Below are 115,343 nucleotides of genomic sequence, written 5' to 3' on the forward strand. Positions count from 1 at the left end.
GTGCGCGGGGGCGCGCCCTCACGGCACGCTCCACGGCGAGTCGACCGAGCGGTCGAATCGGCTACTCGTCGTCCTGCGGGAGGACGACGCACTTCCCCGACCCGAGTTGGAAGCGCTCGATTCGCCCCTGCGTCTCCATCCGACACAGCGTTCGGCTGATCGTGGAGTCGGACCACCGCGTCCGCTCGACCAACTGCGACTGCGGCAGTCGGCCGCCCTCGACGATGAGCAGTTGAAGGATTCGGCGCTCGGAGTTGAGCAGTTCGGGGTCGACGCCGAGAAGCCCGTGATTCGCGTCGGGGGCGGACGACACGTATCTCTCTGAATACGGGGACGCGTCCACCGAATCAGTGGTCGGTTGCCCACCGTTTCTGCGGCCGGAGCGGTTCGAGAGGGACACAACGAGGCGGATGAACGCGTGCCAGTAGGCCGCGAAACGCGAGGCGATGGCTCGTCGATACCCGAGCGCACCACCTCCCGCTCCGGTGGTGCCCGCCGCGGTCCCGGCCAAGTGGGTGTCGTCGTTACTGCGGTCCGCCATAGCTCACTATCTGTTCCTCATCTTTTTGTACGTGTTACCAACGTGGTTAGGGATGCGTTCTGTGTCATAGATTGCGGTAACGGTACTCGGCTGGTTCGGTCGCCGGATAGCCGGCGGCTCGTCGATGTCGATGTCGATATCGAGGGCGGGAACGAGTGCACGTCGCGCCGAGCGTTCGACGGCGGTGGAAGCGCCGGGACGTGGGACGCAACCGATGGGACGCGCAGGTCCCGGAGCCGACAGAACAGAGCGCGCAGTCGGTCGTGGGACCGACTGCTCGGCGAGGGGTCACAGCGTACGACTCTGTCGTTCACACCGAGTACTCATTCCAACAGTTGTTACCTCGACTAGACCCCTCGTCTTATCGGTTGCAAGTGCAAGCAACTAATAGGGGAGACTCGGAGGTGGCCGCTCGACGAGCGCCCTCCGAATCAGCCGCTCGTGACCGCGTCGGAGTCGCTGCGAGGTCGCCTGGTGGGTGACACCGAACGCGTTCGAGAGCTCCCTGATACCCGAATCGCGGGGAACGCTGTAGTACCCCTGTCGGAACGCGGTGACGAGGGTGCGGTACTGCCGGTCGGTCAGCCCGAACCGCGTCGGGTCCTCGAGGTTCTCGGGCGACCGAAGCCGTTCGACGTCGAACTCCGTTCCGGTGCGTCGCCATCCGTCGCCGAGCGACCCGATCGAGTCGCGGTCGTGGGCGAAGACGCGGACCACCCACTCACCGTCTCGGCCGTGGGCGTCGAGAACGCTGAGGCCGCCGTCGACGAACAGTTGCATGAACTCGTCGGCGAGCGGTCTGAGGCTCAGGCGGTAGACGCCGCCGTGGGACGACGGGGCGAACGGTGCGACCGACCCGACGCTCGGGTCGTCACGAAGCGACGACGCAATCTGCGCTGGGTCGTCACTCCGGACCCACAGCAGCGGCGAGAGCGTGGGCCCATCGAGTTGCACGGAGCGAACCAGACGCGCCTCGGTGATGGAACTGCGTGAGAGGACATCATCGAGAACGAACGCGGACGCCGGGATTCGAAGTGTAATGATGGCGCTCACGACCGACCACAGGAACCGCCCGGACCTTATTATCCGGGCGGTAAGGGTTACGCGTCGGCGGACCGGCGGCCGACGAGCCAATCGCCGAACGCGACGCTGCCGACTCCGAGGACGACGCCGGCGACGACGTCGGTCCCCCAGTGAATCCCGAGGTACATCGTCGAGAAGGCGACCGCGGCGGCGAGCACCGACGCGACGACGGCCCACGCGGGGTACGTCTCCCGCGTCCGAATCGCAATCGCCGCCGCCGAGACCGAAAGCGACGTGTGAAGCGACGGGAACACGTTCGTGTTCACGTTCACCTCGCCGGTGAGTATCTGCGTCTGCGGGTAGGTGCTGTACAGAAGCGACTCGACCTGTCCCGGCAGGAGGTTACGGGGACCGTAGGAGATAAACAGGACGTAGCAGGTCAGGCCGATGGCGTAGTTCGCCGCGTACGTGACCGCGGTGAGTTTCAGCGGTCGCTCGTCGGCCGCCGCGAAGTACGCGACGAACGGGAACGTGAGCAGGAAGACGTACCCCGAGAGGTACACGGTCGAGAGGACGGCGGTGAGCGCCGGCGTCGCGAGCGACTGAACGTGCTGGACGAAGTTCCCCTCGATAGCGTAGATGACGCCGGTGGCGTTCCAGCCCAGCGCCCACGACACTTCCGGGCCGACGCCGCGGGCGACCTTGTTCACGAGGAGAACGACCGCCAGCAGACCGAGGTACGGCGCGGCCTCGCGCAAGCGGTCGCTCCCCGACCCGCACGCCGCCGCGAGACGCGACGGGCCGACGATAGCGAGCGTTGCGAGCGCCAACGCGACAGCCGCGCCGCCGAGCACGCGGGCGAGAACCGCGACGAGCGGTGAGAAGCCTATCGAGGACTGAGCGGAAATCATTCTTGAATGAGGAGGTCGCCGTCGCCCGAGTAGGCGTATCCCGCGTCTTCGAACACCGACCGCGCTCGCTCCGCGTCGAGCGTGCCGGTCCCCGAGTCGCCGACGAACTCGAGTTCGGACACGGCCTCGTCCCACGCATCACCCGCTGGGACGTACGTCGTCGCGACCAGCGGTGACGACGCCGGTTCGGTCTCGCCGTCGAACACCGAATCCACGAGGAACTCGCGGTCGACGAGCCGGGCGACCGCCCGTCGGAACCGGGGGTTCATGAACGGCGGCCGTCGGTGGTTGTAGCCGACGTGATAGCACCACTCGGGCCGGCTGGTGCGAACGGAGATTCCGGGTTCGTCCGCCGCGGCCGCCCTCGAATCGGCCGACAGCGAGTTCGCCGTCGCGTCGACGGCGTCGGTCGCGAGCAGTTCGACGGCGGCGCCGTCGGAGGGAACGACGTCGAACCGCAGCGAGTCGAACGAGAAGCCGCCGTCGAACCGGGACAGTCGGCCGTCGAGCGCGTCGTCGGCGAGGAAGTGGTCCTCGAACGGTTCCATCGAAACCGACTCTCTGGCCGTCGTTCCCGTCACGCGGAGCGGTCCGCTTCCGACCGGGTCGAGGTTGTTCCGGACGAGCGCCTCGGTGACGTGGCCGCCGTCGAGCCACGAGGCGCTCGTCGGGCGGGCGAACGGCTCCCAGACGTGTTCGGGGAGCACCGGAATCGTCAGCGCGCGCGCCGCGACCGGTTCGCTCACGTCGCCGAACCGAATCGTCACCTCGCGGTCGGACGCGGCGTCGACCGACTCGACGAGCGAGGCGCGGCCGCGGTATCGCGGCGACGGGACCGGCTGGTCGAGCGAGCCGAGCGCCGTGTCGGAGATGAACCGGAAGGTGAACGCCACGTCCGCCGCCGTTATCGGCTCGCCGTCGTGCCACGCGAGGTCGTCGCGGAGCCGGACCGAAAGCGTCGTCTCGTCCCCGTCGGCCCACTCCCACGACGTGGCCATCCACGGCCGCATCCGGTCGTAGACCGGACGACCCAACGAGTCGTAGACGAGGTCGAGGAGCGTCCCGTCCGACCGGAACGGCGTCGAAAGCGGGTTGAGATTCTCCGTCGGACGCGAGTCGCCTATCGTCATTCGGAGTTCGTTTTCGGGGGTCGGTTCGTCGGTCGTCGTCGCAGGCGTCGAGGTCGGGGCGGGCGTCGACTGCTCGGTCGGGGCGGGCGTCGCCGACGGCGTGACCGTCGACTCGGTCCGCGAGGCGGTCGCCGTGGTGGTGACAGCCCTCGCACCGAGGTATCCCGTGAGGCTGTGGATTCCAACGCCGTCGGGCCAGTCGACCCGCACCGGCCGCGTCGCCTGAGCCGGGGCGGGGGCCGCGACGGGCGTGAACGGTTGGGCCTCCACGACGCGCCGTTGAATCTCCGCGAGCGTCGCGGCGCGGACGGAACCGGTCTCAGTCCGCTGTCGCTCCAGAAGCGAGTCCAACGACAGGTCGCCGTATCCGAACGGGTTTTGCCAGCCGCGGCCCGGACCGTAGCGAGAGTGGAGCAGGGGACGGAGGAAGTCCGGGTCGCGCCGGAGCAGCAGCCGGGAGACGTAGATATCGAAGTCGTGGTTCGAGAGCACGTCGCGGAGGAGTTCCTCCCGGCTCATCGGGACCACGGTCGCCGCGACGCCGACCGTCTGGAGGCGGGTGGCGAGGTAGCGGGCGAGCCTCGTCGCCGTCGCGTCGGTGTCCGCGGGAACGGTCTTGATAGAGAGCGAAAGCGGCGTCCGCTCGTCGCGCGAGACCGTCGATTCGAGCTGCCGGACGCACCCGCTGGTCAGGCCCGCGCCTGCGAGCGCCAAAACCGACCGTCTAGAGAGCCGTGTTGATGACATGTACGGGAGGGCAGGTAACTGTCTTCGAGCGCGGTGTCGTTATTATCCGGGGGCTAAGAGCGCCTAGATACCCAAGAAAAGCGGCCACGCGAACAGGAGCAGCCACAGGCAGACGGCCGCCGAAAGCGCCGCTCGGCGGGGTTCCGACGACTCGAAGTGACGGCGGCCGGCGACGGCGAGACAGCCGAGCGCGACAAGCACGGCGAACCGGTGGAGGACGACTTCGACCGGGACGACGGCGACTCCTATCATCGCGAAGTCGGCGACGAGACCCGTCCCGTAGCCGACGAACGCGGTGCCGAACCACAGTTCCGACGAGTACCCCCGCGGCAGGCGAGCGGCGAGGACGGCCGGCGCGAGCGCGAACACCGGAAAGAGCAGTCCGGCGACGACCTTCGGGTGGTTCGGAACGACGCGTTCGAGTCCGAGTGCGGCCGAGCGGACCAAAACCGGGAGCGCGACGAGTGCGACCGCGAGCGCGACGACGCGCTGGAGTCGGTCGTCGGCGAGCCGCGACCAGCGGAGGCGCTCGACGAGCGCGCCGAGTTCGTCTCGGCGAGTGGCGAGCGCGGCGAGTCCACCGACGGCGACGAAGCCGACGGCGAGCATGGACAGGACGGTTCCGACGCCCGTCGGCCCCGTCTGCGGCGTATCGAGTACCGAGGGGGTGTCGTCGCCTTCGGAGCCGGCGCGCTCTGCGGCCTCGTCTCTGCCTGTCGCCGACCCGACGCTCGCGGGGCGACGCGCGTCGTCTCTCGGGAGCGTCGAGAGTTGCGGCGGCCCGAGTTCGACGACCGACACCCAGCCGTCGGCGTCGATGATGCCGCCGTTGGCGAACCGCTCGCGACGAACGTCGACGACGGTCGGGCGGCGCATCAGGTCGCGTTCGACGGCGTGTTGCGGGCCGGCGAGGCTCGTCACCGTGTGGCGAAGCCGGAACCAGTCCCAGTAGTCTCGGTGGGCCTGAATCGCCGTCCACGAGTCGTCCGGCGTCCCGCCGCCGTACAGTCGGAGGTGAGTTCGGCTCCCGAAGTACGTCCCGTCGTGGAGCTGCATCGACTCCGCAATCCACAGCCCGCCCGAGTCCGCGGTGTCGACGAAGGTAAACCGGTCCGCGCCCGTGGCCGACCCCCACGGGGAGGCCGGCTCGTCGGTGGGGGCCTGTTCGGTGGACGCCTGTTGCCACGACTCGTTCGTCTCGTCCCACGTCGCGTCGCGCGAGTACAGGAGCAGCGAGCGGACCCGCGCGGGGTTCCCCTCGACGACGACGTTCACCGGGAGCGTCAGCGCGTCAAACGACCGGTCTCGGCTGGTGAACGGCCAGAGCCGGTCCCCCCGGTCGCCGACCGGGACCAGCCGAACGTCGTCGGCAGATTTCGGACCGTTCGGTGCCGACTCGGCCGTCGCGGCCGTCGAAGCGCCCCCGTTCGCGCCGAAATCGACGACGCTCGCGGTCGGCACCGCTGTCGTCGCCAACAGGAGGACGACACCGAGGACGACGAGGCTCTCGGCCGCCCCGAGACGAGACGCCATTGTGTCGTCTACCCGCCCTCGGGACCCTAATTATTCCGTGCGTAAGGTCCGAGTGGACGGATTCCGCGTCGGTGGCCACGAGCCCACCCGCGGTTTAGCACCCGGATAGTAAGACCGTCAACCCACGGACGACTACGCAATGGTCGAGCGGACGCATCTGCGAGTCGCCGCGGCAGTCGCCCTCCTCGTCTGCGCGGGTATCGTCGGGGCCGCGTACCTGAGCCGACCGACCTCGGCGGTGACGGACGCGACCGGCGAGAGCGCACGGGTCGCGCCCGCGAACGGGACGACGGTCATCGCGACCGACTCGAACACGTGGCTCGGACGAGAGAGCGACGGCCCGCGAGCGAACGCCGAACTCGTCGCGTTCGGTGCCGACGGAGAGCGGCAATACTACGACGATACCCACACCCGCTACTGGGACGTCGACCCCGTCGAGGGGACGAACGCGACGGTCGAGTACCTCTACGCGGACCACCTGACACCCGAAGAGTGCGGCGGCGAGAGCGCGTGCACGCGAAACGGCATCGAGCGCGTGAACCTCACCACCGGGAGCGTCGAGGGGATTTACAGTCGCGTGACCGCCGGGAAGCACTCGACGCGGTGGCACGACGGCGACAGACTGAGCGATTCGACGTACGTCGTCGCCGACATCGCCGCTGACCGCGTGTTCGTCGTGAACACGACGACGGACATCGTCGAGTGGTCGTGGGACGCGCAGGCGGCGTTCGACCCCGCGACGACCGGCGGGCCGTACCCGTCCGATTGGACCCACCTCAACGACGTCGAGGTGCTCGAAAGCGGGCTCATTCAGGTCAGCCTCCGCAACCACGACAGAGTGGTGTACCTCGACCGCGAGACCGGCCTCGTCGAGAACCGGACGCTCGGAAACGGGTCTCACGGCGTCCTCTACGAGCAACACAACCCCGATTACATCGAGAACCCGGACGGCGACGACGCCGTCCTCGTCGCCGATTCGGAGAACAACCGCCTCGTCGAATACCGCGACACCGGTGGCGAGTGGGTTCGCTCGTGGGTCTGGCAGGACAAGCGACTCCAGTGGGCGCGAGACGCCGACAGACTCCCGAACGGGCACACGCTCGTGACTGACTCGAACGGCAACCGCGTGTTCGAACTGGACGAGACCGGCGAGGTCGTTTGGAGCGTCCCCGTCGCGTTCCCCTACGAGGCCGAGCGCCTCGGGACCGGCGACGAGAGCGCTGGCGGTCCGCCGGCACACGAACTCGGCCTCCGGAATCGGACGGCCGGCGGCTCGACGGTCGGAGACGGCGGCCCGTCTCAGTCGTCGGTACTCCCCGGACCGGTCGTGAACGCCGTCTACTACGTCCTCCCGCGGTGGATGGGCGTCACAGAGCTGCTGGTGTCCTGTCTCGGGCTCGCCGTCGGAGCCCTGTGGGCCATCGCCGAACTGCGGTGGCTCCCGTACCGCGTCTCGCTCACGAACCCCGTCTCGCTTCGAAAGCGGAGGTGAGAGCTACTCCATGAACTCAACGACCGACGACACGGCGAACGGCCTCGACCCCGCGGCACCGGGCCGCGCGAACGCGTTCACCGACGGCGTTCCCGGCCTCGGCCGCGAGAGCCACGCGTGGTTCGCCCTCGCCCTCGTCGCCGGACTCGTCGTCTCGGTGACGTACGTGGCGACCCACGACTACCCGGCCTACGGGTCCGGGCTGTACCTCGAAATCGCCGAGCAGATTCGGACCGGCGGCTACGCGCTCCCGACTTCGATTCCGTACTACGACGGCGGGATTCCGTTCGCGTACCCGCCCCTTCAGTTCTACGCGGTCGCGCTCCTGACCGACCTCGGCGTCTCGGGAACGACGCTCAGCCTCGTCCTCCCGGCCGTGGTGACGGTACTCTACCTCGTTCCGTACTACGGAATCGCGCTCGAACTCCTCCCCACGCGGCGGCAGGCGGGGGTCGCGACGGCGATTCTCGCGGTCGCTCCACCGGTCCTGCAGTGGCACCTCTCGGCCGGCGGCATCGTCCGCGCGTCCGCGTTCTTCCTGTCCCTCTGCGGGGTTTACGTCGGGGCGAGGCTGTTCCGCCGCGGCACCCGGCGGCCGCTGTGGGTCGGCTCCGGCGTCATCTGCTTCGGACTGACCGTCCTCTCGCACCCGACGTACACCGTGTTTTTCGGGGTCAGTTGGCTCGTCCTCTACGCGATGCTCGACCGAACGCTGCCCGGGCTCCTCAGCGGCGCCGCGGTGGCTCTCGGGGGACTCGTCCTCGCCGCGCCGTGGTGGGCCAACGTCGTCACCACTCACGGCGTCGGGGCCTTCGTGGGTGCGGCGGGCAGTCACAGCGGTATCGCCGGCGGCGTCGGTCGGCTCCTCGACCAGTTCGTCTACCCGCTGGACCCGACCGTCGTCACGGTGTTCTTCCTCGCGAGCTTCGCCGCCGCGGGCGTGCTCGTCTCTCGGAGGACGTTCACGCTGCCGCTTTGGCTCTTCGTCTGCGCGTACGTCATCGGGAAGGAGCGCTTCCAGTTCGTCGCCGGCGCGATGATGATTTCGACGGTGCTTTTCGGCGTCGTCGTGCCGCGGCTGACCGACGGCGTTCGCGGGTCGCTCGACAACCGGCAGTTGATGGCCTCGTCGCTGGTCGTGGTCCTCGTCGTCGGGACGAGCCTCGGCGGGTTCTACGCCGCGAGCGGCCTCGGCGCGGCACACCACGGCAGTCCGAGTCTCCCCTCGTTCATGGACGACGACGACCGAGAGGCCATGGAGTGGGCGAGAAACGACACCGACGCGAACGCGTCGTTCGTCGTGCTCTCGGACGCGGCCGAGTGGTTCCCGCACCACGCGAAGCGGACGATGCTCGTGGGCCCGTGGGGGGTCGAATGGAAGAGCCCCGACAGGTACTACGACCAGATTTCGGCGTTCAAAACGGCGAGCACCTGCGAGAACGCGACCTGCGTGACCGCGTCGATGGAGTCCGTCGACGCCTCGCCCGACTACCTGTACGTCCCCCGCGGGACGTACACCGTCCGGGGGCTCGAAGAAGACGGGACCGAGCGGCTTCGCGCCTCGCTCGCGGACAGTTCCCGGTATCGACGAGTCTACGGAAACGACGGGGTCGTGGTGTACGAGGTCGTGTCGGGTGATACCGACGCCTCGACGACCGAACCCGCCGTTTTGTCGGACGCTAAGCGACGCCGACCGGGATTATCCGGCCGATAGTAAACACCCCTCGGGCGGACAGTGGGGTATGTTCGCACCATCACGAATCCGCGGTTCGTACGGGACGCAGGTGACCGCGAAACTCGCCCTCAAAGCCGGTCGCGCCCTCGCCGGAACGGGCGACGAAATCGTCGTGGGCCACGACCCGAGCGACAGCGCTCGCCTCCTCGCTGACGCGGTCGCGACCGGGGTCTGCGAGTGCGGCGGCACCGTCCACCGACTCGGGCCGGTGGCGAGCCCGACCGTCTCTCACGGCGTGCGGCGACTCGGCGGCGACGCCGGCGTGGCGGTGACGACCGTCAGCGACCCCGCCGAGGACACCGGGCTGAAACTGTTCGACGACGACGGCTCGCGCCTCTCGTGGGAGCGACAGAGCAGGGTCGTCCGTCGGGTCAACGGCTCGTCGGCCGAGGTCGCCCCGTGGGACGAAATCGGCGAGGAACGTCGCTGGGACGACGCCGCGGCACATCACCTCGACCACCTCTGCGAGGGGCGAACTTCGGTTTCCGACACGCGCGTCGTGGTCGACGTCGGCGAGCGGGACGACGACATCATGGCCGACGCGCTCGACCGACTCGGCTGTGACGTCGAGCGCCTCGACGGAACCGCGGACGACTCGTTTCCGCGCCGTCGGGTCGCCGCGGGCGACGACGCGTGCGGGACGCTCCGCCGAGCGGTCGCGGCCTCGGACGCCGATATCGGTCTGGCTCACGACGCCGACGCGGACCGTCTCGTGGCCGTCGACGAGACCGGCGAGGTCGTCGGCGGAGACGCGCTCCTCGCGCTGTTCGCGCGAGAGACGGTCCGCGATGCGGACGGGGACGCCCGCGTCGCCGTGCCGCTGGAGGCGAGCCGTCGCATCGGAGAGGTCGTCTCCGACGCGGGAGGAAGCATCGTCCGGGTCGAGATGGACGGGATTCCGGGGTCCGGACCGGCGGCGGACGCGGACGTCGTCTTCGGCGGCGAGCCGACCGGCGTCTACCAGTGGCCGGCCGAGTCGCCCTGCCCGGACGCGACGCTCTCGGCGATTCGCCTCGCGCGGCTCGTCGACGAGGGGGCGGCGCTCTCCGAACAGGCGGGCGACGTGGCGGCGTACCCGCTGTTTTTCGACTCGTTCGCGGTCGACAACTGCGCCCGCGAGATGACGCGGCTCGCGACGGAGTGTCAGGCGCGCTTCGACGACGTTCGGACCGACGACGGCATCTTCGTCGACCGCGGCGACGCGTGGTTCGTCGTCAGGGCGAGCCGAACCGAGCGCGTCCTTCGCGTGACCGTCGAAGGGACGTCCCGGAACAGCGCGAAGCGGCTGTTCGACGCGGTTCGGGAGCTCGTGTCCGACGAGAAAGCGACGCTCACAGCCTGACCGAACCCGCACCCATACCCGTACCCCACCTGCACCCACACCCGTACCCCACCCGCACCCGAACCAACACCGCTCGTCGGCGACCGCGCGGGTGGGCACAACACACATATCGGCTCGCTCCGAACCACGGCCCGAAACCGTGGGACACGAAGACGGGAGCCTCGGCGGGTACGACGCTATCGAGACCGGCGACGAGCTGGTGAGCTGGTCGCGGACGTACTGCCGCCGCGCGGCGAGCCACTACGACTTCACCGTGGACTTACACCGCGTCCGATGGAAAGTGTCTACCCGCGCGAAGCGGCGGGCGGCGGCCGTGAAGACACCGAGCGTCGACGACGCGAGGGTCGGGGAGCCGAGGCGGTGGACCGGCACGTCGTCGCAATCGGCCGAACTCGACGCCGCGCCCACGTGTACCATGTCGCTGTCGTGGCGGGCGTTCGAGTCGTTCGACCGCGAGGAATGGACGGCGACGCTCCGGCACGAACTCGTCCACGTCGAGCAGTTTCAGGCGTTCGGCGCGACCGACCACGGCCCGGCGTTCAAGCGCCGCGCCGAGGCGGTCGACGCGCCGGTCCGCGTCCGCCGGTTCGCGGAGCCGAAGTACACCCTCACCTGCGAGGCCTGCGGCGCGGACGTCGCCTACCGCTACCGCGAGTGCAAACTGGTCCGCGAGTCGGCCGCCTATCGCTCCGCCTGCTGCGAAGCGCCGCTCGACTGCAGAGAGCGCGAAGAGTAGCGGGCGAAAACCACGTTCCGAGCGGCGAACGACTACCGACTCGGCGGGTGCGCCCGGGCCTCCCGAATCGCCACGAACGCGACGACGAGGACGAACACGAGCGCCAAGAAGAACTCGACGCCGGGGACGGTTCCGGCGACGGCCCAGACGTACACGTCCTCCGCACCGAGGATGACGAACAGTCCGAGGAGAATCACCACGCCGGTTCGACCGATGCCGAGTCTCATACGTTCGTCTTGCCACCGCGACAACATAAGCCTTGGATTCGACTGCCGGCCCGCGAGACGGTCGGTATTGCCCACCAATACAAATACTGCACCGCAGCAGAGCGTCTCCCGAATTAGCTTTTCCGCTCAATCAGAAGCTGGGGTGACAATGCAATCATTCACGACCGATTCAAAAACATCCGAATAGGAAAGTCCGATAAATAAGAAATAGCGTTCAGCAATAATTTATATTGTTTGCAATACTATCTCGGCAGTTGCGAACGGGAAGAGCGCCGAATCCGGTGCGAGACTCGACAGAGTCCTAACTGTTACGCCGCACTCGGACACCACCCGCGTCTCCGTTCCGCCCCGCGAGAGGGAGAGTATTTACCGCGCGAGCGTGACCGAAACGCAGTACCGAACCATGCGACACGTCCCAGGAACCTTCTCGATAGCGGCGCGCGACCCGGACGCGAACGTCTTCGGCGCGGCGGTGACGACCGGCACGGTCGCCGTCGGCGCGACCTGTCCCTACGTGAGCGCCGGCGGCGCGGCCGTCACGCAGTCGTACACGAAGACCGAACACGGCCGCGACGCGGTCGCCCGCGCGGAAGCCGGCGAGCGCATCGACGACGCCTTCGAATCCCTCCTCGACGCCGACGACCACGCCGCCTACCGGCAGGTCCACGGCGTCGGCGCGGCCGGCGAGTTCGCCTTCACCGGCGGCGAGTGCGTCTCGTGGGCCGGCCACCGCGTCGGCGACGACTACACCGTCGCGGGCAACATGCTCGCCGGCGAGGCGGTCGTCGAGGCGACCGCCGAAGCGTACGAGTCCGCCGACGGCGACATGGCCGACCGACTCGTCTCGGCGCTCGAAGCCGGCGAGGCGGCCGGCGGCGACGACCGCGGCGAGATGAGCGCCGCGGTGCTCGTCCACGCGCCGACGCCGGAGTTCTACCACAACCTCCGGGTCGACCTCTCCGACGAACCGGTGTCCGACCTCCGCGACCTGCTCGCGGAGGCGCGGCGCGCGAAAGACCAGATTCGCCGCGAGACGGACGCGCAGTTCGGCGACTACCCCGACGAGATTCTCGACTTCGGCGTCAAGTACTGAACCGGCTTCGGCGCTAAATACTGAGAAGAGACCGCGCGGGCGGATTCAGTCCGAGTCGGCCGGACTGGTCTCCGCGCGCTTCGACGGCGTGATGAACGAGTCACGCTGGCTCATCTCCTCCTCCGAGAGGTGACAGGAGATGTAGTGGTCCGCGCCCCCGACCGATTCGAGCTCCGGGAGCTCCTGCTCGCAGACGTCGCCGATTTTCTTCGGACAGCGCGTCTGGAACGGACAGCCCGACGGCGGGTTGATCGGGCTCGGGACGCTCCCCTCCAAGAGGATGCGGTCCGTCTCGCGGTCCGGGTTCGCGTGGGGGACCGCCGACAGGAGGCTCTCCGTGTAGGGGTGGAACGGCGGCGAGAACACCTGCTCGATGCTCCCGAACTCCGCTATCTTCCCGAGGTACATCACGGCCACGCGGTCGCAGATGTGCCGGATGACGCCGATGTTGTGCGAGATGAACAGGAACGAGATGTTCTCGTCTTCCTGAATCTCGTTCAGGAGGTTGAGAATCTGCGCCTGCACGCTCACGTCGAGCGCCGAGACGGGCTCGTCGCAGACGATGAGCTTCGGTTCGACGGCGAGCGCGTGCGCGATGGCGACGCGCTGTTGTTGTCCCCCGGAGAACTCGTGGGGGTACTTGCTCGCGGCGGCCCGCGACAGGCCGACGCGTTCGAGCAGGTCGCCAACTCGTTCGCGCTTTTCCTCGCCGGTGGCGATGCCGTGTTTCTCCATCGCGCGCCCGACGATTTGGCCCACGGTCTTCCGCGGGTTGAGCGAACTCTGAGGGTCCTGGAATATCATCTGCATCTCGCGGCGCAGACTCCGAATCTCCGAGGAGCCGAGCTCGTGGAGCGGCTGTCCCTCGAAGTACACCTCGCCGTCGGTCGGTTCGAGGAGCCGGAGCGCGGTGCGAGCGACCGTGGACTTCCCGCAGCCGGACTCGCCGACGAGCCCGACGGTCTCGCCGGGATAGACGTCGAAGCTCACGTCGTCGACGGCCTTGACGTGCCGCCGTTCGACGGTCGGCAGGCCGCCGCCCTCCCACGAGAGGTGGACGTTGCCGAAGACGCCCTCGCCGGCGTTGAAGTACTTCTTCAGGTTCCGCACCTCGAACAGCGGCTCGCCGCTGCGGTCGATGTCGCGGCGGCCGGCCCCGGATTCGGGGACCGTGCTCTCCGAGAGGTCGAGGTCGGCGGCGTGGAGACACGCCGCGCGCGAGGAGTCGTCGCCGACGGAGTCGAGCGACGGGTCGCCGCCGGTCCGGCACGCCTCGGTGGCGTGGGGACACCGCGGCGCGAAGTTACACCCGCTCGGGAGGTTCCCGAGGTCGGGCATCGCGCCGTCGAGCGTCGGCAGTTCGTCGTAGTCGGTGTCGACCTCCGGGATGGAGTCGATGAGCGCGCGGGTGTAGGGGTGTCGCGGGCGGTCGAACAGGTCGCCGAGTTCGGCCGTCTCCACGAGGTTCCCGGCGTACATCACGCCGACGTGGTCGCACGTCTGGGCGACGACGCCGAGGTTGTGGGTGATCATCAGCACGGCCGTCCCCTCGCGCTCCTGCATCTCGTTGAGCAGGTCGAGAATCTTCGCCTGCGTCGTCACGTCGAGCGCGGTGGTCGGCTCGTCGGCGATGATGAGGTCCGGCTCGCAGGAGAAGCCGATGGCGACGAGGACGCGCTGGCGCATCCCCCCGGAGAACTCGTGGGGGTAGTCGTCGATGCGTTCTTCCGCGTCGGGGATGCCGACGTCGTCCATCGATTCGATGGCGAGCTGGCGTGCCTCTGACTTGGAGACGTCCTGATGGCGGCGAATCGTCTCCGTGATTTGCTCGCCGACGGTCATCACCGGGTTGAGCGACGACATCGGGTCCTGCGGAATCATCGCGATGCGGTTGCCGCGGATGTCGCGCATCTCGGCTTCCGTCTTCTGCAGGAGGTCTTCCCCGTTGAAGACGACCTGCCCGCCGGTGATTTCGCCGGGCGAGTCGATGAGGCGCATGAGCGACCGCGCCGTCACGGACTTGCCCGCGCCCGACTCGCCGACGAGACCCATGGTCTCGCCGCGGTCGAGCGAGAACGACACCTCGTTGGAGGCGACGATGGGGCCGGCGTCGGTGCGGAACTCGGTTCTGAGTCCGCGCACGTCGAGCAGCGGGCCGTCGTCGGCCTCGCGGTCGGTCGCGGTGGTTGGTGCGCTCATTCTATCGCCTCCACTTTGGGGTCGAGCACGTCACGCAGTCCGTCGCCGAGCATGTTGAACCCGACGACGGCGATGCCGATAGCCAACGCGGGGAACAGCAACATCCACGGCGCGGTCTCCATGAAGCCGCGACCGGTGTTAATCATCAGCCCCCACGACGGCCGCGGCGGCTGCGCGCCGAGGCCGAGGAACGACAGGCTCGCCTCCGCGAGGATGGCGAACGAGACGTTCAGCGACCCCTGAACCAGCATGGGAGCCATGCAGTTCGGGAACACCTCGCTGAAGACGATGCGCGAGTCGCTCTCGCCGCGGGCGACGGCGGCCTCGACGTACGCCTCGTTGCGCTCGGCTAACGCCGCGCTCCGCGAGACGCGGGCGATGTACGGCGTGTAGACGAACGCCAAGGCGATGACGACGTTACTCAACTCCGGGCCGAGGACGACGAGCAGGGTGAGCGCGAGCAACACCGGTGGGAACGCCATCGCGGCGTCCATGACGCGCATCAGTATCTCGTCGGTCAGGCCGCCGGCGTAACCGGCGACGACGCCGACGACCGCTCCGACCGCGAGCGCGCCGGAGATGGCTCCGAAGCCGACGTACAGCGAGATTCGGCTCCCCATGACGACGCGGCTGAAGATGTCGCGGCCGAGGTCGTCGGTGCCGAACGGGTGTTCGACCGACGGGGCCTGCGAGCGGTCTTCGATGTTCGTCGCGTCGATGGGGTACGGCGCGATAATCGGCGCGAAGATGGCGACGAGCACGAGCAGCACCACGATGGAGAAGCCGAGCATCGCCTTCGTGTTGCTGCGGAACTTCCGGACGAACCGGGCGATGCGGTCGCGCTGTGACTGCGTGATGGTGAAGCGACCGCGGTCGGTCTCCTGTTCGGTCGCCATCAGTCGTCACCTCCGTAGCGGATGCGCGGGTCGAAGTACGCGTACAGCAGGTCTGCGGCGAAGTTCGAGAACATGTAGATGAGTGCGACCACGAGGATGCACCCCTGAATCAGGGGGATATCGCGGCTCTGAATCGCGGTCAGCGTCAGCCGACCGATGCCGGGCCAGAAGAACACCTCTTCGAGCACGACGACCCCGCCGAACGCGTAGCTGAACTGGAACGCGATGACCGTGATGACGGGGATGATTGCGTTCTTGAGCGCGTGTCTGAGGACGATGACCCGTTGGCTCATCCCCTTCGCACGCGCGAGATTGATGTACTCCTCGCTGAGAACCTCCAGCATCGACGACCGGGTCATCCGCATGATGTACGCGGTGAGCGCGAAGCCCATCGCCCCCGCGGGGAGGACGAGTCGCGTGAGCGACCCGACGAGGTCCTCGCTCGGGGAGACGTACCCCCCGGTCGGAAAGAGGTTCAGCCAGACGGCGAACACCAGGATGAACACCAGTCCCCACAGGAATATCGGCATCGAGATGCCGACGAAGGCGAACATCGAGGCGCTCACGTCGGGCGCTTCGTTCTGGTTGACGGCGGCGTAGACGCCGAGCGGGACCGACAGCACGACGGCGACGAGCGTCGCGGCGACGGCGAGCATCATCGACCGGGGCAGGCGCTCGGCGATGAGTTGCGCCACGGGCTCGCCGAATCGGAGCGATTCGCCCATGTTCCCCTGGAGGAGCCCGACGACCCAGTCGATGTACTGCACGTACAGCGGGCGGTTGAGTCCCAGTTGGGTTTGGAGCGCTTCGAGCGATTGTTCGGTCGCGTTGGGGCCCAAGATGAGCAGGGCCACGTCACCGGGCAGGATGTTGGTGACGGCGAAGGCGATGAGCGTGACGAAGAACAGCGTCACCGCCATGAACCCGACGCGCCGAAAGACGTAGTTGTACATCGACATTGTGTGGAATCTCTGTTAGCGGTCGAGCCAGTTGTCGCCGAACTGCAGCGTCGACCCGTCGGGCGCGCCGATGTCGCCTTTGTACTGCGAGGCGGCTCCGTAGAGGCTCGGCTGCCACCACAGGAAGAGGTGGCCGGCGCGGTCCTCGTGGAGAATCTCCGTCGCCTGGTGGTAGAGCTCGGCGCGCTCCTGTTCGTCGTAGATGGTGCGCGCCTCCTCGACGAGCGCGTTGTAGTCCTCGTTCACCCAGTTGGTGAAGAAGAACGCCCCGTTGGGGTGTAGGAACTTGTAGAACGACACGTCGGGGTACCAGAGCGCGAGGTAGGAGCTCGTCGTCGCCTGGAAGTCGCGGTTGGAGTAGACGTCCGAGAGCCACGTGCTCCACGTGATCTGCTGGATTTCGAGGTTGATGCCGACCTCGGCGGCGTCGGCTGCGATGACCTCCGCGGCCTGCACCTGCGTCGGGTAGGACTGCGGAATCTTGAACGTCGCCGTGAAGCCGTCGGACATGCCGGCGGCGTCGAGGTGCTCCTGTGCCTTGTCGAGGTCACGCGGGCGCGGTTCGATGTCCGGGTTGACCCACGGGCTGCCGGGCGTCGCCGGGGACGCCGTGGTCTGACCGGTGCCGTAGAGGGCCGCCTCGGCGACCTTCTCCTTGTCGATGGTGTAGTCGAGTGCGAGGCGGGCGTCCTTGTTGTCGAACGGAGCCACGTCGCAGTTCAGGCCGAGGTAGACGAGCGATTTCGGGAACTGCTTTTCGAACCGAACGTCGGGGGCCTGCTCGACGCGGGAGACGTCCTTCGGCGCGATGCCGTTGATGAAGTCGTACTCGCCGGCGAGGAACGACTGGAGGCGGACGCTCGGGTCCGGCACCTCGCTCTTGACGATGGTGTCGATGAACGGGCCGTCCTCGTCGGACGCGCCCCAGTAGTCCTCGTTGCGCGACATCGTGAACGAGGTCTCGATTTCGCGGCTCTCGAACACGTACGGGCCGGTCCCGATGGGTTCTTCGACCATGTCCTTCTCGGCGTTCTCGGCGGGCATGACCGACAGTTCCGCCGTCGCCATCTTCGCGAGGAACGGCGCGAAGGGTTCGGTGAGTTGGACTTCGAAGGTGTAGTCGTCGGGGGCGCGAAGCTCCTCGACGTAGTCGAAGAAGCCGGTGGCGAGGTAGTCGCCGTTCTGGACGCGCTCGTAGCTCGCCAGCACGTCCTCGGAGGTCATCTCCTTGCCGTTGTGGAAGGTGACGCCCTCCCGGAGGTTGAACGTCAGGACCGTGTTGTCGTCGGACTGCTCCATCGACTCCGCGAGGTGCGGCTGGATGGAGTAGTCGTCCTGCAGCGCGACGACTTCCTCGTAGATGTTCTCCAGAACGCGCTTGGAGGCCGCCGAGGTGTCGATGTGCGGGTCGAGCCCCTGCACCGGCACCGCGCCGCCCCACTGGAGCGTGCCGCCCTGCTTCCCGCCGCTCGCGGCGGTCGTGTCGGTGCTCTCCGTGTCGTCGCTTCCGCCCGAGGAACCCGAATCTTCGGTCGTGCTGTCGTCCGAACCGCCGCCCGTACACCCGGCGAGCGCCACCGCGCCGGTCGTCGCCGCCGCCCCGAGGAAGGTACGGCGGTCGAAACGACTGCGACGCGTGCCGTCGCCGGTGCTGTCGGAGGAGTCGCTCCCCTTGCCATTCTCTTGCATACAGTCGCTCAAATCCGTTACTGTGTGATAAAAATTGTGGTTATGTGAGTACAATCCCCATATCGAGACGGAGAAGATGTAATATCAGAGACTGTTCCGAGCGCCGAGCGCGATGGAACTGTAGAATGACCAATTCTATCCCGTCTCTATGCGGGATTACTCCACGTATGTCAACCCCCTCGTCGCAAACGACGGCCCGCATCGGCGTCCCGCAGGTCGCGACGACCGAACCGTCGCCGACGCGCGTCCTCGAACGTCGCCGATGTGCGCCCTCGAACGACACGGGCGGTGGGCAGAGCCCCAGAACCCACATCCAGCGCGCCGTGCCTGCTGATTTCGGGGAGTTCGCGGCCGCTCGGTACTGTCACGCATGTGACCGAATTCCAAACAGTAAAATAGGGTTAGTCACGAATCCGGGAACCATGCGAGTCAATCAGCAGCGACTCCGCAGCGACATCGAGTCGAACGCGGAGTTCGGGGCCGTCCCGACGGACGAGGGTCGGGGGCGGACGGTCCTGAGCGGCAGCGAGGCGGACCGGCGGGCGAGAGAGTTCTTCTGCGAGCGCCTCCGGGACGCCGGTCTCTCCATCACCATCGACGAGGTCGGCAACATCGTCGGTCGGTGGGTTCCCGAGAGCGCGGACCCCGACGCGGCCCCCGTCGCCACGGGAAGTCACCTCGATTCGGTCCCCGAAGGCGGCATCTTCGACGGTCCGCTCGGCGTCTACGCGGGGCTGGAGAGCGTCCGCGCGATGCAGGACGCCGGAATCGAACCCGTCCGACCCGTCGAGGTCGTCAACTTCACCGAGGAGGAGGGCCAGCGGTTCGGCGGCGGCCTCATCGGGTCGGCGGTCGCCGTCGGCGAGTTGAGCGTCGAGGAGGCCCTCGACATCGAGGACGCCGACGGGATTCCGCTCGGCGACGCCCTCGCTGACATCGGCTACCGAGGCGAAGGACGCGTCGACGCCGCCGACTGGGACGCGTGGATAGAACTTCACATCGAGCAGTCCGAGCGCCTCGAAGACGCGAACGTCCCCGCCGGCGTCGTCACGAGCATCGTCGGTCTCTCCCGGTGTGCCGTCGAAATCACGGGCGAGGCCGACCACGCCGGGTCGACGCTCATGGACGACCGGTCGGACGCGCTCGCCGCCGCCAGCGAGTTCGTCCTCGACGTGGAGCGCGCGACGACCGAGCGCAACGAGGTCTCGGAGACCGCGGTCGGGACCGTCGGCAAACTGGAGGTCTCGCCGAACGCGCCCAACGTCATCGCCGGGAAAGTCGCCCTGACCGTCGACATCCGCGACGTGGCGTACGACTCCATCGAGTACGTCATCGACGAGGCGGAGGCGAGCCTCGACCGCATCGAGGCCGAGCGCCCGGTCGAGGCCGCGCTCTCGCACCCGTGGGACCGCAAGCCCGTCGAGATGAGCGAGCGCTGCCGCGCCGCGCTCCACGACGCCGGGACCGACGCCGACCTCGAAACCCTCGACCTCCACTCCGGGGCCGGCCACGACACCATGCACGTCGCGGCCGTCACGGACGCCGCGCTGCTCTTTGCCCCCTCCCGCGACGGCATCTCGCACAACCCCCGCGAGTGGACCGACTGGGAGGACTGCGCCGACGCGACTCGCGTGCTCGCCGGCGCGCTCGCCGACCTCGCGACCGAGTGACGGAACCGCCCGACTGACGACTGCTGTTCTCGGTTCCGCGCTCCGCGGACCCGCCCTATCGATGCGTTCGAATCGGCCGCCACCCGCCGCGCCGCGACGACCGCATCGTCGAAACGTCAGCCACCACGATGCGCTATTCTCCGCCCAGTGTCCCTGAAACCCGTGTTCTCTCGCTGTACGATGAGTCTGGAATCGGTCAGAGCATCGCGGTGTTTGTACAATGAGAACACGGTGTCTAAGTGGTCGAATTCACTCGTTTCGGCCACGTTACAGACGATATTCGAAATAAGAATCGCGCCAATTACGCTACTTTGCGGCAATCGGTGCGATTTGCCGGCGATTTCAGAAGTGACCGTTCGTCAAATACAAACACATATGACTTCGCGGCTTCGAACTTGACTATGGCAGACGAACACACGACCGGTTCGCCGCGGACCCTGAAGACGGTGTCTCGTGCGTTCGATGTCGTTCGGGCGCTCGAGGAGCTGGACGGCGCGCGGGTGACGGAGTTGGCAAACCATCTGGACCTCTCGAAGAGCGTCGTCTACAACTACCTGAGCACGCTTCGAGCCGAGAAGTTCGTCGTGAAGGAAGAAGACACCTACCGGCTGTCGCTGCAGTTCCTCCTCGTGGGCGAGTACGTCCGGTACCAGAACATCCTCTACCGCATCGGCAAGCCCGAAATCGAGGAACTCGCGGAGAAGACCGGCGAGTACGCGCACCTGGCGACCGAACAGCACGGGCTGGGCATCAACCTCTACAAGGTGAGCGGCGAGAAGGCCGTCGGGAGCGACTACCAGGTGAACAAGCTCCAGCGCGCCGACTACCTCCACTTCTCGGCGACGGGGAAAGCGATTCTCGCGCACCTCCCGAAAGAGCGCGTCGAGTGGATTATCGACCAGTACGGCCTGCCGGGCAAGACCGAGGCGACCATCACGACCCGCGAGGAGCTCTTCGAGGAGTTGGAGACGATTCGCGACCGGGGCTACTCGCTCAACGACGAGGAGGAAATCAAGGGCCTGCAGGCCATCGGGGCGCCGGTGACGAACCGTCACGGACGCGTCCTCGGCTCCATCAGCGTCTCCGGTCCGGTCCGCCGGATGAAACAGCCCGACTACCACGAGCAACTCATCGAGAGCGTCGTCAACACCGCCAACGTCATCGAAGTCAACGTCAACATGGAGGAGTCCGACGACGATTTCCCGACGTTCAGTTAGCGGTCCGCGTCGTCCTCAACGCTTCTGCGGCGGTATCGCCTTCGCGCCGACCGCGCGTCGATACGGTTCACAAACGGAGAACCGACGGTCTCGGCCGAGTCGCGGGCGAGTCGGAGACCGCTTCGGTACGATCGACGGGCCGAACGAGTCGCCAGTCCCCGAATCTCGGCGTATGCTGTCGAAGCCGCGCTCGGCCCCTCGATACGGCTTGCCGGACGAGATTGACGTTTTCGAACGTCGGACGGTCAACGCGCCCCGAAAAGTTTCGAGAACGGAACATCTGAGAGACGACACACGACAACGAGTATCGCGGTGTATTGACCATATATGAACACAGTCAGGACATCCGTTAGAGAAGATACAACGATACACCATATTACAGCTAGTTCCCCGTAGTTCTCGTCACTAGCGATACGCCTCACCGGAGGAACTGGCGGTGACTAACGCCACGCAAACGACCCACACTACATTACATAATTACTGGTGTAATGGAAGTGCGAACGTCCACAGCAGTCGGATGTCGTTCGCGGACGACCGAGTCGGCCGAGCGAGTCGCCGATGGGGAGACGCTCCGCGCCGACCGAGTGAGTCGAGGCGGGCGAGACCCGTCGGAGACGGTCGTCTGCCCGAGATAGTAATTCAGTTATTTTGCAATAATAATCGATTCCGAATCGACTGTCGATTGTACTCTGGATTCGCGGGAGAATCACGTTCGACAGGCCCGGACACTGATATCAAAGTATCATCGCCCCACACCTACAAACAATTTGAAATTTGTAAAATTTGTAGAAATTTTTATTCTACCTGTATTTTGTGCAGCTCTCAGAACAGTCGGTCCGTGTCGTGACAATTGGAACAATAGTACAATAGTGTCCCGTGTCGGGCCGGAGACGTTCGAGGGCGAACCGCCCTCACTCCGAGTCGTCGGTACCGCCGGCGTCGTCAGGTTCGGGGTCGAGCGGTCGCCGGACCACGAGCACCGGGGCGACGGTCTGCTCGGCGACCCGGTCGGAGGTCTCGCCGAACAGTCGGCCGCGGAGCGTTGGCTTCTCCTCGCCCATCACGACCACGTCGTGGTCGTCCGCGCCCTCGATGAGCGCCTGGAGCGGGTTCTGTGCGACGACGACGACGCGCGAGACGTGCTCGCGGTTGACGCCGAGGACCGCCAGGTCGTTCGCGACCTCGTCGAGGAGGGCTTCGCCGTCCGGGACCGCGCCGTCGTCTTCGACCGCGTGGAACAGCGTGAGTTCGACGTCTCCGTGCTTTCCGACCGCCGCGGCGACCTTGGTAATCGTCTCGAGGTTGATGGCCTCCTTTATCGGAACGATGACGCGGTCGATGGTCGGTGCGGGGTTCGAGAGTAGTACCGCGTCGCACTCCGCCTCCGTGGCGATGCGCTCCGTCGTCTGGTCCATATCGTGAGTGAACACGAGTCGCGTCTCGACGGTCGCACCGGCGGATTCGAACACCGAGACGAGTTCGTCGAGTTCCTCGCGGGCCTTCGGTTCGAACTGCTCTCTGGCCTGTTCGGGGGCCGTCTGCTCGGGTATCTCGTGGTACGCGAGCAGGACGACCGTCGTCTCCGAGAGGAGGTGAATCAGTTGGTCGGGAATCACTTGCCCCTCCAGTACCGCGACGGGGACGAGCACGCGAACGTCGGGAGCGTCACGCATCGGCGCTCACCCCCTTCAGGCGCACGTCTCGGGCGTAGACGAAGTACCACACCAGCGCGGCGAGCGCGACGACGACGCCCACCGCCTGCGAGAGCGGTTGCATGAACGCGACGAGGCTGAAACTCGCGAGCGCCCCGAGGACCGGGACGACGGGGTAGCCGGGGACGCGGAACGACGGGTCGTACCACGCGGGGTTCGAGCGACGGAGCCCGATGAGCGCCACGCAGATGAGCCCGTAGGTGACGAGGTGCAGGAACGACGCGACCTCGGCGAGTACCTCCGTCCGACCGACGGCGACGAGGACGACCGTCGGTCCGCCGACCAGCGCGAGCGCGACGTGGGGCGTCCCGTACCGGAGGTTGATTCGCGCGAGTTGCGGCGGGACCAGCGCGTCGCGGCTGAGCGCGTAGAGGGCGCGCGACGAACTGAGAATCGAGGCGTTCGCGCTCGACACCGTCGCCAAGAGCCCGGCGATGAGGATGGCGACCGCACCGGGGAAGCCGAGGTACGAGCGCGCGACCTCGACGATGGCCGTCTCCCCGAACGTGGCGAGTCGACCGCTCCCGAACGCGCCGGTCGAGACGAGGATGGTCACGACGTACAGCACCCCGACGACGACCACGGACCCGACCATCGCCAGCGGGAGGTTCCGCCCGGGTTTCGTTATCTCGCCGGCGACCGTCGCCACCTGTGCGAACCCGAGGTACGAGGTGAACACGAGCGCCGCCGTGGTGAAGATGCTGAGCGTCCCGTAGGGCATGAACTCCTCGGGGACGGTCTGACGGCCGAACAGCCCGAGCGTGTCGAGCGAGCCGTAGACGAGGAACACGAGGAGGATGCCGAGGAGCAGACTCACGATGCTGTTCTGGAGCTTCGTCGCGTTCTCGGTCCCGAACATGCTGAGAGCCGTCAAGACGACCCCGAAGCCGACTCCGAGGACCGCCACGAGCGGCAGGTCCGAGACCATCGACGCCGCACCCAACTCCGTCAGCACGGCGATGGCGTACTGCGCGAAGCCGACGAGGTAGAACGCCGAGGCGAAGACGAGCCCCAACCAGAGCCCGATGCCGACGACCGCGCCGAACGCCGAACCCATGCCGCGGGAGATGAAGTAGTACGCGCCGCCGCTTTTCGGCATCGCCGTGGCCAACTCGGAGGTCGGGAGCGCGACCAACAGCGCGATGACCGCCCCGAGCGCGAACGAGAGCGCGGCCGCGGGACCCGCCTGCCCGGCGGCGAGGCCGGGAAAGACGAAGATACCCGCGCCGACCATCGTCCCGATACCAATCGCCAACCCGCCGCGAAGGCCGATCGTCCGCTCCAACTCGGTCCCGCTTTCGAGGACCGTCACCTCGTCGGCCGCGGCACCGACGTCGACCGCCGGGTCCGCGTCGCCGACCCGTCCCCCCTCGCCGGGCGGGTCCGCCTCGAGCACCGAACCGCCGTCGTTTCCATCGGACATTGTGGTTTCCTGTTATCGCGTCTCCCCAATATATCTACTACCCGTCATATTGAGGGTCGACGGGTCGGTCGGCGGGCACAACTCACCGACGCGCCGTCGGTCCCAGCGAGAGAAAGTGTTAATCCGTCCGCGGCACGCCCTGCATGCAGAACGATGGCGCACGGAACGCGACGCGGCGGCCGGTTCGCGCGGGGTGAGCCGCGGTGAACTGGTCGCGGAAGTCGCTCGACGAACTCGAAGCGTTCTACTGGGAGACGATGGCACCCGCGATGGACCGCGACGGGATGGACCCGACGCGGGACGTGCCGACCTACTCGTGGTTGACCGAACACGGCTGGTCGGGCATCGCCTACGCGCTCCGCGAGAAACACGACCTCACGCCGCGGGAGTTCTTCGTCGGCGTCGTCGGCCTCGGCGACGAGGCGACCGACGAAGGCTACGACTGGGGTATCGACGACGACCGCACCGTCGAGGCGTTCGAGACGTACCTCGACATGCTCGAATCGCGGCGCGGCCTCGCGGACTCGACGCTACCGACCCGCCGGACTCACCTCGCGCGGTTCGCCCGGGTCTACCGCGACCGACACGGTTCGGCCGACCTGCTCTCACGACTGGACGACCGCGACGCCGAGCCCGACGAGATAGACCGCTGTCTCGCGGTCCTCGACGAGTTCGACGCCGAACTCGCCACCGACGGGACGAAGCTCAAGTACCTCCAGACGGTCCGGTCGTTCTACGAGTACCTCGTCGACTTCCGGCGCGCGCGGTACAACCCCGTCGGGAACGCCGCCAAACAGTTCCGCTGGGAACAGGGCCAGCCCGACAACCGCACGATGACCGCGGACCAAGTGAGCGACGTGTACGCCGTCGCCGACGACCTCGAAGACCGCCTGCTCGTCCTCGGACTCGCCGGCTGGGGGCTCCGCCCGAACGAGCTCGCGTCGCTCCGCGCGTCGCAACTCGTCCTCTCCGGCGACGACCCCCACATCGCGTTCGAAGCGCGGAAGAACGGGCCGGGAACCGTCGCGCTCCTCTACGGCGTCGACGCCGTCGCCGCCCGCATCGACGCGCTCGCCGAGGACGACGACTGGAACGGCGCTCTGTTTCCCTCCTCGCGGGCCGCCTCGGGCCACATCGCCCGCGAGACGGTCAACCGCCGGTTCAAGCGCCTCGCCGACGAGGCCGGCGTGACCGTCGACGGCGAGGTCCCGACGGCGAAGCTCTGTCGGCGCTTCTGGTACACGGCCTATCAGGCGGCGGTCGACGAGATGCTCGCGCAGCTGGAGGGCGTCGCCGCCGACCAGGGGTCGAAGAGCGCCGACGTCGTCATGTCGAACTACCTCTCCGAGGAGCGCCGGCGGTCGTTCCGCCGGCAGGCGATGCGCGAGACGCTGGCCGGGGTGTTCGAATCGACGGACGAGTCCGTGTCCGTCGAAGAGCAGATAGCGCAGTAGCTGTCGGTTGCGCCGCGGCGCGTGCTCTGCGAGCCGGCGACGATTCGGAGTGAACACCCGTATAAACTGCATGTCGCGATACACAACAATCGTGCGATGAGCCGAAGAGAGGAGTGACGTATTTCTGTACAAGAACGGCCCGGTGAGGGTCCAGAACGGCCAAACTGTTCAGCGGCGGACACCCGTTCTAGACGACAACGACCCTTCGCGGCCGGGAGAAGCCGACAGGTGACGCGATTATCGGAGGCCCGCGTTCCCCATACTGACGACCATCTAACGTTTTTGTTACACAGCTACCTTTGTAAAGTATAGTGAATCTCGTTCCGGGGACCAAGATACTGAAGAGCACCGGAACGTCCGCTTGAGTCGGGGACGCGGACGCCTCTCGCGCGTCTCCGAGAAAACCCCGAGCGAAATCGGGCGATTACGAGAGAATCGAGCCAACGGGCGGTTGCGGGGCGACCGCCGCCTGCTTCGACAGTCATGGGCGAAGCGCTCCGCTCCGCGCAGGCGCTCGCCACCCGTCGCACGTCGCGCCGTCAATCGAACACGGCGAGGCCACTATCGCGCCCGGTCAGACGGGGACGGGTTACCATCTATCCCGAAATTTCCTCGGCGGCGAACGCCTCACGGAGCCGGTCTTCGTCCTCGGGCGAGAGGTTCGTCTCGATGATCTCGAACTTGTCGTCGGACAGTTCCGCTCTGATTCGCTCCATCTGTGCGCCGCGGGACAGGAGGAACAGCGCGGAGTCGCCGGGTTCGACCGTGTTGGCGACCTCTTTGATGAACGCGTCGTCGATACCGATATCGGTGAACTTGCCGCTGAGCGCGCCCGTCACCGCCCCGACCGCCATCCCGAGCCAGGGCATCCAGAAGATGACGCCGATGAGGAGGCCCCAAAACGACCCGCCGAGCGCGCCCACGCCGACGAGGCTCTGGGCCTGTTTGACTTTCACCTGACCGTTCTCTTTTCGAACCGCGATAGCGGCGTCTTCTATCGTAATCAGTTCGCGCCGCTGGAGTTGGTACAGCTTCTCCCGCATGTTCTCCGCCCCGTCCATCGTATCGAACGCGAGTACTACTAGTGAACTCATCTATTCAACCCGGCTACACGTAAGCAGGAAAGCATAATAAACTGCATTTATCGGGTCGCTGAGAGTCTCACGGGCAGGAATTTGCTGGGAATCGTGAGAACGAAACGGAGTAGAAACCCCCGTGCAGAGAGGGATAGGCCCGCGCCAGCCGCCGTGGACACCAACCCCGTCAACTAGCCGCTCCCCAGTTCTCATTCGTCCACAGTCGGTCCGTCGCTCTCGACGGGGGCCGAAAGCGACTGGGTGCCTTCAGCCATCGAAATATCGGCGTCCCGAATTTTCGAGGGCGGCTTCGACGGTGTCTGCGCGCCCTCGGCTTGTCCGAGGCTGTCGGCGTCCACTCCCGACGGGTCGAGGAGCCAGGGGAAGAGTATCCGACCGAACTCGAACACCGCGACGAACAGGAGCGGTGCCAAGAAGATGCCGTACCAACCGAAGAGAAGCGGTCCGATGGTGTACGCGAGCATCACTGCGCCGACGTGGAGCGTCCGGCCGCTGACGTACGGACGGAGGAGTTGGTCGGGGACGTAGTCCACGATGACGAAGGAGACGGCGAAGAACGCGATGGGAAACCAGACGACGTCCGGGTCGAGCCAGAGTGCCCGTCCGAGGAGGTACGCGCCGACCGGCCACGTGACGAGCTTGATTCCGATGACCGGAATAAGGCTCGCCGCGCCCACGAGGAGGCCGAGGAACGCCGCCTCCGGGATTCGAGTGGCCGCGGGCGCGAAGACGTTGAGCAGGGAGTACGTCGTCGAGGCGAGCACTCCCGTAAGAAGCGCGTTCAGGATGTTTCCGAAGTAGACGTTGTGAAGGTCCCTGTCGACCCGAACGAAGTAGGCGTCCAGGTGGCCGTCCTCCTCAACGAACGTGTTTCGAGCCCACCGAGCGACGCGGTAGTCGTCCCTGAGCAGGTAGAAGACGATGATGAGGACGACGAACGCGTGGATACCCACGTTGACGGCGACACCGACCCAGCCAAGTATCGACCCGACGACGTCCCCGGCGAAGCTTCCGAGGTCGACGTCGGCGAGCCGACTCGGGTCTCTGATGACCGCCTCGGTGAACGCCCCCAGTTGGCTCAGCAGGGACGTGAGGTCGAGGTACGGCTGGACGAACGCCTCGACGTTCCCGAAGACGTCCGATTCGAGCAGGTCGTTCACCGACGTGACGAGGATGGTGAACGTCCAGCCGACAACGAACAGGAGCGGCAGCGCGACCGCGGTGAGCGTGAGAGCGACCGACACTGTGCGCGACTCGAACCGACCGTCGATGCGGCGTAGCACCGGGCGCGTCACGTAGTAGACAAACAGCCCCAAGACCACGCTGCCCACGTACCGCCACGCCACGTAAAGGAGACCGGTCACGGCGACGACGGTGATGAACCAGAGCGCCGCACGCTCGCGGTCGACCGCGGGCCACTCGACAGTCACGCTATCGATGGTCACGTTGATTCGCCCGAGTCGATTCGTATCGGGGGTATCGGACGCCGGTGAACTGGGACTGGATTCTTCGGCCATGGGACAGGTGTGAGACGGCGGTAACGGACGGTGTCGAGGACGCTGCGCGTGTCTCGCCTACGCGTGGGAGGATGCGAGGAGGTCAAATAGCTCTTTCTCGCGCCGTCTCTCGGCGACCTCCACGTCACCGGCGGCTGGCTGCCGCGGTTGAAGCGCCCGAATAGTCGGTCGGGGGCGACCCACGTCGCTATACTCGCCGCCCGCCAATCGTCAGAGCGCGGGCGACTGCGGCGGAGCGAAACGAGTACGGACAGTTCGTCAGATGGTGCGCCGAACGAGTCGCCGACGCCGGTGTCGAAGGCGGGCTACTCCGACTGGGCGGCCGGCGAGTCAGTCCCGCCGAACGGGCGTTCATCGACGCCATCGGAGAGTCGCTCTCCGTCGACGACGCGTCGAGCGAGACAATCGAGTAAGCTATCCTATCAAAGCACTCATATTTTTTGTCCCCTCGTGACGTTGTAGCCCGTATGCGACTCGTTCAGGTGCTGATACCACGGGGGAGACGAGAGAGCGTCCTTGAGTCGCTCGACGAGCAAGGCATCGACTACGCCGTCTTCGAAGAGGTCGGACGGGGCGACTTCGAGGCGATGGTGCAGTTTCCGGTCCCGCCCAGCGGCGTCGAGACGGTGATGGAGGAGTTGACGAACGCGGGTGTCCGAGACGACACCTACACCATCGTACTCCCCACCGAGACGGTCGTTTCGCAGCGCATCTCGGCCCTGAAAGAGCGCTTTCCCGGTCTCAGAATCTCCCGCGAGGAGCTTCACGCCCGAGCGGAGGACCTCGCGCCGGCGAACTCGACGTTTTTCAGCTTCTTGATACTCAGCACGATCATCGCCGCGACGGGCCTGCTGCTCGATTCCGCGGCGACGATTATCGGGGCCATGGTCGTCGCGCCGCTCATGGGACCGGCGGTCTCCGCGTCCGTCGGGGCGGTGCTGGCCGACCGACAGATGGCGTCTCGCGGCGTCGTCCTGCAGGTGTTGGGCCTCTTGGCGGCCATCGCGACGGCCGCGGTGTTCGGAGTAGTGCTCCAGGAGACGATACTCATCCCGCCGGGAATCGACATTCAAGCGATTCCACAGGTCGCAGAGCGGACCAGCCCGAACGTCCTGTCGCTCTTTCTGGCGTTGGGGTCGGGAATCGCGGGGGCGATAAGCATCATGCGTGGGTCCGGTTCGACCCTCGTCGGGGTCGCCATCGCCGTCGCGCTCGTCCCGCCGGCGGCGACGTCCGGCTTGGGGCTGGCGTTCGGTCTCCCGGGAGTCGCCGTCGCGGGCGCGGTGCTCGTCGTCATCAACCTCCTCGCAATCAACCTCTCGGCGCTGATTCTGTTCTACCTGTCGGGGTTCAAGCCGTTCGACACCGACCAACGGGAGCGGGTCAAGGCGTCTATCGCCTCCCGAATCGCCGTCATCGGGGTGGCTATCGCAGTCCTCTCGCTCGTCCTCGCCGGCGTGACGTACGCGTCGTTCCAGACCGCCTCGTTCGAGCAACAGACGCAGGTCGAACTCCAGCGACAGTTCGACGAGGCGGACATCGAGGGCGTCGAACTCGTCAGCGTCACGGTGGAGTACGAGCCCGCCGACCTGATTCTCGGGAACCAGCCGCGAGTCGACGTGCTGGTCGGGATTCCGCGCGACTTGCAAGCGCCGCCCGACCTCGCACAGCGGTTCGACGACCGACTGACCGAACAGTTCGACCGGGACGTGGTCGTCAGAGTCGGCTTCGTCGAGGCGCAGGTCTCCGACGACACGGCGACGAGAGCCTCGGTGAGTGGCTCCGCGTTCGACCGTACCGCGCGGTTCGACCGCACCACGCGGGGCCGCCATGCGTGAGCGAGGCGAACCGCGCGGCGTGAGCCGCCGCGGAAGGGTCTCGGCCCGAAACGGTCCGGAGGGCCGACCGTGACCGACTCGTACTACCTCATCAGCGACCTCCACATCGGCGGCGACGAGCAGCTGGGGCGCGTCGATTTCCTCGACGAACTGCTGTCGTTCCTCCGGACGCTCGAAGCGAGCGACGAGGACGCCGAGCTAATCATCAACGGCGACGCGTTCGGGCTGTGGGAGTTCACCGACGTCGACGGGCTCGACAAGTTCGACGCGCTCGTCGACCGCTACCCGGAGCTGTTCGAGCAGTTCGAAGCGACCGGCGACCGAATCCCCATCACGCTCATTCCCGGCAACCACGACTACGAACTCGCCGCCTACCCCGAGTACGTCGACCGACTGGCCGAGTTCAACGTCACGCTCCGACAGGAGGTCTCGCTCACCCGAAACGTCGGCGACCACGTCCTCTACGTCGAACACGGGATGCAACGGGACCCGAACAACCGGATTCCCGACTTCGGAAACCCCTACGCGAACCCGCCGGGGTACTTCGTCAACAGACAGCTCACGAGTCGCGCCGGCAGGCTCTCCGAGCGCGGGAAGTTCAACTGGCTCAAGGACATTCAGGCGGTGACGCCGATGACGCAGATTCCGGCGTGGATGCTGTCCAACTATTTCTATCGGGAGATGAGCCCGTGGCTCAGGTACGTCTCGGCCCCGTTTCTCCTCCTGTTCAACGTCGGGTTCCTCTACGTGCTCGCGTTCGCGCTCGACGCGACGGGGCTCTGGTCGCTTCCGATGGACCTCATCGAGCGGTTCCTCGGGCTGTTCGGCCCGGTTGGGCTGCTGGTCGACGTACTGCTGACCGCGAACCTCGCCGTCACGTTACTGCTGATACTCGTCGCGATACCGCTTTTCGTCTTCGCCAGAGACGTCCGAAAGACGCTCAGACGGTTCGGCATCGACCAGCCGGACGAACGGGACTCGGCGGACACCTATCTGGAGGGCGCGAGGGCGCTGTTCGCGTCGGACCCGGCAGTCGCCGTGTTCGTCTACGGGCACACACACCGACCCGCGGTCACCGAAATCGACGGCAGGGTCGTCGTCAACACGGGGACGTGGTTGAAGCGACTGCGACGCGTCGAGTCCGCGTTCGGCGTCCTCCCCCCGGTCTTCTACTCGTGGTACCAACTCAACTACGTGCGCGTGTCCGCGACGGAAGACGGCGGTGTCGCCGTCGACTACGAACTCGTCGCGAAGCAAGCGCCGGACGAGGAGACGTGGTTCCAGCGACTCGTCACGCCCGCACCGAAGCGGGACGACGCGATTCCGCCGCGGACCGTCGTCCGACCGACGGGAGAGCCGAGCGAAGCGGACGCCGAGTCCGACCCGAGCGGACGCTGACGGCTCGACTCGACCCGTCGGGTGAGAGGTAACGACATATTGCTCGGCGAACATAACTGTGGCATGGCACAGATGTCCAGAGACCAAGTGTGGACGGTGGTCGACCCGGAATCGGAAAACCGGTGGGGCGAGCGGTTCAGCCGACTCGTGTTCCTCTTGGCTTCGGCGAACGTCGTCGCCGTCGTTCTGTCGACCGTCGAGTCGCTTTCGGTACGGTTCGGCGTCTACTTCGACGGCCTGCTCGTCGTCTCCATCGCCCTGTTCACGGTCTTGTACGTCGTTCGACTCTGGGCCGCCGGCTCCGACGCCCCCGAGTCTGGTCGGCACAGTCGGGTCGCGTTCGTCCGCGACCCCATCGCGGTCGTCGACTGCTTCGTCATCGTAACGTTCTGGGTCGGACTCCTCTTCGAGATACGGCTGTTCGAGTCGGGACTGTTCCGCGTCTTCTGGCTGGCTCGCGTCCTCAATCTCTCGTGGTTCAGGCGCTCGCGGGGGCGGTTCAAGCGGGTCATCGACGCACAGCGCTCCGACCTCGGCGTCGCGTTCAGCGGGGCCGGAATGCTGGTCCTCGTCTCGTCGACGCTCATGTACTTCGTCGAGGGGAACGTCCAACCGGAGGCGTTCTCGTCGATTCCGGAGACGCTCTGGTGGGGCATCGTGACGCTCACCACGGTCGGGTACGGTGACGTGGTTCCCGTGACGCCGCTGGGCCGTCTGCTCGGGGCGGTGACCATGCTGGGCGGCGTCGCCTTCTTCGCGCTCCCGTCGAGCATCTTGGCCGCGGGATTTTTCGCAGAGCGAACGGGAGAGCGGATGCAACCGGGCGAACGGACACGACCGGGAGAGGGGCCGAGGTTCGAGTGGTGTCCGTACTGTGGCGAGTCGCTCGACGCGGAATCGTCTCACGGCTGAACCGAGCCGGCCGGGAGACCAGCGCCGCTCCGGTCTGTCAGAGAGATTTATTGAGTGAGGCGTGCTATCGAAGGGCAATGGACGCAGACGCGAACGCTCACGTTCTCGAAGGAGGAGGAGCGGCGGCGACCGGTTCGGCGGGAGGGTTGGCGTACTGGGGCCCCGCGGTGGCGGTGAGTCTCGCGATGTTCATCGGCGTCATCGATTCGACGCTCATGAACGTCGCGATTCCGTCCATCGTCGCCGACCTCGACACGACCGTCACGGTCGTACAGGGCGCGATTTCGTTCTACGCGATGGTCATGGCGGCGCTGATTCTTCCCGGCGGCAAGCTGTCGTCGATGTACGGGATTCGCCGACTGATGACCGCGACCCTACTCGTGTACGGCGTCGGGACGACGCTGGCGGCGCTGAGTTGGAACGTGGTCGTCCTGTACGTCGGCTGGTCGGTCATCGAGGGGGCCGCCGCGGCCGTGTTGCTCCCGCTGACGTTCACCGTCCTCCTCGTCAGCTACGAGGGCGCGGACCGGGCGAAAGCCCCCGGCATCCTCGCCGGGGTGAACGCGGCCGGGGCCGCGTTCGGGCCGCTTTTGGGCGGCGCGGTCACGACGTTCGCCAGCTGGCGATGGGGGTTCGGCGTCGAGGTACTGATCGTCCTCGTCGCGCTCGCGTTCGTCCGGTATCTCCCCGAGGAGTCCCTGAGCGAGACGCGGACGAAACTGGACGTCGGCGGGACGCTCCTCTCGGTAGTGGGGACGACCGCTCTCGTCGCCGGCGTGCTGCTGGCCGGGCGGTACGGCTGGATATCGGCCCGCCGGCCGTTCGCCGTCGGCGACGTTCGACTGGACCTGTTCGGCGCGTCGCCGACCGTCTGGCTCGTCGGCTTCGGAATCGTCGTGTTCGCGGCCTTCGTCCAGTACGAACGCCGCGTCGAGCGCGAGGGCGGGTCGCCCCTCGTCCCGGTCCGCCTCCTGTCGAACGGCCCGTTCACGGCCGGCATCGCCACGAACGCCGCGCGGTCGCTGGTCCTCGCGGGATTCATCTTCGTCGTTCCGGTCTTCCTCCAGTCCGGGGCCGGCTACACCGCGTTCGAGACCGGGGTGGCGATGCTTCCGTTCTCCGTCGCGACGTTCGTCGCGTCCATCTTCACGACCGACTGGCGGCGGTTCGTCGCACCGAAACTGCTGATTCAGGGCGGCGTCGTCCTCATGGGACTCGGCGTGCTCGCGCTCGTGTCGCAGACGGCGCTGGACGCGACGGTCGCCCAACTGGCGGTGCCGATGGCGCTCGTCGGACTCGGCCTCGGGTTCGTCATGGCACAGCTCATCGACATGACGCTCTCGTCGGTCGACCAGCGGGACTCGGCGGCGGCGTCCGGCCTCCTGAACGCGACGATGATGCTCGGCTACTCGTTCGGGACCGCTATCGTCGGCACGTACCTGCTCAGGGGGTTTTACGGCGGCGCCGTCGACGGGGTGTTGACCGCCGCGGGCGCGGGCGTGTCGGCGAGCGACCGAGGGGCGCTCGTCATCGCGCTCGAAGACGCCGCGGAGACGGCGACCAAAGAGACCCAGCGGGCGGTCCTCGACGGTCTCGCTCCGGCACAGCGGGAACTGCTGGCCGACGTGTTCGACGCCGCGATAGTGCAGGCACAGCGGGAGACGCTGCTGCTCCTCGCGCTGTTCGTGTTACTCGTGCTCCTCGTTTCGACGCTCCTCCCGGGCGGTGAGACCGACAGCGGACCGTGAGCGCAGCGGCACCGTTCTCCCGAGGAACTGAACGGAATAGACGTCCGCACGGCCCGACTTCAGACGGGGAGCCATCGATGGGACATCCGGCTAGCTAAAATCTTCAATTTGATAATTTTAATTTCATCAGTAGTGCGTGTTTTCCAAATTACCATCCACTATACAATAGTTTGTATTTCTGGAATGCAAGATAGAAACACTGTATTGAAGTAGCAGAGAAAAATCTATTTTCGTCACAGATAGTAGTGTCTACTACAGACATTAGTCATAATTTCTCTTGCTCGTCTGCTGTAAGATTTACACCGTATATTCCGTTTTTATACGAAATTATTATATCTTCATCCAGACAGTCTGAATCGCCTAATTATCGGTGGTGAAACCGAATTCGGCAGGGAAATGACATCGAAGGGAACCACAGGGAAGGTTGCGGCGGACAGGGAGGCGAACAGCAGGTGACGCAGAGACCACGGATAACGCGACAGCAGGCCAACACGCTCCTTCTGACGCTCGTGACGGTGATTTCGCTCGTCGCGTGGGTTCCGGTCGGCGCATCGGCGGTCGCGAACGGCGCGGATATCTCGTATACGAACCTCTCGGTGACGCCGACGACGCTCTACGAGGGAAGCGCCGTCACCGTGAACGTCACCGTCGAGAACACCGGCGGGACACAACAGTCGTACAACGCGACGCTCACCGTCGACGGCGACGTCGTGGCGTACCAAACCGGGACGCTCAACGCGGGCGCGACCGAACAGGTCACGTTCACGAAGACGCTCTGGGGGGCGGGCACGTACGACGTCGCCGCCGGGGGACTCGCCGCACAGACCGTGACCGTCGAGGAGGCCAACGCGAAATTCCACGGCGGACCGGGGAACCACGGCTACTACCCGAATCAAGAGGGGCCGCTCACGGAACCAGTCGAAGTGTGGAACATCTCGGACGGAGCCCCGCAGGTGATGCAACCGACCATCGTGGGCGACACGCTCTACACCGCCTTCCACAACGGCGGCAGTCTGTACGCGTTAGACCCCGAGACGGGCGAAGAGAAGTGGAACGCGACGCCCGGCGGCCTTGACGGGTCGACGTGGACCACGCCCGCCTACGCCAACGGCGTCCTCTACATCGGAAGCAACAACCACAAGCTACACGCGATAAACGCGACCGACGGCACCGAAATCTGGAGCTACGGGACGCAGACGAACGTCCGGTCGGCCCCCGCGGTCGTCGACGGCGTCGTCTACTTCGGAAGCAACGACGGGAACCTGACCGCGGTGGACGCCGACACCGGCGAAGAACTCTGGTACTACACGATGTACCAGCCGGTGCTGGTGGAGTCGAACCCCGCGGTCGTCGGCGGCGTCGTCTACGTGTCGGGCGACGACGACAACCTGACCGCGCTGAACGCCACCACCGGGGCGCGACTCTGGAACTACACGCTCATCGACGAAAGCCAGTCGGGTCCGACCGTCGCGAACGACACGGTGTTCGTCGGGAGCGATAGCACGGCGGGCGAAACCGGCGGAACCGGGAGAGTGTACGCGATAAACGCGACCGACGGCACCGAGCGCTGGAACTACTCGATGCCGGGGGACGTGGATTCGAGTCAGGTGTACGCCGACGGCGTCGTCTACGCCGGGAGCCGCGGCGGCGAGCTCGTCGCGCTGGACGCCGACGACGGCAGCAGACTCTGGAACGCGACGGGGAGCAGTTTCCGCGGCGCGCCGGTCGTCGCGGGCGACGTGCTCTACATCTCGGATTTCGGTAACGACACCGTCCACGCGTTCAACGCGACCGACGGCACCGAGCGCTGGTGGTACGACTCGCCGGTGAACACCCTCTACCCGACGCCGCTCGCGTGGAACGGCTACCTCTACTACGGCAGCGGCAGCCAGTTCCACGCGCTCGCGGAACCGGCACCGGCCGTCTCGGCGGTCAACGCGACGAACCCCTCGGGACAGAACCTCTCGGTGTCGTTCGACTCGTCGCAGGAGCTGGTGAACATCTCGGTCTCTGTGTCGGGACCGGGTTCGACGACGTTCACCGAGGGCGACTTCGCGGAGTCGGGAACCGGCCCGTACACGTACGCGCTCGCGTCGCCGTACGAGACCGGAACCGACGGCACGTACACCGTCACGGTCCGGACCGCCGAGAACGCCGACGGGAAAGACGGGGCCGGAAACGAGTCCGACAGCGTCACAATCGATACGGCCGCACCCGCCGTCGATGCGGGCGAGGACGCGACCGTCGACGAGGACGTCGCGCTCGACTTCAACGCGACGGCGACCGACGCCGTCGGCGTCACGAGCACGTCGTGGGACTTCGGCGACGGCTCCGCGAACGAGACGGGCGAGAACGCGACCCACACCTTCGCCGACCCCGGGACGTACACGGCGACGTTCACCGCCGCCGACGCCGCGGGGAACGAGGAGACCGACTCGCGGGTCGTCACCGTCAACGACACGACCGCACCCGCCGCCGACGCCGGGGTGAATCGGACGGTCGACGAGGACACCGCCGTCAGTTTCGACGGCTCGGCCTCCACCGACAACGGAGCAATCGCCGCCTACGAGTGGGACTTCGGCGACGGCTCCGCGAACGTCACGGGCGAGGACGTGACCCACGCGTTCGCCGACCCCGGAACGTACACCGTCAGCCTGACCGTGACCGACGGCGGCGACAACGCCGATTCCGACTCGCTCGTCGTGACGGTCAACGACACGACCGCACCCGCCGCCGACGCCGGGGTGAACCAAACGGTCGACGAGGACACCGCCGTCGAGTTCAACGCGAGCGGGTCGGTCGACGCTTCGGCAATCGACTCGTACGAGTGGGAGTTCGGCGACGGCTCCGCGAACGCCACGGGCGAGAACGCGACCCACGCCTTCGCCGACCCCGGGACCTACACCGTCGTCCTGAACGTGACCGACACCGTCGGGAACACCGCGTTCGACACGCTCACCGTGACGGTCGACGACACGACCTCGCCGACGGCCTCCGTCGGAACGAACCAGACGGTCAACGAGGATACCGCCGTCAGTTTCGACGGCTCGGTCTCCACGGATAACGGGGCAATCGCCGCCTACGAGTGGGACTTCGGCGACGGCTCCGCGAACGCGACGGGGGCGACTCCGAACCACACGTTCGCCGACCCCGGAACGTACGACGTGGTGCTGACTGTGACCGACGGCGGCGACAACGCCGATTCCGATTCGCTGGTCGTCACCGTCAACGACACGACCGCACCCGCCGCCGACGCCGGCGATAACAGGTCGGTCACGCGGGGCGACGCGGTCGAGTTCGACGCCAGCGGCTCCGCCGACAACGGAGCAATCGACGCCTACGAGTGGGACTTCGGCGACGGGTCGAACTCGACGAACGCCTCCGAGACGCACAGCTACGACTCGACCGGGACCTACACCGTCACGCTGACCGTGACCGACGCCGCCGGCAACGTCGGGTCGGACACGGCGACCGTGACCGTGGCCGAATCGTCGTCCTCGTCCTCGTCCTCGTCATCGTCGTCGTCTTCGTCCTCGTCATCGTCGTCGACATCGGAGTCCTCCGAGGCGACCGGCGGTGACTCAGAGGTCGTCGTCGACACGAAGGGCGAAGGCACGAGTAAGCGGTCGAACGTGTCGGTCAGAAACGTCGACACGAGCCGCGCCGTCGTCATCGCGCTGGAACCGGTCGCGAACGACACCGAGACCGGGGCGGTCGAGAACGGAACGACCGGGACCGACGCGACCAACGACTCCGCCGAAGCGGCGGACGGGTCGGCCTCGCCCGCCCCGGAGAACATCTCGGTCGCACAGCTCTCGATGAACGTGAACAGCGGCGAGGACTTCACGCTGAACGTCACGACGTACGAGGCGGCCGACGACGAGGCCACGGGCGAGCGCTTCCAGCGCGAGACGGGCGCGACGTCGGCGGGCTACGTCGTGGTCAACCACTCGATACACGACGACGACATCGAGGACGTGACGTTCACCTTCAGCGTGCGAAAGCGCTACTTCGAGACGACGGGCATCAGCCCGGAGTCGGTCGCGCTCTACCGCGACGAGCACACGCAGTGGCGCAAGCTCGACGCAAGCCTCGTCGAGGAGTCCGAGACGCACTACGTCTTCGAGGCGACCTCGCCGGGCCTGTCGCTGTTTACCATCGGCTCGACCGTCCCCGTCTTCGAGACGACCGCCGCCGAAGTCACCGAGACGAGCGTGTCGGTCGGTCAAGCGGTCGAAATCGCGGTCGACGTGTCGAACCTCGGCGGCGCGGGCGGAGTCCACGCGCTCGACTTACTGGCCGACGGCGAGCGCGTCGCCGGCGAGACCGTCGAACTCGGCGCGTTCCAGAACGGGACGGCCACGCTCAGCTACGCCTTCGACGAGCCCGGGACGTACGAACTCGCGGTCGGCGAACAGGTCGTCGGCACCATCACCGTCGAAGCGCCGCAAGCGGCTCAGACGGCGGCGTCGGTCGACGGGGCGGACCCCGACGCTGACGACAGTTCCGGAGACGGCGACAGCGCCGGGTGGACGATTACCGTCGTCGTCGCCGTCCTGTTGGCCGCCGGACTGGGCGTCGCCTACCGGCGGCGGGAGCGCGACGAGTAGCCGCGGAGCGGTCCACTCTTTTCGGCGGGTCGTGTACAGAACAGTTAGACAATTGGTACTATTGGACGTATAGAAAACCACAGCCGTCCCGGTCGAGTCCGTCGTCAGCGCTGCTCGCGGACGGCTTCGACCGAGGCGAAAAAGCCGAAGTACGCGACGACGCCGGCACCCAGACAGAGGTAGAAGGCCCACTGCGGTCCGTCGAGCACGTCGAACAGGACCGAGACGACCGTCACCCACGCCAGGGCGAACAGCAGGTCGGTCAGCATCCCCGAGCGGTGTTCGCGCACGTGGGTTCGAATCGTCTCCGCGAGGCTCATCGGCGGGTCACCCCGTCCGGAGCCGCGGGTGGCGTGGTCGTCCTCGCGTGGGTCGTGTTGTACATGGCTTACGCTTCCGCTTCTGTTTCCGCTTCCTTTTCGTGGACGTCGACGACGAGCACCGGAAGTCGGGTCCGCCGCAGGACGCGTTCGGTCACGCTCCCGAGGACGACACGGGAGAGACCGGAGCGGCCGTGAGAGCCCATCACGACGAGGTCGATGTCGTTGTCCTCGACGAACTTCCTGATGGCTCGCGCCGGTTCGCCCGCAACGACGTGTTCGCGGACGGCCAGACCGTGCTCGGTTGCGGCGTCGGCGACGTACCCCGTCGCCTTGTCGGCCGCCTCCTTCACTTCGGGCATGTCGTCGAGGCGGCCCTGTCGGATGCGGTCGACCTGTTCCGTCCCCAGCGAGTAGCTGGTGGCGTCCACGTCGACGACGTACAGCGCGTGAACCGTCGCCCCGTACTTCGACGCGATGTCGACTGCCTGTTCGACGGCGTACTCCGCCGCGTCGCTTCCGTCAGTCGGAATGAGGATGTGTTCGTACATTGGTTAGTCGTCCGCGGGGGACTGCCCTCCGTCTGCGCTCATGACCACGTCTTCTGCGGACTGTTGCTGACCCATCGGTTCGGGGCTGTGACACTGCCGAACCATCTTCTTGATTCGCTCCGGCGGTTCGTCCGTCGCCATCGAGACGGCGATGGTGATGACGAACACCAGCGGCGTGCCGACGAGCGCCGCGCCGATGGCCGGCACGAACTCGGCGAAGGCGTCGCTGAAGTGGAAGATGAGGTCGTTGACCACCGCGGCGACCCAGAGCGCGAGGCCGACGCTCATACCGGCGAGCGCGCCCTGACGGTTGGTGTTCTCCCACCAGAGGCCGAGGAAGAACATCGGGAACAGCACGATGGCCGCGAGCGAGAACGCGAGCGCGACCAGTTCGCCGACGAGCGCGGGCGGGTCGAACGCGGTTATCGTCACGATGATACCGAGCGCGACGATGGTCGCGCGACCGACGAACACCTGCTGGCGCTGGGTCGCGTCGGGGTTGATGATGTTCGTGTAGATGTCGTGGGAGACGGCGGACGAGGCGGTGATGAACAGCCCCGCCGTCGTCGCGATGGCGGCGGCGATGCCGCCGGCCGCCACGAGGCCGACGAACCACGTCGGCAGGTTCGAAAGCTGCGCCGCGAGCACCACGATGAGGTCGCCCTCACCGCCGCTCATGCCGCCGTTGGCCGCGAACGTCGGGCCGTACTGGGAGGCGTCGTAGAGGTCGACGCCGAACGTCGCCAGCGCCGGGGCGCTCCAGTACAAAAGCAGGATGAAAAACAGCCCCCAGACGGTCGACTGACGCGCCGTCTTTTCGTTTTCGACGGTGTAGAACCGAACCAGCACGTGCGGGAGCCCGCAGGTCCCGAAGATGAGCGAGAACGCCGTGGCGATCCAGAGGTAGAACCCCGCGTTGGCGAACGGTTCGGAGAACTCGGCCGATAGCTCGCCGATGAGTCGGCCGTATTCGATTTGCGGGAGGACGGTCGAGTAGCCGCCGGTGAACCCGACGACGTAGACGGCCGTCAGGAACGCCACGATGAGGATGACGTACTGGACGGCCATGTTCTTGGTCGCGCCCATCATGCCGGAGATGGTCAGGTAGCCGACCGTAATCGCCATCATGATGATGACCATCGTGACGTAGTCGGTCCCGAAGACGTACAGTCCGACGAGGCCCATCCCGCGGGCCTGTCCGACCGAGTAGACGAACCCGATGAGAATGGTCGTTAGCGCGCCGATCGCCCGCGCCGTATCGGAGTTGAATCGGTCGCCGACGAAGTCGGGCGCCGTGTACTTCCCGAACCGACGCATCTGCGCGGCCAGGAAGATGAGGAGGACGAAGTACCCGGCCGTCCAGCCGATGATGAACGCGAGCCCGTAGAAGCCCGCGAGGGCGACCAGTCCCGCTAACCCGAGGTACGACGCCGCCGACATCCAGTTCGCGCCGATTGCCATGCCGTTTTCGACGTTTCCAATCGACCGACCGGCGACCCACATCCCTTCCGTGTCGGCGACCTTGAACACGTAGCCGATGGCAAGAAAGAGGGCCAACATCCCGACGACCATGATGGCCGGCACGAGTTTGAACGAGATGTTGAGCGCCTCGGGGAGCAGGTCGCCCGACTGGAGGAACACGCTCGCAGTCATTCGACGCTCCCCCCGTCGGTGACGGCGGCCTCGCCCTCACTCTTCGAGCGCGACTTCGAAGCCGCGTGGTCGATGCCGTACCGCCTGTCGAGTTGGTCGCGCTTGCGGGAGTATACGAACGCGAGGACGAGCGAACTGGTCGGCGACAACACGGCGACGAGGAAGTAGTGCGCCGGGAAGCCGATGACCGGGAGCTGTGCGGTCATCGTCGCCGGTGCGAAGTAGGTGAGAACCGGCGGTCCGAACGTGAGAAGCGCCCACGCGATGAACCCGGCCCAGATTATTTTCAGGTGGTCTCGCATGAACGGGGTGCTCGGTTTCAGCAGATTCACCTCCCTCGACAGGTAGTCTACCTCGTCGTGGTCGGGAGCTGTGCTCCGGTCGGTGTTCGCGGCGTGTGAGTCAATTTCTGACTCGGTTGATTCGCGTGACATAGATTGTTGGTCGTCTCGTAGTTACACTCGATACGGGCGGCCGAAGGCGGCCGCTCAGTCGCTCTGCGCGCGGACCTTCGCTTCTATCTCCCCGACGATTTCGGGGTTCCGGAGCGTCGAGGTGTTACCCAGTTCCGCGCCGTTCGCCACGTCTTCGAGCAGGCGACGCATGATTTTGCCCGAGCGCGTCTTCGGCAGTTCCGGCGTGAACACGACCTGTTCGGGTCTGGCGATGGGCCCGATGGCGTCCTCGACGCCCTCGATGATGCGCGCGCGGAGGTCGTCTCCCTCCTCGTACCCGTCTTCGGTGATGACGTAGGCGTAGACCGCCTCGCCTTTCACCTCGTGGTTGCCGCCGACGACCGCCGCCTCGGCGACGCCCTCGACGCCGACGATGGCCGACTCGATTTCCATCGTCCCGAGGCGGTGCCCCGAGACGTTGATAACGTCGTCCACGCGGCCAAGTACGGTGATATAGTCGTCTTCGTCCACTTTCGCGCCGTCCTCCGGGAAGTAGACCCAGTCGTCGGGGTCGTCGCTGTCGGTGTCGGAGTACTCCTCCCAGTATTCGGAGATGTAGCGCTCGTCGTTGTTGTAGAGCGTCCGAAGCATCCCCGGCCACGGCTTGTTCACCGTGAGATAGCCCGCTCGGCCGGGTTTCACTTCGTCGCCGTTGGTGTCGACGATTTGGGCGTCGATGCCCGGCAGCGGCGGCCCGGCCGACCCGGGTTTCATGTTCTTGACGCCCGGGAGAGTCGTTATCATCATGCCGCCGGTCTCGGTCTGCCACCACGTGTCCACGACCGGGCAGTTTTCGTTGCCGATGTGCTCGTAGTACCACTTCCACGCCCGCGGGTTGATAGGTTCGCCGACCGTGCCGAGCAAGCGGAGACTCGACAGGTCCCGCGATGCCGGGTACTTGCTGCCCCACTTCATGAACGCGCGAATCGCCGTCGGCGCGGTGTAGAAGATGTCGACGGCGTACTTCTCGACGATGTCCCACATCCGGTCGCGGTTGGGGAAATCGGGCGTCCCCTCGTACATCACCGTCGTCGAACCGAGCGCGAGCGGCCCGTAGACGATGTAGGAGTGACCCGTAATCCAGCCGATGTCCGCCGAACACCAGTACGTGTCCTCCTGCTCGATGTCGAGGACGGCGTGGGAGGTCCACGTCGCGTAGGAGAGATACCCGCCGGTGGTGTGTTTGACACCCTTCGGCTGGCCGGTGGTCCCCGAGGTGTACATCAGGAACAGCATGTCCTCGGCGTCGCGTTCGACGGGCTCGACGCGCTCGCCGCCCTGTTCGTCGAGGAGGTCGTCCCAGTCGTGCTGGTTGCCCTTCAGGTCGTGGCCGAAGCCGTCGTCGCCGAGGCGGTCGACGACGACCGTGGCGTCCACACCGTGGTCGACACTGTCGAGTCCCTCGTTGGTTTTGTCGAGGTGGTCGAGCGGGTCGCCGCGGCGGTAGTAGCCGTCGCAAGTGACGAGGAACCGGGAGTCAGCGGCGTTCATCCGCGTCGCCAGCGCCTCGGCGGAGAAACCGGCGAAGACGACGTTGTGGGGCGCGCCGATGCGGGCGCAGGCCAGCATGGCGATGGGCAGTTCGGGAACCATCGGCATGTAGAGCGTGACCACGTCGTCTTCCTCGACGCCGAGGTCGCGCAGCGCCGCCGCGAACTCGTTCACCTCGCGGTAGAGGTCCTGATACGTGTACGTTCGCGTCTCGCCGTGTTCGCCCTCCCACTTGATGGCGACCCGGTTCTTGTCCCCGTTTTCGACGTGCCGGTCGACGCAGTTGTAACAGGCGTTCAGTTCGCCGCCGGTGAACCACTCGTAGAACGGCGGGTTCGAGTCGTCCAGCACCTCGTCGTACTCTTCGTCCCAATCGAGCAAGTCGGCGGCCCGCTCCCAGCACTCGGGCCAGTTCTCCTCGAACTCGTCGTAGATGTCGGAGTCCGAGACGTTCGCTTGCGCGACGAACTCCTCGGAGGGTTCGAACTCGTCTTGTTCTTCCAGCCGTGCCTCCAGTTCGGTGTCACCCTGTGCCATATGTCGTGTTAACGAGCCACCACAAGGGGCATAAGTAGGGTAACTAATTATCGAAAATTAACATCACTATTATGAATAGCAGTCTAAACTCGGTTCGATAGGCTCCAGGGAGGGATACAGAAGATATAAACAACTATCGAGATGTATTGATAAAATTTCAGTCAATAATGAACGTTCGTGTGCTAACCGGTCGCACGCCTAAGGGTTTAGGGTCGAAGCGTGTTCGTCGCTGTCATCGTCGAAGAACGCGGTCATGAGTTTCTGCTGTGCGGTTCGGAGGTGCTGGTGGAGCGTCGGCGACGAGATGTCTATCGAATCGGCGAGGTCTTCGGCGGTACTACCGCGGGGCCACTCGAAGTACCCGGCGAGATAGGCCGCTCGCAGGACGGACTGTTGCTTGTCAGTGAGTCGCGCCACGAGCGACTCCCGAAAGTCGGCGGTGTTTCGCGTGGGCCGTTCGACCTCCTGTTTCGCGACGAGTTCGGTGGCGGGATACGCGTCGGTCAGGTCGGACATCACGTCTCGGAGCGGCGCTTCGTTCGAAAATTCGCCGACGAAACGGGCCACGCCGTCCTCCGCGACGAACCGCGAGACGGTTCCGTCGTAGGACGTGAGCGTCGTAATCGTCGACCCCGCGGAGAGCGCGACTTCGAGGAGCGACTCCGTTCCCCGGTCGCGGATCAGGCGGATGTGTTCGACGGCGTCCGTGGCTTGCAACTCGTCGAACACCGCGTCCGTCGTCGCCCCCCGAACGGTGAGAAAGCACAGCAGCGACCGCTCCTCGATAGGAACGACGCCGCGGAGTCGAACCGAACAACCGAGGTCCGCGGAGAGTCCGACGAGCACGTCCTGTTCGTCCGATGATTCGAACTCCAGTTGAACGACCGTGTCGGCGAGGAGTAGCTTCCGACGCTCCGCGGCGGCGATAGCCTGTCCGACGTGGCGGCCCAGCGTCACCAGTACGTCCGTCTCGGCGTCGGAGGCCGCTTCCTCAGCTAGCGCGACGTAGAGCGCGCCGTAGGCGGTTTCGCCGTGTACCAGCGGAACGACAGCGAGGTGGCCGCTCTCGGAGTTCGGCGGCAGGTCGATACGCACGGTCTGCACGGCACCGGTATCGCACGCGCGTCGAGCGAAGTCCGCGTCTCGACCGCCGAGCGAGCGACGAACCGCTTCGAGCGATTCCTCGTCGAGTCCGGCGACGGTGAGTTCCGCTCGCGCATCGGTTTCGTCCGACGCTATCCAAGCGAAACGGTAGTGGCTCGAATCGGCGAGTCCGTCACAGACGGCCTGTTCGACCTCGCCTCGCGTGTTCACCCCCGAGAGTGCCGACCCGACGCTTCGGGCGGTCTCGACGACCTGACGCACTCGGTCGGCATCGCCGCCCGCGGGACGCCCGCCGCTGTCGACGGCGTCCGGCGAGAGCGCATCGAGCACCTCGTCTTCGCTCGGTTCGTCGAGGAGCGGCGCGAGACTCTCGATGCGGTCCCAGCCGCCGATTCGCATGACGACGCTCGGCGGGACGCCGTCACCGAGCATCGTTCGGGCGAAGTGCCGACGCAGGTCGCGGGTCGAAACGTCCGCCAACCCCTCGCGGCCGGTTCGTTCGGCGGCCCGCGTTCCGACCGACGCCACGAGCATCTGCAGACGCCGCGGCGTGACCGGAAGTACCCGTTCAGTCTCGTCGATGTCCGTCGTCGTGACGTACTTGCGAACGTCGTGTTCGACCTCGTTCGGTAGGTACGCCTCCCGGCCGTCGGTCGGAACGGCGAGGAAGTGGAGCTCCGTTCCCCGGTGTCGCCGCTGGGTCACGTGTGCGGGTTCGAACTGACTCATCTCGGCCGGCGTGAGCCCGACTTCCGCGCCGAGTCGAAGCACGAGGTCCTCGCGGTACGTCTCGGTCGACCGTCGCAGTTGCTCGTACCCACCCGCGGACAACGGCGTCGGCTCGGAGTCTCCGCCCGGCATTCGTTTCGGAATAATATCGAAGAGCGAACTAAATCTTCCGGTAAAAGGAGAACGGAGACACAGAGAAGCCAGCGAGCGGGGAAGAACACCGCTCATCAGGGTAGAAACAAGATTTCGTAGAGAGAGTATTATCCGAAACGTCGTCAGCTGTCTCGGACGATGGATTCGAGTTCGCCGACGATTTCCGGGTTCTGAAGCGCGGACGTGTCGCCGAACTCCTCGCCGTTGGTGATATTCTCGAGAAACCGACGCATGATCTTCCCGGACCGCGTCTTCGGGAGGTCGGGCGTGAAGACGACGGCGTCCGGAGTGGCAATCGGACCGATGCGCTCGCGGACGTGCGAGCCGATTCGCTCGCGGAGGTCGTCGCTCCCGGAGACGCCCGTCTCCAGCGTGACGTACGCGTGGATACCGCCCGTGTCGGCGTCGTCGACGCTGACGACCGCGGCCTCGACGACGCCCTCGACGTCGACGATGGCCGACTCGATTTCCATCGTCCCGAGGCGGTGCCCCGAGACGTTGATGACGTCGTCCACGCGCCCGAGCACGGTGACGTAGCCGTCTTCGTCCACTTTCGCGCCGTCGCCGGTGAAGTAGTGCCAGCCGCCCACGTCGAGCTTCGCCGCCTCCTCGCCCCACCGCTGGCCGTGTCGCAGCGCGAGCGGCATGCCGGGCCACGGGCGAGTGAGAACGAGATACCCCGCCTCGTTCGCAGGGACTTCCTCGCCGCGGCCGTCGACGACCCGAGCGCCGACGCCCGGCAGCGGCGGCCCGGCGGTGCCGGGCTTCATGTTCTTGACGCCCGGGAGGGTCGTTATCATCATGCCGCCGGTCTCGGTCTGCCACCACGTATCGACGATGGGGCAGTTCTCGTTGCCGATGTGCTCGTAGTACCACTTCCACGCCCGCGGGTTGATTGGCTCGCCGACTGTGCCGAGCAGGCGTAAACTCGACAGGTCCCGCGACGCCGGGAGCGACGTGTCCCACTTCATGAACGACCGAATCGCCGTCGGGGCCGTGTAGAACACGTCGACGGCGTTCTCCTCGATGAGGTCCCAGATGCGGTCCTTCTCCGGGTAGTTCGGCGTTCCCTCGTACATGACCGTCGTCGTTCCGAGCGCCAGCGGGCCGTAGACGACGTACGAGTGGCCGCTAATCCAGCCGATGTTCGCCGTACAGAGATAGGTGTCCTCCGGCTTGAGGTCCAACACCGCCTGCGACGTCCACGCGACGTGGGCGAGGTAGCCGCCGGTGACGTGTTCGACTCGTTTCGGTTCGCCCGTGGTCCCCGACGTGTGGATGAGAAACAGCACGTCGTCGGCCGTCCGCTCGACCGGGTCGACCTCCGCGCCGGCGTGGGCGTCGACCAGTTCGTCGTAGGTGTGCTGTCCCGCTCCGAGGTGTGCGGTCTCGCCGAGGTGCTCGACGACGACCATCTCTTCGAGGTCGTGGGCGGCCTTGAGACGGGCGTCGTCGGCCTTGCTCTTCAGGAAGATGGCGCTCCCTCTCCGGTAGTAGCCGTCGCAGGTGACGAGGAACGCCGAGTCCGCGCTCTCCAGTCGCGTCGCCAACGCGTCCGCCGACAGTCCCGCGAAGACGACGTTGTGGGGCGCGCCGATACGGGCGCACGCGAGCATGGCGATGGGCAGTTCGGGAATCATCGGCATGTAGAGCGTGACCACGTCGTCCTCCTCGACGCCTTGCGCGCGGAGCGCCGCCGCGAACTCGTTGACCTCGCGGTAGAGGTCCTGATACGTGTACGTTCGCGTCTCGCCGAGGTGGCTCTCCCACTTGATGGCGACGCGGTTCTTGGCCCCGGCTTCGACGTGCCGGTCGAGGCAGTTGTAGCAGGCGTTCAACGTCCCCCCGGCGAACCACTCGAACGGGGGTTCGTCGGCCGGAAGGACCGACTCGTAGGGGTCGAACCAGTCGAGCGTCGCCGCCGCTCTCCCCCAGCAGTCGGGCCAGTTCTCCTCGAACTCGCCGTAGACGGAGTCGTCGGTAACGGTGGCCTGTTCGACGAACGACGCCGGAGGCGGTATCTCCTCGTCTTCGGCCATCCTCGTTTCGAAGTCCGGCCCACGACGGTTCGACATACAGGAGGTACGTCGGCCTCATCGCATTAAAACGTTCGTCGGGGTGTGCGACTCGGGCTCCCGATGGCGTCCGCCAAGCTTCTTGTGTCAGCCAGTCCCAGCCCACGTATGCCACATCCGACCGCGTTCTCCCGACCCATCGGGAGCGAGCGCGTCGCGGGAACCCGCGAGTCCGTCATCCGGGAGATGACCCGCGAGGCGCACGAGCACGACGCCATCAACCTCTCGCAGGGCATTCCCGACGAGGACGAGACGCCGGCGAGCGTGAAGGAGGCCGCCAAGGAGGCAATCGACACGTCGAGCCAGTACACCATCACGTGGGGGCTCCCGGAACTCCGCGAGGCGGTCTCGGAGCGCTACGCCGAGTGGAAGGGCGTCCGCTACGACCCCGAAACAGAGGTCACCGTCACCACCGGGACGAGCGAGGCGGTGGTCTCGACGCTCCTCGCGCTCTGCGACCCCGGCGACGGCGTCATCTACTTCGAGCCGACCTACGAGAGCTACATCCCGGCCGTCCAGTTCGCCGGGGGAGAGCCGATGCCGCTCGACATCACCGACGGCCTCGAACTCGACGCCGACGCGCTGTGGGACGCCGCCGAGGACGCGTCCATGCTGATTCTCAACCACCCCCACAACCCGACGGGGAACGTCTTTTCGCCCGCCGAACTCGAACTCGTCGCGGAGGTCGCCGAGGCGGAGGACCTCGTCGTCGTCACCGACGAGATATACGAGCACATCGTCTACGCCGACGACTACGTCAGTCCGGTCGAAATCGACGGACTCGCGGGCCGGACCGTCGTCTGCACGGGGCTGTCGAAGACGTACTCCGTGACGGGCTGGCGCGTCGGGTTCGCGCTCGCGCCCGAGGCGCTGTCGGCCGAACTCCGGAAGGTCCACGACTACACGAGCATCTGCGCGCCGACGCCGTTCCAGCGGGCGGGGGTGGAGGCGCTGTCGCTCCCGGCGGACTACTACGACGACCTCTCGGACTCGTACGAACGCCGCGGCGAACTGCTGTACGACGGGCTCCGGGATGTGGGCCTCGACCCCGTGAAACCGGACGGCGCGTACTACATGCTGACGCGCTATCCGGGCGACGCCGACGACGCCGAGTTCGCGCACCGACTCGTCCGCGAGGCCGGCGTCGCGGTCGTCCCCGGGAGCAGTTTCTACACCGAGGGGTCCGCGGACTGGGTCCGGTTTACCTTCTCCCGCAACGAGGCGACCATCGAGGAGGCGCTGCGACGGCTCGACGAGAACCGCTTCTGGTAGGTCCGGTCGTCCCGGCTCGGCGGTCCGCAGGCGGCGGTTAGGCGTCGTCGGACGACGCCGAGCTCGACGCCTGAACCGGGTCCTCGGCGCGTTCGACGCCCCGAATCACGAACCGAGCGCCGGCGTCCGCGGCGTCCTCGTAGCCGACCGACCAGTCGTGGGCGTCGGCGATGGTGCGGACGATCGCGAGGCCGAAGCCGGTGCCGTCGGCCGCGGTCGTGAAGCCGGATTCAAAGAGCTTCGGGCGGTCTTCCGACGGGACACCGGGCCCGTCGTCTTCGACGTAGAAGCCGTCCCGAGTCGCGCCGACGGTGACGGTCACGCCGTCGCCGGCGTGCTCGACGGAGTTCCGAAACAGGTTCTCGAACAGTTGGAGGAGCCGAGTCCGGTCCGCCATGAACGACGCGCTTTCGGCCACCTCGAGCGCGGCCGATTTGGTGTCGACGTTCGCCCACGCCTCGGTCGCCACGGCGTCGAGCGAGACCGTCTCGCGCTCGTCGACCGTGCCGCCGCGGGCGAGCGCGAGCACGTCGGTGATAATCTCGCCCATGCGGTCGTGGGCCGCCTCGATTCGCTCGACGTGGTCCGGGTCGGGGCGCTCCGCCCCCTTCACCAGTTCGAGGTAGCCCTCCGCCACGTTCAGCGGGTTGCGCAGGTCGTGCGAGACGACGTTCGCGAACGTTTCGAGCTGCTGTTCGTGCTTGCGCCGGTCGGACACGTCGTGGGCGTTGACGACGACGCCGCCGACGACGGGGTCGTCCAGAAGGTTCCGACACCGGACGCTGAAGACGCGCCACCCGCGGGTCGAACTACGGAACCGGAGTTCGGCGGTGGCGTCCTCGTCGGGGCGCGCCAGCGCCTCCCGGAACGTCTCGACGGCGGCGTCCTCGTCGTCGGGGTGGAGGAACCGCGCCAGCGACCGAACCTCGCTCGGGTCCGCGTCGGCGCCGAGCGTCTGCGCGGCCGAGTCGCTCAGGTAGCTGACCGAGCCGTCGGCGTCGAGGACGAAGATGAGGTCGGAGGCGTTCTCCGTGAGCGCGCGGAACCACCGCTCGCGGACGCGGCGCTCGGTGATGTCGTGGAGGATGTGCAGGTGGCCGCGAACCGCGTCACGGCCGTCGGTCACGGCCGACCTGTCGACCTCGAAGTAGCGCGCCTCGCCGTTGTCGTCGACGACCCGGAGCTCCCCGTCGGTTTCGAGGGCCTCGGCGACCTCCGCGTCGAACACGTCGGCGACGGGCGTCCCCAGCGACGAGGGCTCCACGTCGAAAAGCGCCCTCGCCGACGGGTTGGTGTCGGCCAGCCGGTCCTTTCGGTCGACGACGATGACGGGGTCTGCCATCCGCTCGATGACGAGGTCCCGCGCGATGGGGCTGATGTCGAGGATTCGGTACCGCGAGAGCCCGATGGCGAGCAGCGACGACGTGGCGGCGAACGAGATGGCGATGGGGTTCGCGGGCGAAAACGGCGTCCAGAGATACACCGCGCCGACGATGGGGGGAACGAGAACCGCGACGAACAGAAGGAGCGCTTGCTTTCGGTATATCTGTCGGCTCCGCAGGCAGTGGATGCCGAGGACGACGAGCGCGGCCCCGACCGCGACGTAGCTGTAGACAATATCCACCCAGAACAACGGTCCGTAGACGACATCGGCCGTCGTGATTCCACCGGTGGTCGAAAACGACAGCGACTCCCACAGCAGCGTGTGGAGTCCGAGCGCGTTCGTTACCGCCCCCACGACGGTCAACGTGGGCCACACGGCGAACAGCGCGGCGGTGCGGCGAGAGACCAACCGCTCGTAGCCCGCGATTTCGAGGGCGAAAAGCAGGGTGAAAAAGACCGCCGCCTCCGCGGGTATCAAGATGAGAACGTACCACAGGAGGCGGGCGGACGCCGAGTCGGCGAGGAGGTAAAACGCCTCGACCAGCGCCCAGCCGCTGGCGCTCAAAGCGAGGGCGATGAACCACCGTCCGGTCGGTTCGTCGCGGTACTGCCAGCCGTAGCTCGCGACCCCGGCGGAAATCGCGGTCGCGAGGAGAAGCGCACCCACGTACGGTGACAGCGAGAGAGGCACTACACTCGGGTACCCGGCTCGGCCACTTAGAAACTCTGGCAGACGGCCGGCCGTGAGTCGCCCTGACGAAGGGGTTCGCGGTCCAAAGTCTCTTAACTGACCGGTCAGTAAGCCGGGACAGAAGATGGACGCAGAGACCAGGGCCGAGATACTCGGGGCGACCAACCGGGCGCTCTGCGAACACGGGTACGCCGGCCTCACGGTACAGCGAATCGCGGACGAGTCGTCGGTGACGAGCGCCGCGATTCACTACCACTTCGACACGAAAGAGGAGCTCCTCAACGCCTTCCTCGACGACCGAATCGAGCGATTCGAGTCGAAGTTGTCGTGCGGCGCGTCCGACCCCGGAAAGCGGCTCGACGCGGTTCTCGACGCGGTGTTCAACCCCGAGGACCCCGACGTCGACGGCTTCCCCGTGGCGCTCATGGAACTGAAGGCGCAAGCGCCCTACCACGAACTGTTCCGCGAGCGCTTCCTCGACCTCGACGACGTGATGCGCGGAACCGTCGCCGACATCGTCCGCGACGGCGTCGAAACGGGGGTGTTCGATGAGACCGATCCGGCGGAAATCGCGCGGCTCGTAACGACCATGAGCAACGGCGCGCACGCCCGCGCCGTCGCGCTCGGCGAACACCCCGCTGAGACCCGGCGGGTCGTCGAAGACGCCCTCGAACTCCACCTCGGCTGGACGCCGGGGTCGGAGGTGGACGAATGAGCCTGTTCAAGGGACAAGAGGAACTCAACCTCACCGAGGGCGGCATCGTCAAGCCGCTTCTCTACCTGTCGCTCCCCATCGTCGTCACGAACCTGCTCCAGACGGCGTACAACCTCGCGGACACGTTCTGGCTCGGCCAGTACTCGACAGAGGCGCTCGCGGCCATCTCGTTCGCCTTCCCGATGGTGTTTCTCCTCATCTCGCTCGGGATGGGGCTGTCCGTCGCCGGGAGCGTCCTCGTCGCCCAGCACACCGGGGCCGAGGAGACGGACAAAGCCGAGTACGCGGCCTCCCAGACCGTCACGTTCGCGTTCCTCGGGTCCGCGATGCTCGGCGCGCTCGGCTACCCGCTCGTCCGCCCGTTCCTCGATTTCCTCGGGGCCTCGCCGGACGTGCTGCCGGGCGCGACGGCCTACATGCAGGTCATCGCGCTCGGTCTGCCGTTCATGTTCGGCTTCTTCGTGTTCATCTCGCTGATGCGCGGAGCGGGCGACACCATCACGCCGATGCTCGTGATGTTCGGGACCGTCGTCCTCAACGTCGTCCTCGACCCGTTTTTCATCAACGGGTGGGCGCTGGGCCCGATTCAGTTCCCCGAACTCGGGATTCAGGGCGCGGCCATCGCCACCGTCATCTCGCGGGTCCTCGCGATGGTCGTCGGCATCGCCATCATGGTATCGGGCACCAGAGGCATCCAGATTCACCTCACGGACATGCGACCGGACTTCCGGTACCTGCGGAAGATTCTCCGCATCGGCATCCCCGCCAGCATCGAGGGGACGGGCCGCGCGCTCTCCATCAACGCGCTTCTCATCGTCGTCGGCCTGTTTTCGACCTCCGTCGTCGCGGCGTTCGGCATCGGGACCCGCGTGTTCTCGGTCATCTTCCTCCCGGCTATCGCCGTCGCCCGCGGCGTCGAGACGATGTCCGGCCAGAACATCGGCGCGGGGAAGTACGACCGCGCGGAGCAGGCGAACTACGTCGCGGCCAAGGGCCTGTTCTTCGTCCTCGGCCTGCTCGGACTCGCCATCTTCCTCGTTCCTGAGCCCATCGTCTCGGTGTTCACCACCGACGCGGCGGTCCTCGACGTGGGGGCGCAGTTCCTGCGGTACGTCTCGCTGTCGTTCGGCTTCATCGGCATCATGCGGGCCTTCACCGGCGGCTTCCGTGGCGCGGGCAAGACGCTCATCGCCGCGGTGATATCGGTCGTCACGCTCGCCGGTATCCGGCTTCCGGTCGCCTTCGTCGCGTCGCAGGGGCTCCTGCCGACTGACTTCTGGTTCCTCGGGAGCATCGACGTGCGAGGAATCTGGATCGCGTTCTTCGTCTCGAACGTCGCGGGCGCGTTCATCGCGTGGCTCTGGTTCCGCCGGGGGACGTGGCGCGAGGGCGACGTGCGCGGGACGCCGGCCGGCGGCGAGTTGGAGAACGACGACGTGGAACTATCGAGCGGGATGGACTGATTCGGAAAAAGGAGGCGGTCCGAACCCGCTACTCCGCCGAGATGCTGAACCCGGAAAGCGAGTCCTTCGCGTCTTTGACGAACGTGTGTTTTCCCGTGATGCGGGCCGAACCGGTGATGAGCGGCGTCGTCAGCGTCACGCCGTCCCGCTCTTCGGCCGCGACGAGTCTGCCTTCGAAGCGCGTGCCGACGATGCTCTCGTGGAGGTACGACTCGCCGATGTCGAGCGCGCCGGCGTCGTGGAGGAGCGCCATCTTCGCGCACGTTCCGGTCCCACAGGGCGAGCGGTCGACCTGTCCCTCGCCGAAGACGACGATGCTCCGGTCCACCTCGTCAGGCGTGCCGTATATCTCGGTAATCGAGACCGAGCCCGCCTCGCCGGTGAGCGGGTGGACGATATCGAGGTGCTCGTTGACGGCGTCGCGGATTTCGAGGCCCCAATCGACGAAGGTCGATGCGTATCGCGGTTCGACGGGCAGGTCGAGCTGGTCGCTGTCGACCAGCGCGAAGAAGTTGCCCGCGTAGACGACGTCGACGCGGAGCGGCGAGTCGAGAAACGAGACCGGGACGGTCGCCTCGTCGTAGACGAACGACCGGACGTTCTCTATCGTGACGCGCTCGACGCCGCCGTCAGGCGCGTATTCGGGCGTCGCCTCGACGAGTCCGGCCGGCGTCTCGACGCGGACGGTCTCGCGTCGGTCGAGTCGCCCCAGTTCGAGGAGCGCGGAGACGACGCCGATGGTCCCGTGGCCGCACATGTCGAGATAGCCCCGACTGTCCATGAAGAAGACGCCCAGGTCCGCGTCGGGACGGGTGGAGGCGACGACGACCGCTCCGAACATGTCGTCGTGGCCGCGGGGCTCCCGCATCAGCAGGTCGCGTACCCAGTCGTGGGTCTCGGCGAACGAGTCGCGGCGCTCCCGAACCGAGTCGCCCGCGAGCGCGGCGCGGTCGATGCCGTCGACGACGATGCGGGTCGGTTCGCCCTCGGTGTGCGTGTCGATGGTCGTGAACGACGCGTCCGTGGTGAGGTCGTCGAACTCGAACTCACTCTCGTTCGCGAGTTCGTCGGCGTCGTTTCCGTTCATTCGTCCACCAGTTCGAGCCGGGCGATTTGCTCGTCTGACCAGTCGTAATGCGGCTCGTCAATCGCTCGGAGCGACCGCACGCACTCGTTGTAGCGGCGGCGGGCAATCGGCGCGTAGGGGTCGTCGGGGTTCGCGCGAATCCACTCGCGGAGGTCGGATAGCGCCCGCGGCGAGTAGCTATCGACGTCGTCCTGTTCCCGTAAGAGCGCGAGTTTGCGCTCCTCGGTTCGGAGCGACCTGACGAGGACCGCGGCCGCGACGCCGGGCAACAGGAGGAGCGAGACGAGCATCGAGACCCACGTGAGCGTCGAGAGGGCCATCTCAGTCGTCACCCCCCGGGACGGCCGCGGAACCGGACGGCGGCTCGTCGCCGACGACGCTCATCACGACCGTGCTCACGACGACGAGCGCGGCCATGAACGCGACGCCGAGCAGCATCAGCCGCTGGTTCGACGTACCGATGCTGGAGTAGACGCCGTAGCCGAGGATGAACACCATCACGACGGGGATGACGTACTTCACGACCGGATTCCACCACGGGCCGACGTAGATGCCGGCGTTACGGTTGAGGTCGAGAACGCGGGCGCGCTCGGGACCGAACTTCCACGCGACGAGCGCGATGATGGAAAGCGTCGCGAGCGGGAGGCCGAAGCTCCCGAACATGAAGTCCATCCGCCCGAGGAACGCCGACGAGTAGGCGCTCGGGAGGCCGAACAGCCAGATAGCGCCGCAGGACGCGAGCACGGCACCCGTCCGAGAGAGCCGCGTCTCCTCCGAGACGGTGGTGACGGCGACCTCGGTGATGCCGAGGCCGGAGGTGAACGTCGCGAAGAAGAAGGAGACGAAGAACACGATGGCCCACAGACTCCCGCCGGGGAGTTCGGGGAACACCTGCGCCATCGAGATGAAAAGCAGGTTCGACCCGGCGCTCGGTTCGAGTCCGAACGCGAAGACGACGGGGAACGTGGCGAACACCGCGAGCAGGCCGATGCTCGTGTTCCCGATGGCGGTGAACAGGCCGCCGCCGAGCGGCACGTCGTCGTACCGGCTGAGGTAGCTCCCGTAGGTCAGCGCGATACCCCACCCGAGACCCGTCGAGAACAGCGCCTGACTGAGCGCCGCGACCCACGTACTGCCGCGGGTGAGGTAGCCCCAATCTGGCGTGAAGACGAACGCGACGCCTTCCATGCCGCCGGGGAGCGTGATGCCGCGAATCGAGACCGCCACGAGCGCGACGACGAGCAGCGGAATCATCCACTTCACGACGCGCTCGATGCCGCGGCGGATACCGAACACGAGGACGCCGGCCAAACCGGCCATCGTCACCGTGTGCATCCCGACGACGAGCGCCGGGTTGTTGATGAAGCCATCCCAGAACGCCTGCGGCTGGAACCCCGGCTGGGTGAACGTCATGAGCACCGAGTGGCCGGCGTAGTAGAGCGCCCAGCCGATGATGGGCGCGTAGTACGACATCAGCGCCACGTTGACGATGAGGACCACGAGGCCGAGACCCTGCGCCCGCTTGCTCCCGAGGACCTGCTTGAACGCCCCGATGACCCCGTTGTTCGTGTAGCGGCCGATCATCGTCTCGGCCATCAGTCCGGGAACCGCGATGAGGTACAACAGGAGGATATAGGCCACGAGGAAGGCGCCGCCGCCGTTTTCGCCCGTCGTGAACGGCATGCGCCAGATGTTGCCCGCGCCCACCATCGCGCCGAGCATCGCCATGAGGAAGCCGAACCGGCTTCCCCACTCCTCTCTCGCCGTTCTCGCCTCTGAGTCTGACATGATAATCCTACCCAGAGCCTTGAACAGGAGGTAGTTATACGGATGTGCTACTATGGTCGGGGTCGTCAATGGAAAATATATATGAACGCTGTTGTAATGGGTTTGATAGTCCCACGATATTCCGAAATTAATCCTCATCAGGAGGTCTCTAAGGGTTTTGAGGATTAGGCACCAAACATCAACAGCTGGGAAGTTTCGACCCGAATCGTCGGCCGGACCGTATCATAGTCGGGGATGGGTATATAACCGCGAAGCGAACACCACCGGTATGGTCACGACCAGCGACGAGCGAGTCGAAGACGACCGGACGCCGAGAGACGAACGCCGGACGAAACGCGACTCGGAAGCGCGTCGGTGTGCGTGAGAGAGCGGGCGGACGAGGTCGAGCGGGCGGTGCTCGCGCTTCTCGACCGCCGCGGACCGACGCCGATAGACGAGATACTCGCCGGAGTGGACGGACATCCGATCGAGATAGAACACGCCTGTAGCCGACTCCAGCGGGCGGGCGAACTCCGAAGCCGGAGTTGCGGCGTGTACGCTCGCCCGACCGCTCACCAGGGCCACCCTCCCATGGACAGACACTAGTATAACTCGCCCTCCGCCGAGGACTCAGCCATGACGAACTCAGTCACGGGGCGACTGTCGGCCCAACGATGCCCGGAGTGCGGTTCGGAGACGCAGACGCGACACGGAATCGAACGCTGTACGGACTGTACGTGGCGCGCGCCACAGGGGGCCGACTGAACGGAAAGACGCTGTCGGTACCGCGGGCGCGACCCGTCGAGCCGACACCACCGTGTCCGGAGTAAACCGGGGAGAAAGTTATCGAATCGAATAACGAGCGGGGTCGACGGCGTTACGGAGTTGACTCCGCGTACTGGTTGAGGAGTTTCGCCTCGGCCTTCCGGAGATGTTCGAGCAGCGTGGTCTTCGAGATGTCGAGTTCGTCGGCCAGTTCCCGCGTCGTCGTCGCCCGCGGCCACGTGTAGTAGTCGCGCCGGCAGGCGAGTTCGAACACCTCGCGCTGGCGGTTCGAGAGCTTGTCCAGTTGGTGCGAGACGTGGTTCTTCGCGCCGGCGACGGAGGTGACCTTGGTGACGATGATTTCGGCCTGATTCGCCGCCTCCAGCGAGTCGAGGCGCTCGCGGAGGTCGGCCCGGTCGTCGGTGTCGATGACCGGCCAGTACTCCCATCCGTCGTCGACGCGGACGGGCGCGTCGTGGACGAAGCCGTGCGACAGAAGCGAGTCGGTCATGCTGTTTTCGGGGTCGTACTCGACCATCATCTCCCGCGTCGTGTTACCGACGTTCGACGCGCCGTTGTCGAACTCGTGGCGGGGGCTCAACTCGGAGACGGAGTCGGTCAACCGCGACCGCTCGGTCGCGCGGACGAAATCGTCGATGTCCTCGACCCGGTCGGCGTAGACCGTGAAGTGTCCCTTGACCGTGTCTTCGGGCGTGTTGTACACGGTGTGAGCGGTGACCCCGGCGTCGACGTTCTCCGTCACTTCCAGCGTCCAGCAGTCCGGGTGCCAGACCTTGAGCGTGAGTCTGGTCGGGCCCGTGAGTTCGGAATTCGGTGCGCTAGCGTTCGACATACGACGACGGTTTCGTCCCCGCGGCGTATATATTCAACCGACCATGGGAGGGCGGTATAGCCAACGCTCCCACCCGCGTTCGCCGACGGCTCCGAACCGAAGCCACGCATCAAACCCGAGAACAGACCGCTCGAATAGGGGCGAGTGAATTGCCGCAGACTCCCTAGAGACGGTACTGGACAACCCGGCGATGCGGGAGGCGCTCTCGGTCGTCGTGGAACGGTCGAAGGACACGACATCGACCCTTCGGGGTGGTCGGTCGTCTCGGACTCGACCGCCGCAAAGGAAGCCGAGTAGCCCCCGAGTCGACGGCGTTGGCGGCGTCGACGGTCGCGTTCGGTACCCGCGGCCCTCACTCCAGCGTGAGCGAGAAGCCCCACGTCGCCTCCCGTCTGTCGTCGTCAGCGGACCCCGAGAGCCCGCCAGTGGCGAAGTCAGCCTCGAAGCGGAACTCGCCGACCGGGAGACAGCTCGCTTCCTCGTCCTCGGACTGGGCGACGCCGTAGAGGTTCAGCAGCTCCGACCGCGACTCGCCGGGTTCGAGCGAGAGAATCCGGTACTCCTCGGTCACGGCGATATGGTCTTCGAGCCGCCAACAGCCCGCCTCGGCGGGATACTCGCCGTCCGCGGGGAGGAAGATGAGGTCGTTCGTCGTGTCCGAGACGTACTGGAAGAAGACCGTTCTCCCCTCGCCGACCTCGACGACCTCGTCGCCGGTGTTCGTCAGCGTGATGCGGACCTGCGGCGGGTGGTCCTCGGTCGCGAGGTCCTCCGTTATCTCGATTTCGTGTTCGACGGGCACGTCGGGGTCGTCGTCGACGCCGACGAGCGAGATGCCGGGACCGCCGGACGGGCGGGTGCCGCCGGTGCCGTCGTCGGTGCCGTTTCCGTCCGGGAGGTCGTCCGTCGTGTCCGTCGGCTCGTCGGTCGTCTCGTCGTCAGTCGTCGCGCCGTCGTCCGACCCGCCGTCGCCGACGCAGCCGGCGAGGAGACCGAACGAGAGGAGGGCGGTCGAACCGAGGAAGGTGCGTCGTGTCAGGGACATACCCGTTAATCGTCGCGGACGGGAATAACCCTACGCGAGAGTCAAATCGCGATTTGAGTCACGGGGCGGCGTCGCGGTGGCTGCGGTAGTGCTCCCACTCCGCGTCGGTGCCGTAGTGGACGAGCAAGTCGGTCGCGGTCTGCTCTGCGACCCCCGACGCGCGCCTGAGCGCGGCGGTGTTCCGTTCGAGCACCGCGGCCGCGACGGCGTCCGCGCTCCCGAAGTGCTCGAAGAGCGCCCGCGAGACGCGGTCGCCGGCGTTGGGAACCGGCGCGCAGGCCGCCCGGATGCGCGCCCGTTCGGCCCGGTCGTCCACGCGGTCGACCCACGTCCGAACCCACGCGGCGACCGCCTCGCGGTCCTCGTCCGACGCCGGCGGCTCGAACTCGCGGACCGAGTCGTCGACGACGCCGCCGAACCGCGCCGAGACGGAGAGGCCGCCCGGATGCGGGAGGACGTGGACGCCCAGCGAGTCGCCGGGGTCGATACCGACGAGCACCGCGGGGACGGCCTTCTCGAAGCGGAGCGCGAAGTTCGCCGGCCGCGGCTCGCCGGGGGGATAGATGACCCACTCGTCGCTCGGCAGTTCGACGCGCTCCGGAAGCCAGCCGAGCTCGTCGCTCTCGGCGGGGGCGGCGTCCTCGGTCGCCGGGTCTGTGTCGCGTGTCACGTCGGTCCCTCGCTCGGGGGCGTCGGAAATCGACGCCGTTCGTCGCGTGGACGGACTGACCGGGCGCTGATAAGACACGCGGTTACGACTGCCGGGCGACGCGGACTGTCACGCGGAGCGACCGATTACCACGCTCGGCACGAACTACTCACACCCGGCCGCTCAAGTACATCGAGCACGAACGCGTCTCTATGCCCGTCGTAGAAGTCAATCTCCCGGACGAACTGCTCGTCGAGTTCGAACAGCTCGTCGACGAAGAGTTCATCAGCGAAGAACAGGCCGTCGAGGAGCTCCTCTCGATGGGAATGGACGCCTACGGTGCCCCCGTCGACGACGAGGACGGCGTCCAGTCCGACTTCGTCCAGAGCGCCCAGAACAACCTCTTCGACACCGCCGGCGACCCCGGCGGACTCGACGACGACGTGCTCTGAGGCGGCGACGCTCCGCCTGAACCGTCGGCACCGCGGCACCGCGCCGAACCGAACCGTTCTCGGACGAGAGCGTCTGCCTCACCGACTCGGCAGGTCCGCTGACCGTGGAGACCATCTCTCTCCCCCCGGTATGCTGTGGATAACCGAGCCGAAACCGTCGGTTTTCTCGACTCTCACGAATCGAATCCGGTCGGGCGCGTTCGAATCCACAGTTCGGTCGCCGCCGCGACGAACCCCCGACGGCGCAGTCTGACCCCGTCGCGGACGGCCGCCCACGCTCTGACCCCCGAGTCGAGCGGTCAGAACCGACTCCCGGCACCGACCCCGAACCCGTTAGCGGACCCATACTAATTCCGTCACCGCGCGACGGTTCAGGCATGTCCAAACGCGCGCACGCCCGGAACTCGGTGCTCGTTCCATCGGGCAACTACACTTGCATCCGGTCGCTCGGCGAGCGGGGAATCCACACGGTGATGGCCTCCGAACACGACGACACGCCGGCGGCCTCGTCCCGATTCTGCGACGAACTCGTCCGCATTCCCGCCCCGAAAGACGACCTCGTTGCCTACAAGGACGCCCTCGTCGGCATCGCCGCCCGACCGGACGTGAAGACCATCATCCCGACGCGGCCGGAAGACGGCTACATCTTCTCGAAGTACCTCGAAGAGTTCGAGCAGTACGTCGACCTCGTCGTCCCCGACTTCGAGACGCTCCGCCGGGTCCACGACCGAAAACTCCTCTACGAGGCCGCCGTCGAGGCCGGCGTCCCCATGCCGCGGACCCGCCTGTTCAGCGAGGTCGAGGCGTTCGACGAGCCCTCGATTATCAAGCCGCGGTACAACGTCGTCGCCGGCGAGTACGTCGACAGCTACGACCCCCACGAGTACGACATCGTCAAGAGCGTCCGCCACGTCCGCCCCGGCGACCGCCCGGACCCCGACGAGATATACGCCGAGATGAAACACGACCCCATCGTGCAGGACTACGTCCCGACCGAGGACAAGTACATGTTCGCGGCGCTGTACGACCACGGCGAGCCCCTCGCGACGTTCCAGCACCTCCAGATTCGCGGGAACTCCTACACCGGCGGCGGCGGCGTCTACCGGACTTCGGTGTACGACCCCGAACTCGAATCCGTCGCGCGGAAGCTCCTCGGCCACATCAACTGGCACGGCCTCGCGTGCATCGAGTACCTCAAGGACGCCGAGACGGGCGAGTTCAAACTCATCGAAATCAACCCCCGGATGTGGCAGTCGCTCCCCTCGACCGTTCGCGCGGGCGCCGACTTCCCGTACTACTACTGGCTGCAGGCGACCGGGCAGAAACACCGCATCGAACCGGGGTACGAACTCGGCGTCGGCACCCACTACCTCTGGGGCGAACTCGGCTACGTGATGAGCGTCCGCCGCGACGACTCGCCGCTCGTCGAGCGCCCGTCGCTCGCCAAGACCGTCTGGGAGGTCGCCGCCTCCATCTACCACGAGCCGAGATTCGACCTCGCGCGACTCGACGACCCGGTTCCCTTCGCCCGCTACGTGCACCACGCGCTGTTCAACCGGGGCGGCGACGAGACCGAAGAGGAACCGACCGCCGACCGCGACGGAGACGGAGATGAGTCGGACGAACCGAGGACCGGCATCACGCTGACGCCGGGGCTCAACTTCAGGGGTCGCTGAGCAGACTGGGTGTCGCCGCGTCACCACTCGCCGCGAGGCTGTTTGAATTCCGAGCGCGTGCCGAAGTGGCGTGCTGGGCGGAGAGGATGTCGTCAGACAGTAGTGATTTTATTCCGCGTAGAATTTTATGGAAATCCAGTTGATAGGTATGTCAAAGAGTAGGTGAGCCGCCAACGACTCGGCTCGAACAGGTCGGAGAAGACACCCCTAGTATCTCGGTTCGATGCGGTCGACGAGTCCATCGAAATCCGTGTCGAAACTCAACACGGCGTCGATGCCACGCGACTCGCACAGCGAGACGATGGTCGCATCGGTGAAGCTGAGGTCGTGGTCCTCGTATCGACGGAGCGTCTCCAGCGACGCCCGGACGTCGTCCGGTTCGACGTGAATCAGCTCGAACACGTTCGGAAACGGTTCCTCGCCGAGAATGCGACTGGCGACGGTATCCGCAGCCTCGAACGAACCCGTTCGAGCGCGCGTGAGCGTTACCGTCTCGTCGAGGACGTAGTCGTTCGTGTACGGCTGTCCGAACTCCCCGTCGAACAGTTCGTCGAACGCGCTGACGGCTTGGTCGTGCCGGTCGGCATCCGTATCGTGGTGCGCGAAGAACACGCCGGTATCGACGAGGACGCTCATCCGTACAGCACGTCGTCGATGTCGTCTTCCGTCGTCGTGACGCCGGACGAGACCATCCCGTCGTGGAACTGCTCGCGCTCGGACTCCGAAAGCGGGACACGCTTCTCGCGGAACGAGTCGATGAGGTCCGCCTTGGACTCGACGGCGTTCTCGACGAGCCGCGCCAAGACTTCCTGCTGCGTCACTCGCGTCCCGGTCTGCAGCCGAATCTCGGCCTGTAACCGTTCGAGACGAGATTTCGTGTCGTCGTCCATCTTCACCGACGTGGCCATGTTCGCTGGTAGAACATGCTACTGGGTAAGGTTTGCTACCAGTCTGACTGGAGAAATACGGACCGGCGTCGGCTCACTCGTCGCGGAACGCGCAGGTCGCGGTGTAGGACACGTTATCGAGCAGGAGTTCGACGCCGCGGGTCCGGGTCGGCGGGCCGCTGACGTTGATGCTGGATGACTCGACGGCGCAGTTCGACGCGCGGTTGACGAGCACGCCACCGACCCGGCCGTTCGGCAGGTGGATACAGCTATCGACGATGCGGGAGCCGTTTCGGTTCTCGTCGACGACGACCGCCGAGCCGTAGGGTTGGCTCTCGCACGCCCCCGAGATGGTGACGTTGTCGAGGACCATCCCCCACGGCTCCCGCGCGATGTCGGTGTCGACCGGTCCCGCGTAGATGGTCTGGACGCCGGTGTCGTTGACGATGCGGCAGTTACGCAGGGTGAAGCCGCCGTGGCTCCCGTACGTCGGGGCGGTGATGATGCCCGGAGAGGAGGGACTCGACCGGAAGATGAAGTCGCAGTCCTCGATGAGAACCCCCGTGTAGCCGTGGCCCGTCGAGTCGATGCGGAGGCCCTCGGGACTGTCGAGTCTGTCGCCCTCCCGCGCGTGTTCGTTGAGGTTGTCGGCGTCGACGATGACCGTCGCGCCCTTGATCCACGAGGTCTTCGTGGGGTGGTCGCCCGCGGAGATGCGCATGTTGGTGTTGTCGTTGTTCTTGAACAGGCCGCCCTCGACGCGGAGGACACCGCGGGTGTGGGTCGCGCGGAACGACGACGACCCGCGCTGTTCGATGTGGCAGTCTATCATCCTGACCTCGCCGACCGACCGCTCGGTGATGCGAATCCCGGCGACGCCGTTCGGGTAGCCGGGGAGCGCCGCGCCCTCGCGCATGTAGACGCGACGGATGACGTTGACGCCCTCCACCGAAGTGCAATCGAAGAGGAGCAGTTGGTCGCGCGCGTGGCTGTCCGTGGGGGTTCGACCGAGCCACTCGACGTCCTCGATGAGCGCGCCGTCGTCGTTGGCGAGCCAGATGTCGGCGCTCGTGGTGTCGTCGTCGGTCTGCTGGACGGAGAAGTTCTTCAGGACGTGGTGGTCCCCGCTCGTGATTCGGAGCATCCGGAACCGCTCGCCGGGGTCCGCCGGCGGGAAGACGAACTGCACGTCCTTGTGGGAGTCGCCGAGGCCGACGAGTCGGAAGTTCGAGACGCCGCGGTCCCAGTCGTGCTCGCGGGTGATGAGGTAGTCGCCCGGCGGGAACTCGACGGCCGTGTCGTCGCCGTACACCCCGTCGAGGATGTCGTCGACCGGCTCTTGGCCCGTCGGGTCCATCCCGAGGTCGTCGACCGCGTCGAAGACGGTGAGGTCCGGTTCGGGCGTCGGCGTCTCCTCGGTCGTCGGCGTCTCGGTCGGCGTCTCCTCGTCCGGCGTGTTACAGCCGGCGAGCGCGGCACCGATGCCGACCGCGCCGAGCGTCTTCAGGTAGGTTCTGCGATTCACCGGCGACCACCCGCGTGCTCGGGGCGTTCCCGGTGACTGTCGGGCGTCCGTCGAGCGTCGGGGCCGGGTCGCCTCGAAGGGCGAGACGAGAGTTGGAGAGAGAGGGACCGACGTCGGTTACACATGTTTCCCGTCAGTTGGACCGGGGAGGTGATTGGTAAACGGTGTGTAACCGCGGGTGGCGGGGAGAAAGCCCCTGAATTCGGGCGGGTCGACGGCGGCGAAACGGGCGAGAGACTGTGCGAAAGGACGGGTCAAAATCGGCGACAGTCGCGGTTTCCGACGCCGTCAGTCCGTGGCTACGGAAATTACGAGTGGCATTACTATCGACTCGTGACGACAGTTATCCGTATGAAACTATCACGGCGTTCGTATCTTGGACTGAGCGCCGCCGTGCTCAGCGGCTGCGTCGCGAGGGGCGGTGAATCGGCCGGTACTCCCGAGGCGACCGCGACGAGCGAGCCACCGGTCCCGACGCCGCGGTTCAGCTACGACGACCCGAGCGTCGACGCGGCGGGCGACCCGCTGGCGGTCGCGTTCAACAGCCGAGAGCGGTTCAGAGACGTTGGATGGCTCGTCGACGACTTCGAGGACGAACGGCTCTGGGGGACGTTCGCGGGGCGGTACGCCGTCGAAGAGGACGTCGTCTACTGCGGGACGCAGTCGCTCCGGCTCGAAGCGACGCCGGACGACGAGCGGGTGTGGATTTACCGGACGTTCGAGGACGGTATCGACCTCTCGGAGGCCGACCTCTCGCTGGCCGTCAACCTCGAAACGCCCGACACCGAGGGCATCACGGTTCGCCTCGCCGCGCCCGACTACGACAACACGCTGCTTCTCGGTCGGCACATCTGGAAGGCAGGCTGGCAGCGCCTCGACCTCGGTCCGCAGCGCGTCACCGGGTCGCCGGACCTGACGAACGTCACCGAGATAAGCATCCAGCTGTACACCGGCGGTGGCACCGCGGCGCGGTTCTACGTCGACTCGCTCCGGGCCAAACCGCGGGCCGGCGCGGGGTCGGTGATGATAACGTTCGACGACAACACCCTGAGTCAGTACGACACGGCGTATCCGATACTGGAGTCCCACGGCTTCCCCGGCGTGGTCGGCGTCATCCCGTGGACCGTCGGGTCGAGCCACCGCATCCCGCGGTCGGGGATGGACGAGATGGTCGAGTCGGGGTGGGACATGGTGAGCCACCCCCAGCAGTCGGACTCGTTCCGCGTCCTCTCGCCGGCCGACCAGCGCGCGAGCATCAGGGAGTCGAAGGCGTGGCTCGTCGAAAACGGGTTCGAACGCGGGGCCGACTTCATCATCTGGCCGTACGGCCGGTACAACGAGTCGGCGCTCGACGTCGCGAGCGACTACCACTACCTCGGGTTCGTGACCGTCGGGGGGCCGACCGGCGCGATATCCGACCCGCAAATCGTCGGCCGGACCGACGGCGACGACGTGCAGAAGGCGAAGAAGGCCCTCGACTTCGCCGCCCAGTACAACCAGCTCGCGGTGCTCATGTACCACGACGTGACCGGAGAGGGACGCTCCGTCAGCCCGGCGGCGTTCGCCGAGACGATGGACTACATCGACGAACTCGGGCTGGACGTGGTCACCGCGTCGAGCTACTGGGACTCGATCCGAGACACCATCTGACGCCGCGGTTCGCCCGGTACGCCGGCCCGAGTACGGCGACATGCTGCTTTTCAAGACAGTCTCGACGGACGTGATACGGATTCGATTAGTCGCGGTTTCGTGAACGTTAGACAGCCGTTCTAACCGTCCTAAACGCCTGAAATTCGGCTTTACATACGTGTTGCTGACGACTAACAAAGACCCGAACGGCCCAATCACCGGATCGAAGTATCGATGTTCCTACGCACTCTCCAACTCGATTCGCGGCCGCGGGACGACACGCCCGGCGGCGGCGGACCGGTCGACACGCCGCGTTCAACACAGGGGTCGCACGCGAGGGGCGATGTACCGCGGTAACGCCGTCGGCGTCGTCGTGCCCGCGTACAACGAGGCGCGGTTCGTCGGCGGCGTCGTCGACACGCTCCCCGCGTTCGTCGACCGCGCGTACGTCGTCGACGACCGCTCGACCGACGGGACGTGGGAGGAGATTCGGCGGCACGCGGCGCGCGCGAACGAGCGAGCGGCCGAACCGGTCGTCGCCGCGGCCGACGGCGGCGCGTCGCTCGACGGGCGCGTCGTCCCGATTCGACACCCGGTCAACCGCGGGCGCGGCGCGGCCGTCAAGACCGGCTACGAGCGCGCTCTCGCCGACGGGATGGACATCGTCGTCGTGATGGACGGCGACGGACAGATGGACCCGGATATCATGCCCGCCATCATCGACCCCGTCGTCGACGGAGACGCCGACTACGCCGTCGGCGACCGACTCGCCGCGCGGGACACCCGCCGGGGAATGCCGCCGTGGCGACTGTTCGGCAACCTCCTGCTGTCCGGGCTGACGCGCATCGCCAGCGGCTACTGGCACATCCGCGACCCGCAGAACGGCTACACGGCCATCTCGGCGGAGGCGCTCTCGGAGCTGGATTTCGACCGGCTGTACGACCAGTACGGCTTCCTGAACGACCTGCTCGTGAACCTGAACGTCGCGGAAAAGCGCGTCGCCACCGTGCCGATGCGCGCGCGCTACGGCGACGAAGAAAGCGGTATCAGGTACTCGACGTTCGTTCCCGGGCTGTCGTTCCTCCTGCTCAGGGACTTCCTCTGGCGGCTCCGCGTTCGATACCTCGACGGCGGCGTTCACCCGGTGGCCGTCCTCTACGCGCTCGGCGTCGTGAGCGTCCTCGCCGGCGCGCTCCGACTGGTCGGCGGGGTCGCGTCGAAGGACCGACCGGGCCGGCAGTCTCTCACCGGACTCCTCGTCGGCCTCGGGTCACTCGGCGGCGCGATGGTCCTCGACAGCCGCGAGAACGAACGGTTGCGAGTCGCGGCGGAGCCGTCCGCGTCGTTCGAGCGGAGCGCGTCGAACGGGGCACAGCCGTCGTCCCGCGTCGACGGTGCCGACGAGACCGACGAGAGAACTGAGAAGGGGCCAGACGGCCGCGAGATAGTCGGGAGTTAGTCACCTCGTACCGCCGAAATCAGGGGTGTGAGGCGCTCAATAACAACAGCCTAGTCGCGTCATCTAGCCGGTAATGGGGTCTACATCACACAGCAAAGGACGGTTGAACCAGGCACTCGACGAACTCTCGTTGGACGTGCCCACTGCGCTCCTCGTCGTCGTCTCGAGTAGCCTCGTCGCGGTTCTCGACGTTGTTCCGACCGTCCAAGCCCTCGTCGGACTCCCCGTGCTGCTGTTTCTTCCCGGTTACGCGCTGTTGCTCGCGCTGTTTCCCGCCGGGTCGTCGGGCAATCCGGGCGAGGGACCGTCGTTCGGCCGGTTCGAGTGGCAGCCGGACCTCAGCCTCACGGAGCGATTTGCGCTCGCTTTCGGGATGAGCGTCGCGCTCTTGCCGGTGGTCGGGCTGGCGCTCCTCTGGGCTGGCGTCGGACTGAACGCCGCGCCCGTCCTGCTCGCGCTGTCGGCGATCATCGTCGGCGGTCTCGCCGTCGGCGAGGTGCGGCGGCGACGACTCCCCGAGGGAGAGCGCTTCCACGTCCCGATTCGGCGCTGGTACGCCGACGTGGTCCGGTCGTTCGACCAGTCCTCGCGGGTCGACTCGCTCCTGAACGTCGCGCTCGCGTTCGCCGTCCTCCTGGCCGTCGCGAGCCTGAGCTACGCGCTCGTCGCACCGGGGACGGGCGAGTCGTATTCGAGCCTGTCGCTTCTCACGCAGGACGCCGGCGGCGAGTTCGTCGCCGCCGACTACCCCGAGGAGCTGACGGTAGGCGAGCAGACCGAACTGTTCGTCTCCGTCGCGAACGCCGAGGGGGAGGCGACGAGCTACACGCTCGTGGCCGAACTCCAGCGCGTCGAGCGGACGAACGGCGAGACGACGGTCGTCGAGCGACAGGTGCTCGGGTCGCGGACGGAGACCGTCGCGGACGGCGAGACGTGGCGGACCCGCCACACGTTCACCCCGGCGCTGACCGGCGAAGACCTCCGGCTCACCTACTTCCTGTACGAGGGCGACGCGCCGGCGGAACCGAGTACCGACACGGCGTACCGCTCGGCGTACGTCTGGCTCACCGTGACCGAGGAACCGACCGAAGACGCAGCCGCCGGCGACGACGCGGCATAACCGCGTCGTACTGGCGTCCGAACTCGGTCCTCGACGTACTGCGTCGCCGAACGCGGCGGTCGCTCGGACGCGCGGGGAAAACGGAGAAAAACCGCGTCGAAGCGCGAAAATTGGGTGCCTCTGTCGCCTGCGGCGTCACCGCGCGAGCGACGCGCCGTCTACTGTTCTGCTAGTCTGCCGTGCTGTCGTCTCAGCCGTCGTTGTCTTCGAAGGTCAGCGCCGCGTCGCCGGTCAGGTTCATCTTCCTGATATCACCCGAGAACCGGAAGGCGTCGACGCCGTCCGTGACAGAGCCCTTCACCTTGCCGCTGGTGACGCTGTCGTCGCTCTCGATCGCCCCGACGAGCGGGTCGTTCAGGATGTCGCCGGAGACCATGAAGTCGTACGTCGTCTCCGTGCCGTCGCCCTCGACCACGAGGGTGTTCGGCAGCGAGAACACGCTGGGGTCGACCCGCGTGCCGTTGACGTAGACCTCGGCCTCGCCCTGGAGGAACGACAGCGACGTAATCGTGCCCGTGAAGGTGTACGTGTCGTCGACGCCCTCGGTGGTCACCCACCCCGTCGCGGAGCTTTCGGACACGTCGTCCCACTCCTCGATGGTGTCGCCCGAGGCTTCGAGCGTGCCGCTGACACTGACTTCGTACTGCGTCTCGACGCCGGTGCCGACGAGGCGCAGTTCGTTCTGGCTGTCGGTGGAGTCGTCGGTCGAATCCGTCGAGTCGTCCGTGCTCGAATCCGTCGAGCCATCGGTCGAGGAATCGGTCGTGGCGTCGGTGACCGTGCTCTCGGTCACCTGCTCGCCGTCGACGTAAATCTCGGCCTCGCCTTCGACGAAGCCGAAGGAGGTGACGCTTCCCGCGAAGTTGAACGTGTCCTCGACGCCCTCGGTCGTAATCCAGCCGCTGGCGGAGGTGCCGTCGATGGTGTCCCACGTCTCGACGGTGTCGCCCGAGGCTTCGAGCGCGTCGCTGACGGTGAACTCGTAGTTGGTCTGCGTGCCCGTGCCGACGAGTCGAAGCTCGTGCGAGAGGTCGGTCGTCGAGTCCGTCGTCGAATCGTCCGTCGAATCCGTCGAGCCGTCCGTGCTCGAATCGGTCGACGAGTCGGTCGTGGCGTCGGTGACCGTGCTCTCGGTCACCTGCTCGCCGTTGACGTAAATCTCGGACTCGCCTTCAAGGAAGGAGAACGAGTCGACGTCGCCGGAGAACGTGTAGGCGTCCTCGACGCCCTCGGTCGTAATCCAGCCGGTCGCGGTGCCGCTGGAGATGTCGTCCCACTCCTCGATGGTGTCGCCCGACGCCTGCAGCGAGTCAGTCACGGTGAACTCGTACTGGGTCGTCGTGCCCGTGCCGACGAGGCGAATCTCGTTCGGGAGGTCTTCGGTCGTCGAGTCGTCCGTCGAGTCCGTCGTCGAATCGTCGGTCGTCGAATCCGTCGAGTCGTCCGTGCTCGACGAGTCGCCGCCCGTGCTGTCGTCGGCGCTCGGGAGCGGACAGGAGTCGCTGCTCGTGATGTTGCTCGTGTCGACGTCGGAGCCGCTGAACACCGTCGCCTGCCCGGAGACGTTGATGTTCGAGTCCAGAATCTCGCAGTTCGTGGCGTCGTTGACGAGGACGCCGTCCACGTCGCCGTTCGGGAAGTGGATACAGCTGTTCTGGACGGTCGAGCCGTTTCGGTCGTTGTCGATGCAGACCGCCGCGCCGGCGGGCTGGGACCGCGTACTCCCCGTGATGGAGACGTTCTCGAGGTTCACGCCCCACGGCTTGTCCGCGGTGTCGGTGTCGACGGAGTCGGCGTGAATCGTCTGGACCGACGTGTCGTTCTGGATGCGGCAGTTACGCAGGGTGAAGCCGCCGTGGCCGGCCCACGTCGGCGACGAGACGATACCGCGCGAGGTGGGACAGGACTTGAAGATGAAGTCACAGTCCTCGATGAGGACGCCGGCGTAGCCGTTGCCGGTGGAGTCGATGCGGAGGCCCTCGGGGCTGTCGAGGCTGTCGCCGTCGCGGGCGTGCTCGTTGAGGTTGTCCGCGTCCATGATGACCGTCGCGCCCTTGATCCACGAGGTCTTCTCGGGATGGTCGCCCGCGGAGATGCGCATGTTGGTGTTGTCGTTGTTCTTGAACAGGCCGCCCTCGACGCGGAGGACGCCGCGGGTGTGGGTCGCGCGGAACGACGACGACCCGCGCTGTTCGATGTGGCAGTCGACGAGGCGAATCTCGCCGACGGAACCGCCCTGCACGCGGATACCCGCGACGCCGTCGGGGTAGCCGGGGAGTTCGGCACCCTCGCGCATGTAGACGCGGCGGGCGACGTTGACGCCGTCGACGGAGGAACAGTCGTACGCGAGGAGCTGGCGGCGAGCGTCGTTGTCGGTGGGGGTGCGGCCGAGCCACTCGACGTCCTCGATGAGGCCGCCGTCGTCGTTTATCATCCAGATGTCAGCCGTGGTGGTGTCGTCGTCGGTCTGCTGGATGGAGAAGTTCTTCAGGACGTGGTGGTCCCCGCTCGTGATTTCGAGGAACCGGTACTTCTCGCCGTTGTTGCCCGACGGGAAGACGAACTGCACGTCCTTGTGGGAACTGCCGGTGCCGACCATCCCGAAGCGGGAGACGTCGTCGTTCCAGTACTGCGTCTCGGTGGCGAGATACTCACCCGGAGGGAATTCGATGAGCGTCCCGCTCCCGTACGCGGCGTCGAGTTGGTCGTCTATCGGTTCGTTTCCGTTGGGGTCCATTCCAAGGTCGTCCACCGCGTTGACGACGCGGTCCCATTGGATACCGAAGCGCTCCTCTGGTCCAGACGCAGCCGACGCGACGCCGGCAGAGAGGGCAGTCGATGCGGCCATCGCACCGAGTTTGAGGTAGTTCCGCCTGTTGAGTTGCGATTCGAGGATGGAGTCTGAATCCGCCGCAGATTCGTCGTCATCTCCATCGGTTAGTCGTACCATACCCGAGGAAAGCCCTCGTTAAGGTGATAATCATTATTGCGAGGTATAATCAGGTTGGCTACGATTACTTGCGGGATTGATTCGGATGGAGGCCAGTTAGTTACCAGTTGCATTCCAAAGACACACCTTATATTCTTGCGGAAAAATATCAACTAGATATGTATATTCGACCAGTTCGGCAGTCAAAAACGACCACTTAATCGGTACTATACGGGTCAAATCGGCATCCGGTGTCGAATCGGAATCGGACCGTGAAACGTCTCTCCTCGTCAGATAATCAATCTATGAACTGGTAATTACGCTCCCACCGAATCTTGCGAGGGCCTTCGTTTCACCGCACCCACATATTCTGACGGGGTTCTGATAGTTTTGATTCACGGTCGAGGTTCAGCTAGCAATGAGAGTCAGTCGAATCGACCACTCGCCGGGTTCCGGTGGGGCGGCCGAACGCCCGCCTCACTTCGACATCACCGAGACGAGTTCGCGGAGGTTCTGTTTGACCCGCCAGTCGAAGAGCGTCATGAGCGACGCCGCGCTGACGGCGTAGGCGACGACGCCGATGGCGACGAGGAGCGCGAACTCGACGAGGGGCGACCCGACGCGGTTCTGCGCCGCGAGGACCGCCAGCGCCATCGCGCCGCTGGCAGCGACGGGGTACGAGAGTTCCCGGAGGAACCGTCGGTACGTCGTGCCGAGCGTTCGTTTCATCTCGCGCGCGTAGAGCGGGACCATCGGGAACGCGAGGATGCCCGTGACCGCGAGGGCGGTCCCTTCGATGCCGTAAGCGCTCGTCGCGGGGACGATGGCTATCGCGAGCAGGGCGACGCGGAGGAAGCCGAGTTTGGTCTGGACGTCGGGGCGGCCGACGGCGCGCCAGACGGGGTTGAACGTCGCGAAGAGCGTCCGAAAGAGCCCGTAGGCGACGAGAATCTGCATGGCGAGCACCATCGGGAGCCAGTCCTCACCGAGGAACGCCCCGACGAAGGCGGGCGCGACGAGGTAGATGCCGACCGACATCGGCAGCGCGACGAAGGCGGTGAGCCGGAAGGTGCTGAAGAACGCCTCGCGGAGGGCGCGTTGGTCCTCCTGAAGCTTCGAGTAGGTCGAGAACATCACGCTGGAGACGACGACGGCGATTTCGGTCGCCGGCGCGTTGGAGATGCGGTAGGCGAGCTGGTAGTAGCCGAGCGAGGTCGCCGTCAGGAGCCAGCCGACGACCGCGTCGTCGCCCTGTCCGTAGAGGAACTCGACGATTGACGACCCCGTGACCCACTTCCCGTAGCCGATGAGTTCGGCGGCGTACGCGCGGTTCAGCGCGGGGCGCGGGCGGTACGGGTGCAGGAAGTAGGTCGCGACCGACCGGACGCTGGCGTCGGCGAGGTAGCCGAAGATGAGCGCCCAGACCGTCGGGCTGACCGCGGCGTAGCCGAGCGCGACAACGACGTAGGCCGTCGTGCCGCTGACCCGGTAGGCGAACTCCTTGTGGAACGCGAGGTCCTTCTTGAAGTAGACCATCGCGGGATTCCGCAGCGCGAGGAAAATCGGGACCAGGGCGATGGCGCGGATGAGGTCCCGCGCGGCGGGCTCGCCGAACAGCGAGGCGAGCGACGGGGCGGCGAGGTAGAGAATCGAACTCATCAGCAGGCCGCGGAGGAGTTCGAGCGTGAACGTCGTGTTCAGGTACTCGTCCACGTCGTCGTCGACGCGCTGGATGAGCGCGGCGTCGATGCCGAGGTTCGTCAGACTCAGAAGCGCCGAGATGGTGAGGAGCGCGATTCCCATCAGCCCGATCGCCTCCGGGCCGAGCAACCGCGCGAGGACGATGAACATGACGACCTTCAGCACCCGGTCGAGGACGTTCATCGCCGAGACCCACATCCCGCTTTTCACCGTCCGCTCCGTGAGGTCGCTGTCGTCGTCGCCGGGGACGAACCGGCGGCGAATCGTCCGGACGACCGAGCGAATCTTATCTCTCATCGAACGCACCTCGCGGGTCGCCGCTTCGGCGAGGACCCGGCGTATTCACGAACGGTAACACTCGGCTACACATCGGCTCAGGAGCCGATTAATTATTGACTCGCTACTGGATTCCGGCGGGGTCGCGGTTCCCGCAGCCACGAGAATTAGGCGCCGTTTGACGGGGGAGGAAACGAGCGGTCGGGCGGTGGGGGGCGACGAGCGGCGAGACCGAGTCGGCGGCTCGAAGCCGTGCGGTGACATTCAGCACACACCGATGAGCGCGAGGAATATGCGTGCCGGCTCGGAAGTTGAAAATCGCGGTGTTTTAGGGTGCTCGAAAAGTGATAAGAATCCGAGTTCAGAAAGTTCGTGTGGCCTAAAACTACCACACAAGCCCTGAATCCCTCGTATTTAGGTACCCCTAATAGCCCAGATTTATTACAAATGGGGCCGTATCGACGAACGCCTATGAGCGCGCAATCACTCGAACGGCAGACACGGAACTACCTGAGCAACAACGTCCCGCAGATTCAGGAACACGGCGGGCACTTCGAAATCGAGGACGTGAACGACGAGACCGGGGAGGTCACCATCGCCATCGGCGGCGCGTGCTCCGGATGCGGCATCGCGCCGATGACGATGAAGGCCATCAAGAGACGCATCGCCGACGAGGTCGACGACGTGTCCTCGGTGACCGTGCGGCGGGCGGGCGGCCCGCGGGCCGCCGTGATGCCGTCGAAGACGGACGAGATGGACCAGATGGAAGAGTACGAGGACTACAGCCCGCCGTTCTGAGCCGGTGGGCCGTCGACTTACCTCACCGTTTTTCTGACCCGCCGCTCGGCGGTGGCCGCGACGCGACCGCGACGCACTCGAATCCGAGAGATGCGTCTCCGGTTCGAAGCGGAGGAACCGAGGGAGAGAAATAGCGGCAGCACCGGCAAATCGACGGTCTCGGCACCGGTGTCGGCGTGAAACGAAAAATCGGACTCCGTGCCGCTACCCGGACACGTAGTAGAGGTCGGCCGAGCCGTTCGACATGACGCGGTTCACGTTGGGCTGATTCTGAACGGCTGTGAGATTCGCCGCGGAGTACCGGAGTTCGCGGTACGCGACCACCTCGCGGTCGTAGTCGGTCTTCGAGACCATCAGATACCGCGGGCCGTCGTAGTAGCTCGGCAGGTCGGTGAGCGCCTCGTCGGGCGTCGTGAAACCGAGCGCCGGCGTGGTTCGCTCGGGAAGCGCCTCGGCGAAGCGGTCGGGGTTCCCGCGGATACCCACGTAGCGGATGTCCTCGTCGGACATCTCGAAGGCGGTGTCGTACGCCCCCATCTGCTGGGCGGGGACGTGGTTCGAGGGGAGGTAGATGTACGGCGACGGGAACATCACCATGAGCGTGAGCCCGATGACGAGCGCCGTCGCGACGGGCGCACCCGCCTTGACCGCCGTCCCGTACTTCGACCAGTAGCTCGTCCCCGCGAGCCACTCGAACGCGTAGAACAGCCCAACGCTCCCGACGATGGTCGCGATAATCATCGCGAAGCCGACGTGGCGGAAGAAGAAATTCGTCTCCGAGATGACGCCGAGGAGGTGCGCGAAGAAGTACGGCACCAACACGACGAGGCTGAACGTCAGCGTCCGCAGGACCGACCGGCCCTGACCCGACAGCTTCGGGAGCCGCCCGAACAGGACGCCGAGGAAGACGCCGAAGGTAATCAGGGCGTACACCGCGTTCACGAGGAACAGCTTCACGAACACGTCGAAGATGCCGCCGCCGACGGCGGTCACGGAGCCGGTGCGCTGGGAGATTGCCGTTCCGGCCTCGGAGCTTCCCGAGAGAATCCCGAGCACGCCCTCGACGAACAGGCCGCCCGTCGAGAAGCCGACCGTGTACTGGGTCAGCCAGTAGACGAACGCCGCGGCGAAGACGAGCGTCAGACCGTAGACCGGTCGCTGCTCGGCCACGGCGTCCGGGGTCCGCCAGCGCTGGACGAGTTGGATGGCCGCGGCGACGGCGAACAACACGAGGTAGTTGACGGCGACCTGCAGGTGGTACGACACCAGCGCGACCGTCCCGATGGCGAACAGGACGGAGACGGGCGTGACGTGGCCGCGCCACCGGCTCTCGACGGCGTCGGTGCCGGAGAACTGGTGTTTGAAGAAGAGGTACAGAAGCACCAGTCCGAGGAACGACGCCAGCGAGTAGGGGAAGAACATGAGCTTGAACCCGTTGAGGTTCACCGGCAGGAACAACAGCGCCGAGAACACCGCGATGAGGACCGCCCGGCGGTCGGGGACGACGAGCGAGACGATGAGCGGGACGAACACGAGGTAGACGACCGAGACGAAAAACACCACGAGCATCATCGCGGTGGTGATTTCGACGCCGAGGGCGGCGCTGAACATCCCAGCGGAGACGTGACCGCTCGGGTAGACGATTTCGAGCGGCGTCAGCGTCTCCGAGACGAGCGACTTCGCCCAGCCGAGGTGCGTCAACGAGTCGTTGAACCCGTAGAAGTAGTACTCCCGGACGAGCGGAAGCGCTGAGACCGCGGCTATCGCGAGGGCCGCCAGCCCCACCCCACCGACCGCGAACCGACTGTTCGGGGCGCGAACGACCACGACCAACGCGGTCAGCACCGCCACCGCCACGCCGACCCAGAAGACCACCGGAGTCGACTGGTAAATCGAGACCTCGTACGCGCGCGCCAGCGACGCGCGAGCGACGAGGATACCGACGGCTATCGCGAGAAATCCGACGAGGAGGAGTGTTCTCGTGAGCCGCGAATCACGTTGCTTCATCCCGTGAGAGAAGGCGAGTAGCGTAGTTTGTTATTGAGAATGTAATCGGTGTCTGCGGACGGTATGGGCGTTCTTCCCCGCGTCTCGCGCGGTCAGCAACCGAAGCGTCGGGCGTCGAGGGGGCCGTCCGAGACAGAGACCCGTTCGAGCCTCGGTTCCGGTCGGTTCGACGCCGCTCGACGCCGCCGCGCGACGTATAGGCGCGTGATAACAAAACCCGACGCACGCGGATATCGGGCAACGATGTCACTCACAGTAGTCACGCCACAGACCGCCGAGCGAACCGGACGCGAGGGTCTTCGATGACCGGCTTCGTCGGCGGCGCGCTCGACGCGGCGACGCTCGACGCCTGCGCGGCCGAACTCCACCACGAAGACTGGTACGAGTCGGCGACGCGGTCGACCGGCCGCTTCGGCGTCTCGGTCCTCCACCACGGCGCGAGAGACCCCAAGGGCTGTACCGTCTGGGAGGACGGCTCGCGCGTGGGAGCCATATACGGCGCGGTGACGAACCTCGACGAACTCGCCCTCGACGCCGACGGGCTGTTCGACCGACTGTTCGAGGACCCGCACGCGCTCCTCCCCGAGCTCGACGGCTCGTTCCTCGTCGTCGGCGTCGACGGCGACGACGAGCGCGTCGTGCTCGCCAGCGACAAACTCGGGACGCGACAGTGCTTCTACGTCGCGGGCGAGCCGTTCGCCTTCGGGACGGAAGTCGGGGCGCTGACGACCCTCTTGGACGACCCGCAGGTCGACGAGCGCGCCATCAGCGACCTCCTCATGATCGGGCACGTCTGGGGCGACAAGACGCTCGTGCGGGGCGTGAAGTTCCTCCCCTCGGGGTCCGTCCTCGACTACCGGGCCGACACGGGCCCCGAAATCGAGTCGTACTGGCACCACACGTTCGAACAGAGCCCCGACGACTCCTACCTCGACGACCTCACCGCGGCCTATCAGGACGTCATCGCCGACATGGCCGACACGATAGACGGCGACATCGGCCTGTGGCTCTCCGGCGGCCTCGACAGCCGCTCGATGGCGGGCGAACTCAGCCGCTACCACGACCTCACGACCTACACCTACGACTCGAACCCCGCGAACGGGAGCAACCTCGAACTCGCCGCGAAGGTCTCCGAGGTGCTCGACCTCGAAAACAGGCGCGTGCCCGTCGAGTCGAACGCGCTCGTCGACTCGCTCGACAAGTCGGTCCAGCTGACGAGCGGGATGGTCGGCCTCTCGACGTTCGTCAACCTCGCGAACGTGTTCAACATCGAGGACATGCCCGACGTGCTCATCGAGGGCTGCGGACAGGGCGGAATGATGGGCGACGGCATCGGCCGGGCCGCCGTCGAGGGAAGCAAATCCCCCGAGGCGGCGCTCTACCGCGCGAAACACCGCATCGACGTGGACGACGCCCGCCGACTCCTGCGGACCGAGTTCGACCCGATGACGACCTACCGAGAAGAGGTGCGCAAGAGCGACCAGCCGGACCTCTACAGCACCGCGATGGACTGCTACTACCGCAACTACTTCCCGCGGTGCGACTTCGCCAGCAACCCCATCGCCGAGAGCCAGGCCGGCACGCGGGTCCCGTTCAGCGACACCGAGTTCCTCCGAGCCGTGACGCGGATGCCGCTGTCGCACCGCGTCGGCTCGATTCCGTTCACCAACGGGAAGATTCCCGCCGGGACGGCCTACCCGAAGGTCGAACTGGTCCGCCGCCTCGACGGCCGGCTCGCGGACATCCCCTACGAGCGGACGAAGGTCCCGCCGGCGCGCCCGATGTGGCAACACGCCGCCGGCTTCGTCGTCGGCACCTCCGTCGACCGCATCCGCGAGCGACTCGTCGGCGACGTGCACACCTACGGCGGCCGCTCGACCATCGGCGACTGGTACCGGACGAACCGCGCGCTCCGCGAGCGCATCGACGACCTGCTCGACTCCGCCTGCGAGCGCCCGTACTTCGACGCCGACGAGATTCGACGCCTCCAGCGCGAGGAACTCACGGGCGAGGCCGAACACATGAGCGCCATCTCCGGCATCATCACCGGCGAACTCTGGGTTCGCAAGTACATCGACCGCGAGGGCCGCGGCGTCGGAGAAGGTGCCGCGAGCGCGACGGAAGCCGAAGACGCGCCGCAGCCGGCCGACTGAGGCCGGGCGGGCCTCTCAGAACTCTTTTTAGTCTGTCTTCGGTCGTGAAGAAAGATGATCCGTGTCTGTCGACGGCATCAACGCCCTCGGACGTAGGCAGTAGACGCCGACGCCGAAAGCGAGATGAGGCTTGCCCCAAGAGAAACAGTTGCTCATCGGGTAAACTCCCGAGGGGAACTCCTGACATCTGAGCGACGGTTTCAGCAGAAACCTTGTTGACTGAAGCCATCAGTCGCCGAACTCCTCGCGTGCGCCGTCAGCCGCGTGTCGCGGAGCCCGCGTGTCGTCCACGAACCGAGCCCGGAGAGAACTATCTACGGCGGGAAACGGTACCGACGCAAAAACAGACTCCGACGCTACGCCGCCTCGGCGTACATCGCCACCAACTCGTCCGCGTTCGACTGCCACGAGTAGCGCTCTTCGATGACCGCCCGATTCGTCCGGCCCATGCGGACGGCCTCCTCGGGGTTGGAGACGAGTCGCGCGAGCGCCCGCGCCAGCTCTTCGGCGTCGCCGGGTGCGACGAGAATCCCGCGGTCGTCGGTGATGACCTCGGGGATGCTACCGACGGGCGTGGTCACGATGGCGTTGCCGCCGGCCATCCCTTCGAGCATGGCGATGGGGAGCCCCTCCGCGTAGGTCGGGAGGACGAACACCGTCCCGCGGCTGATGAGGTCGCGCTTGTCTTCCTCGGAGAGGAAGCCGAGGTACGAGACGTTGTCGTGGGCGGCGGCGACCGCCTCGGCGCGGTCGGCGTGGGGGCCGCGACCGCCGATGCTCACCTCGAAGTCGAGGCCGGGCGTCGATTCGAGTATCTCGATGGCGTCGAGGAACTCGTGGATACCCTTGCGCTCGATGAGGTTCGAGACGAAGACGAGGTGGACGGGGTCGGTCGGGTAGGTCGGGTCGTACTCAGCGGGCTCGACGGCGTTGGCCATGACGTGGACTTTCTCCTCGCCGGCGAGCCGGGAGACGAGGCCGCGCCAGTACTCCGAGAGGACGACCACGTCGTCGACGGCGTCGAAGACGAGCGATTGGAGTCGGCGGACGGCCCGCGAATCGGTCGCGAGGAAGTCGTCGAACGACGAGCCGTGGATGTGGAGGACGACGGGAACCCGCCAGACGTACTTCGAAAACAGCGTGAAGAACGCCGCGCGGTAGAACGAGTAGGTGTGCGACGAGTGGACGTGGACGATGTCCGGGCGTCGCTGGAAGGGAAAGAGAACGACGGCGATGAGCGACGAGAGGAGCATCCGTGCCGCGAGTTCGAGTCCCTCGCCCTTCGGCGCGGTGTAGCGCGTGTAGACGCGAACGTCCATCCGGTCTTCGAGGTAGCGACGCTGTTCGGTGATGTATCGGTCGATGCCGCCGGTTCCTTTCGGGCCGACGATGAGGAGTGTTTGCTTGGGCTTCATGGATTGGTTCTGGTTGGTTCCGCGGGTCGTGGTCGGGGTATCCCGAGTCCGAGTCACGAGACGCGTCGAGGCGGGCGCGGGCGCGCGCCGGCCGATGCGCGAAAATTGGGCGGTTCGGCGGTTAGTTATGGGTCGATTGACCGCCTCCGAGGGCGTGGGGGAATCAGAGGCGGTTTCGATTACGCCGGACGCCGGCGGCGTGAAGTCGGCGATGGCGCGACGGCGACTACGCCGGGACTGTGTGTCGCGTCAGCGAGTCGACCGTCTCGACGGAGCCGTAGTTCAGCGCCACCTGGACGATGACGTCGGTGAGATTGACCTTGTCCGCGAGGAACGCGTCGCGCTTTTCGGCCCAGCGGGTCTTCGCGCCGTCGTCGTCGAGGAGTGCTTCGGCGCGGGCCATCACGTCGTCGAACGACTTGAGGTTGGAGATGAGCCCCTGTCGTTCGAGTTCGACGAAGTTGCCCATGTCGTCGTCTCCGACGAAGGAGTTCGACCGGATGGCGGGCGTCCCGAGCAGCGCCGCCTCGGTGACCATGGTCTGAGTGTCGGCGACGAGCAGGTTCGCCTCGGCGAGCACGTCGTGGACGAGCGCGGGGTGGAAGTCGAACGGCCGGGTGTCGAGGTCGCCGTCGCGGCGCTCCTCGCTCTCGTCGAGGACGAAGACGGTCGCGCGCTCCCCCAGCATCTCGATGAGTTCGCGGCGGCGCTCGGGGGTAAAGCCGCCGTGGCCCACGTCGTGGTGCGAGCCGAACGCGTTGAACCGGACGACGACGAACTTCTCGTCGGGGTCGAGACCGAGTTCGGCGCGGATGTCCACCGAGGGCTCGTACACGTCGGGGTGGAGGTAGGCCGTCTCTTTGAACCCGCGGAACTGGTAGTGGTTGTCCGCGAGGTCCTTCCCGAAGGTGTGGGGCGTCAGAATCGCCTTGGCGAACGGCCGGGAGACGACGTGGTCCAACGAGGTCGGCTCGGAGTCGAGGACGAGGACCACGGGCGTCCGCGAGACGGCCCCGGCGTGGGCCGCGTAGCCGCCCATCCCGAAGATGAGGTCGGGCTTGAACCGCCGCACGGCGCGGAAGATGTTGACGTAGTGGAACGGGAGCGACTTGAAAAGCGAGTACTTCGTCGTCCCGCAGGAGCCGTACATCTCGTGCGGGAGGTCGTAGTACTCGAGCAAGTCCTTGGTACAGCCGTAGTCGCGGCCGAGGACGAGCACGTCGTGACCCATCGCCTGAAGCTCTCTGACGGCGTACTTGTAGAGGTGAACGTGCGCGGGCGTGTTGGTGAAGAACAGGTATCGCATACTCTCTGGAGATGCCACGCGCCCCGCGGGAGTAGTTATACGGCGTCTACCCGCCGCCGCCGCTCGAATCGACGCCGACTTCCGGCGGCGAAAACCGCCCCGAGGCGGTTACAGTCGCCATAACAAAACCCGGACGAGCACACGGGTCCCCTGACCGGGCGCTCGCGCGCCGTTTCGCCCAACACCGCGTCCGACGCGGACGGAAACCACGTCCTCCACAGCCGACCCGACGCGCCCGACACACACCAGATGTTTCAGACACGTACCCCCACTATCACCCCGCGACGACGAACCGCCGACAGAGAACCGCCGACGCGGACGCAATCGACCGAGACCACGGGCCAACCGACCGGGAGCGACCGCTGATGTTCCCGTGGGAGCACGCCGCCGTCGGCTACATCCTCGTCTCGCTGTGGGCTCGGGCGACCGGCCGAAAGCTCGACGGCTGGGCCGCGCTGGCGGTGCTCGTCGGGACGCAGTTCCCCGACCTCGTCGACAAGCCGCTTGCGTGGTCGTTCGGCATCCTGCCGAGCGGTATCTCGGTTGCGCACTCGATTCTCGTCTCGGTGCCGGTCTCGATACTCGTCGTGGCCGTCGCGCGGCGCTACGGGGCGGCCACGGTCGGCGTCGCTTTCGCCCTCGGCTACCTCTCGCACATCCCCGCGGACCTGCTGTACAACGGCTTTTTCTTCGGGAACTACGACGTGATTCGGGCGTTCCTGTGGCCGCTGTCCCACGGGAGCGAGTCGTCGATGGGCGGCTTCTTCGCCCAGACGTGGTTCTACCTGCGCCGCTTCGTCGTCTTCCTCGGCCGACCCGAGGCGTGGGTGCTGGTCGCGTTCGAGCTCGCGTTGCTCGGGAGCGCCGTCTGGCTCTGGCTCGGCGACGGCGCGCCCGGCGTGGAGCTTCTCAAGCGCTCCGTGACCGGAATCCGCCGCGGCGTTACGAAGTGACTGCGACCGGATTTCGGGCGGCAATCACTCCATAACAAAGCCCTCACCGAGACTGAATTTCGCTAAGGCAGGCAGACTCCCCGCCGACATGATATGAAATTCCAGATTTTCCAGTCGATTCGGCCGTTCGCCGAGTCGACACAGACAGTCGATGGAGCGCGACCGACGCGAGGTGGACGACGATGAGCGCCGAGATGGGCGTCGAATCCCACGTCGACGACGGCGTCACCATCGGCTACGGCGACGGCGACGACCCGGTCATCGGCGACCGGGCGCGAATCCGCGCCGGAACCATCGTCTACCACGACGTGAGCATCGGCGACGACTTCGTCACCGGCCACAACGTCCTCGTCCGCGAGCACACGACCATCGGCGACCAGGTGCTTCTCGGGACCGAGACGGTCGTCGACGGCACCACGACCATCGGGTCGCGCGTGAGCATCCAGACGAACGTCTACATCCCCACCAACACCCGCATCGGCGACGACGTGTTCGTCGGCCCGGGCGTGGTGATGACGAACGACCCCTACCCGGTCCGCGCCGACGCGGAACTGGTCGGCCCGACAATCGAGAACCACGCCTCTATCGGCGCGAACGCGACGCTCCTCCCCGGCGTGACCGTCGGCGAGGGCGCGTTCGTCGCCGCCGGCGCGCTCGTCGTGAACGACGTGCCGCCGCGAACCCTCGCCGTGGGCGTCCCCGCCGTCCACCGCGAACTGCCGGAGCAACTGCGGGGAGAAAACAGGATACGACGATGAGTTCAGACCACATTGCCATCGCCGCGCCCCAGCTCGGCGCGGCGGAACGGGACCGAATCGCGGCCGTCCTCGAAAGCGGCATGATAGCCGACGGCCCCGAGGTTCGGGGCTTCGAGCGGGAGTTCGCCGACTACTGCGGCGCCGACCACGGCGTCGCCACCTCGAACGGGACGACGGCGCTCCACGCCGCGCTCCACGCGCTCGGCGTCGGCCCCGGCGACCGCGTCCTGACGACGCCCTTCACGTTCATCGCGACGGCCAACGCCGTCGCGTTCACGGGGGCCGAGGTGGGTTTCGTCGACATCGACCCGCGGACGTACAACATCGACCCCGACGCGCTCGAAGCGCGGCTCAGGGCCGGCGAACAGGTGGACGCGGTCATCGCGGTCCACCTCTACGGTCTCCCGGCGGACATGACGCGCCTCACGGAACTCGCCGAGGAGTACGACTTCCTGCTCGTCGAGGACGCCGCGCAGGCCCACGGCGCGGAAGTCGAGGGACGGCGCGTCGGCTCCTTCGGCGACGCCGCGTGCTTCTCGTTCTACCCGACGAAGAACATGACCACGAGCGAGGGCGGGATGATCACCACCAACCACGCGGACGTCGCCGAGCGCGCCGCCCGATTCGTGGACCACGGCCGCGTCTCCGGCTACGAACACGCCGAGGTCGGCCACAACTTCCGCATGACGAGCATCGCCGCGGCCATCGGCCGGGTCCAGCTCGAACGCCTCCCCGAGTTCACCCGCGCGCGACAGGCCAACGCCGCCGCGCTCACGGAGTACCTCGAAGACTCGCCGGTCACGACGCCACACACGCCGTCGGACCGAACCCACGTCTTCCACCAGTACACCGTCGCCTGCGACGGCATCGAGCGCGACGCCCTCAAGTCGTACCTCGACGCGAAGGGAATCTCCACGGGCGTCTACTACCCGAAGCCCGTCCACAAGCAACCCGCGTACGAACACCTCGCGGTGTCGGCCCCCGTCGCGGAAGAGGCCGCGGAACGGGTCCTCTCGCTGCCGGTCCACCCCGGACTCAGCGAGGCCGACGTAGAGCGCGTCGGGACTGCGGTCGCCAACTACGCGGAGGTGGCGAGGTGAGCCGAGAAACCACCGGATTGCGAACAGACGGCGGCCGGGAGCGCCCGGTCCGCGCGGGCGTCGTCGGCGTCGGGTCGATGGGAACCAACCACGCGCGGGTCTACGCGGAGCTTCGCGGCGTCGAACTGGTCGGCGTCGCCGACGCGGACGCGGACCGCGCCGCCGAGGTCGCCGCCGACTTCGGCACCGACGCGTACGGAATCGAGGAACTCCTCGACCGCGTCGACGTGGTGACGGTCGCGGTGCCGACGCCCTACCACGAGTCGGTCGCCCGGCAGTGCATCGACGCCGGCGTCCACGCGCTCGTCGAGAAACCCTTCGTCGACGACCTCGACGCGGGCGCGGAGTTAGCCGCGCTCGCCGAGGAACGCGGCGTCGTGCTGCAGGTCGGTCACATCGAGCGGTTCAACCCGGCCGTCCGCGCCCTCCCCGACCTCCTCGACGGCGTCGAACCCATCGCCATCACCGCGAACCGGCTCGGCCCGCCGCTGAACCGCGAGATGGGCGACGGCGTCGTCATGGACCTCATGATTCACGACATCGACGTGGTGCTCTCGCTCGTCGACGCCGCGGTCGACCGCGTGGCCGCGACCGCCACGCCCGACGAGCAGTACGCGACGGCGCAGGTGACCTTCGAGAACGGCGTCATCGCCTCGCTCACCGCGAGTCGGCTCACCCAGCAGAAGACGCGGACCCTCGACATCACCGCGCGCGACCGGCTCATCCGGGTCGACTACCTGAACCAGTCGGTCCAGATATTCCGCCAGTCGCGGCCGGACTACCTCCGTGACAACGGGGGCGTGCGCTACCGCCACGAGGTGGTCATGGAACAGCCGATGATTAACACCGGCGAGCCGCTGAAACGCGAGCTACAGGCGTTCGTGGACGCCGCGACCGACGGCGGCCCGGTCCTCGTCACCCCGGGCGACGGCCTGCGCGCAATCGAACTCGCCCGGCGCATCGAGGCCGACGCCGAGTCGGCGATTCGGAGCGTCGAGACCGCGGAGACCACGGAAACCCCGGAGGGCCGGCAATGAGCCGCGAACGACCCGGACTGTACGGCTCCGACCGCTCGCCCGAAGAACAGACGCGGGCCCTGCGCGCCGGCGAGGTCCCCGTCGCGGTGTACGGCCTCGGGAAGATGGGCCTCCCGCTGGCGGCCGTCTACGCCCGCGCGACGGGCAACGTTACCGGCGTCGACATCAGCGAGGACGTGGTCCGCGGCGTCAACGACGGCGAGTGCCACGTAGCGAAGGAGCCGGGACTCCCCGAGTTAGTCGCCGAGCAGGCCGAACGCGGCGCGCTTCGGGCGACCACCGACGGCGTCGCCGCGGCCGAGGGAGCCGCGATTCACGTCATCATCGTCCCGACCCCGCTGACCGACGACCGCGAACCCGACCTCGCGGCGTTCGAGGCCGTCCTCGACAGCATCGCGCGGGGCCTCGCGCCCGGCGACCTCGTCGTCGTCGAGTGCACCGTCCCGCCGGGGACGAGCAAGGACCTCGTCGTGCCGTACCTCGCGGAGCGAAGCGGCCTCTCGGCCGGCGAGTTCGGCGTGGCGTTCTGCCCCGAGCGGACCTCGTCGGGCCGGGCGCTCCGCGACATCACCGAGTCGCACCCGAAAATCGTCGGCGGCGTCGACGCCGAGAGCACCCGCGTCGCGGCGCTCGTCTACGGCGAACTGACCTCGAACGAGGTGATTCCCGTGCGCGACGCGACGACCGCGGAGGCCGTGAAGCTGTTCGAGGGCGTCTACCGCGACGTGAACATCGCGCTCGCGAACGAACTCGCGCGGCTCCGCGACGACCTCGGCATCGACGTGACCGAGGCCATCGACGCGGCCAACACCCAGCCGTACTGCGACATCCACGCGCCCGGCCCGGGCGTCGGCGGCCACTGCATCCCGTGGTACCCGTACTTCATCACGAGCCGAGTCGAGGCCGAGACGCCGCTGCTCCTGACCGCCCGCGAGGTCAACGACAGCATGCCGGCGTTCACCGCCGACAAGCTCCGCGACGAGTTGGCCGCGACGGGACGCGACGTCGAAGGCGCGACCGTCGCCGTCCTCGGCGTCACCTACCGCCCCGGCGTCGCCGAGACCCGCGCGACGCCCGCCGCGGGCGTCATCGACCGACTGAACGAACTCGGCGCGACCGTCCTCGCGGTCGACCCGATGCTCTCCGACGAGGTCGTCGCGTCCTTCGGCGCGACCCCCGTCTCGCTCGCCGACCTACCGGCTCGCGCGCTCGACGCGGCCGTGGTCGTCACGCCGCACGAGGAGTTCGACGAAATCGACTGGGCCGCCTTCGACGACCTCGTCGTCGTCGACGGCCGCGGCACCCTCGGCGACATCGGCCACCGCGTGTACGAAATCGGCGGCGGACCGCGAGGCGAGTCGTCCGAGGCCGACGCCGACACCGAGATTGCGGCCGACGCGCCGCACGGAGGACCGGGCCGATGAGCCGTCTCAAGGTGCTCTCGGTCGTCGGCGCGCGCCCGCAGTTCATCAAGGCGTTCCCCGTCTCCGACGCGCTCAGACGCGACCACGACGAGGTGCTCGTCCACACCGGCCAGCACTACGACGAGTCGATGTCGGGCGTGTTCTTCGACGAACTCGACATCCCGGAACCCGACTACAACCTCGGCGTCGGCTCGGGCGGCCACGCCGCCCAGACCGCCGAGATGATGACCCGGCTCGACGCCGTCGTCGCCGACGAGGAGCCCGACGTGGTGCTCGTCTACGGCGACACCAACTCCACGCTCGCGGCGGCGCTCGTGGCTTCGAAGCGCGAGCCCGCGCTGGCGCACGTCGAGGCCGGCCTGCGGAGCCACAACTGGGAGATGCCCGAGGAGGTCAACCGCGTGCTCACCGACCACTGTTCGGACCTGCTGTTCGCGCCCTCCGAGTCGGCCGCCGAGACGCTGGCGGCCGAGGGCATCCGCGACGGCGTCTCCGTGACCGGCGACGTGCAGTACGACGCGGTCCTCCGGGTCCGCGAGGCCGCCCGCGAGCGGTCGTCGATACTCGCCGACCTCGACCTCCGAGACGGCGAGTACGTCCTCGCGACGGTCCACCGCGCCGCCAACACCGACGACTACGACCGCCTCGAAGGTATCGTGGAGGGGCTCGCATCGTCGGAACTCCCGGTCGTCTTCCCGGTCCACCCGCGGACCGAGGGGGCGCTCGAAGCCAGCGGCCTCTGGTCGCGGCTCGCCGACGCCGAGAACGTCGTCCTCGTGGAACCGGTCGGCTACCTCGACTTCGTCCGCCTGCTCGACGGCGCGGAGCGCGTCGCCACCGACTCCGGCGGCGTCCAGAAGGAGGCGTTCTACCTCGACACCCGGTGTCTCACGCTCCGCGACGAGACCGAGTGGACGGAGACCGTCGACGCCGGCTGGAACGCCCTCGTCGGCGCGGACGCCACGGCGATTCGGGCGGCGCTGGCCGACGACGACCCGCTTCCCGAAAAGCCCTCGCTGTACGGCGACGGGAGCGCCGCCGAGCGAATCGTCGCCGCGCTCTCGGAGTACGAGTATGCGTGAGACGAAGGGAGATTCGGATGCGCGAGCTGACCACCGCGTGACCGCCACGGAACCGAGCGAACCGGGGTTCGCCGTCTGTCTGACCCACGACGTGGACCGCCCGTACAAGACGTATCAGGGGCTGTACTACGCGGCGAAGTCGAACCCCGGCTACCACCTCCGGACGCTCCTCCGGCGGGAGAACCCCTACTGGCAGTTCGAGGAGGTCATGGCGCTCGAACGCGACCTCGGCGTCCGCTCGTCGTTCTACTTCCTCAACGAGCCGAGCCTCCTCGAGACGGGGTCGCTTTCGGACTGGCTCGAACCGAAGAACTGGGTCGAACACCTCGGCCGGTACGACCTCGACTCGGAGTCGGTCGCCGCCGCCGTCCGCGCCCTCGACGACGGCGGCTGGGAGGTCGGCATCCACGGCTCGTTCCGGTCGTGCGACGACTTCGACCGCCTCCGGACCGAAAAGCGCGAACTCGAAGCGGTCCTCGGCCACGAAATCGTCGGCGGCCGCCAGCACCACCTCAAACTCGGGCCGAACACGTGGCGCTACCACCGCGAACTCGGCTTGAAGTACGACGCCAGCCCCGGGTCGAGTTCGGAAAACGGCTTCCAGCACGGCTACCAGCCGTTCCGCCCCTTCGACGACGACTTCGTCGTCTTCCCGCTGACGCTGATGGAGGTGTCGCTGCCCGACCCCGGGTCGGCGTTCGACGAGGCGTGGGCCGAGTGCGAGCGCCTCCTCGACGAGGCCGAGGCGAACGACGCCGTGATGACGGTGCTGTGGCACCCGCGGTACTTCAACGAGGACGAGTTCCCCGGCTACCGCCGGCTCTACCGCCGCATCATCGAACGGGCGCTCGACCGCGGCGCGTGGGTCGGCCCCCTCGGCGACTACTATCGCGAGTTCCTCGCCGAGCGCGATTCCGGCGACGATTCGGAACAGCGGGCGACCGACAGCGCGACCACCGCCGGCGCGAATCACTCGTTCTCCCGGTAGAATACGGCGGCGTCGGCCGGTATCGGCCCCATAACAAAGCCGCCAGCGGGCTACCTCTCGGACAGCCAATACCCCTCAGAGAGGCTATTCTATATCATGAATCCACCATCGAAGACACAGTATCGCCGCGACGGCGACACCGACGCCGACACGGAGCGACTCCAGCGGTACGTCGACGTGCTCGACGACGTGCTCGACTACGCCCGCGAACGCGACTACAAGGGCTGGGACTACGGCGACGGCATGAGCAGCAGGCTCCTGCTGTCGGTCCCCATCGACAACCGCTGGTTCAACCTCGCGGTCCAGGAGTTCATCAAGCGCTCGCCCGTCAACGTCCGCCCGCTGTTCCTCGTCGAACAGCGACGGAACTTCAAGGGCATCACGCTGTTCGCCATGGCGAACCGGACCCGCGCCCAGTTGGCCGAGTGGTTCGACGGGGACCGCCCGGCGGAGACGTACCGCGACGACGCGGAATCGCTGACCGAGTGGCTCGTCGAAAACCAGGCCAAGGGCTACAGCGGTTTCGCCGGCAGCCACCGCCACGTCATCCAGCACATATCCGGTCGCAACGGCCCGCGGTCGGGGATTCCCCACTCGCCGAACATCGTCTCCACGTCCTACGGCGTCAAGGCGCTCCTCGCGGGACGGGAGTTCGACCCGGACTACCCGGACATCGCTAAGACCGCCGTCGACGTGATGCTCGACGACCTCAACTACCGGCCGAAGGACGACGGTGCGGTCATGGACTACTACCTCTCGCACCCGAAGGACAGCTACACCCTCAACGCGCTTGCCATCGGGGCGCGGCTGTTCGTCGAGCTGTACGACCACTTCGGCGACGAGGAACTGCTCGAACGCGCCGAGAAGGTGTACGACTTCGTCGCGTCGAAGCAGACCGACCGCGGCGGGTGGTACTACCGCGAGCCCGCGAGCGCCTCGCACCTCTCGATGGACAACCACCACAACGGCTTCATCGTCGAGTGCTTCCAGCGCTACGAGCAGCTCGTCGGCAGCGGTCGGTACGACGAGACGCTCGAACGCGGCCTCGACTTCTACGCCCGCGAGCTGTTCGACGAGGACGGCGCGCCCAACTTCGACGAGGAGCACCCCTACCCGCGGGACATCCACGCGACGGCGCAGGGCATCCTCGTGTTCACCTACGCCGGGCAGTACGACCGCGCCGAGCGCGCCATCGACTGGGCGCTCGCGAACATGTACGTCCCGTCGGAAGGTCGGTTCTACTTCCGCAAACACCGCTTTTACACCAAGCGCATGACGCTCATGCGGTGGTGCCAAGCGTGGATGGCCTACGCCATCGCCGAGTACGTCGCCACCAGAATCACCGGCGAACCGACGCACGGCTACGGCATCGACGCCGACGGTATCGAGCGCCTACGAGCGGCGGCAGAGCGCCCCTGACGGGGAGCAGGCCGGCGCGAACGCCGGCTAGTCGCTTCATAACAAATCCCCATCCTCCCGTCACAGTAGTTCGAGAATGTCTTTTCGAATGATACACGCCGACGCGGCCCGACCGAATCGCGGGTCGATTTACGGGGCTGCCGCGTCGGCCGGCGATTCGGCTGATTTCGGTCGGTACGGTCGGGCCGAGCGGACCGGACGCGTCGACCGCAGCCGGCGTTGTCGGTGGCAACGGGCGCAGTACGAACTCCCTTCACCCCTCAGCCCATGACCATCGAGATTACCGAGTTCGACCACCGCGACCGCGACGAGTGGGACACGTACGTCGAGCGGTCGAGTCAAGCGAGCCTCTTTCACCAGTACGAGGCGCTGCGGCTCCAGGCGAAGTACTCGAACTCGAAGCTCCACCTGCTCGTCGGCTTCAAAACCGAGGAGCCGGTCGGCCTGTTCCCCGTCTTCGAGATTCGGAAGGGACTGGTCAAGACGGCGTTCTCGCCGCCGCCGCACATCGGCGTCCCCTATCTCGGGCCCGTGATGCTCGACGCCGGTAACATCAAGAGCCGGAAGTTCGAGCGCCGCCGCAACCAGTTCATCGACGGCTGCACCGAGTGGATAGGTGAACACATCGGCCCGAACTACACGCACGTCCGCGTCGGCGACTACTACACCGACATGCGGACGTTCCTGTGGGGCGGCTGCGACGTGTCGCCGAAGTACACCTACAACGTCGACCTGACCCGGGGCGAAGAGGACCTCCTCATGTCGTTCAGCCGGAGCGCCCGACGGAACATCCGCGACGGTCGAAAGCTCGTCTCGGGTATCGAGGAGGGCGACCGCGACGACATCTGTTCGATTCTCAGGCTGGTCAAAGACCGCTACGAGGAACAGGACCTGTCGTTCGACGTGCCGCCGCAGTTCGTCATGGACCTGTACGACTCGCTCCCGGCGGGGCAGGTCCGGCCCTACGTCTTCCGGTACGACGGGACGTTCGTGAGCGGGATTCTCGTCCTCCAGTACGGGGACACGCTCTACCGCTGGCTCGGCGGCGTCCGGCCCCAGCGGGACTTCGGCATCGACGTGAACGACCTGCTGGACTGGCGCATCATGCGCGACGGCATGGCCGCCGGGATGCGCCGATACGACCTCGTCGGCGCGAACAACCGCCGGCTCAACCGCTACAAGAGCAAGTACAACCCCGAACTCGTCACGTTCTACCAAATCGAGCACGGCGCGCTCCCGGTCAGAACCATCGCGCACCTGTACAAGAGCCGCCTCGGACCCGGCATCGAGATGCTGTCCCGGGGAAACGGGACGAGCCTCCCGTCGCGACTCGTCTCGGGGTTCCTCCACCGGTGACGACCCGCCCGACGTACCGCCCGACGACCATCCAATCACACGACCACGACACATGTCACAACTCCGTATCGAAACCCTGAGCCTCGACGAGTGGGGCGACGCGCTCCCCTCGTCCGGCACCGAAGTCTTCCACACCCCCGCGGTGCTCGCCGCCATCGACGAGCACTTCGACGGCGAAATGCACCTGTTCGGCGTCTTCAAGGGCCAAGAACCGGTCGCGCTGTTCCCGACGTTCGTCCGCCGCAACCCCCTCGGACGGGTCGTCGTCTCGCCGCCGCCGTCGATGGCGATTCCCTACATCGGCCCCGTGATGATGCCGAACAGCCCGAAACAGAGCGCCTACGAGTCGGTGAACCGCGAGTTCGCCGACCTCGTGGTCGAGGAGCTCGGCATCCGCTCGAACCGGACGTTCGTCCGCCTGCTCTGTTCGCCGGCGTACCTCGACCCCCGCCCGTTCGAATGGACCGGCTTCGCGGTCAAGCCCTCCTTTACCTACCGGCTCGACCTCGGCGGGCGCTCGCTCGACGAGATACAGGCCCAGTTCAGCAGCAGCCTCCGCCGGGAGATTCGGCAGGCGCGCGAACTCGACATCACCATCGCGGACGAGGGGCTCGACGGCGCTCGCGTCGTCTACGACGACGTGGTCTCTCGGTACGACGAACAGGACGAACCGTTCGGGATGCCGTGGGAGTTCGTCGAGTCGCTGGTCGAGAACCTCGGCGACCGGTGTCGCGTGTACGTCGCCCGCGGCCCCGACGGCGAGTACCTCAGCGGGATGATCGTCCCCTTCTCGGACGAGGTGGGCTACTTCTGGCTCGGCGGCGCGCGCGGCGAGTACGACGGCGTCAGCATCAACAGCCTGCTCCACTGGACCATCATCGAGGACATCGTCGAGGACGAGGCGCTCGCGTCGGTCACGAAGTACGACCTCGTCGGCGCGAACACGGAGCGGCTCTGCAACTACAAATCGAAGTTCGGCGGCGAACTCGTCCCGTACTACGTCGTCGAGTCGACCGGCGTCGGGATGAACCTCGCCAAGCGGACCTACCAGCTCCTGAACAAGGGGACGGAGCGAATCGCGACGAAGTAGTTACCGGGTCGCACGACGCGCCGCACCGTCCGTGAGAAAACTGCGAGACGGCCGCGCTCACGTCATCTGCTGTGTCTGGATGACGTCCCAGATGTTCTCGGCGTCGTCGGTGATGCCGTACACACGCCCTTTTCGACGCTGTTCCGGGACGAGCAGTTCCACGAGCGAGCGGTCTCTGAGTTCCTGCAGCGCCCGCGAGACGTGAGCGACCGCGCTCTCGGAGTCGGTGGCGATTTGCGTCGGCGTCGCCGGCCCCTCGGAGAGCCGATCGAGGACCGAGACCCGGTAGCGAGAGCTGATGACGAAGCCCACGTCGTCCCACGGCACGTCGTCGGTCTCACCGACGTGGCTCACGCAACGCCCACCTCGCTTGGGGAGACGGGTCGGTCGGCGTGACAGTCGGGGCGCGCTCTCGAGGACGTACGACGGCGAGTAGAGAAGGCGGACCGGCGGAGGCGACAACCCGAATCGCTCGCGGCCGTCGTGGCGGTCGAAGACCGAGGAGCCGTCGACCACGACGGAGTCGAATCTGCCGAAAACAGACGAATTAACGGGAGATTAACCGCGATGTCGGCGGGTGCCCGGCGTGCCGGCCGCATCGGTTCGGTGCGCATTCGTTCGTTAGTACGAACTTAATTACATAAAGTCATCGTTTGAATTATATTCACGCGTTCGTGAGTATCTCGATTTTGTGGACGAACCGTTGACAGAAGTCCGGCGGGAGGCGCCGTTAGCGACGGTTCGCCCGCGGCCCGAAGGCGGTCAGTGTCAGTCCGTGAGAGTCACGACGAGACTCATATCCGTCTCTCGCGTATCGTCCGGTATGTCACGGACGCGACCCCTCGGACAACTCGGCATCGCGCTTGTCGTCGGTGTTCTTGCCGTCGGCGCTCTCCTCGCCGCGGTTCGGGCGCGAGCCGACGATACGGCCGCGCGACTGCTCGACGTACTCCAGCGAGAACACGCCGAAACGACCACGGACGACAGCGGGAACGGCGAGGCGCTCGACGAGGCCGACCTCAGCGACCTGCCCGCCCCAGTTCGCCGGTATCTCGAACGCGTGCTACCGGACGAGTCCCGCCGGGTTCAGTCGGTCCGGCTCCGCCAGACGGGGGCGTTCAGGCTCGGCGACGCGGACTCGCCGTGGAAATCGATGACCGCGACCCAACACTACACGGTCGACCCGCCGGGGTTCGTCTGGGACGCCCGAATCGACCTCGCGCCGTTCCTTCCGATTCGAGTCGTCGACGCCTTCGTCGGCGGTTCGGGGTCGCTGGAGGCGAAACTACTTTCGGTGGTCACCGTCGCGGACGCCCCGCGGTCGCCGGAGTTGGACGAGGGCGAACTCGCCCGCTACCTCTCCGAGATGGTCTGGTTCCCGACCGCGTTCCTCCCCGGCCACGGCGTCAGGTGGGAGCCGAGAAACGACCGCTCGGCTCGGGCGACGCTCGCCCACCGCGGCTCGACCACGACCGTCGTGTTCCACTTCGACGAGAACGACGAGGTAGCGCGCGTCACCGCGGACCGGTGGCGCGACACGGGAGACGGCGAGTACGAACGGTGCCCGTGGACGGGACAGTTCAGCGACTACCGCGAAGTGAACGGGGTTCGCGTGCCCGCGGCGGCCGAGGTTGCGTGGAACCTCCCGTGGGTCGACCTGCCGTACTGGCGGGCGACTATCGACGACGTGGAGTACGACCCGCTGCCGACGGCGACGCGGCGGTCGAATACGCCTCCGGGTCCGAATCCGGAATAGCTACGGCGACCGACAGAAATTCCCGAGTAGATGACCGATTCCTCGTCTCCGCTCCGAATCCTCCTCACCAACGACGACGGCATCGACGCGCCCGGCATCGCCGCCATGCGCGAGGAACTCACCGCCGTCGGCGACGTGACCGTCGTCGCGCCCGCCGAGAATCAAAGCGGCGTCGGCCGCGCCCGCAACGAACACGCGGTCCGCCGCGACCACCCGTGGGGGTACGCCCTCGAAGGGACCCCCGCGGACTGCGTCGCCTACGGGCTCCGCGGCCTCGACGCCGACTTCGATATCGTCGTCTCCGGTATCAACGACGGTCCGAACGCGGGCAACTACGTCGTCGGCCGGTCGGGGACCGTCGGCGCGGGCGTCGAGGCCGCGTTCCTCGGGACGCCCGCCATCGCCGTCTCCGGCTACCACGCGCGGGACTTCTTCTGCCACCCGCCCGAGGAGTACGACTTCTCCCGCCCCGCCCGGGTCGCCCGCGCGCTGACCGAGCGCGTCTTCGGAACCGACGTGTTCGACGAGGTCGACCTCCTGAACGTCAACGCTCCCGCCGACGTTCCGAGTCCACGGATGCGCGTGACCCGCCCCTTCGCGGACTACGACCAGCAGGTCGACCACCACGCCGACGCCGGCGCGCTCCCGGACGGCGACCGCGAAGGCGGCCTCGACGACGACGAGGTCTACGTCCGGCTCCAAGACGTTTCGTGGCCCGACGCCGTCGGCTTCGAGAACCCGTTCCCGCTCGGCGACGAACACCGCGACCGCTATCCGGTCGGGAGCGACCGCCGCGCGATGGTCGACGGCGAGGTGAGCGTCTCGCCCCTGGCGGTCCACCACGGCCACGCGACGGACCCGCGGCTGGCGAGTGTCGTCGAGAGCCTCTCCGAACAGGTGGAGTAACGCGGAGTTACCGGCAGGGAAAAGACCGCGTTACGACCGCGCCAGCTGTCCGGTCTGCGAGAGGTAGGCCGCGAGGTCCGAGGTAGTGATCATCCCGATGACGCCCTCCTCGTCGTCGACGACGGGCATGTGGTGAAAGCCGTGTTCGGTCATCGACTCCGCGACGGTGACGATGGAGTCCTGCGCTCCCGCGGTAATCACGTCGGTGGTCATGTAGCGCTCGACGGTCGTCTGCGCTTTCGGCTGGCTCTTCGCGACGATGTCGACGAAGTCGGTCGTCGTCAGGATGCCTTCGAGTCGGTTGTCCTCGTCGACGACGATGACCGAGCTGATGTTGTTGTCCAGTATCAACTGCGCCGCGTCTTCGACGAGCGTGTCTGGGGTGACCGTGTGGAGGGTCGTGGACATGAGCCTCGCGACGAATACATCTTCCATAGTAATTGCTGACAGACGGGGCGGTTAAATGTTGGCTTCGGGTACACTCCGGCCGGGAAAACCAACGGACGCGTCCGGGGCTCGCTCGCCGGAGCGCCGGCGTGGGTCGGCGGTCGTCGGCGAGCGCCAGCCCTCGGCCGCGACTGCCCCCGCCGCGGGGCTTAATTCCTCGGCGACGTAACCGGGCCTATGGGAAGCACACAGACTGCGACGTTCGGCGGCGGCTGTTTCTGGTGCGTCGAAGCCGCGTTCAAGGAACTCGACGGAATCAGCGAAGTCACGTCGGGTTACGCCGGCGGGAAGACGGAGAATCCGAGCTACGAGCAGGTCTGTTCGGGGAACACCGGCCACGCCGAGGTCGTGCAGGTGGAGTACGACCCCGCGGCCGTCGGCTACGACGAACTGCTCGAGGTGTTCTTCGCGGTCCACGACCCGACACAGCTCAACCGACAGGGCCCCGACGTGGGAACGCAGTACCGCTCTATCGTCCTCTATCACGACGACGAACAGGAGCGACAGGCGTCCGCCTACGTCGAAGCCCTCGACGAGGAGTACGACGACAAGGTCGTCACGGAGTTGGCCCCGTTAGAGACGTTCTACGAGGCCGAGGAGTACCACCAGGACTACTTCGAAAAGAACCCCAACGACGCGTACTGCCAGTTCCACGCGAGCCCGAAAATCGAGAAGGTCCGCGAGAAGTTCGCCGACAAACTCGCCAACTGAACCGAGACGGCGGACAACACCACTGTGTCCGCAGTATCTGCGGACGAGAGACGCTGAATGTCGCTTTCTTCGGTTCGGTTCGAATCGCGCGACGGTCGGAACGGAGTTCGCACAGTCGACACCGGGCGGACTGCGAGGAGGGTGTAAACCGCGGTGACAGTGCGGACTGCGAGGAGAGCGTGAACTTCGAGCGCAGTGGAGACAGCGAAGAGAGTGCGAACTTCCGAAGCAGCCCAAACGGTTCGAACGGTGGACGAATCTGAAACCGTCTGGGAAGTCTGCACCGCTTACGAGTCTCGAACCGTGCAGAAATTGTACAAATTGTGGAATTTGTACGGATTGTAACGGTTGTAGAGTGTTGAAGGAGTCTACACCGCGAAAGATTCGCACAGTGTGAAAGCTTCGCAGAACGCGAGCGATGTTCGGAAACCGAACGCCTCGGACGAAGCTGAAACCGTTCACAAACCGAGAGCGCGGACGAATCACCGGTCACCGACAGGCGACAGTTCACAATTTTTAAAATTTGTAGACATTGTGGAAATTATAGAATGTAGAAGCAGTCCCAACGGTTCAAAAGTCGTGGATAAAATTATGTGGTACGCCGCGGAAGGTCCGGTCAAGTCCCTCAAATGTCCGCACAGTCCACAGTTCAAACGGAGTTTGCACCGCTCAAACAGCAGACACAGCGTAGACTGTGTACAATTTGTGAACATCGCGCTCCGCAGGAGGCCCGATAGATGTCGCGAGCCGTGAGCGTCTCCCTCCAGAAAGGCGGCGTCGGAAAGACGACGATTGCCATCAACCTCGCCGACGCGCTCGCCGCGCGGGGGAACGACGTGCTCTTAGTCGACCTCGACCAGCAGGGGAACGCGACCGAGGGCGTCGGGATGAAAGACGCCTACGAGTCGTCGGAGCCGAACGTCGGCGACGTGCTGACCGACGACGAGCCCGTGGACGTGCGCGAAGTGATACGCGGCCGCGAGGGCTTCGACGTGCTTCCCGCCCACGTCGACCTCGACGACATCGAAGACCGAGTCCGGAACTCGACGTTCGGCGTGCTCTGGGTCCGCCGCCGAATCGTCGACCCGCTGTTGGACGACGACTACGACTACATCGTCATCGACTCGCCGCCGAGCCTCGGCCCGCTGTCCGACGCGGCGCTCATCGGAACCGGGAACGTCGTCGTTCCGCTCCTCATGAGCGAGCCGAGCGTGAGCGGCTTCGAGCGGATGTTCGAACAACAGATCGGGCCGATTCGCCGCGAGGTCGACCTCGACATTCTCGCTATCGTCCCCAACGACCTCACCGGAAACAACGAGGAAAAGCGCATCATCCGCGACCTCGAAGATTCCCCCTTCGAGCAGTTTATCCCCCCGTTCGCCCGCTCGGAGCTGTTCGACGACCCCGACTCCAAGGGGCCGGGAATCAGACACCGAATCGCGTTCAGTCGCGCCTGGCGCGACGGGAAAACCCTCCGGGAGTACGACCCGTCGAACGACATGCTCGACCGACTCGACCAACTCGCGGAAATCGTCGAGCGCGGAGGGACCGACGATGCCTAAGGAAAACCGGTTCGCCGGCCTCGGCGAGGCGATGGAATCCGAATCCGAATCCGAATCGGAACCAGAGACGGAACTCGACGACGAGCAGACCCCCGACGAAGAAGCTTCCGACGGGTCCGAGAAGTCAGCCCCCGAACCAGCGGTCGAAGCCGAATCCGAGGGCGACGCTGCGCCCGACTCGAACCCCGAAACCGCCTCGGAGTCGGAGTCAGGCGAAGCGAGCGAGAGCGACGACGCGGGCGAAAGCAGCGAGGGCCCCGAGAGCAGCGAACGCGACGAGCCCGGAGAGCCGGCCGAGTCGACCGCGGAGGAAGACGGTGCGGAAAGCGCCGGCGAGACGGAGCAGGCGACGGAGGCAGCGGGCGGTCCGGCGTTCGAGTTCGAGGCGACGACCGCGAAGAGCATCTACGTCCGGACCGCGACGCTCGACCGACTGGACGACGCCGAGTTCGAAGTCGAATCGCACCTCCGCCGAGAATACGACGTGCGCGACCTGACCGGCCGCGAGTTCCACGACGCGCTCGTCCGCGTCGCCGCCGAGTACCCCGAGGAAATCGCCGACGCCGTCCTCGAAACTCGCGAGGAGTGAGAAGCCGAAGAGTCGAACAAAACCGGCTCGAACGTCCGGAGAACAGCGGACAGTGTGGTGTTCGAGACCGACAGTCCGCGGCCCGGTTATCGAAACGCACGGTGACAATCGACAGCGGAGCGGAGAAAACGACGGCTGAGCACCGCGGCGTCCGCTGTTGTCGCAGACGCGGAGTGAACGTCGCGTTCGAACGTGGAAAGACGCGACACCGAACACCGGTATGTCCGCTGTTGTACCGCTGGCGAGCCACGGAGATGGCCGCTACCTGGTGAATAGCCGGTCGCGTAAGTTGGGAACACCACACTGTCCGCTGTTCGAACAAGCGGCGAAAATAGCCGATTTACTGCGGACATCGTGGTGTTCCGAACGGCCGGAAACCGGTAACGAAATCGGCCGGCGAATCCGAACGAACGCATGCTTTTGAGGAACGAGTCGAAGTCACAACCGCCTCCAAAACACGGCAGAGAGCCGTTTTGACGGGGGTTGGTTCGAGACTAACACCATCATGTCCGCAGTAATTTCAGTCGGGTCACCTACTGCTGGATGAAATCGTCGAGCGTGCTCGTCTTCTCGCCGTCGAGGAAGGGTTCGACCGTCTCGTGGACGCCCACGAGTTCGATGGTGTCGCGCATGGCCGAGACGATGAGCCCGACGTCCATATCGAGGGCGTACTCGCGGTACGTCCCGCCGCGTCGGCCCTCGTTTCGCTCGGTGACGGAGACGATTCCGAGCATCGCGAGCTCGCTGAGGTGGTCGCGCATCCGTCGCGGGACGAGCGGGTCGCGGTTGGCGAGTTCGGTAAAGCGGGTGTAGCGGGGGCGGACGTCCCGGGAGCGAATCGGCGTCTCGTCTTCAAGTTCGAGCGTCAGAAGCGAGTAGAGGACGAGGTGACCGTGTTCGGTCAGTCCGTTGATTCCCTCTTTGATGCGGCCGCGCTCGAGGGCGCGCCGACCGCGTTTCACGTGCTCTTCCTCGATGCGGTCGGTGTCGTCGTCGCGGGCTAAGTCGCCGGCTTTCATCAACAGGTCGATCGACTGGCGGGCGTCGCCGGCGTCTTTCGCGCCGTAGGCGGCACAGAGCGGAATCACCTCGTCGGCGAGGACGCCCTCGCGGAACGCAACCTTGGCGCGCTGTTCGAGGATGGCGCGGAGGTTCTTCGCGTTGTACGCGGGGAAGTGAATCTCCTGTTCGCACAGGGAGCTTTTGACCTTCGGCGAGAGGTCGTCGCGGAACGAGAAGTCGTTGGAGATGCCGATGAGCCCGACTTTGGCCGCGTCGAGGTTCCCGTTGGCCCGCGCTCGCGGGAGTTGATAGAGGATGCTGTCGTCGTTGACGTGGTCGATCTCGTCGAGAACGATGATTATCGTCCCACCGCAGTCGTCGAGCTCCTGCCAGAGCATCTCGTAGACGGACCCGAGCGGGTAGCCCGTCGTGCTAATCTGGTTCGACTCCGACCGGAACTCGTTGACGAGTCGGGTCGCGATCTGATACGAACTCGTGAGTCCGTCGCAGTTCAGGAAGACGACCCTGAGGTCGATGTCGTCGTAGTGGCTCGCGTCCTCGCGGAGGTGCCCGAGTAAGTACCGCGACGCGGCGGTCTTGCCGACGCCGGTCTTCCCGTAGAGGAAGATATTGTTGGGCTGTTCGCCGTTGATAACCGGTTGCAGCGCAGCCTGAAAGGTACGGAGTTCCTCGTCGCGCCCCACGAGTTCCTCGGGTTGGTAATCCTCGCGGAGGGCGTCCCGGTCCCGATAAATCTCGGTGTCCCGCTCGAATAGGGGCATACTACCACGGTTCGACCACTTCGTTGATAAAACCACCGCGTCCGGAGTGTCCGCTGTTCTCGTGTTTTATATACTCGGGCGGGGACACACCCCCTCCACTTTGTCCGCTGTTCTGGGAAACGAAGGTAACCGGTGGAACAACTGGACGGAGCCGCGTGTTCTGATATAGAGAAAGATTTAATATACAATAGTTTAAACTAAGTCCGTAATACAGTCAATTATAATAGTTGAATGAGTGCTGTATGAGTACTAGATGAATGCTGTACGAGGACACCTATTTTATTCTCCCTTCTAAACCACTAAACTAAATCGGTCGGCACGGAACCGACAGTAAAGGACCGGTTCACGGTGACGGGGGGTTCCGTCTCACACCGAGAACAGCGGACAAAGTGGTGTGAGTGTTCCCCGTTTCGCACCGCCTCGTCCCTACCGTTCACACGCCCCAAGAACAGCGGACAAAGTGGTGTCCGTGTCAACCACTAACCATCGAACGTCAATCCAATTCCGATCAACCACTCCCAGGTCATACCCACGGAACGCGTACTGAAGCGATTACCACACGCGTCGTCGGTTCTCACACGACCGGGCCGACCCGACTGCTTCGCTCGCCTGCTCACCCGAACACCCGTACTCTCGACTTTCGACTCTCGTTTCCCGCTCCGCTTGACTATGAACGCTCTGAGAGAGGACACGTGACCGAGAAGGACGTGGGCAACCGCGGCGGTGATAGCAGTGATACTGTGGCGGTGACTCAGTCTCCCGACACCTCGTCTCCCAACGCCTCGTCCCCCGACGATATCTGTCCTCCGTGGCTCGGAGGAACCTCACGACTCGAAGAAAGCGTCTTTGCAGGGGCTGAGACGACGAACAACTGCGGACATAGTGGTGTTCCCGGGGAATCCTCGAACCCTCGCGACGCGTCCGACCGCTTCAGCGACGACTCGGTGATGACCGACTGCGACCGGTATCCCAAGATGAAGCCTCGGGCGAAACTATGTCGTGTGTGACCGCGAACCACTCCCTACTCGTGGTCAGTCTGTCAAAAACAGCGGACAACGTGGTGTTCGAACCCGTCGCCACCGCGATTTCAACGTCATGACATTTGGTATCACGAGTATCCGATAAGTTATCCGTCTCCGTCCCCGAGCAAGAATGTGAGTGAAAATCAAGGGCGTCGAAACCTTCGAATGCCCAACGACAACGAGCTGTTCGCAGTCGTCACAGAGCACAACGGTGGCAATCACGTCCGAATCCGCTGTGAAGACGGAAAGAACCGCATGGGCCGCATCCCCGGCCGCATGAAGTACCGCACGTGGATCAACGAGGGCGACGTCGTGCTCGTCGAACCGTGGGACTGGCAGGACGAGAAAGCCAACATCGAATGGCGATACACCGGCGAGGACGCGGACCAGCTCCGGCGCGAAGGCCACATCCAGTAATCATTTTCTCCGAAAGGAGAGTTTATCTCGCCTGACGAACCAGCCGTGGCTCCCCGATAGCCCCGTGTTTTCTCTCCAGCGATTCCCGATTAGTACCGACGGAACGGAACAGAACAGAACAGCGGACATAGTGGTGTTGCTCTCGTCGCGCCCGGCAAAATAGAACGAGGGCGCGAGCGCGAACCGCCTCCCGGAGGTCCGCTCGTTTCGCCCCCGTCTCACTCGAACACGTCGACGAATCGCGGCGCCGACAGTGTCTGCAGGTCCTCCGGCGTGAGTCGGAACACCGCCTCGGGCGTTCCCGCGGCGGCCCAAATCCGGTCGAACGACTCGAACGTCGGGTCCGCGAGGACGGGACAGTCGGTCGCGTGGCAGGTCGGCGGCACGCCGCCGATGCTCCAGCCGGTCGCCTCCTTCACCTCGCCGGGGTTGGCGCTTCGAACCGAGCCTCGTTCGACGTCGAACTCGGAGGCGAGCGTGGCTTCGTCGACGCGGTTCGCGCCGCTCGTGAGGACGACAACCGTCTCGTCGCCGACGCGCATCACGATGCTCTTGACGATTTGGGCGACGTCGCAGCCGACGGCCGCGGCCGCGTCGTCGGCCGTCTTGGTTCCCTCCGGAAACTCCTCGATAGTCACTTCGAACCCGTGAGAATCGCGTACTTGGTCGGCGAAGTTGCGTGCCGTGGGATGCATACTCAGGGGTACCCCCTCGCCGGATATGAACGTTCGCTGACCAGGCAGATTCTGCGAGGGAGTCAACGACCGCACGCGAATCGCGTTCTCGACACCCCCGCGAGCTACGGAGCTACCACTCCCCGTCGAGTCCGTCGCGAAGCGCCGCCACGTCCGACTCGTCGTTGAAGTTGTGGAACGACGCGCGGACCGCTTTCGGCTCGGGGAGCGTCCGGACGACCACGCCCGCCGACTTGAGACGCTCGACCGTCTCCTCCGGGTCGGAGACCTCGAACGAGACGAGTCCCGATTCCGGGTCGTGGGGGCTCAACAGCCGCCCCTCTGGGACGGTCTCGATGAACCGGCTCGCGAGATTGCGAATGTGCGCTTCGGTCCGGTCGAGACCGACGCGCTCGGCGATGTCGATAGCCTCTCGGAGCGCGACGTGCGGGGCGGGATTGGTCGTTCCGACCTCGAAGCGCTTGGCTCCCGGCGCGAAGTCGAGCCCGTCGGCGTTCGGCTCCGTGACGCCGCGGTAGCCGACGGCGTGTGGCTCGATTTCCTCCGCGATTTCGCGCCGGACGTAGAGGAACCCCGCGCCCCACGGCCCGAGCAGCCACTTGTGGCCCGCGCCGGCGACGATATCTGCTCCCCAGTCTTCCACGTCGACGGGATACTGGCCGAACGACTGGACCGCGTCGACGACCGACAGCGCGCCGGCGTCGCGGGCGATATCGGCGAGTTCGCGCACGGGGAGCCGCGTCCCGTAGTTCCACGTCAGGGCGCTGAAGCAGACGAGTTTGGCGTCGGCGACGGCCTCGGCGTACTGGTCCATATCGAGCCGCCCCGCGTCGCTCTCGACGACGCGGACCTCGACGCCCTCGCGTTCGAGCCGCCGCCACGGGAGGATGCCCGCCGGGTGTTCGAGGTCGGTCCGGACGACCACGTCGCCCGGTTCCCAGTCGAGTGCGGTGGCGATTCGGTTGATACCGTCGGTAGTGCTCTGGGTCAGCGCCACCTCCTCGGTCTCGGCACCGATAAACGCGGCCACGTCCTCGCGGACGGCCTCGTAGGCGTCGAACGCAGTCGGATAGGGGCCGTCGTCGCCCGGCGAGTCGTACTCGTGGTATTCGAGGAACTCGGTCGCCCGCTCCACGATGGGGCGCGGGCTCGGGCCGTGCGCGCCGGTGTTGAGATACGTGACGTCGTCGAGGGCCGGAATCGTCGTTCGGAGTTCGTCTGGTGTCATAGTTCGTTATCGGGTGTCATCGTGAGTTGTTCTCTCGCCGTCCGCGTCGCGAAGGAGTCGTGCCTGCTGGTGACACGTCCGTCGAATCAAACGTTCTGGTACCACTATCGAATTGCCGCAACAGCTCGTCGGGGAGTCGGGCGTACACCTCGGCGTTGCCGGCGAGCGCCCCGGCCGTGGTGAACTCGTCAGCCGCGTGAGCCGTCTCGGTCCCCAGACCGAACTCGACGGTCGGGACGCCCGCGTTCCGCATCCGTTTCGCGTCGCCGCCGCCGGTCGCGCTCCGGCGGTACACGCGCCCGCCGGTGACGCCCTCGGCGACCGAGCCCACGGCGTTCGCCAGCGGGCCGTCGGGGTCCTCGAACGTCCCGACCGACCAGTCCGCGTCGACAATCTCGACCCCTTCGTGACCGGCGACCACCTCCCGAACACCGTCGAGTATCGTTTCCGTGTCGACGCCAGCGGTCACGCGAATATCGAGTTTCGCCCGCGCCGCGGCGGGAACGACGTTCACTCGGTCGCCGCCCGACAGGACGCCCAGATTGACCGACGGCCGCTCGAACAGCTCTCGCGCCGCGTCCGCGCCGAACCGCGGCGCGTAGTACTCCGCGGACTCCTCGACGAGCGCCCGGACCGCGGGGTCGAACTCGAACCGCCTGTCACCGAGTGCGGATTCGATGTCGCTTACTGCGCGGTAGAGGCGGTGAATCGCGTTTTCGCCCAGCACCGGCCGGGAGCCGTGGGCGGCGGTCCCCGTCGCTTCGAGCTCCAGCCAGATGCTCCCGCGGTCGGCGACGGTCACCGAGTGTCGGTCGCCCTCGCAGGTCGTCTCGCCGATGACGCAGGCGTCGGCCGAGAGCCCGCGCCGGTCGAGAAGCGTCGGCAACCCCGCCTCGCCGGCGACTTCCTCGTCGCTGACGAACGCGAACACGAGGTTCGTCGCCGGCACCGTCCCGGTTTCGACGTACGCCTTCGCCACCGCGAGCATCGCGGCGATTTCCCCCTTCATGTCGGTCGCGCCGCGCCCGTAGAGCCGGTTTCCCTCCCGCTCGCCGAGCGGGTCGCGCGTCCACTCGCCGGGCTCGAACGGGACCGTATCGAGGTGCCCCAACAGGACGAGCGTCCGGTCTGTCGCACCCGGGAGCGTCGCCACGATGTTCGGCTTCGTCGGGTTCGAGGCGACGCGCTCGGTATCGATACCGAGTTCGGAAAAGAACGATTCGACCCACGACGCGAGCTCCCGCGTGTCTCCCGGCGGGTTCTGCGTGTCGTGGCCGACGAGCGCCGCCGCGAGGTCGACGATATCCTCGCGGTGCTCGCGGAGGTAGACGACGGCGGGCGGGTCGCTGGGCATGGGGTCTCTGTCCGAGCGTACGCTCCGCGGACGGATAAGTTTGTGCTAAAAGTACAATACTATAGATGCGAGGTGGATGTCTCTCCGTGGGATGGTTCCGAAAGAAATCGTTATTCCGAATCAGAGGAGGTGGGGCTCGTTGCCAATCCGACCATCAGGCGTTGTAGGTCCACTTCTGGAGGGTCGCGGAGTTGGAGCCGGATTCCGAGGTCCAGACGACGCGGACGACATCACCGCTGGCAAAGCCGTCCTCACCAGAGTCCTGGACAACTACGGACTGACCCGCCGCGATGGTGTCAGACCCGAGGGTAGACCACTTGTTTGCGTCACCAGTAGCGGTGACGTTAACATCTCCAGCGATAGTGACTAAATCGCCGTCAATCTGTGACCCACTCTCGTGAGTGATGGTCAGTTCCGTTCCGTCATAGTCGAACGCGAAACTCGCCTGTGGGGCGGTGTCGCCGACTTGGTCGCCGAGACCGAGGACGAAGGTACCGATGACGGCCGCGAGGATGACGGTAATCGCGACCATGAGGATGACGCCGATGACCGGCGAGACTGCGCGGGACTCTGTGAAGATTCTCTTGATTTGCATAGTTGTTTCTCCTAGGTGTGCCGGACGAGAGGCGACCGTTGAGAAAAATTCGAATCGGTCCTCGAACGCTTGCCTGCTAACCTAACAGATAGTCTGACGTTCTCCGAGGATATAAACTAGTACTGAGAAGACGTTTCACGTATCATGCGTGTTCCGTACCAGAACCGGAGCGCACCGTCGCTCTCGGGGTAACATCCGAAAAAATTGAGGTTCGTTGGCTGTGACGCTGCGGACCGTTCAGGCGTTGTAGGTGTACTTCTGCAGGGTCGCAGAGTTGGAGCCCGATTCGGAGGTCCAGACGAGGCGCACTTCGTCGCCGCCACTGAGATCAGCGTCGAACTCGATGACGATAGTGTCTCCAGCGTTCATGTTACCGTCACTGTTGGCATCGCCGAGTGTTTCATCGCTCACGCCAGCAGCTGAAGTTTCGGACACGCTCAGGTCATCGAAGCTGATTGCGTCACCGCTTTCGTGCGTGATGGTCAGTTCGTCTGCAGAGTCATCGTATTCGAAGCTGAAGCTCGCCTGCGGGGCGGTGTCGCCGACCTGGTCGCCGAGACCGAGGACGAACGTCCCGATGACGGCCGCGAGGATGACTGTAATCGCGACCATGAGGATGACGCCGATGACCGGCGAGACTGCGCGTGATTCGCTAAGGAATTTCTTGATATCCATTGTTCTACCCAGGACCGGCCTCAGACCCACCTCGTGCCCACCTGCACGGGACCTCGAGCGGCCACATGTTCCGGCTCCTGTTGGCCTTTCGTATGTTCCGGATATATTTAATTTCGCAGCGACTTACCGGTCTATTCGGGGGGTTAGGGCGCTCCTAACGTCCGAATTCGGGATTTAAGCCGTTCAATCCCACCTGCATACCACCGGCGGGTATCTTCGGTGGTAAACCGCCGCGCTGACGCTCTACCCCTCGGATTCGCTCCGCGACCCGCACGGCGCGTCCGTCCCAACCGTGTCGCACTCGAATTTCTGCGGACACGGTGGTGTGGGTTCGGCCGGGTCGTCGCTGCGGCGCGCGCGCGCGTTCGCACGCGCCGCTGACGGTCGTGAGAACGCTGAAAACGCAGAAAAACGTCGCTGAACGACCTACTGCGGGGCGTTCCAGAATCGCGGCGTCGACTCGAAGTCTATCTCAGCGTCGGAAGGCGCGCGCTCGTAGAGCGCGTCGTGGACGGCCTCGTAAGCCGCGCGCGGGCCCTCCTGTGCGAGTTTCGGGTGGTCGCGAGTGTCGAAGACGACGCGCCACGTCCCGTTCGTGAGGTGAAGCCCGAGGATGTACTTTCCGCGGACGTTCACGACCAGTTGGTAGGCGTGCTGAATCGTCTCGCCGTCGCGTTCGAGGTTGTAGCCGCGGACGGCGACGGCCTGCTGAATCGCCTCTTTCGTCTCGAGTTCGGCGACGAACGACTTGGGGACGGCCCGTCCGGGGAGCGATTCGACGAACGGTTCGCTCACGGCCGCACCACCTCGCATCGCGTGCCTGTCGGTTCCATCGTACCCTATCTGGGCGGCCCAGCGGGTATATGCGACACGGTCTCTGCTGGGCGACGGGGCCCCGACCCGCGTCGCGCCTCGCGGGCGCGCACGAGAAGCACTAACCCAGCGAACCAAGGTGGAGGCATATCCAACGAACCGAGAGGGAGGCTCATCCAACGAACCGAGAGGGAGCGCACCCAGCGAACCAAGGTGGAGGCATATCCAACGAACCGGGACGGAGGCGCGGCGAACGCGGGTCGGAATCGGTCGGCCGCCGTCTGCCGACCCGCGTTTCGAGCGAAGCACCTTTGACGCTCTGCGCGCGCAGACGAACCGTGAACACCAACGCGCACCACGTCGGTATCACCGTTCGCGACCTCGATTCGACGCTCGAATTCTATCGCGATGCGCTCGACCTTCCGGTCGTCTCCCGTTTCGAAGTCGCGGGCGACGAGTTCGCCACCGCCGTCTCCGTCGACGGCGCCTCGGCGCGGTTCGCCCACCTCGACGGCGGCGACGTACGCATCGAACTTGTCGAGTACGACCCGGTCGGAGCCGACACCGACGAACCGACGCTCAACCGCCCCGGCGCGACCCACCTCGGACTCTCTGTCGACGACGTCGACGCCGCGGTGGCGGAACTCCCGCGCGATACCGAGACGCTCAGCGAGCCGCAGACGACCGAAAGCGGTACGCGAATCGCGTTCGTCCGCGACCCGGAGGGGAACCTCGTCGAACTCCTCGAGGCCTGAATCGGACGCTCGACTCGACGGGCGTCACCTCTCGGCTGGTCGGACTTGTGGTGTGTGAACAATCACGGGTGCGCGGTCACTCCCCGCTCGGGAACCACGTTCGCGGTCGCTCCGCTCCGACCGGGAGTTTCAGCGTCACGGCCGTCCCCCCGAGGGGAGACGGTTCCAACTCCATGCTTCCGCCCGCCTTCTTGACGACCCAGTGGACCAGCCACAGCCCCATCCCGGTCCCGTGTTCGAGCGGCGTCTCCTCGCCGCGCTTGATGACTCGCCACTCCTCGTCGGGGATGCCGGGCCCGTCGTCGGCGACCCGGACGACGAGCTTCGAGTCGTCGTCTTCCGTTCGGTACACGTCGACGTGGACCGTCTCGCCGCCGTGTTTGAGCGCGTTCGCGATCAACTCGTCGAGCGCCGCGCCGACGCGGCTGTCGACCCGTGCGAAGACCCCCGTCTCGATGTCCGTTCGTATCGTCGCCTCGGGATACGTCGATTCGGCTCGCGACACGGCGGACTCGACGAGCGCCGAGACGCGCCGCGGGGTCGCCTCGGATTCGAGGGCGTCCGAGACGGTCTGGGCCTTCTCTGAGAGCGCCACGAGTTCGCTCGCCGCTTCGACGATGGTCTCGGCGGCGTCGGTGAGGTCCTCGTCGGCGACGCCGGCCGCGCCGGTCGCGTCCTGGCGAATCATCTCCGCGTAGCCCTCGATGACGTTCATCCGGTTTCGGAGGTTGTGCCTGAACATCCGGTTGAGGACGCCGAGACGCTGTCTGGTCAGCTCCGACTCGGTGATGTCCGACTGGATGGCGACGTAGCCGTGGATGTCGCCGTCGCTCGCGATGGGTGCGATAGTCTGTATCGCGGTGTAGAGCTCGCCGCCCTTCCGCCGGTCGATGATTCGCTCCTGCCACGTCTCGCCGGACTGGACGGCCCGCCACAGTCGCTCGTAGTACGCCTCCGGCATCTCGCCGGAACTGAGCAGCGCGGCTGACTCACCGACCGCCTCCGCGGCGTCGTAGCCGGTAATCTCTTCGAACGCCGGATTGACGTACGTGATTTCACCCTCCGGCGTAGTGAGGTAAATTGCGTGCCCCGCCTGTTCGACGGCCAGTTCGAACTCGCGGAGGCGACGCTCCCGGCGCTGTTGTTCGGTCACGTCGACGAACACGCCGACGATTTCGGCGGGTTCGTCGTCGGCGTCGCGGACGACCGCTGTCGAAAGTCGGAACTCACGGAGGTCGCCGTCCGCCCGTCGTCGCTCGACCGAAACGTCCGAGAGGCCGTCTTCGTCGATAGTCCGCCGGATAATCTCCTCGCTGTTTTCGCTGTTCTCACCCGCGCTGTAGGGGAGTGGCTCGCCGAGCACCTCGTCGCGCTTCCAGCCGAACGCCTCCGTGGCGGCGTCGTTCCACCTCGTTACGCGCCCCTCGGGCGTGACCGCGATAATCGGAACCGGGGAGGCGGCGACCACGGTTCGAAGCTGGTCCAGCGACGACCGAATCGACGTCTGTTGGCGCTCGATTCGCCGGTCTTTCCGGGAGGCGAGCGCCCAGACGAACGCGGTAGAGACGGCGACGAAGGAGAACCCCTTGATAAGCTCGGCCTCCGGGGCCGGGGGCGCACCCAGCGCGGCCGACAGGAGCAACTCGCCGCCGAGGATGCCTGCGGTCCCGAAGCCGAGGTACGCCAGCGCCATCGTGCGGGCGTCGAGACCGTCGAGCGGCGAGTCGTTCATCGTCCGAACGGAGCGCGAGCGGAGATATAAACGTGGTGCGGGAAACCGGCAGTTGATAACGAAATCACCACCCCTCGAAACCCGACGCGGAAGCGCAACCGACATTGGCACCGGGCCGCTAGCTGCGGTAACTCGACCGCTTCGCGGAGACGCGCGGCGGTCTCTCACCATGAGCCGACGAGACGCTATCGAGACACCATGAAACGACGCGACGCCATCAAGACGCTCGGAATCGGTGCTATCGCCGCCACCGCGGGGTGTCTCGGCGGGTTCGAACGGCAGTCGGCGTGGCGCGACCCGCCGCTCGTCGAGGACCGTCCGGCCGCGGTCTACCTGCCCGCCATCACCGAGGGGATGAAGATGTACGGGAAGACGACGGCCGGCCCGTACGGCGTCGCGCTCACCTACTCGTACCCCCACCGCTTCTGGACCGCCGCCGGTTCGGAACTCGGGAAGACCGTCGTCGAGGCCGACGACTCGATTCACCTCATGGCGTCGCTGTGGGACGCCGAGACGGGGACCGTCCTCCCGCTGGACGCCGGCGTCTCCATCGAAATTCTCCGCGACGGCGACCTCGTGAGCGAGGAGGTCGCCTACCCGATGCTCTCCCAGCAGATGGGGATGCACTACGGCTCGAACTACGTCCTCGACGGCGAGGGCGACTACGAGGCCCGCGTGCACGTCGGCGGCACCTCGCTTTCCCGAACCGGCTCGTTCGCCGGGCGGTTCGACGCGGCCGAGACGGCGACGTTCGAGTTCGCCTTCGAGACGGACGACCTCTACGACGTGGAACTGCGTCGGCTCGGCGACGAGGCCGGGTCGCGCGGCGCGGTCCCCGCGATGGAGATGATGGGCGTCCCGACCGGGAAAGCGCCCGCCGTCGACGACCTCCCCGGTCGCCACCTCGGCCGACGGACGAGCGCCGACGCCCTGTTCGACGCCCTCGTCGTCGACGACGGTTCCCGGTTCGGCGTCGACGGCTCGTACCTCTACGTCTCGGCGCGGACCCCGTACAACGAGTTCGTCCTGCCGATGATGGGCGTCAGAGCCACGCTCGAACGCGGCCGAACCGCGGTGCTCGACGGGGCGCGACTCGACCGGACGCTCGACCCCGACCTCAGTTACCACTACGGTGCGGGCGTCGAGGGCGTCGAATCCGGCGACGCGCTGACGCTCTCGGTGGACGTGCCGCCGCAGGTCGCTCGCCACGACGGCTACGAGACGGCGTTCATGGAGTTCGAATCGATGCGGTTCGACGTCTGAGGCGTCGCCCCGCCGCTGTCGTGCGTCTCGCGCCTCGCACTCGCGACCCGCCGCCGACTCCGCCCCCGTTCGGTGCCAACGGCGCGAACACCCGCGATAGAAACGTTCAGAAGCCACCCTCCCCGAACTTCGAGTGACTATCGGATGACCACGGACACCGACGCGACGCGCGACCGCCACACCTGCACAGCGTGCGGCGAGGCGTATCCGACCGAGCGACTGCTGGTCCTCCACCGGGGCGCGAGACACCCCGACGACCTCGACGCCGAGGAGGTCGAGGCGTACCGCGAGGCGTACTACGAGGAGGAAGACGAACTCAAGTCGTTCCGCATCCGCGCGCTCGGCGTCCTCGTCCTGCTGTACTTCGGCTTCCTCATGCTGTTTATCGTCTTCGCATCATGACCCGACTCCGACACCTCTCCCTCAGACGATTCGGTCTCGGTCTCCTACTGGTGAGCCTCCTGTCGCTTCTCTCCGACCCGGCGGCCGCGAGCAACGCCGCGGTCGGCCTCGCGGGCGCGTCGGAGGACAACCTCGCGGTCCCGCAGTGGCTCTATCTCGCCACCGGCGGCGCGACCGTCGGGGCCTCCGCGCTCCTCGCCAGCTTCGTCACCGACCGCCGGTTCATCGAGCGCGTCCACCTGTGGCAGACCGGGTCCGAAGCGGGCGTCTCAGACAGCGTCCTGCGCGCCCTCCGGGTCGCGGGTGGCGTCCTCGGCCTCGCGCTCCTCGCGCTCGTGGTCTATCTCGGCTACACCGGCCCGCAGGTTCCGACCGTCAGCTTCGCCGTTATCGTCGTCTTCGCGGGGCTCCGGGCCGGATACACGATGTTCTCGTACCTCGTGACAGACACGTGGCGCGCGCTGAACCCGTGGCGAACCGTCGTCTCGGCGGTTCCGAACGGGTTCGTCTCGTATCCCGAGCGACTCGGTCGCTGGCCGGCGGTGGCTGGGATTCTCGCGCTCGTCTGGGTCGAGACCGCGACCGACGTCACGACCCGTCCGTCGGTTCTCGCGACCGCGCTCGTCGCCTACTCGGTCGTCACGCTCGCCGGCGCGGTCGCCGTCGGCGCGGACGCGTGGTTCGACAAGGTCGACCCCGTCTCCGTCTTCCTGCACTTCTACGGCCGCGTCGCACCGATTCGCCTCGACGACGACGGACTCTCTTTCCGCCTCCCGGGGATGCGACTCGTCACCGACGACGACCTGACGGACCTCGGCGACGTGGCCGTCGCGGTCGTTCTCGTCTGGGAACTCACGTTCAGCGGCTTCGTCACGACCGAGCAGGGCGCGGCGGCCGTTCGGGCGCTCGCGGGCGTCGGGCTTCCGCCGCTTCTCGTCTACGGACTGCTCTACCTCGGCGGCTTCGCGGTCTTCCTCGGCCTTTACGTCGTCGCGGCGCGGGTGACCGCCCGCCGCATCGACACCTTCGAGACGCCGCTCGACCTCGCGGTCAAATTCGCGCCCTCGCTGCTCGCTATCGCCGCCGGCTATCACCTCGCGCACTACGTCGGCTTCTTCGTCTCGCTGTCGCCGATGTTGGTGGCGGCGTTGTCGTCGCCGCTGTCGTCGCCGGCGAACCCGGTCGTCCTCACGCTCCCCGCGTGGTTCGGCGGGCTGAACGTCGCGTTCGTCCTCGTCGGCCACCTGCTCGCGGTGTGGGTGGCGCACTCGCAGGCCTACCGGACGTTTCCCAGCCGACTGCAGGCCGTCCGAAGCCAGTTTCCCTTCGTCGCCGTGATGATTCTCTACACGGTTCTCAGCCTGTGGCTCATCTCGCTGCCGACCGCGAGCCCGCCGTTCCTCTAATTATTAACTCAAATCGATTGAGTTATGAAATCACAACAGTAGAACCCCGATTTCTAACAGGTGAATTATTAACCTGTCCCTGACTACTGCCGAGTATGAGCGAACACGACGGACGCGAGCCCGCCCCCGACGAGGCGGACGCGTCCACTACCCCGCCAGACGGCGACGGATGCGGGTGTGACGACGCCTGCGGGGTCGAGGGTGCGTCGGAGTCGAGCGCGGCCGGCGAGACCGGGGGCGACGACTCCGCCGGTGGGCCCGCCGATTCGACCCGCGCGGAGTTCGGCGTCCCGGACATGGACTGCGCCTCCTGTGCGAACAAGGTCGAATCGAGCGTCCGGAAACTCGACGGCGTCGGCGACATCGACCCGCGGGTGACGACCGGCCGACTCGTCGTCGAGTACGACCCCGACCGGACCACGCCCGACGACATCCGGGGCAACATCGAGGGCGCGGGGTACGCCGTCGAGGACGCCCCGTCGACCCGCGAGGTCTCGTTCACCGTTCCGGACATGGACTGCGCCTCCTGCGCCGGAAAGGTCGAAAACGCCCTCCGCGGCGCGCCGGGCGTGCTGTCGTACGAGACTCGCCCGACGACCGGGACCGCCGTCGTCACGCTCGCGGCCGACGCGGACCTCGATTCGGTCGTCTCGGCCATCGAAGCCGCCGGCTACGAGGTCACCGGAACCGACGCCGACGGGGCGGACACCGACGCCGACGCTGACGCTGGCGGGGACCGCGAGAGCGTCTGGCGTAGCACGCGCGCGGTGAAAACGTGGATAAGCGGCGGCTTCCTCGCGGCGGGCATCGCCGCCGAGTACCTGCTCGGGCTGGAACTCGTCGTCGCGAGCGTCCTCGGCGTCTCGTTCACGGTCGCCGAACTGCTCTACATTCTCGGGGCCGCGCTCGGCGGGCAGGCCATTCTCCGCAACGGCTACTACTCGGCGAAGAACCGCAGTCTCGACATCGACTTCCTGATGTCGGCGGCGATTCTCAGCGCCGTGACCGCGAGTCTCATCTCCGGGCCGACGAGCCTCTACTTCGAGGCCGCGACGCTCGCGTTCCTCTTCAGCGTCTCCGAACTGCTCGAACGCTACTCGATGGACCGCACGCGCGACTCCCTCCGAGAGCTGATGGACCTCTCGCCCGACGAGGCGACGGTCCTCCGAGACGGCGTGGAGACGGTCGTTCCCGTCGAAGAACTCGACATCGGCGACGTGGTCGCCGTCAAGCCCGGCGAGAAGATTCCCGTCGACGGGACGGTCGTCGCGGGCGACAGCGCGGTCAATCAGGCTCCCATCACCGGCGAGTCCGTCCCGGTCGACAAGGCCGAGGGCGACGAGGTGTTCGCGGGCACCGTCAACGAGGCGGGCTACCTCGAAGTCCGCGTCGAGTCCGCCGCGGGCGACGACACCCTCTCGCGCATCGTCTCGATGGTCGAAGACGCGCAGGCCAACAAGACCGAACGCGAGCAGTTCGTCGAGCGCTTCTCGTCGTACTACACTCCCGTCATGGTCGTCGTCGCGGTCGCGGTCGCGGCGATACCGCCCCTCGCGTTCGGCCTCGACTGGGTGACGTGGTTCGTCTACGGCATCACGATGCTCGTGCTCGCCTGTCCCTGCGCGTTCGTCATCTCGACGCCCGTCTCGGTCGTCTCGGGCATCACGTCGGCCGCGAAAAACGGCGTGCTCATCAAGGGCGGCACGCACCTCGAAGCGATGGGCTCGGTCGAGGCCATCGCCGTGGACAAGACGGGCACGCTCACGAAGGGCGAACTCACCGTCACCGACGTGGTCCCGCTCGACGGGAACTCCGAAGAGGACGTGCTGCGGTGCGCGCGCGGCCTCGAATCCCGGAGCGAACACCCCATCGGCGAGGCCATCGTCTCCCACGCCGAGGGCACGGGCGTCGCCGCCCGCGAGGTCGACGACTTCGAGAGCGTCACCGGCAAGGGCGTCCGCGCCGACCTCGACGGTGTCCCGCACTTCGCCGGCAAGCCCGGCTTCTTCGAGGAGCTCGGATTCGACCTCGAACACGTCCACGTCACCGCCCCCGGCGAGGAGCTTTCGGCGGAGGTCCGACAGCTCTGTGACCGCCACGGCTGTCTCAACCTCGTCGAGGACACGATTCCGCGACTCCAGTCGGAGGGCAAGACGGTCGTCCTCGTCGGGACCGAAGACGCCCTCGAAGGCGTCGTCGCCGTCGCCGACGAGGTCCGCCCGGACGCCCGCGAGACGGTCGCGAAGCTCCGCGAGGCCGGCCTCTCGGTCGTCATGCTCACCGGCGACAACGAGGGGACCGCCCGCGCCATCGCCGAGCAGGTCGGCGTCGACGACTTCCGCGCGGGGCTCCTCCCGGAGGACAAGGTCGCGGCCGTCGAGGGCCTCCTCGACGAGTACGGCTCGGTCGCCATGGTCGGCGACGGCATCAACGACGCCCCGGCGCTCGCCACGGCCACCGTCGGCGTCGCCATGGGCGCGGCCGGCACCGACACCGCCCTCGAAACGGCCGACATCGCCCTCATGGCCGACGACCTCTCGAAGCTCCCGTACCTCTACGAACTCTCCCACCGCGCGAACGGCGTCATCCGGCAGAACATCTGGGCGTCGCTCGCCATCAAGGCCGTCCTCGCGGTCGGCGTCCCCTTCGGCTACGTTTCGGTCGCGCTCGCGGTCCTCGCGGGCGACGCCGGGATGACCATGGGCGTGACGGGCAACGCGATGCGGCTCGCCCGGATTCGCCCGGACGAGTGAGGTTCACGGGGCTCGTCACCTCTCACTTCCAGACTTTCGCTCTCTCGCGGCCCGATTCGCGCATCCGTGTTACTTAGTGGCGTGACACCATCAACGCGTCCGCAATTCTTGCCGCATGGGAACCGGCTGGCTCGGTTTTACCGACGCCGCGCGTCATAAGTTGGCATGGGAGACGACGAGCGGACGCCACGCCGAGACGCGACCGACCGACCGACGCGGAGTCGGGATACCCGCGACACCGGCCGCACACGGAGACGGTTCATCTGGCTCACCGGGACCGCCGCGATGGCCGGATTGGCCGGCTGTTCCGGCGGCGGTGGCGGCGCGACCG

General features: G+C 66.3%; 93 protein-coding genes (1 of these 93 cut by a window edge). 47 read left to right on the forward strand and 46 right to left on the reverse strand.

Annotation, left to right across the window (positions count from 1 at the left end; genetic code table 11):
- Positions 1-61 precede the first annotated feature (61 nt).
- The 5 genes from DEQ92_RS24130 to DEQ92_RS16360 all read right to left on the reverse strand — a co-directional run bounded on the left by DEQ92_RS24130 (position 62) and on the right by DEQ92_RS16360 (position 5,885).
- Entirely contained in the window at positions 62-541 is a 480-nt protein-coding gene (locus DEQ92_RS24130) for a hypothetical protein (protein WP_231608393.1), read from the reverse strand.
- Between the two features lie 384 nt (positions 542-925).
- Positions 926-1,495, reverse strand: a complete 570-nt coding sequence (locus DEQ92_RS16345; protein ID WP_004977928.1) for a helix-turn-helix domain-containing protein — start codon at positions 1,493-1,495, stop codon at positions 926-928.
- Between the two features lie 146 nt (positions 1,496-1,641).
- On the reverse strand, positions 1,642-2,475 hold the full coding sequence (locus DEQ92_RS16350; RefSeq protein WP_004977931.1) for a phosphatase PAP2 family protein: 834 nt from the start codon (positions 2,473-2,475) through the stop codon (positions 1,642-1,644).
- Entirely contained in the window at positions 2,472-4,319 is a 1,848-nt protein-coding gene (locus DEQ92_RS16355; RefSeq protein ID WP_115821133.1) for an ABC transporter substrate-binding protein, read from the reverse strand. Before DEQ92_RS16355 ends, DEQ92_RS16350 begins: the two co-directional genes overlap by 4 nt.
- 96 nt (positions 4,320-4,415) lie before the next feature.
- A complete protein-coding gene (locus tag DEQ92_RS16360; RefSeq protein ID WP_115821134.1) occupies positions 4,416-5,885 on the reverse strand; it encodes a hypothetical protein in 1,470 nt (489 codons plus the stop codon).
- A 139-nt stretch (positions 5,886-6,024) separates the two neighbouring features.
- On the opposite strand from DEQ92_RS16360, the gene DEQ92_RS16365 reads away from it, so the two are divergent.
- The 4 genes from DEQ92_RS16365 to DEQ92_RS16380 all read left to right on the forward strand — a co-directional run bounded on the left by DEQ92_RS16365 (position 6,025) and on the right by DEQ92_RS16380 (position 11,190).
- Positions 6,025-7,377, forward strand: coding sequence for an arylsulfotransferase family protein (locus DEQ92_RS16365; RefSeq protein WP_004977936.1), 1,353 nt, complete (start codon positions 6,025-6,027; stop codon positions 7,375-7,377).
- Between the two features lie 10 nt (positions 7,378-7,387).
- Entirely contained in the window at positions 7,388-9,091 is a 1,704-nt protein-coding gene (locus DEQ92_RS16370; protein WP_115805802.1) for a glycosyltransferase family 39 protein, read from the forward strand.
- Positions 9,092-9,119: 28 nt separating this feature from the next.
- Positions 9,120-10,454 carry a phosphoglucosamine mutase gene (locus tag DEQ92_RS16375; protein WP_115805801.1) on the forward strand — a complete coding sequence of 445 codons (1,335 nt, stop codon included), beginning with the start codon at positions 9,120-9,122 and terminating at the stop codon, positions 10,452-10,454.
- A gap of 139 nt (positions 10,455-10,593) precedes the next feature.
- Positions 10,594-11,190: a SprT-like domain-containing protein gene (locus DEQ92_RS16380; RefSeq protein ID WP_115805800.1), complete on the forward strand. Its 597-nt coding sequence runs from the start codon at positions 10,594-10,596 to the stop codon at positions 11,188-11,190.
- Between the two features lie 32 nt (positions 11,191-11,222).
- Here the strand turns inward: DEQ92_RS16380 and DEQ92_RS16385 are convergent, their stop codons facing one another.
- A complete protein-coding gene (locus tag DEQ92_RS16385; protein WP_049905292.1) occupies positions 11,223-11,417 on the reverse strand; it encodes a hypothetical protein in 195 nt (64 codons plus the stop codon).
- 403 nt (positions 11,418-11,820) lie between these two features.
- Here DEQ92_RS16385 and DEQ92_RS16390 point away from each other — a divergent pair, with 403 nt between their 5' ends.
- On the forward strand, positions 11,821-12,510 hold the full coding sequence (locus DEQ92_RS16390; RefSeq protein ID WP_004977943.1) for a DUF1028 domain-containing protein: 690 nt from the start codon (positions 11,821-11,823) through the stop codon (positions 12,508-12,510).
- Positions 12,511-12,555: 45 nt separating this feature from the next.
- On the opposite strand, the gene DEQ92_RS16395 is transcribed toward DEQ92_RS16390, so the two are convergent.
- From DEQ92_RS16395 to DEQ92_RS16410, 4 genes are read right to left on the reverse strand one after another with little or no spacing between them, the layout of a single operon-like run.
- On the reverse strand, positions 12,556-14,709 hold the full coding sequence (locus DEQ92_RS16395; protein ID WP_004977944.1) for an ABC transporter ATP-binding protein: 2,154 nt from the start codon (positions 14,707-14,709) through the stop codon (positions 12,556-12,558).
- Positions 14,706-15,605 (reverse strand): ABC transporter permease, encoded by a 900-nt coding sequence (locus DEQ92_RS16400; protein WP_004977945.1) that lies wholly within the window; start codon positions 15,603-15,605, stop codon positions 14,706-14,708. The genes DEQ92_RS16395 and DEQ92_RS16400 overlap by 4 nt, the downstream gene beginning before the upstream one ends.
- Positions 15,605-16,564, reverse strand: a complete 960-nt coding sequence (locus DEQ92_RS16405; protein WP_004977946.1) for an ABC transporter permease — start codon at positions 16,562-16,564, stop codon at positions 15,605-15,607. The genes DEQ92_RS16400 and DEQ92_RS16405 overlap by 1 nt, the downstream gene beginning before the upstream one ends.
- 15 nt (positions 16,565-16,579) lie before the next feature.
- On the reverse strand, positions 16,580-18,253 hold the full coding sequence (locus DEQ92_RS16410) for an ABC transporter substrate-binding protein (protein WP_004977948.1): 1,674 nt from the start codon (positions 18,251-18,253) through the stop codon (positions 16,580-16,582).
- Positions 18,254-18,675: 422 nt separating this feature from the next.
- Here DEQ92_RS16410 and DEQ92_RS16415 point away from each other — a divergent pair, with 422 nt between their 5' ends.
- Both DEQ92_RS16415 and DEQ92_RS16420 read left to right on the forward strand, forming a co-directional pair.
- Positions 18,676-19,923 (forward strand): Zn-dependent hydrolase, encoded by a 1,248-nt coding sequence (locus DEQ92_RS16415; RefSeq protein WP_115805798.1) that lies wholly within the window; start codon positions 18,676-18,678, stop codon positions 19,921-19,923.
- A gap of 401 nt (positions 19,924-20,324) precedes the next feature.
- The gene (locus DEQ92_RS16420) at positions 20,325-21,140 is read left to right on the forward strand and encodes an IclR family transcriptional regulator (protein WP_004977952.1); all 816 of its coding nucleotides are present in this window, start codon (positions 20,325-20,327) and stop codon (positions 21,138-21,140) included.
- A gap of 911 nt (positions 21,141-22,051) precedes the next feature.
- Here the strand turns inward: DEQ92_RS16420 and DEQ92_RS16425 are convergent.
- Both DEQ92_RS16425 and DEQ92_RS16430 read right to left on the reverse strand, forming a co-directional pair.
- Positions 22,052-22,813 carry a universal stress protein gene (locus tag DEQ92_RS16425; protein ID WP_115805796.1) on the reverse strand — a complete coding sequence of 254 codons (762 nt, stop codon included), beginning with the start codon at positions 22,811-22,813 and terminating at the stop codon, positions 22,052-22,054.
- Entirely contained in the window at positions 22,806-24,275 is a 1,470-nt protein-coding gene (locus tag DEQ92_RS16430) for an APC family permease (protein ID WP_004977956.1), read from the reverse strand. The genes DEQ92_RS16425 and DEQ92_RS16430 overlap by 8 nt, the downstream gene beginning before the upstream one ends.
- Positions 24,276-24,478: 203 nt before the next feature.
- On the opposite strand from DEQ92_RS16430, the gene DEQ92_RS16435 reads away from it, so the two are divergent.
- Complete coding sequence (locus DEQ92_RS16435; protein WP_115805795.1) at positions 24,479-25,729, forward strand: tyrosine-type recombinase/integrase; 1,251 nt, start codon at positions 24,479-24,481, stop codon at positions 25,727-25,729.
- Between the two features lie 596 nt (positions 25,730-26,325).
- On the opposite strand, the gene DEQ92_RS16440 is transcribed toward DEQ92_RS16435, so the two are convergent.
- Together DEQ92_RS16440 and DEQ92_RS16445 are read right to left on the reverse strand one after the other, a co-directional pair.
- Positions 26,326-26,790 (reverse strand): DUF1269 domain-containing protein, encoded by a 465-nt coding sequence (locus tag DEQ92_RS16440; RefSeq protein WP_004977961.1) that lies wholly within the window; start codon positions 26,788-26,790, stop codon positions 26,326-26,328.
- 224 nt (positions 26,791-27,014) lie between these two features.
- Entirely contained in the window at positions 27,015-28,271 is a 1,257-nt protein-coding gene (locus DEQ92_RS16445; RefSeq protein ID WP_115805794.1) for an AI-2E family transporter, read from the reverse strand.
- A 539-nt stretch (positions 28,272-28,810) separates the two neighbouring features.
- Between DEQ92_RS16445 and DEQ92_RS16455 the strand changes: the two genes are divergently transcribed.
- From DEQ92_RS16455 to DEQ92_RS16475, 5 genes are all read left to right on the forward strand, one after another.
- Positions 28,811-30,181, forward strand: coding sequence for a TIGR00341 family protein (locus DEQ92_RS16455; protein ID WP_115805793.1), 1,371 nt, complete (start codon positions 28,811-28,813; stop codon positions 30,179-30,181).
- A 69-nt stretch (positions 30,182-30,250) separates the two neighbouring features.
- The gene (locus tag DEQ92_RS16460) at positions 30,251-31,579 is read left to right on the forward strand and encodes a metallophosphoesterase (RefSeq protein ID WP_004977965.1); all 1,329 of its coding nucleotides are present in this window, start codon (positions 30,251-30,253) and stop codon (positions 31,577-31,579) included.
- Between the two features lie 72 nt (positions 31,580-31,651).
- Positions 31,652-32,491 carry an ion transporter gene (locus tag DEQ92_RS16465; RefSeq protein ID WP_115805829.1) on the forward strand — a complete coding sequence of 280 codons (840 nt, stop codon included), beginning with the start codon at positions 31,652-31,654 and terminating at the stop codon, positions 32,489-32,491.
- Positions 32,492-32,568: 77 nt separating this feature from the next.
- Positions 32,569-34,239: an MFS transporter gene (locus DEQ92_RS16470; protein ID WP_115821135.1), complete on the forward strand. Its 1,671-nt coding sequence runs from the start codon at positions 32,569-32,571 to the stop codon at positions 34,237-34,239.
- Between the two features lie 452 nt (positions 34,240-34,691).
- Positions 34,692-38,849 carry a PKD domain-containing protein gene (locus DEQ92_RS16475; RefSeq protein ID WP_115821136.1) on the forward strand — a complete coding sequence of 1,386 codons (4,158 nt, stop codon included), beginning with the start codon at positions 34,692-34,694 and terminating at the stop codon, positions 38,847-38,849.
- A 104-nt stretch (positions 38,850-38,953) separates the two neighbouring features.
- Here the strand turns inward: DEQ92_RS16475 and DEQ92_RS16480 are convergent, their stop codons facing one another.
- From DEQ92_RS16480 to acs (DEQ92_RS16510), 7 genes are all read right to left on the reverse strand, one after another.
- Entirely contained in the window at positions 38,954-39,169 is a 216-nt protein-coding gene (locus tag DEQ92_RS16480; RefSeq protein ID WP_004977969.1) for a hypothetical protein, read from the reverse strand.
- A 68-nt stretch (positions 39,170-39,237) separates the two neighbouring features.
- Positions 39,238-39,720, reverse strand: a complete 483-nt coding sequence (locus DEQ92_RS16485) for a universal stress protein (protein WP_004977972.1) — start codon at positions 39,718-39,720, stop codon at positions 39,238-39,240.
- A 3-nt stretch (positions 39,721-39,723) separates the two neighbouring features.
- Positions 39,724-41,373, reverse strand: a complete 1,650-nt coding sequence (locus tag DEQ92_RS16490) for a VC_2705 family sodium/solute symporter (RefSeq protein ID WP_004977974.1) — start codon at positions 41,371-41,373, stop codon at positions 39,724-39,726.
- Positions 41,370-41,807 carry a DUF4212 domain-containing protein gene (locus DEQ92_RS16495; protein ID WP_004977976.1) on the reverse strand — a complete coding sequence of 146 codons (438 nt, stop codon included), beginning with the start codon at positions 41,805-41,807 and terminating at the stop codon, positions 41,370-41,372. The genes DEQ92_RS16490 and DEQ92_RS16495 overlap by 4 nt, the downstream gene beginning before the upstream one ends.
- Before the next feature lie 54 nt (positions 41,808-41,861).
- On the reverse strand, positions 41,862-43,856 hold the full coding sequence (acs, locus tag DEQ92_RS16500; protein WP_050460388.1) for an acetate--CoA ligase: 1,995 nt from the start codon (positions 43,854-43,856) through the stop codon (positions 41,862-41,864).
- 198 nt (positions 43,857-44,054) lie between these two features.
- Positions 44,055-45,821: a bacterio-opsin activator domain-containing protein gene (locus DEQ92_RS16505; RefSeq protein WP_050460387.1), complete on the reverse strand. Its 1,767-nt coding sequence runs from the start codon at positions 45,819-45,821 to the stop codon at positions 44,055-44,057.
- 143 nt (positions 45,822-45,964) lie between these two features.
- Positions 45,965-47,881, reverse strand: a complete 1,917-nt coding sequence (gene acs / locus DEQ92_RS16510) for an acetate--CoA ligase (RefSeq protein WP_004977982.1) — start codon at positions 47,879-47,881, stop codon at positions 45,965-45,967.
- Positions 47,882-48,025: 144 nt separating this feature from the next.
- On the opposite strand from acs (DEQ92_RS16510), the gene DEQ92_RS16515 reads away from it, so the two are divergent.
- Complete coding sequence (locus DEQ92_RS16515) at positions 48,026-49,189, forward strand: pyridoxal phosphate-dependent aminotransferase (protein WP_115821137.1); 1,164 nt, start codon at positions 48,026-48,028, stop codon at positions 49,187-49,189.
- Positions 49,190-49,226: 37 nt separating this feature from the next.
- Here DEQ92_RS16515 and DEQ92_RS16520 read toward each other — a convergent pair whose 3' ends face one another.
- Entirely contained in the window at positions 49,227-51,239 is a 2,013-nt protein-coding gene (locus DEQ92_RS16520; protein ID WP_115805828.1) for a histidine kinase N-terminal 7TM domain-containing protein, read from the reverse strand.
- Positions 51,240-51,387: 148 nt separating this feature from the next.
- On the opposite strand from DEQ92_RS16520, the gene DEQ92_RS16525 reads away from it, so the two are divergent.
- Positions 51,388-51,978, forward strand: coding sequence for a TetR/AcrR family transcriptional regulator (locus tag DEQ92_RS16525; RefSeq protein ID WP_004977987.1), 591 nt, complete (start codon positions 51,388-51,390; stop codon positions 51,976-51,978).
- Entirely contained in the window at positions 51,975-53,441 is a 1,467-nt protein-coding gene (locus DEQ92_RS16530) for an MATE family efflux transporter (RefSeq protein ID WP_115805788.1), read from the forward strand. Before DEQ92_RS16525 ends, DEQ92_RS16530 begins: the two co-directional genes overlap by 4 nt.
- A 28-nt stretch (positions 53,442-53,469) precedes the next feature.
- Here DEQ92_RS16530 and DEQ92_RS16535 read toward each other — a convergent pair whose 3' ends face one another.
- The 3 genes from DEQ92_RS16535 to DEQ92_RS16545 are packed head-to-tail and all read right to left on the reverse strand — an operon-like array spanning position 53,470 to position 56,316.
- On the reverse strand, positions 53,470-54,528 hold the full coding sequence (locus DEQ92_RS16535; RefSeq protein ID WP_115805787.1) for a proline racemase family protein: 1,059 nt from the start codon (positions 54,526-54,528) through the stop codon (positions 53,470-53,472).
- On the reverse strand, positions 54,525-54,848 hold the full coding sequence (locus tag DEQ92_RS16540; protein ID WP_004977992.1) for a hypothetical protein: 324 nt from the start codon (positions 54,846-54,848) through the stop codon (positions 54,525-54,527). Before DEQ92_RS16540 ends, DEQ92_RS16535 begins: the two co-directional genes overlap by 4 nt.
- Before the next feature lies 1 nt (position 54,849).
- On the reverse strand, positions 54,850-56,316 hold the full coding sequence (locus DEQ92_RS16545; protein ID WP_081605266.1) for a sodium-dependent transporter: 1,467 nt from the start codon (positions 56,314-56,316) through the stop codon (positions 54,850-54,852).
- Positions 56,317-56,676: 360 nt separating this feature from the next.
- Here DEQ92_RS16545 and DEQ92_RS16550 point away from each other — a divergent pair, with 360 nt between their 5' ends.
- Positions 56,677-56,901, forward strand: coding sequence for a hypothetical protein (locus DEQ92_RS16550; protein WP_233510453.1), 225 nt, complete (start codon positions 56,677-56,679; stop codon positions 56,899-56,901).
- Between the two features lie 271 nt (positions 56,902-57,172).
- Here the strand turns inward: DEQ92_RS16550 and DEQ92_RS16555 are convergent, their stop codons facing one another.
- The 3 genes from DEQ92_RS16555 to DEQ92_RS16570 form a co-directional block, all read right to left on the reverse strand.
- A complete protein-coding gene (locus DEQ92_RS16555; RefSeq protein WP_004977998.1) occupies positions 57,173-57,913 on the reverse strand; it encodes a helix-turn-helix domain-containing protein in 741 nt (246 codons plus the stop codon).
- A 352-nt stretch (positions 57,914-58,265) separates the two neighbouring features.
- Positions 58,266-58,958, reverse strand: a complete 693-nt coding sequence (locus tag DEQ92_RS16565) for a hypothetical protein (protein WP_050460382.1) — start codon at positions 58,956-58,958, stop codon at positions 58,266-58,268.
- Between the two features lie 58 nt (positions 58,959-59,016).
- Complete coding sequence (locus DEQ92_RS16570) at positions 59,017-59,628, reverse strand: hypothetical protein (protein ID WP_004978001.1); 612 nt, start codon at positions 59,626-59,628, stop codon at positions 59,017-59,019.
- A gap of 191 nt (positions 59,629-59,819) precedes the next feature.
- On the opposite strand from DEQ92_RS16570, the gene DEQ92_RS16575 reads away from it, so the two are divergent.
- Together DEQ92_RS16575 and DEQ92_RS16585 are read left to right on the forward strand one after the other, a co-directional pair.
- Entirely contained in the window at positions 59,820-60,059 is a 240-nt protein-coding gene (locus DEQ92_RS16575; protein ID WP_004978002.1) for a hypothetical protein, read from the forward strand.
- 377 nt (positions 60,060-60,436) lie between these two features.
- Complete coding sequence (locus tag DEQ92_RS16585; protein WP_115821139.1) at positions 60,437-61,735, forward strand: ATP-grasp domain-containing protein; 1,299 nt, start codon at positions 60,437-60,439, stop codon at positions 61,733-61,735.
- Between the two features lie 207 nt (positions 61,736-61,942).
- On the opposite strand, the gene DEQ92_RS16590 is transcribed toward DEQ92_RS16585, so the two are convergent.
- From DEQ92_RS16590 to DEQ92_RS16600, 3 genes are all read right to left on the reverse strand, one after another.
- On the reverse strand, positions 61,943-62,371 hold the full coding sequence (locus DEQ92_RS16590; protein WP_004978004.1) for a type II toxin-antitoxin system VapC family toxin: 429 nt from the start codon (positions 62,369-62,371) through the stop codon (positions 61,943-61,945).
- Entirely contained in the window at positions 62,368-62,643 is a 276-nt protein-coding gene (locus DEQ92_RS16595; RefSeq protein WP_004978005.1) for a hypothetical protein, read from the reverse strand. The genes DEQ92_RS16590 and DEQ92_RS16595 overlap by 4 nt, the downstream gene beginning before the upstream one ends.
- 73 nt (positions 62,644-62,716) lie before the next feature.
- Entirely contained in the window at positions 62,717-64,147 is a 1,431-nt protein-coding gene (locus tag DEQ92_RS16600) for a twin-arginine translocation signal domain-containing protein (RefSeq protein WP_004978007.1), read from the reverse strand.
- Between the two features lie 393 nt (positions 64,148-64,540).
- On the opposite strand from DEQ92_RS16600, the gene DEQ92_RS16605 reads away from it, so the two are divergent.
- The 3 genes from DEQ92_RS16605 (at position 64,541) to DEQ92_RS16620 (ending at position 68,355) form a co-directional block, all read left to right on the forward strand.
- Positions 64,541-65,797, forward strand: a complete 1,257-nt coding sequence (locus DEQ92_RS16605) for a polysaccharide deacetylase family protein (protein WP_004978008.1) — start codon at positions 64,541-64,543, stop codon at positions 65,795-65,797.
- 322 nt (positions 65,798-66,119) lie between these two features.
- Positions 66,120-67,235 (forward strand): glycosyltransferase family 2 protein, encoded by a 1,116-nt coding sequence (locus DEQ92_RS16615; RefSeq protein WP_004978010.1) that lies wholly within the window; start codon positions 66,120-66,122, stop codon positions 67,233-67,235.
- Between the two features lie 73 nt (positions 67,236-67,308).
- Positions 67,309-68,355 (forward strand): DUF1616 domain-containing protein, encoded by a 1,047-nt coding sequence (locus tag DEQ92_RS16620; RefSeq protein WP_049905296.1) that lies wholly within the window; start codon positions 67,309-67,311, stop codon positions 68,353-68,355.
- Between the two features lie 190 nt (positions 68,356-68,545).
- On the opposite strand, the gene DEQ92_RS16625 is transcribed toward DEQ92_RS16620, so the two are convergent.
- On the reverse strand, positions 68,546-71,305 hold the full coding sequence (locus tag DEQ92_RS16625) for a hypothetical protein (protein WP_115821140.1): 2,760 nt from the start codon (positions 71,303-71,305) through the stop codon (positions 68,546-68,548).
- Between the two features lie 456 nt (positions 71,306-71,761).
- Positions 71,762-73,282, reverse strand: coding sequence for a lipopolysaccharide biosynthesis protein (locus DEQ92_RS16630; RefSeq protein WP_004978016.1), 1,521 nt, complete (start codon positions 73,280-73,282; stop codon positions 71,762-71,764).
- 450 nt (positions 73,283-73,732) lie between these two features.
- On the opposite strand from DEQ92_RS16630, the gene DEQ92_RS16635 reads away from it, so the two are divergent.
- Positions 73,733-74,059 carry a NifU family protein gene (locus DEQ92_RS16635; protein WP_004978017.1) on the forward strand — a complete coding sequence of 109 codons (327 nt, stop codon included), beginning with the start codon at positions 73,733-73,735 and terminating at the stop codon, positions 74,057-74,059.
- A gap of 204 nt (positions 74,060-74,263) precedes the next feature.
- On the opposite strand, the gene DEQ92_RS16640 is transcribed toward DEQ92_RS16635, so the two are convergent.
- Entirely contained in the window at positions 74,264-76,066 is a 1,803-nt protein-coding gene (locus DEQ92_RS16640) for a hypothetical protein (protein WP_115821141.1), read from the reverse strand.
- A gap of 302 nt (positions 76,067-76,368) precedes the next feature.
- Between DEQ92_RS16640 and DEQ92_RS16645 the strand changes: the two genes are divergently transcribed.
- Complete coding sequence (locus tag DEQ92_RS16645; protein ID WP_115821142.1) at positions 76,369-78,219, forward strand: asparagine synthase-related protein; 1,851 nt, start codon at positions 76,369-76,371, stop codon at positions 78,217-78,219.
- A 356-nt stretch (positions 78,220-78,575) separates the two neighbouring features.
- On the opposite strand, the gene DEQ92_RS16650 is transcribed toward DEQ92_RS16645, so the two are convergent.
- Positions 78,576-79,634, reverse strand: a complete 1,059-nt coding sequence (locus DEQ92_RS16650; protein WP_115821143.1) for a glycosyltransferase family 4 protein — start codon at positions 79,632-79,634, stop codon at positions 78,576-78,578.
- 226 nt (positions 79,635-79,860) lie between these two features.
- Entirely contained in the window at positions 79,861-80,940 is a 1,080-nt protein-coding gene (locus DEQ92_RS16655; protein ID WP_004978021.1) for a DUF354 domain-containing protein, read from the reverse strand.
- A gap of 365 nt (positions 80,941-81,305) precedes the next feature.
- Between DEQ92_RS16655 and DEQ92_RS16660 the strand changes: the two genes are divergently transcribed.
- The 10 genes from DEQ92_RS16660 (at position 81,306) to DEQ92_RS16710 (ending at position 92,147) form a co-directional block, all read left to right on the forward strand.
- A complete protein-coding gene (locus DEQ92_RS16660) occupies positions 81,306-81,893 on the forward strand; it encodes a metal-dependent hydrolase (protein ID WP_008094128.1) in 588 nt (195 codons plus the stop codon).
- Between the two features lie 182 nt (positions 81,894-82,075).
- Positions 82,076-82,651 carry an N-acetyltransferase gene (locus tag DEQ92_RS16665; RefSeq protein WP_004978023.1) on the forward strand — a complete coding sequence of 192 codons (576 nt, stop codon included), beginning with the start codon at positions 82,076-82,078 and terminating at the stop codon, positions 82,649-82,651.
- Complete coding sequence (locus DEQ92_RS16670) at positions 82,648-83,751, forward strand: DegT/DnrJ/EryC1/StrS aminotransferase family protein (RefSeq protein WP_004978024.1); 1,104 nt, start codon at positions 82,648-82,650, stop codon at positions 83,749-83,751. The genes DEQ92_RS16665 and DEQ92_RS16670 overlap by 4 nt, the downstream gene beginning before the upstream one ends.
- Positions 83,748-84,788: a Gfo/Idh/MocA family protein gene (locus DEQ92_RS16675; RefSeq protein WP_233516886.1), complete on the forward strand. Its 1,041-nt coding sequence runs from the start codon at positions 83,748-83,750 to the stop codon at positions 84,786-84,788. Before DEQ92_RS16670 ends, DEQ92_RS16675 begins: the two co-directional genes overlap by 4 nt.
- Complete coding sequence (locus DEQ92_RS16680; RefSeq protein ID WP_004978042.1) at positions 84,785-86,212, forward strand: nucleotide sugar dehydrogenase; 1,428 nt, start codon at positions 84,785-84,787, stop codon at positions 86,210-86,212. Before DEQ92_RS16675 ends, DEQ92_RS16680 begins: the two co-directional genes overlap by 4 nt.
- Positions 86,209-87,294, forward strand: coding sequence for a non-hydrolyzing UDP-N-acetylglucosamine 2-epimerase (gene wecB, locus DEQ92_RS16685; protein WP_004978045.1), 1,086 nt, complete (start codon positions 86,209-86,211; stop codon positions 87,292-87,294). Before DEQ92_RS16680 ends, wecB begins: the two co-directional genes overlap by 4 nt.
- Positions 87,287-88,282: a polysaccharide deacetylase family protein gene (locus DEQ92_RS16690; RefSeq protein ID WP_233516887.1), complete on the forward strand. Its 996-nt coding sequence runs from the start codon at positions 87,287-87,289 to the stop codon at positions 88,280-88,282. The genes wecB and DEQ92_RS16690 overlap by 8 nt, the downstream gene beginning before the upstream one ends.
- Before the next feature lie 96 nt (positions 88,283-88,378).
- The gene (locus tag DEQ92_RS16695; protein ID WP_004978049.1) at positions 88,379-89,701 is read left to right on the forward strand and encodes a hypothetical protein; all 1,323 of its coding nucleotides are present in this window, start codon (positions 88,379-88,381) and stop codon (positions 89,699-89,701) included.
- A gap of 267 nt (positions 89,702-89,968) precedes the next feature.
- Positions 89,969-91,057, forward strand: a complete 1,089-nt coding sequence (locus DEQ92_RS16705) for a GNAT family N-acetyltransferase (protein ID WP_004978054.1) — start codon at positions 89,969-89,971, stop codon at positions 91,055-91,057.
- Positions 91,058-91,109: 52 nt separating this feature from the next.
- Positions 91,110-92,147 carry a GNAT family N-acetyltransferase gene (locus DEQ92_RS16710; RefSeq protein WP_004978056.1) on the forward strand — a complete coding sequence of 346 codons (1,038 nt, stop codon included), beginning with the start codon at positions 91,110-91,112 and terminating at the stop codon, positions 92,145-92,147.
- 57 nt (positions 92,148-92,204) lie between these two features.
- Here DEQ92_RS16710 and DEQ92_RS16715 read toward each other — a convergent pair whose 3' ends face one another.
- Entirely contained in the window at positions 92,205-92,501 is a 297-nt protein-coding gene (locus DEQ92_RS16715; RefSeq protein WP_049905314.1) for a winged helix-turn-helix domain-containing protein, read from the reverse strand.
- A gap of 469 nt (positions 92,502-92,970) precedes the next feature.
- Between DEQ92_RS16715 and DEQ92_RS16720 the strand changes: the two genes are divergently transcribed.
- The gene (locus tag DEQ92_RS16720) at positions 92,971-93,903 is read left to right on the forward strand and encodes a DUF6544 family protein (protein WP_115821146.1); all 933 of its coding nucleotides are present in this window, start codon (positions 92,971-92,973) and stop codon (positions 93,901-93,903) included.
- 30 nt (positions 93,904-93,933) lie between these two features.
- Positions 93,934-94,809, forward strand: a complete 876-nt coding sequence (surE, locus tag DEQ92_RS16725) for a 5'/3'-nucleotidase SurE (RefSeq protein WP_004978064.1) — start codon at positions 93,934-93,936, stop codon at positions 94,807-94,809.
- A 30-nt stretch (positions 94,810-94,839) separates the two neighbouring features.
- Here surE and DEQ92_RS16730 read toward each other — a convergent pair whose 3' ends face one another.
- Positions 94,840-95,244, reverse strand: a complete 405-nt coding sequence (locus DEQ92_RS16730) for a CBS domain-containing protein (protein ID WP_042665409.1) — start codon at positions 95,242-95,244, stop codon at positions 94,840-94,842.
- Between the two features lie 189 nt (positions 95,245-95,433).
- Between DEQ92_RS16730 and msrA the strand changes: the two genes are divergently transcribed.
- The 3 genes from msrA (at position 95,434) to DEQ92_RS16745 (ending at position 98,118) form a co-directional block, all read left to right on the forward strand.
- Complete coding sequence (msrA, locus tag DEQ92_RS16735; RefSeq protein WP_004978068.1) at positions 95,434-95,967, forward strand: peptide-methionine (S)-S-oxide reductase MsrA; 534 nt, start codon at positions 95,434-95,436, stop codon at positions 95,965-95,967.
- Between the two features lie 737 nt (positions 95,968-96,704).
- Positions 96,705-97,529 (forward strand): ParA family protein, encoded by an 825-nt coding sequence (locus DEQ92_RS16740; protein ID WP_004978071.1) that lies wholly within the window; start codon positions 96,705-96,707, stop codon positions 97,527-97,529.
- Positions 97,522-98,118, forward strand: a complete 597-nt coding sequence (locus DEQ92_RS16745; protein ID WP_115805777.1) for a hypothetical protein — start codon at positions 97,522-97,524, stop codon at positions 98,116-98,118. Before DEQ92_RS16740 ends, DEQ92_RS16745 begins: the two co-directional genes overlap by 8 nt.
- Positions 98,119-98,651: 533 nt before the next feature.
- Here DEQ92_RS16745 and DEQ92_RS16750 read toward each other — a convergent pair.
- Positions 98,652-99,902 carry an orc1/cdc6 family replication initiation protein gene (locus DEQ92_RS16750; protein ID WP_004978076.1) on the reverse strand — a complete coding sequence of 417 codons (1,251 nt, stop codon included), beginning with the start codon at positions 99,900-99,902 and terminating at the stop codon, positions 98,652-98,654.
- Positions 99,903-100,594: 692 nt separating this feature from the next.
- On the opposite strand from DEQ92_RS16750, the gene DEQ92_RS23255 reads away from it, so the two are divergent.
- Together DEQ92_RS23255 and eif1A are read left to right on the forward strand one after the other, a co-directional pair.
- On the forward strand, positions 100,595-100,909 hold the full coding sequence (locus DEQ92_RS23255; protein ID WP_147299501.1) for a hypothetical protein: 315 nt from the start codon (positions 100,595-100,597) through the stop codon (positions 100,907-100,909).
- Positions 100,910-101,056: 147 nt separating this feature from the next.
- The gene (gene eif1A / locus DEQ92_RS16755) at positions 101,057-101,341 is read left to right on the forward strand and encodes a translation initiation factor eIF-1A (RefSeq protein WP_013035036.1); all 285 of its coding nucleotides are present in this window, start codon (positions 101,057-101,059) and stop codon (positions 101,339-101,341) included.
- A 218-nt stretch (positions 101,342-101,559) separates the two neighbouring features.
- Here the strand turns inward: eif1A and DEQ92_RS16760 are convergent, their stop codons facing one another.
- The 6 genes from DEQ92_RS16760 to DEQ92_RS16785 form a co-directional block, all read right to left on the reverse strand.
- Positions 101,560-102,036 (reverse strand): YbaK/EbsC family protein, encoded by a 477-nt coding sequence (locus tag DEQ92_RS16760; protein ID WP_004978079.1) that lies wholly within the window; start codon positions 102,034-102,036, stop codon positions 101,560-101,562.
- A 112-nt stretch (positions 102,037-102,148) separates the two neighbouring features.
- Positions 102,149-103,264: an aminotransferase class V-fold PLP-dependent enzyme gene (locus DEQ92_RS16765; protein ID WP_115805776.1), complete on the reverse strand. Its 1,116-nt coding sequence runs from the start codon at positions 103,262-103,264 to the stop codon at positions 102,149-102,151.
- Positions 103,265-103,280: 16 nt separating this feature from the next.
- The gene (locus tag DEQ92_RS16770) at positions 103,281-104,618 is read right to left on the reverse strand and encodes a M20 family metallopeptidase (protein ID WP_115805775.1); all 1,338 of its coding nucleotides are present in this window, start codon (positions 104,616-104,618) and stop codon (positions 103,281-103,283) included.
- 154 nt (positions 104,619-104,772) lie between these two features.
- Positions 104,773-105,213: a type IV pilin gene (locus DEQ92_RS16775; RefSeq protein WP_115821147.1), complete on the reverse strand. Its 441-nt coding sequence runs from the start codon at positions 105,211-105,213 to the stop codon at positions 104,773-104,775.
- A 237-nt stretch (positions 105,214-105,450) separates the two neighbouring features.
- Complete coding sequence (locus DEQ92_RS16780; protein ID WP_004978088.1) at positions 105,451-105,888, reverse strand: type IV pilin; 438 nt, start codon at positions 105,886-105,888, stop codon at positions 105,451-105,453.
- 426 nt (positions 105,889-106,314) lie between these two features.
- Positions 106,315-106,683, reverse strand: coding sequence for a hypothetical protein (locus DEQ92_RS16785; RefSeq protein ID WP_049905315.1), 369 nt, complete (start codon positions 106,681-106,683; stop codon positions 106,315-106,317).
- A 356-nt stretch (positions 106,684-107,039) separates the two neighbouring features.
- Between DEQ92_RS16785 and DEQ92_RS16790 the strand changes: the two genes are divergently transcribed.
- Positions 107,040-107,456: a VOC family protein gene (locus tag DEQ92_RS16790; RefSeq protein WP_004978093.1), complete on the forward strand. Its 417-nt coding sequence runs from the start codon at positions 107,040-107,042 to the stop codon at positions 107,454-107,456.
- Between the two features lie 76 nt (positions 107,457-107,532).
- Here DEQ92_RS16790 and DEQ92_RS16795 read toward each other — a convergent pair whose 3' ends face one another.
- Positions 107,533-109,188: a PAS domain-containing sensor histidine kinase gene (locus DEQ92_RS16795; protein ID WP_050460361.1), complete on the reverse strand. Its 1,656-nt coding sequence runs from the start codon at positions 109,186-109,188 to the stop codon at positions 107,533-107,535.
- Between the two features lie 198 nt (positions 109,189-109,386).
- On the opposite strand from DEQ92_RS16795, the gene DEQ92_RS16800 reads away from it, so the two are divergent.
- From DEQ92_RS16800 to DEQ92_RS16820, 5 genes are all read left to right on the forward strand, one after another.
- Positions 109,387-110,451: an iron transporter gene (locus tag DEQ92_RS16800; RefSeq protein WP_115821148.1), complete on the forward strand. Its 1,065-nt coding sequence runs from the start codon at positions 109,387-109,389 to the stop codon at positions 110,449-110,451.
- A gap of 144 nt (positions 110,452-110,595) precedes the next feature.
- Positions 110,596-110,853, forward strand: a complete 258-nt coding sequence (locus DEQ92_RS16805) for a hypothetical protein (protein ID WP_004978098.1) — start codon at positions 110,596-110,598, stop codon at positions 110,851-110,853.
- Positions 110,850-112,259 (forward strand): hypothetical protein, encoded by a 1,410-nt coding sequence (locus DEQ92_RS16810; protein ID WP_115821149.1) that lies wholly within the window; start codon positions 110,850-110,852, stop codon positions 112,257-112,259. Before DEQ92_RS16805 ends, DEQ92_RS16810 begins: the two co-directional genes overlap by 4 nt.
- A gap of 95 nt (positions 112,260-112,354) precedes the next feature.
- The gene (locus DEQ92_RS16815) at positions 112,355-115,012 is read left to right on the forward strand and encodes a heavy metal translocating P-type ATPase (protein WP_115821150.1); all 2,658 of its coding nucleotides are present in this window, start codon (positions 112,355-112,357) and stop codon (positions 115,010-115,012) included.
- Between the two features lie 165 nt (positions 115,013-115,177).
- Positions 115,178-115,343, forward strand: partial view of a high-potential iron-sulfur protein gene (locus DEQ92_RS16820; protein WP_004978103.1) — the 5' portion only. It continues 290 nt past the right edge of the window; 166 of the gene's 456 nt are visible here — the first part of the coding sequence; it begins with the start codon at positions 115,178-115,180; its stop codon lies off the right edge, out of view.

The organism is Haloferax sp. Atlit-6N, assembly GCF_003383195.1.
Lineage (GTDB): Archaea > Halobacteriota > Halobacteria > Halobacteriales > Haloferacaceae > Haloferax > Haloferax gibbonsii.

Coding starts and splice junctions, on each gene's coding strand:
- DEQ92_RS16630 (WP_004978016.1), bottom strand. CDS start 73,282: ATGAGAGATAAGATTCGCTCGGTCGTCCGGACGATTCGCCGCCGGTTC.
- acs (WP_050460388.1), bottom strand. CDS start 43,856: ATGGCACAGGGTGACACCGAACTGGAGGCACGGCTGGAAGAACAAGAC.
- DEQ92_RS16495 (WP_004977976.1), bottom strand. CDS start 41,807: ATGTCACGCGAATCAACCGAGTCAGAAATTGACTCACACGCCGCGAAC.
- DEQ92_RS16660 (WP_008094128.1), top strand. CDS start 81,306: ATGTTCCCGTGGGAGCACGCCGCCGTCGGCTACATCCTCGTCTCGCTG.
- DEQ92_RS16690 (WP_233516887.1), top strand. CDS start 87,287: ATGCGTGAGACGAAGGGAGATTCGGATGCGCGAGCTGACCACCGCGTG.
- DEQ92_RS16680 (WP_004978042.1), top strand. CDS start 84,785: ATGAGCCGCGAACGACCCGGACTGTACGGCTCCGACCGCTCGCCCGAA.
- DEQ92_RS16635 (WP_004978017.1), top strand. CDS start 73,733: ATGAGCGCGCAATCACTCGAACGGCAGACACGGAACTACCTGAGCAAC.
- DEQ92_RS16375 (WP_115805801.1), top strand. CDS start 9,120: ATGTTCGCACCATCACGAATCCGCGGTTCGTACGGGACGCAGGTGACC.
- DEQ92_RS16425 (WP_115805796.1), bottom strand. CDS start 22,813: ATGCGTGACGCTCCCGACGTTCGCGTGCTCGTCCCCGTCGCGGTACTG.
- DEQ92_RS16420 (WP_004977952.1), top strand. CDS start 20,325: ATGGCAGACGAACACACGACCGGTTCGCCGCGGACCCTGAAGACGGTG.
- DEQ92_RS16590 (WP_004978004.1), bottom strand. CDS start 62,371: ATGAGCGTCCTCGTCGATACCGGCGTGTTCTTCGCGCACCACGATACG.
- DEQ92_RS24130 (WP_231608393.1), bottom strand. CDS start 541: ATGGCGGACCGCAGTAACGACGACACCCACTTGGCCGGGACCGCGGCG.
- DEQ92_RS16795 (WP_050460361.1), bottom strand. CDS start 109,188: ATGAACGACTCGCCGCTCGACGGTCTCGACGCCCGCACGATGGCGCTG.
- DEQ92_RS16370 (WP_115805802.1), top strand. CDS start 7,388: ATGAACTCAACGACCGACGACACGGCGAACGGCCTCGACCCCGCGGCA.
- DEQ92_RS16440 (WP_004977961.1), bottom strand. CDS start 26,790: ATGGACGGGGCGGAGAACATGCGGGAGAAGCTGTACCAACTCCAGCGG.
- DEQ92_RS16800 (WP_115821148.1), top strand. CDS start 109,387: ATGAAACGACGCGACGCCATCAAGACGCTCGGAATCGGTGCTATCGCC.
- DEQ92_RS16480 (WP_004977969.1), bottom strand. CDS start 39,169: ATGAGCCTCGCGGAGACGATTCGAACCCACGTGCGCGAACACCGCTCG.
- DEQ92_RS16775 (WP_115821147.1), bottom strand. CDS start 105,213: ATGCAAATCAAGAGAATCTTCACAGAGTCCCGCGCAGTCTCGCCGGTC.
- DEQ92_RS16665 (WP_004978023.1), top strand. CDS start 82,076: ATGAGCGCCGAGATGGGCGTCGAATCCCACGTCGACGACGGCGTCACC.
- DEQ92_RS16415 (WP_115805798.1), top strand. CDS start 18,676: ATGCGAGTCAATCAGCAGCGACTCCGCAGCGACATCGAGTCGAACGCG.
- DEQ92_RS16780 (WP_004978088.1), bottom strand. CDS start 105,888: ATGGATATCAAGAAATTCCTTAGCGAATCACGCGCAGTCTCGCCGGTC.
- DEQ92_RS16360 (WP_115821134.1), bottom strand. CDS start 5,885: ATGGCGTCTCGTCTCGGGGCGGCCGAGAGCCTCGTCGTCCTCGGTGTC.
- DEQ92_RS16670 (WP_004978024.1), top strand. CDS start 82,648: ATGAGTTCAGACCACATTGCCATCGCCGCGCCCCAGCTCGGCGCGGCG.
- DEQ92_RS16770 (WP_115805775.1), bottom strand. CDS start 104,618: ATGCCCAGCGACCCGCCCGCCGTCGTCTACCTCCGCGAGCACCGCGAG.
- DEQ92_RS16615 (WP_004978010.1), top strand. CDS start 66,120: ATGTACCGCGGTAACGCCGTCGGCGTCGTCGTGCCCGCGTACAACGAG.
- DEQ92_RS16565 (WP_050460382.1), bottom strand. CDS start 58,958: ATGTCCCTGACACGACGCACCTTCCTCGGTTCGACCGCCCTCCTCTCG.
- DEQ92_RS16530 (WP_115805788.1), top strand. CDS start 51,975: ATGAGCCTGTTCAAGGGACAAGAGGAACTCAACCTCACCGAGGGCGGC.
- DEQ92_RS16720 (WP_115821146.1), top strand. CDS start 92,971: ATGTCACGGACGCGACCCCTCGGACAACTCGGCATCGCGCTTGTCGTC.
- DEQ92_RS16405 (WP_004977946.1), bottom strand. CDS start 16,564: ATGTCGATGTACAACTACGTCTTTCGGCGCGTCGGGTTCATGGCGGTG.
- DEQ92_RS16710 (WP_004978056.1), top strand. CDS start 91,110: ATGTCACAACTCCGTATCGAAACCCTGAGCCTCGACGAGTGGGGCGAC.
- DEQ92_RS16490 (WP_004977974.1), bottom strand. CDS start 41,373: ATGACTGCGAGCGTGTTCCTCCAGTCGGGCGACCTGCTCCCCGAGGCG.
- acs (WP_004977982.1), bottom strand. CDS start 47,881: ATGGCCGAAGACGAGGAGATACCGCCTCCGGCGTCGTTCGTCGAACAG.
- DEQ92_RS16595 (WP_004978005.1), bottom strand. CDS start 62,643: ATGGCCACGTCGGTGAAGATGGACGACGACACGAAATCTCGTCTCGAA.
- DEQ92_RS16485 (WP_004977972.1), bottom strand. CDS start 39,720: ATGTACGAACACATCCTCATTCCGACTGACGGAAGCGACGCGGCGGAG.
- DEQ92_RS16515 (WP_115821137.1), top strand. CDS start 48,026: ATGCCACATCCGACCGCGTTCTCCCGACCCATCGGGAGCGAGCGCGTC.
- DEQ92_RS16395 (WP_004977944.1), bottom strand. CDS start 14,709: ATGAGCGCACCAACCACCGCGACCGACCGCGAGGCCGACGACGGCCCG.
- DEQ92_RS16740 (WP_004978071.1), top strand. CDS start 96,705: ATGTCGCGAGCCGTGAGCGTCTCCCTCCAGAAAGGCGGCGTCGGAAAG.
- DEQ92_RS16505 (WP_050460387.1), bottom strand. CDS start 45,821: ATGCCGGGCGGAGACTCCGAGCCGACGCCGTTGTCCGCGGGTGGGTAC.
- DEQ92_RS16575 (WP_004978002.1), top strand. CDS start 59,820: ATGCCCGTCGTAGAAGTCAATCTCCCGGACGAACTGCTCGTCGAGTTC.
- DEQ92_RS16410 (WP_004977948.1), bottom strand. CDS start 18,253: ATGCAAGAGAATGGCAAGGGGAGCGACTCCTCCGACAGCACCGGCGAC.
- DEQ92_RS16465 (WP_115805829.1), top strand. CDS start 31,652: ATGTCCAGAGACCAAGTGTGGACGGTGGTCGACCCGGAATCGGAAAAC.
- DEQ92_RS16430 (WP_004977956.1), bottom strand. CDS start 24,275: ATGTCCGATGGAAACGACGGCGGTTCGGTGCTCGAGGCGGACCCGCCC.
- DEQ92_RS16525 (WP_004977987.1), top strand. CDS start 51,388: ATGGACGCAGAGACCAGGGCCGAGATACTCGGGGCGACCAACCGGGCG.
- DEQ92_RS16810 (WP_115821149.1), top strand. CDS start 110,850: ATGACCCGACTCCGACACCTCTCCCTCAGACGATTCGGTCTCGGTCTC.
- DEQ92_RS16650 (WP_115821143.1), bottom strand. CDS start 79,634: ATGAAGCCCAAGCAAACACTCCTCATCGTCGGCCCGAAAGGAACCGGC.
- DEQ92_RS16765 (WP_115805776.1), bottom strand. CDS start 103,264: ATGACACCAGACGAACTCCGAACGACGATTCCGGCCCTCGACGACGTC.
- msrA (WP_004978068.1), top strand. CDS start 95,434: ATGGGAAGCACACAGACTGCGACGTTCGGCGGCGGCTGTTTCTGGTGC.
- DEQ92_RS16400 (WP_004977945.1), bottom strand. CDS start 15,605: ATGGCGACCGAACAGGAGACCGACCGCGGTCGCTTCACCATCACGCAG.
- DEQ92_RS16535 (WP_115805787.1), bottom strand. CDS start 54,528: ATGAACGGAAACGACGCCGACGAACTCGCGAACGAGAGTGAGTTCGAG.
- DEQ92_RS16625 (WP_115821140.1), bottom strand. CDS start 71,305: ATGGTACGACTAACCGATGGAGATGACGACGAATCTGCGGCGGATTCA.
- DEQ92_RS16730 (WP_042665409.1), bottom strand. CDS start 95,244: ATGGAAGATGTATTCGTCGCGAGGCTCATGTCCACGACCCTCCACACG.
- DEQ92_RS16750 (WP_004978076.1), bottom strand. CDS start 99,902: ATGCCCCTATTCGAGCGGGACACCGAGATTTATCGGGACCGGGACGCC.
- DEQ92_RS16365 (WP_004977936.1), top strand. CDS start 6,025: ATGGTCGAGCGGACGCATCTGCGAGTCGCCGCGGCAGTCGCCCTCCTC.
- DEQ92_RS16455 (WP_115805793.1), top strand. CDS start 28,811: ATGCGACTCGTTCAGGTGCTGATACCACGGGGGAGACGAGAGAGCGTC.
- DEQ92_RS16760 (WP_004978079.1), bottom strand. CDS start 102,036: ATGCATCCCACGGCACGCAACTTCGCCGACCAAGTACGCGATTCTCAC.
- DEQ92_RS16540 (WP_004977992.1), bottom strand. CDS start 54,848: ATGGCCCTCTCGACGCTCACGTGGGTCTCGATGCTCGTCTCGCTCCTC.
- DEQ92_RS16805 (WP_004978098.1), top strand. CDS start 110,596: ATGACCACGGACACCGACGCGACGCGCGACCGCCACACCTGCACAGCG.
- DEQ92_RS16640 (WP_115821141.1), bottom strand. CDS start 76,066: ATGAAGCAACGTGATTCGCGGCTCACGAGAACACTCCTCCTCGTCGGA.
- DEQ92_RS16620 (WP_049905296.1), top strand. CDS start 67,309: ATGGGGTCTACATCACACAGCAAAGGACGGTTGAACCAGGCACTCGAC.
- DEQ92_RS16350 (WP_004977931.1), bottom strand. CDS start 2,475: ATGATTTCCGCTCAGTCCTCGATAGGCTTCTCACCGCTCGTCGCGGTT.
- wecB (WP_004978045.1), top strand. CDS start 86,209: ATGAGCCGTCTCAAGGTGCTCTCGGTCGTCGGCGCGCGCCCGCAGTTC.
- DEQ92_RS16385 (WP_049905292.1), bottom strand. CDS start 11,417: ATGAGACTCGGCATCGGTCGAACCGGCGTGGTGATTCTCCTCGGACTG.
- DEQ92_RS16815 (WP_115821150.1), top strand. CDS start 112,355: ATGAGCGAACACGACGGACGCGAGCCCGCCCCCGACGAGGCGGACGCG.
- DEQ92_RS16555 (WP_004977998.1), bottom strand. CDS start 57,913: ATGTCGAACGCTAGCGCACCGAATTCCGAACTCACGGGCCCGACCAGA.
- DEQ92_RS16470 (WP_115821135.1), top strand. CDS start 32,569: ATGGACGCAGACGCGAACGCTCACGTTCTCGAAGGAGGAGGAGCGGCG.
- DEQ92_RS16585 (WP_115821139.1), top strand. CDS start 60,437: ATGTCCAAACGCGCGCACGCCCGGAACTCGGTGCTCGTTCCATCGGGC.
- DEQ92_RS16545 (WP_081605266.1), bottom strand. CDS start 56,316: ATGTCAGACTCAGAGGCGAGAACGGCGAGAGAGGAGTGGGGAAGCCGG.
- DEQ92_RS16745 (WP_115805777.1), top strand. CDS start 97,522: ATGCCTAAGGAAAACCGGTTCGCCGGCCTCGGCGAGGCGATGGAATCC.
- DEQ92_RS16695 (WP_004978049.1), top strand. CDS start 88,379: ATGAATCCACCATCGAAGACACAGTATCGCCGCGACGGCGACACCGAC.
- DEQ92_RS16390 (WP_004977943.1), top strand. CDS start 11,821: ATGCGACACGTCCCAGGAACCTTCTCGATAGCGGCGCGCGACCCGGAC.
- DEQ92_RS16705 (WP_004978054.1), top strand. CDS start 89,969: ATGACCATCGAGATTACCGAGTTCGACCACCGCGACCGCGACGAGTGG.
- DEQ92_RS16655 (WP_004978021.1), bottom strand. CDS start 80,940: ATGCGATACCTGTTCTTCACCAACACGCCCGCGCACGTTCACCTCTAC.
- surE (WP_004978064.1), top strand. CDS start 93,934: ATGACCGATTCCTCGTCTCCGCTCCGAATCCTCCTCACCAACGACGAC.
- DEQ92_RS16645 (WP_115821142.1), top strand. CDS start 76,369: ATGACCGGCTTCGTCGGCGGCGCGCTCGACGCGGCGACGCTCGACGCC.